At 70.1% G+C, this 112,007-nt stretch carries 98 protein-coding genes, 1 tRNA gene, 1 pseudogene and 1 riboswitch (2 of these 101 running past the window's edge); of the genes and pseudogenes, 42 read left to right on the top strand and 58 right to left on the bottom strand.

From position 1 onward, the window contains the following. A protein-coding gene (locus tag ASF65_RS16175; protein ID WP_055891297.1) for an NAD(P)-dependent oxidoreductase crosses the window boundary here: on the top strand, positions 1-369 show its 3' end. The gene continues 603 nt to the left of window position 1, outside the view; only the last 369 of its 972 coding nucleotides appear in the window; its start codon lies off the left edge, out of view; it ends in the stop codon at positions 367-369. A 100-nt stretch (positions 370-469) separates the two neighbouring features. Here ASF65_RS16175 and ASF65_RS16170 read toward each other — a convergent pair whose 3' ends face one another. Continuing rightward, entirely contained in the window at positions 470-1,537 is a 1,068-nt protein-coding gene (locus ASF65_RS16170; RefSeq protein ID WP_055891289.1) for a calcium-binding protein, read from the bottom strand. A 291-nt stretch (positions 1,538-1,828) separates the two neighbouring features. Beyond that, on the bottom strand, positions 1,829-2,167 hold the full coding sequence (locus tag ASF65_RS16165) for a hypothetical protein (protein ID WP_055891286.1): 339 nt from the start codon (positions 2,165-2,167) through the stop codon (positions 1,829-1,831). Between the two features lie 231 nt (positions 2,168-2,398). Between ASF65_RS16165 and ASF65_RS16160 the strand changes: the two genes are divergently transcribed. Both ASF65_RS16160 and ASF65_RS16155 read left to right on the top strand, forming a co-directional pair. After that, positions 2,399-3,832, top strand: coding sequence for a mannose-1-phosphate guanylyltransferase/mannose-6-phosphate isomerase (locus ASF65_RS16160; RefSeq protein WP_055891283.1), 1,434 nt, complete (start codon positions 2,399-2,401; stop codon positions 3,830-3,832). Positions 3,833-3,883: 51 nt separating this feature from the next. Beyond that, positions 3,884-5,296: a phosphomannomutase gene (locus tag ASF65_RS16155; protein ID WP_055891280.1), complete on the top strand. Its 1,413-nt coding sequence runs from the start codon at positions 3,884-3,886 to the stop codon at positions 5,294-5,296. Positions 5,297-5,299: 3 nt separating this feature from the next. On the opposite strand, the gene rfbD is transcribed toward ASF65_RS16155, so the two are convergent. Further along, a complete protein-coding gene (gene rfbD, locus ASF65_RS16150) occupies positions 5,300-6,175 on the bottom strand; it encodes a dTDP-4-dehydrorhamnose reductase (RefSeq protein ID WP_055891278.1) in 876 nt (291 codons plus the stop codon). A gap of 36 nt (positions 6,176-6,211) precedes the next feature. Continuing rightward, positions 6,212-7,129, bottom strand: a complete 918-nt coding sequence (locus tag ASF65_RS16145) for a LysR family transcriptional regulator (protein WP_055891275.1) — start codon at positions 7,127-7,129, stop codon at positions 6,212-6,214. Positions 7,130-7,268: 139 nt separating this feature from the next. Here ASF65_RS16145 and ampC point away from each other — a divergent pair, with 139 nt between their 5' ends. Beyond that, on the top strand, positions 7,269-8,435 hold the full coding sequence (gene ampC, locus ASF65_RS16140) for a class C beta-lactamase (RefSeq protein ID WP_055891272.1): 1,167 nt from the start codon (positions 7,269-7,271) through the stop codon (positions 8,433-8,435). Positions 8,436-8,444: 9 nt separating this feature from the next. Here the strand turns inward: ampC and ASF65_RS16135 are convergent, their stop codons facing one another. Then, on the bottom strand, positions 8,445-8,819 hold the full coding sequence (locus tag ASF65_RS16135; RefSeq protein ID WP_055891270.1) for a response regulator: 375 nt from the start codon (positions 8,817-8,819) through the stop codon (positions 8,445-8,447). Between the two features lie 215 nt (positions 8,820-9,034). On the opposite strand from ASF65_RS16135, the gene ASF65_RS16130 reads away from it, so the two are divergent. Beyond that, positions 9,035-10,744, top strand: a complete 1,710-nt coding sequence (locus ASF65_RS16130; protein ID WP_055891268.1) for a PAS domain-containing protein — start codon at positions 9,035-9,037, stop codon at positions 10,742-10,744. A 9-nt stretch (positions 10,745-10,753) separates the two neighbouring features. Here the strand turns inward: ASF65_RS16130 and ASF65_RS16125 are convergent, their stop codons facing one another. Further along, on the bottom strand, positions 10,754-12,463 hold the full coding sequence (locus ASF65_RS16125; protein WP_055891265.1) for a PAS domain-containing methyl-accepting chemotaxis protein: 1,710 nt from the start codon (positions 12,461-12,463) through the stop codon (positions 10,754-10,756). Between the two features lie 209 nt (positions 12,464-12,672). On the opposite strand from ASF65_RS16125, the gene ASF65_RS16120 reads away from it, so the two are divergent. Then, complete coding sequence (locus ASF65_RS16120; protein WP_055891262.1) at positions 12,673-13,365, top strand: methyltransferase domain-containing protein; 693 nt, start codon at positions 12,673-12,675, stop codon at positions 13,363-13,365. Positions 13,366-13,378: 13 nt separating this feature from the next. Here the strand turns inward: ASF65_RS16120 and ASF65_RS16115 are convergent, their stop codons facing one another. The 8 genes from ASF65_RS16115 to ASF65_RS16080 all read right to left on the bottom strand — a co-directional run bounded on the left by ASF65_RS16115 (position 13,379) and on the right by ASF65_RS16080 (position 24,912). Continuing rightward, complete coding sequence (locus ASF65_RS16115; protein ID WP_348271182.1) at positions 13,379-14,878, bottom strand: phospholipase D-like domain-containing protein; 1,500 nt, start codon at positions 14,876-14,878, stop codon at positions 13,379-13,381. Between the two features lie 109 nt (positions 14,879-14,987). Beyond that, positions 14,988-16,778 carry a chloride channel protein gene (locus tag ASF65_RS16110; RefSeq protein WP_055891258.1) on the bottom strand — a complete coding sequence of 597 codons (1,791 nt, stop codon included), beginning with the start codon at positions 16,776-16,778 and terminating at the stop codon, positions 14,988-14,990. A 94-nt stretch (positions 16,779-16,872) separates the two neighbouring features. Continuing rightward, a complete protein-coding gene (locus ASF65_RS16105) occupies positions 16,873-17,190 on the bottom strand; it encodes a formate dehydrogenase subunit delta (protein ID WP_082505743.1) in 318 nt (105 codons plus the stop codon). Further along, positions 17,187-20,060 (bottom strand): formate dehydrogenase subunit alpha, encoded by a 2,874-nt coding sequence (fdhF, locus tag ASF65_RS16100; protein ID WP_055891255.1) that lies wholly within the window; start codon positions 20,058-20,060, stop codon positions 17,187-17,189. The genes ASF65_RS16105 and fdhF overlap by 4 nt, the downstream gene beginning before the upstream one ends. A gap of 13 nt (positions 20,061-20,073) precedes the next feature. Beyond that, positions 20,074-21,651, bottom strand: coding sequence for an NADH-quinone oxidoreductase subunit NuoF (locus tag ASF65_RS16095; protein ID WP_055891252.1), 1,578 nt, complete (start codon positions 21,649-21,651; stop codon positions 20,074-20,076). Beyond that, positions 21,648-22,133, bottom strand: a complete 486-nt coding sequence (locus ASF65_RS16090; RefSeq protein WP_055891250.1) for a formate dehydrogenase subunit gamma — start codon at positions 22,131-22,133, stop codon at positions 21,648-21,650. Before ASF65_RS16090 ends, ASF65_RS16095 begins: the two co-directional genes overlap by 4 nt. 63 nt (positions 22,134-22,196) lie before the next feature. Further along, positions 22,197-23,852 (bottom strand): OFA family MFS transporter, encoded by a 1,656-nt coding sequence (locus ASF65_RS16085; protein WP_055891248.1) that lies wholly within the window; start codon positions 23,850-23,852, stop codon positions 22,197-22,199. Positions 23,853-23,973: 121 nt separating this feature from the next. Next, positions 23,974-24,912, bottom strand: coding sequence for a LysR family transcriptional regulator (locus ASF65_RS16080; RefSeq protein ID WP_055891245.1), 939 nt, complete (start codon positions 24,910-24,912; stop codon positions 23,974-23,976). Between the two features lie 307 nt (positions 24,913-25,219). Here ASF65_RS16080 and ASF65_RS16075 point away from each other — a divergent pair, with 307 nt between their 5' ends. The 5 genes from ASF65_RS16075 to ASF65_RS16055 all read left to right on the top strand — a co-directional run bounded on the left by ASF65_RS16075 (position 25,220) and on the right by ASF65_RS16055 (position 31,764). Further along, on the top strand, positions 25,220-26,620 hold the full coding sequence (locus ASF65_RS16075) for a VOC family protein (RefSeq protein ID WP_055891242.1): 1,401 nt from the start codon (positions 25,220-25,222) through the stop codon (positions 26,618-26,620). Between the two features lie 63 nt (positions 26,621-26,683). After that, positions 26,684-27,967 carry an FAD-binding oxidoreductase gene (locus ASF65_RS16070; protein WP_055891240.1) on the top strand — a complete coding sequence of 428 codons (1,284 nt, stop codon included), beginning with the start codon at positions 26,684-26,686 and terminating at the stop codon, positions 27,965-27,967. Between the two features lie 38 nt (positions 27,968-28,005). After that, positions 28,006-29,550: an aldehyde dehydrogenase family protein gene (locus tag ASF65_RS16065; RefSeq protein ID WP_055891237.1), complete on the top strand. Its 1,545-nt coding sequence runs from the start codon at positions 28,006-28,008 to the stop codon at positions 29,548-29,550. Further along, positions 29,547-30,782 (top strand): pyridoxal phosphate-dependent aminotransferase, encoded by a 1,236-nt coding sequence (locus ASF65_RS16060; protein WP_055891235.1) that lies wholly within the window; start codon positions 29,547-29,549, stop codon positions 30,780-30,782. The genes ASF65_RS16065 and ASF65_RS16060 overlap by 4 nt, the downstream gene beginning before the upstream one ends. Positions 30,783-30,849: 67 nt before the next feature. Beyond that, positions 30,850-31,764 (top strand): LysR family transcriptional regulator, encoded by a 915-nt coding sequence (locus ASF65_RS16055; protein ID WP_055891233.1) that lies wholly within the window; start codon positions 30,850-30,852, stop codon positions 31,762-31,764. 36 nt (positions 31,765-31,800) lie between these two features. Here the strand turns inward: ASF65_RS16055 and ASF65_RS16050 are convergent, their stop codons facing one another. Further along, the gene (locus ASF65_RS16050) at positions 31,801-32,430 is read right to left on the bottom strand and encodes a TetR/AcrR family transcriptional regulator (protein WP_055891229.1); all 630 of its coding nucleotides are present in this window, start codon (positions 32,428-32,430) and stop codon (positions 31,801-31,803) included. A gap of 145 nt (positions 32,431-32,575) precedes the next feature. Between ASF65_RS16050 and ASF65_RS16045 the strand changes: the two genes are divergently transcribed. Beyond that, complete coding sequence (locus ASF65_RS16045; RefSeq protein ID WP_055891226.1) at positions 32,576-34,612, top strand: NADH:flavin oxidoreductase; 2,037 nt, start codon at positions 32,576-32,578, stop codon at positions 34,610-34,612. A 236-nt stretch (positions 34,613-34,848) separates the two neighbouring features. Here the strand turns inward: ASF65_RS16045 and ASF65_RS16040 are convergent. Together ASF65_RS16040 and ASF65_RS16035 are read right to left on the bottom strand one after the other, a co-directional pair. Next, positions 34,849-34,923: transfer RNA gene (locus tag ASF65_RS16040), tRNA-Val, on the bottom strand. Positions 34,924-35,007: 84 nt separating this feature from the next. Then, the gene (locus tag ASF65_RS16035; RefSeq protein WP_019996719.1) at positions 35,008-35,373 is read right to left on the bottom strand and encodes a response regulator; all 366 of its coding nucleotides are present in this window, start codon (positions 35,371-35,373) and stop codon (positions 35,008-35,010) included. Between the two features lie 162 nt (positions 35,374-35,535). Between ASF65_RS16035 and ASF65_RS16030 the strand changes: the two genes are divergently transcribed. Both ASF65_RS16030 and hisN read left to right on the top strand, forming a co-directional pair. Then, the gene (locus ASF65_RS16030) at positions 35,536-36,438 is read left to right on the top strand and encodes an N-formylglutamate amidohydrolase (RefSeq protein WP_055891225.1); all 903 of its coding nucleotides are present in this window, start codon (positions 35,536-35,538) and stop codon (positions 36,436-36,438) included. Between the two features lie 61 nt (positions 36,439-36,499). After that, on the top strand, positions 36,500-37,282 hold the full coding sequence (gene hisN / locus ASF65_RS16025; RefSeq protein WP_055891222.1) for a histidinol-phosphatase: 783 nt from the start codon (positions 36,500-36,502) through the stop codon (positions 37,280-37,282). Here the strand turns inward: hisN and ASF65_RS16020 are convergent. Continuing rightward, on the bottom strand, positions 37,272-38,348 hold the full coding sequence (locus ASF65_RS16020) for an alpha/beta hydrolase (protein WP_162239503.1): 1,077 nt from the start codon (positions 38,346-38,348) through the stop codon (positions 37,272-37,274). The genes hisN and ASF65_RS16020 overlap by 11 nt on opposite strands. 555 nt (positions 38,349-38,903) lie before the next feature. Between ASF65_RS16020 and ASF65_RS16015 the strand changes: the two genes are divergently transcribed. Next, on the top strand, positions 38,904-39,368 hold the full coding sequence (locus ASF65_RS16015) for an Hsp20 family protein (RefSeq protein ID WP_055891216.1): 465 nt from the start codon (positions 38,904-38,906) through the stop codon (positions 39,366-39,368). Between the two features lie 64 nt (positions 39,369-39,432). Here ASF65_RS16015 and ASF65_RS16010 read toward each other — a convergent pair whose 3' ends face one another. Next, positions 39,433-40,482 carry a low specificity L-threonine aldolase gene (locus ASF65_RS16010; RefSeq protein WP_055891213.1) on the bottom strand — a complete coding sequence of 350 codons (1,050 nt, stop codon included), beginning with the start codon at positions 40,480-40,482 and terminating at the stop codon, positions 39,433-39,435. 440 nt (positions 40,483-40,922) lie between these two features. Here ASF65_RS16010 and gltB point away from each other — a divergent pair. From gltB to ASF65_RS15995, 3 genes and pseudogenes are all read left to right on the top strand, one after another. Further along, positions 40,923-45,557 (top strand): annotated as a pseudogene (gltB, locus tag ASF65_RS16005) (glutamate synthase large subunit); the annotation flags it as partial. Positions 45,558-45,777: 220 nt separating this feature from the next. Then, entirely contained in the window at positions 45,778-47,232 is a 1,455-nt protein-coding gene (locus tag ASF65_RS16000; RefSeq protein WP_055891209.1) for a glutamate synthase subunit beta, read from the top strand. A gap of 64 nt (positions 47,233-47,296) precedes the next feature. Continuing rightward, on the top strand, positions 47,297-48,001 hold the full coding sequence (locus tag ASF65_RS15995) for a ceramidase domain-containing protein (RefSeq protein ID WP_055891207.1): 705 nt from the start codon (positions 47,297-47,299) through the stop codon (positions 47,999-48,001). Positions 48,002-48,125: 124 nt separating this feature from the next. On the opposite strand, the gene ASF65_RS15990 is transcribed toward ASF65_RS15995, so the two are convergent. Beyond that, positions 48,126-48,896 (bottom strand): L,D-transpeptidase, encoded by a 771-nt coding sequence (locus ASF65_RS15990; protein WP_055891205.1) that lies wholly within the window; start codon positions 48,894-48,896, stop codon positions 48,126-48,128. Positions 48,897-49,134: 238 nt separating this feature from the next. Here ASF65_RS15990 and ASF65_RS15985 point away from each other — a divergent pair, with 238 nt between their 5' ends. Beyond that, on the top strand, positions 49,135-49,539 hold the full coding sequence (locus tag ASF65_RS15985) for a MerR family transcriptional regulator (protein ID WP_055891202.1): 405 nt from the start codon (positions 49,135-49,137) through the stop codon (positions 49,537-49,539). 87 nt (positions 49,540-49,626) lie between these two features. Then, positions 49,627-50,124, top strand: coding sequence for an MmcB family DNA repair protein (locus ASF65_RS15980; RefSeq protein WP_055891200.1), 498 nt, complete (start codon positions 49,627-49,629; stop codon positions 50,122-50,124). A 7-nt stretch (positions 50,125-50,131) separates the two neighbouring features. Here ASF65_RS15980 and ASF65_RS15975 read toward each other — a convergent pair whose 3' ends face one another. The 4 genes from ASF65_RS15975 to ASF65_RS15960 form a co-directional block, all read right to left on the bottom strand. Beyond that, on the bottom strand, positions 50,132-50,692 hold the full coding sequence (locus tag ASF65_RS15975; RefSeq protein ID WP_055891195.1) for an ActR/PrrA/RegA family redox response regulator transcription factor: 561 nt from the start codon (positions 50,690-50,692) through the stop codon (positions 50,132-50,134). A gap of 98 nt (positions 50,693-50,790) precedes the next feature. After that, complete coding sequence (locus tag ASF65_RS15970; protein ID WP_082505741.1) at positions 50,791-52,191, bottom strand: ActS/PrrB/RegB family redox-sensitive histidine kinase; 1,401 nt, start codon at positions 52,189-52,191, stop codon at positions 50,791-50,793. A 65-nt stretch (positions 52,192-52,256) separates the two neighbouring features. Next, complete coding sequence (hrpB, locus tag ASF65_RS15965) at positions 52,257-54,734, bottom strand: ATP-dependent helicase HrpB (RefSeq protein WP_055891191.1); 2,478 nt, start codon at positions 54,732-54,734, stop codon at positions 52,257-52,259. A 44-nt stretch (positions 54,735-54,778) separates the two neighbouring features. Further along, positions 54,779-55,456, bottom strand: coding sequence for a DUF1345 domain-containing protein (locus tag ASF65_RS15960; RefSeq protein ID WP_055891189.1), 678 nt, complete (start codon positions 55,454-55,456; stop codon positions 54,779-54,781). Between the two features lie 140 nt (positions 55,457-55,596). On the opposite strand from ASF65_RS15960, the gene ASF65_RS15955 reads away from it, so the two are divergent. Then, the gene (locus ASF65_RS15955; protein WP_055891705.1) at positions 55,597-56,358 is read left to right on the top strand and encodes an SDR family oxidoreductase; all 762 of its coding nucleotides are present in this window, start codon (positions 55,597-55,599) and stop codon (positions 56,356-56,358) included. Positions 56,359-56,370: 12 nt separating this feature from the next. Here the strand turns inward: ASF65_RS15955 and ASF65_RS15950 are convergent, their stop codons facing one another. From ASF65_RS15950 to dnaK, 8 genes are all read right to left on the bottom strand, one after another. Beyond that, positions 56,371-56,943 carry a DUF308 domain-containing protein gene (locus tag ASF65_RS15950; protein ID WP_055891187.1) on the bottom strand — a complete coding sequence of 191 codons (573 nt, stop codon included), beginning with the start codon at positions 56,941-56,943 and terminating at the stop codon, positions 56,371-56,373. A gap of 59 nt (positions 56,944-57,002) precedes the next feature. Further along, positions 57,003-57,584: an NAD(P)H-dependent oxidoreductase gene (locus tag ASF65_RS15945; RefSeq protein WP_055891185.1), complete on the bottom strand. Its 582-nt coding sequence runs from the start codon at positions 57,582-57,584 to the stop codon at positions 57,003-57,005. Next, positions 57,581-58,195: a methyltransferase domain-containing protein gene (locus ASF65_RS15940; protein ID WP_055891183.1), complete on the bottom strand. Its 615-nt coding sequence runs from the start codon at positions 58,193-58,195 to the stop codon at positions 57,581-57,583. Before ASF65_RS15940 ends, ASF65_RS15945 begins: the two co-directional genes overlap by 4 nt. A 59-nt stretch (positions 58,196-58,254) precedes the next feature. Beyond that, a complete protein-coding gene (locus ASF65_RS15935) occupies positions 58,255-58,887 on the bottom strand; it encodes a methyltransferase domain-containing protein (RefSeq protein ID WP_244486752.1) in 633 nt (210 codons plus the stop codon). 34 nt (positions 58,888-58,921) lie between these two features. Continuing rightward, positions 58,922-60,061, bottom strand: a complete 1,140-nt coding sequence (dnaJ, locus tag ASF65_RS15930) for a molecular chaperone DnaJ (protein ID WP_280137644.1) — start codon at positions 60,059-60,061, stop codon at positions 58,922-58,924. 181 nt (positions 60,062-60,242) lie between these two features. Beyond that, positions 60,243-61,331: an acyltransferase family protein gene (locus tag ASF65_RS15925; protein ID WP_055891174.1), complete on the bottom strand. Its 1,089-nt coding sequence runs from the start codon at positions 61,329-61,331 to the stop codon at positions 60,243-60,245. A 100-nt stretch (positions 61,332-61,431) separates the two neighbouring features. Further along, positions 61,432-63,627, bottom strand: a complete 2,196-nt coding sequence (locus tag ASF65_RS15920; protein ID WP_055891172.1) for a methyl-accepting chemotaxis protein — start codon at positions 63,625-63,627, stop codon at positions 61,432-61,434. A gap of 168 nt (positions 63,628-63,795) precedes the next feature. Beyond that, a complete protein-coding gene (gene dnaK, locus ASF65_RS15915; RefSeq protein WP_280137641.1) occupies positions 63,796-65,940 on the bottom strand; it encodes a molecular chaperone DnaK in 2,145 nt (714 codons plus the stop codon). A gap of 213 nt (positions 65,941-66,153) precedes the next feature. Between dnaK and ASF65_RS15910 the strand changes: the two genes are divergently transcribed. Genes ASF65_RS15910 through ASF65_RS15900 form a run of 3 tightly spaced genes read left to right on the top strand, consistent with a single transcriptional unit; the run spans position 66,154 to position 68,434 of the window. Further along, positions 66,154-66,996, top strand: a complete 843-nt coding sequence (locus ASF65_RS15910) for a hypothetical protein (RefSeq protein ID WP_055891166.1) — start codon at positions 66,154-66,156, stop codon at positions 66,994-66,996. Then, positions 66,993-67,388: a phage holin family protein gene (locus ASF65_RS15905; protein WP_055891160.1), complete on the top strand. Its 396-nt coding sequence runs from the start codon at positions 66,993-66,995 to the stop codon at positions 67,386-67,388. Before ASF65_RS15910 ends, ASF65_RS15905 begins: the two co-directional genes overlap by 4 nt. Further along, positions 67,385-68,434 carry a DUF3618 domain-containing protein gene (locus ASF65_RS15900; RefSeq protein ID WP_055891157.1) on the top strand — a complete coding sequence of 350 codons (1,050 nt, stop codon included), beginning with the start codon at positions 67,385-67,387 and terminating at the stop codon, positions 68,432-68,434. Before ASF65_RS15905 ends, ASF65_RS15900 begins: the two co-directional genes overlap by 4 nt. 60 nt (positions 68,435-68,494) lie before the next feature. Here ASF65_RS15900 and ASF65_RS15895 read toward each other — a convergent pair whose 3' ends face one another. Both ASF65_RS15895 and ASF65_RS15890 read right to left on the bottom strand, forming a co-directional pair. Further along, entirely contained in the window at positions 68,495-71,125 is a 2,631-nt protein-coding gene (locus tag ASF65_RS15895; protein WP_055891154.1) for a transglycosylase domain-containing protein, read from the bottom strand. 278 nt (positions 71,126-71,403) lie between these two features. Next, on the bottom strand, positions 71,404-72,234 hold the full coding sequence (locus ASF65_RS15890) for a MipA/OmpV family protein (protein ID WP_055891152.1): 831 nt from the start codon (positions 72,232-72,234) through the stop codon (positions 71,404-71,406). A gap of 238 nt (positions 72,235-72,472) precedes the next feature. Between ASF65_RS15890 and ASF65_RS15885 the strand changes: the two genes are divergently transcribed. Both ASF65_RS15885 and ASF65_RS15880 read left to right on the top strand, forming a co-directional pair. Next, positions 72,473-73,444 carry a tripartite tricarboxylate transporter substrate binding protein gene (locus ASF65_RS15885; protein ID WP_055891150.1) on the top strand — a complete coding sequence of 324 codons (972 nt, stop codon included), beginning with the start codon at positions 72,473-72,475 and terminating at the stop codon, positions 73,442-73,444. A gap of 75 nt (positions 73,445-73,519) precedes the next feature. After that, entirely contained in the window at positions 73,520-73,867 is a 348-nt protein-coding gene (locus tag ASF65_RS15880; protein ID WP_055891147.1) for an arsenate reductase, read from the top strand. A gap of 15 nt (positions 73,868-73,882) precedes the next feature. On the opposite strand, the gene nth (ASF65_RS15875) is transcribed toward ASF65_RS15880, so the two are convergent. The 3 genes from nth (ASF65_RS15875) to ASF65_RS15865 all read right to left on the bottom strand — a co-directional run bounded on the left by nth (ASF65_RS15875) (position 73,883) and on the right by ASF65_RS15865 (position 76,114). Then, positions 73,883-74,572, bottom strand: coding sequence for an endonuclease III (gene nth, locus ASF65_RS15875; RefSeq protein ID WP_055891145.1), 690 nt, complete (start codon positions 74,570-74,572; stop codon positions 73,883-73,885). Between the two features lie 70 nt (positions 74,573-74,642). Then, a complete protein-coding gene (locus tag ASF65_RS15870) occupies positions 74,643-75,551 on the bottom strand; it encodes a bifunctional helix-turn-helix domain-containing protein/methylated-DNA--[protein]-cysteine S-methyltransferase (RefSeq protein WP_055891703.1) in 909 nt (302 codons plus the stop codon). Positions 75,552-75,634: 83 nt separating this feature from the next. Further along, complete coding sequence (locus tag ASF65_RS15865) at positions 75,635-76,114, bottom strand: DUF2244 domain-containing protein (protein ID WP_055891142.1); 480 nt, start codon at positions 76,112-76,114, stop codon at positions 75,635-75,637. 75 nt (positions 76,115-76,189) lie between these two features. Between ASF65_RS15865 and nth (ASF65_RS15860) the strand changes: the two genes are divergently transcribed. Next, positions 76,190-77,035 (top strand): endonuclease III, encoded by an 846-nt coding sequence (nth, locus tag ASF65_RS15860; protein WP_082505790.1) that lies wholly within the window; start codon positions 76,190-76,192, stop codon positions 77,033-77,035. Here the strand turns inward: nth (ASF65_RS15860) and ASF65_RS15855 are convergent. Next, entirely contained in the window at positions 76,996-77,793 is a 798-nt protein-coding gene (locus ASF65_RS15855) for a sulfate transporter family protein (RefSeq protein WP_082505711.1), read from the bottom strand. The genes nth (ASF65_RS15860) and ASF65_RS15855 overlap by 40 nt on opposite strands. A 140-nt stretch (positions 77,794-77,933) precedes the next feature. Here ASF65_RS15855 and gshB point away from each other — a divergent pair, with 140 nt between their 5' ends. Beyond that, positions 77,934-78,872: a glutathione synthase gene (gene gshB, locus ASF65_RS15850; protein ID WP_055891139.1), complete on the top strand. Its 939-nt coding sequence runs from the start codon at positions 77,934-77,936 to the stop codon at positions 78,870-78,872. Between the two features lie 99 nt (positions 78,873-78,971). After that, complete coding sequence (locus ASF65_RS15845) at positions 78,972-79,631, top strand: SH3 domain-containing protein (RefSeq protein WP_055891136.1); 660 nt, start codon at positions 78,972-78,974, stop codon at positions 79,629-79,631. Between the two features lie 51 nt (positions 79,632-79,682). Here the strand turns inward: ASF65_RS15845 and ASF65_RS15840 are convergent, their stop codons facing one another. Continuing rightward, positions 79,683-80,297, bottom strand: a complete 615-nt coding sequence (locus ASF65_RS15840; protein ID WP_055891134.1) for a hypothetical protein — start codon at positions 80,295-80,297, stop codon at positions 79,683-79,685. A gap of 268 nt (positions 80,298-80,565) precedes the next feature. Here ASF65_RS15840 and ASF65_RS15835 point away from each other — a divergent pair, with 268 nt between their 5' ends. Beyond that, entirely contained in the window at positions 80,566-82,098 is a 1,533-nt protein-coding gene (locus ASF65_RS15835) for a YifB family Mg chelatase-like AAA ATPase (RefSeq protein ID WP_055891132.1), read from the top strand. A 212-nt stretch (positions 82,099-82,310) separates the two neighbouring features. On the opposite strand, the gene ASF65_RS15830 is transcribed toward ASF65_RS15835, so the two are convergent. The 8 genes from ASF65_RS15830 to ASF65_RS15795 all read right to left on the bottom strand — a co-directional run bounded on the left by ASF65_RS15830 (position 82,311) and on the right by ASF65_RS15795 (position 88,408). Next, the gene (locus ASF65_RS15830) at positions 82,311-83,309 is read right to left on the bottom strand and encodes an adenosine kinase (RefSeq protein WP_055891130.1); all 999 of its coding nucleotides are present in this window, start codon (positions 83,307-83,309) and stop codon (positions 82,311-82,313) included. Between the two features lie 28 nt (positions 83,310-83,337). Next, on the bottom strand, positions 83,338-83,715 hold the full coding sequence (locus ASF65_RS15825) for a YraN family protein (RefSeq protein ID WP_055891127.1): 378 nt from the start codon (positions 83,713-83,715) through the stop codon (positions 83,338-83,340). Next, the gene (gene rsmI, locus ASF65_RS15820; RefSeq protein ID WP_055891124.1) at positions 83,712-84,635 is read right to left on the bottom strand and encodes a 16S rRNA (cytidine(1402)-2'-O)-methyltransferase; all 924 of its coding nucleotides are present in this window, start codon (positions 84,633-84,635) and stop codon (positions 83,712-83,714) included. Before rsmI ends, ASF65_RS15825 begins: the two co-directional genes overlap by 4 nt. After that, positions 84,632-84,958: a YnfA family protein gene (locus ASF65_RS15815; protein WP_055891122.1), complete on the bottom strand. Its 327-nt coding sequence runs from the start codon at positions 84,956-84,958 to the stop codon at positions 84,632-84,634. The genes rsmI and ASF65_RS15815 overlap by 4 nt, the downstream gene beginning before the upstream one ends. Beyond that, on the bottom strand, positions 84,955-86,154 hold the full coding sequence (gene hemW / locus ASF65_RS15810) for a radical SAM family heme chaperone HemW (protein WP_055891120.1): 1,200 nt from the start codon (positions 86,152-86,154) through the stop codon (positions 84,955-84,957). Before hemW ends, ASF65_RS15815 begins: the two co-directional genes overlap by 4 nt. Further along, positions 86,151-86,804 (bottom strand): RdgB/HAM1 family non-canonical purine NTP pyrophosphatase, encoded by a 654-nt coding sequence (gene rdgB, locus ASF65_RS15805; RefSeq protein WP_055891116.1) that lies wholly within the window; start codon positions 86,802-86,804, stop codon positions 86,151-86,153. The genes hemW and rdgB overlap by 4 nt, the downstream gene beginning before the upstream one ends. 32 nt (positions 86,805-86,836) lie before the next feature. Beyond that, positions 86,837-87,556, bottom strand: coding sequence for a ribonuclease PH (gene rph / locus ASF65_RS15800; protein WP_055891113.1), 720 nt, complete (start codon positions 87,554-87,556; stop codon positions 86,837-86,839). Between the two features lie 108 nt (positions 87,557-87,664). Further along, on the bottom strand, positions 87,665-88,408 hold the full coding sequence (locus ASF65_RS15795; protein WP_055891111.1) for an alpha/beta fold hydrolase: 744 nt from the start codon (positions 88,406-88,408) through the stop codon (positions 87,665-87,667). Positions 88,409-88,577: 169 nt separating this feature from the next. Here ASF65_RS15795 and hrcA point away from each other — a divergent pair, with 169 nt between their 5' ends. Both hrcA and grpE read left to right on the top strand, forming a co-directional pair. Next, positions 88,578-89,705 (top strand): heat-inducible transcriptional repressor HrcA, encoded by a 1,128-nt coding sequence (gene hrcA / locus ASF65_RS15790; protein ID WP_055891109.1) that lies wholly within the window; start codon positions 88,578-88,580, stop codon positions 89,703-89,705. A gap of 121 nt (positions 89,706-89,826) precedes the next feature. Then, positions 89,827-90,567: a nucleotide exchange factor GrpE gene (gene grpE, locus ASF65_RS15785; protein WP_082505705.1), complete on the top strand. Its 741-nt coding sequence runs from the start codon at positions 89,827-89,829 to the stop codon at positions 90,565-90,567. A 195-nt stretch (positions 90,568-90,762) separates the two neighbouring features. On the opposite strand, the gene folD is transcribed toward grpE, so the two are convergent. Continuing rightward, entirely contained in the window at positions 90,763-91,665 is a 903-nt protein-coding gene (folD, locus tag ASF65_RS15780) for a bifunctional methylenetetrahydrofolate dehydrogenase/methenyltetrahydrofolate cyclohydrolase FolD (protein ID WP_055891105.1), read from the bottom strand. Between the two features lie 161 nt (positions 91,666-91,826). On the opposite strand from folD, the gene ASF65_RS15775 reads away from it, so the two are divergent. Genes ASF65_RS15775 through ASF65_RS15770 form a run of 3 tightly spaced genes read left to right on the top strand, consistent with a single transcriptional unit; the run spans position 91,827 to position 94,106 of the window. Further along, positions 91,827-92,606, top strand: a complete 780-nt coding sequence (locus ASF65_RS15775; protein WP_055891103.1) for a 3-hydroxybutyrate dehydrogenase — start codon at positions 91,827-91,829, stop codon at positions 92,604-92,606. A 23-nt stretch (positions 92,607-92,629) separates the two neighbouring features. Continuing rightward, a complete protein-coding gene (locus ASF65_RS21025; RefSeq protein WP_082505703.1) occupies positions 92,630-92,767 on the top strand; it encodes a DUF3096 domain-containing protein in 138 nt (45 codons plus the stop codon). 46 nt (positions 92,768-92,813) lie between these two features. Then, entirely contained in the window at positions 92,814-94,106 is a 1,293-nt protein-coding gene (locus ASF65_RS15770) for an FAD-dependent oxidoreductase (protein WP_055891100.1), read from the top strand. A 4-nt stretch (positions 94,107-94,110) separates the two neighbouring features. Here the strand turns inward: ASF65_RS15770 and cobO are convergent, their stop codons facing one another. The 7 genes from cobO to rnk form a co-directional block, all read right to left on the bottom strand. After that, positions 94,111-94,752, bottom strand: coding sequence for a cob(I)yrinic acid a,c-diamide adenosyltransferase (gene cobO, locus ASF65_RS15765; RefSeq protein ID WP_055891097.1), 642 nt, complete (start codon positions 94,750-94,752; stop codon positions 94,111-94,113). Then, entirely contained in the window at positions 94,749-98,462 is a 3,714-nt protein-coding gene (cobN, locus tag ASF65_RS15760) for a cobaltochelatase subunit CobN (RefSeq protein ID WP_055891094.1), read from the bottom strand. Before cobN ends, cobO begins: the two co-directional genes overlap by 4 nt. Position 98,463: 1 nt before the next feature. Then, positions 98,464-99,540: a cobalamin biosynthesis protein CobW gene (gene cobW, locus ASF65_RS15755; RefSeq protein WP_055891091.1), complete on the bottom strand. Its 1,077-nt coding sequence runs from the start codon at positions 99,538-99,540 to the stop codon at positions 98,464-98,466. A gap of 4 nt (positions 99,541-99,544) precedes the next feature. Further along, entirely contained in the window at positions 99,545-100,057 is a 513-nt protein-coding gene (gene cobU, locus ASF65_RS15750) for a bifunctional adenosylcobinamide kinase/adenosylcobinamide-phosphate guanylyltransferase (protein ID WP_055891087.1), read from the bottom strand. Next, complete coding sequence (locus ASF65_RS15745) at positions 100,054-100,767, bottom strand: CbtA family protein (RefSeq protein ID WP_055891084.1); 714 nt, start codon at positions 100,765-100,767, stop codon at positions 100,054-100,056. Before ASF65_RS15745 ends, cobU begins: the two co-directional genes overlap by 4 nt. 124 nt (positions 100,768-100,891) lie before the next feature. Then, complete coding sequence (locus ASF65_RS15740) at positions 100,892-101,071, bottom strand: CbtB-domain containing protein (RefSeq protein ID WP_055891082.1); 180 nt, start codon at positions 101,069-101,071, stop codon at positions 100,892-100,894. Positions 101,072-101,102: 31 nt separating this feature from the next. Then, a riboswitch (cobalamin riboswitch) is annotated at positions 101,103-101,341 on the bottom strand. A 165-nt stretch (positions 101,342-101,506) separates the two neighbouring features. Continuing rightward, positions 101,507-101,986, bottom strand: coding sequence for a nucleoside diphosphate kinase regulator (gene rnk / locus ASF65_RS15735; RefSeq protein ID WP_244486750.1), 480 nt, complete (start codon positions 101,984-101,986; stop codon positions 101,507-101,509). Between the two features lie 361 nt (positions 101,987-102,347). Here rnk and ASF65_RS15730 point away from each other — a divergent pair, with 361 nt between their 5' ends. Next, positions 102,348-103,199 carry an SDR family NAD(P)-dependent oxidoreductase gene (locus ASF65_RS15730; RefSeq protein WP_055891077.1) on the top strand — a complete coding sequence of 284 codons (852 nt, stop codon included), beginning with the start codon at positions 102,348-102,350 and terminating at the stop codon, positions 103,197-103,199. A 7-nt stretch (positions 103,200-103,206) separates the two neighbouring features. On the opposite strand, the gene ASF65_RS15725 is transcribed toward ASF65_RS15730, so the two are convergent. The 3 genes from ASF65_RS15725 to ASF65_RS15715 form a co-directional block, all read right to left on the bottom strand. Continuing rightward, complete coding sequence (locus ASF65_RS15725) at positions 103,207-103,791, bottom strand: cytochrome b (protein WP_055891074.1); 585 nt, start codon at positions 103,789-103,791, stop codon at positions 103,207-103,209. An 88-nt stretch (positions 103,792-103,879) separates the two neighbouring features. Further along, positions 103,880-105,343 carry a cobyric acid synthase gene (locus ASF65_RS15720; protein WP_055891071.1) on the bottom strand — a complete coding sequence of 488 codons (1,464 nt, stop codon included), beginning with the start codon at positions 105,341-105,343 and terminating at the stop codon, positions 103,880-103,882. 23 nt (positions 105,344-105,366) lie between these two features. After that, positions 105,367-106,113, bottom strand: a complete 747-nt coding sequence (locus tag ASF65_RS15715) for a TSUP family transporter (protein WP_055891068.1) — start codon at positions 106,111-106,113, stop codon at positions 105,367-105,369. A 257-nt stretch (positions 106,114-106,370) separates the two neighbouring features. Between ASF65_RS15715 and ASF65_RS15710 the strand changes: the two genes are divergently transcribed. The 6 genes in view from ASF65_RS15710 to cobM are tightly spaced (at most 13 nt apart) and all read left to right on the top strand, a layout consistent with a single transcriptional unit that may run on beyond the window. Next, complete coding sequence (locus tag ASF65_RS15710) at positions 106,371-107,504, top strand: sirohydrochlorin chelatase (protein WP_055891066.1); 1,134 nt, start codon at positions 106,371-106,373, stop codon at positions 107,502-107,504. Between the two features lie 13 nt (positions 107,505-107,517). After that, positions 107,518-108,162, top strand: a complete 645-nt coding sequence (locus ASF65_RS15705; protein ID WP_156369340.1) for a precorrin-8X methylmutase — start codon at positions 107,518-107,520, stop codon at positions 108,160-108,162. Beyond that, positions 108,159-109,373 (top strand): bifunctional cobalt-precorrin-7 (C(5))-methyltransferase/cobalt-precorrin-6B (C(15))-methyltransferase, encoded by a 1,215-nt coding sequence (locus ASF65_RS15700; RefSeq protein ID WP_055891060.1) that lies wholly within the window; start codon positions 108,159-108,161, stop codon positions 109,371-109,373. The genes ASF65_RS15705 and ASF65_RS15700 overlap by 4 nt, the downstream gene beginning before the upstream one ends. After that, entirely contained in the window at positions 109,370-110,101 is a 732-nt protein-coding gene (gene cobI / locus ASF65_RS15695) for a precorrin-2 C(20)-methyltransferase (protein ID WP_055891059.1), read from the top strand. Before ASF65_RS15700 ends, cobI begins: the two co-directional genes overlap by 4 nt. Further along, entirely contained in the window at positions 110,098-111,903 is a 1,806-nt protein-coding gene (gene cobJ / locus ASF65_RS15690) for a precorrin-3B C(17)-methyltransferase (RefSeq protein WP_055891055.1), read from the top strand. The genes cobI and cobJ overlap by 4 nt, the downstream gene beginning before the upstream one ends. Then, positions 111,900-112,007 carry the 5' end (the start) of a precorrin-4 C(11)-methyltransferase gene (cobM, locus tag ASF65_RS15685; RefSeq protein WP_055891052.1) on the top strand. Its footprint extends 672 nt past the window's final position, so 108 of the gene's 780 nt are visible here — the first part of the coding sequence; it begins with the start codon at positions 111,900-111,902; its stop codon lies beyond the right edge, outside the window. The genes cobJ and cobM overlap by 4 nt, the downstream gene beginning before the upstream one ends.

Below are 112,007 nucleotides of genomic sequence, written 5' to 3'. Positions count from 1 at the left end.
GTCGGCGAGATCGTGCGCTCGATGGACCATGCGATGGGCCTTCGCGAGCGCGCGTTCCTCTACAATTTCTGCTACCCCCGAGCCTATACGATCGAGGAGATCTGCCAGTCCTTCGAGCGCGTCGCGGGCTACAAGCCGCCGCGCGGCGTCGTTCCGCAGCCGCTGATGAATGCGGCCGCCATCCCGTTCGAGGTGTTGAACCGAGTGGGCGTGCGCAACGGCATCGACCGGGAGCGCATCCTCAAGCTCGTCCGCTCGACCCGCGTCGAGCCGGCGGCGCTGCTGGCCAGCGGCTTCCGCTTCTCGACCGATCTCGACGGGTCGTTGCGCGACTGGAAGAGCCGCAGCACCGGCGACGTCATGGTCTGAAGGCGCGCCAGGCCGCCTCGCGGCCGACCGTCTTTCCCACGAAAAGGGCCGCCGGCGATCCGCCAGCGGCCCTTTTCCCGTTCTGCCCCTCGTCCTCGTTCTAGACGAGAAGGATGTGGTCGGCCTTGAGGTCGACGCCGGCGCCGATGAAGGCGATGTCCTGCGAGCCGCCGGCCGCTTCGCCGTTGGCGTCGTAGGAGAGGATGCCGGTCGCCTTGTTGTAGATCAGCTGGGCGTCGAAGCCGACGGCCTTGTTGATCGACAGGTCGGCCGGGTCCAGCGCGCCGTTGACCGCGGTGAGGTTGGCGAAGGCGCCCTGCGAGCGGTCGAGCACGATGAAGTCGTCGGTGCCGAAGTCGAAGATGTGGTCGCGATTGCCCGCGCCCGCTTCCGCGAAGACGAACTTGTCGACGCCGCCGTTGCCGTAGAGCCGGTCGTTGCCCGCACCGCCGGTGATGACGTTGTCGGCGGTGTTGCCGGTGATCAGGTTGTTCAGGCTGTTGCCCGTGCCGTTGATCGCGGCCTCGCCGACGAGGCGCAGGTTCTCGATGTTGGCGTTGTCGGCGCCGGCATCGCCGAGCTTGACCGAGACGGTGGTGAAGATCTGGTCGATGCCGCCGTTCGCGGCTTCCCCGGTCACCTTCTCGCCGACCGTGTCGAAGACGTAAGAGTCGTCGCCGGCCGAGCCCTTGAAGATGTCGAGGCCGCCGCGGCCGTCGAGGAAGTCGTTGCCGGCGCCGCCGACGAGGACGTCCTGGTAGCAGCTCGCCTTGACGATGTAACGCTCGACGCTCTCGCCGGTCAGCGAACCGGTCGGGAGGAAGCCGAAGGCATACGACTTCACCGTCACGGCCGTCGCGTCGCCGGTCCCCTCGGACGACATGACGATCCGCTTGTCGGACGTGAGCTCCAGCGTGTCGGTGCCGTCGCCGCCGTCGAACTTCGAGCCGAAGAGGAGGCCGGTGTTCTCGTTGACGATCAGGCGGTCGTCGCCCTTGCCGCCGAAGAATTCGCTCGAGGTGATCACGCCGCCGCTGTCCGGCGTCTGGAACACGTCGTTGCCGTCGAGGCCGTGGATCGCCGCCTTCGTGTAGAAGGTCGACGTCAGCGTGTCGTCGTTGTTGGTCAGTGCAACCTTACCGAAAGATAGAAATTTACTGAAATCCATGCCGACCCCCTGTTGTTGGTTAGCGATCTATTAATGACGCTACGGAGGGAGTCAATCGAATGAATAATGATAAGTTAATGATAACAATTTATATCATATAGATCATTTTACACGGGCTGAGCGGGGCTCTGACGCTGCGTCAGCGGGCGGGCGATCCGTCGAGGGGCGGGTCTCTGCCGAGACGCGCGAACGCGCCTGCGGAGGTCTTCCCGCGCGCACGATCGGGCGGCACCGGATCGTGTCGGTGTTCGGGCGTTGCGTGAGGAAGGTGGGCGGCCCCGCGAGGCCGCGTCAGCGGATCTCGATCTGCCGTTTTTCGCAGATGTCGACGTCCTTCAGCACCTTGAAGGGCTTGGCCCTCGTGCGCCTCGCCGCTTGCCCTCGCGCGCGCGGCGGGGCGTTGAAGTTCACCGTGAAGGTGAAGATGCATTTGTTGTAGTCGTCGAAGATCGTGACCTGCCGCGACGAGCCGGCGGTGAGCGGAATGCGCGTCAGGTTGCGGTTGTTCGCGACGAGCTCGCTGGCGAAGGCGGTGACGGTGTAGATCGTGTCCGATGTCTCGTTCTGGAGTTCCACCTGCAACGTCGCGGCGGACACCGGCGCGCCCGAAGCCACGGTCAGGAGAGTCATGAGACAGGCTGTCGATCTGCGCATCGCTCGCATTCCTCGTTCGCGGATCACGCGTTCCAACCTGCGTCAACGGTCGCGCTTGGCAAGCCGGGCGGTCGCGGGTCATTAAGACCAATTCGAATGCTTTCTAGACAATGACGAACCTTTCCCGTCTATAGCGGGCCGATATGTCGGCAGCGTCCCAGGGGCTGACGGGATCGGAAACGGTCGCACGAGGAAAGAGTGGAGCGCATGACGGCATCCAGCAGGAACCGAACAGTTCATCCCGTCGTGATCGCAGGCGGCTCGGGAACGCGGCTCTGGCCGGTGTCGCGCGACACGATGCCCAAGCAGTTCGTCTCGCTTCTGGATTCCGGCCGCTCCACCTTCGAGGAGACGATCCTGCGCGTGTCGGGCGAGAGCTTCGCGCGCCCCGTCGTCGTCACCCATTCCGACTTCCGCTTCGTGGTGGCCGAGCAGCTCGCCGGCCTCGGGATCGAGGCCGACATCGTGCTGGAGCCCGAGCGCCGCGACTCGGCGGCGGCGATCGCCGTCGGTGCACTGATCGCGGCCGGGCGCGACGAGGACGCCGTCTGCCTGGTGCTCGCCGCCGACCATCTGATCCCCGACGGCGAGCTCTTCACCGCCGACTGCCAGGAGGCCGCCGAGGCCGCGACCCGCTTCGAGCGCATCATGCTCCTCGGCATCGAGCCGACCGGCCCGTCCACCGCCTACGGCTACATCGCGCCCGGCGCCCCGCTCGGCGACAGCGGCGCCTTCACGGTCGAGCGCTTCGCCGAGAAGCCGAACCGCGAGACGGCCGAGACCTATGTCGCGGAAGGCTATCGCTGGAACTCGGGCAACTTCGTCTTCCCCGCGCGCCTCATGCAGGAAGAGCTGTCGACCTATGCGCCCGAAGTCCTGAATGCCGCGCGCGGCGCGCTGGAGGCCGCCGTGCGCGACCTCGACTTCCTGCGCCTCGACGCCGATGCCTTCGCGAAGGCGCCGCGCATCTCGATCGACTATGCGGTGATGGAGAAGACGCGCCGCGCCGGCGTTCTGAAGACGCGCTTCCGCTGGTCCGACGTCGGCTCCTGGGACGCCATGTTCGACGTCAAGGACAAGGACGAGGCCGGCAACGTCCTCGAGGGCGCCGTCAGCGTCCTCGACACGCACGGCTCCTTCGTGCGCTCCGACGAGGTGCTGACGACCGTCGTCGGCCTCGACGACGTCGTCGTGGTGACGACGCCCGACGCCGTCCTCGTCACCTCGCGCGAGCGGGCCGGCGAGGTGAAGTCGCTGGTGGCCAAGCTCCACGCCGAGAATCGTCCCGAGGCCGGGCAGCATCACCGCATCCACCGCCCCTGGGGCTGGTACCAGCGGATCGATATCGGCGACCGGTTCCAGGTCAAGCACATCTGCGTCAAGCCAGGCGGCATCCTCAGCCTTCAGCGCCACTACCACCGCGCCGAGCACTGGGTCGTCGTGCGCGGCACCGCCGAGGTGACGGTCGACGGCGCGGTCAAGCTCTTCCACGAGAACGAGGCGGCCTACCTGCCGATCGGCTGCACGCATCGCCTGCACAATCCCGGCAAGATTCCGCTGAAGCTCATCGAGGTCCAGGTCGGCTCCTATACCGGCGAGGACGACATCGTGCGCATCGAGGACATCTACGCCCGCAACTGAGCCCGGCGGCTCCTGTTGCGTGCGGAACGAACCTGAAGGGCAGGCCGGCGGATGAGCAGCTTGAAGTTCGGAACCAGCGGCCTGCGCGGCCTGGTGGTGGATCTCGTCGGCGGTCCGGCGGCGACCTGGACCGCGGCGTTCCTCGCCCATCTCGATGCGGCGGGGCTGAGCCCGGTCACGCGGGAGGTGATCGTCGGGCAGGACCTGCGCTCGTCGAGCCCGCAGATCGCGGCCGACTGCCTGCGCGCCGCCAGCGCCAGGGGCTGGCACGCGATCGACGCCGGCGCGCTGCCGACGCCGGCCCTCGCGCAGGAGGCGATCCGGCGCGGCGCGGCCGCGGTGATGGTGACGGGCAGCCATATCCCGGACGATCGCAACGGCCTGAAGTTCTATCGCCCCGACGGCGAGATCACCAAGGCCGACGAGACCGGCATCCGCGCCGCCTTCGAGACGGGAGAAAAGGTCGGCGAGACGGGGGGAGAGACCCAAACGCTCGATGGCCTCACCGACGCCTATATCAAGCGCATCGTCGGCTTCTTCGGGCCGGAGGCCCTCTCCGGTCTACGCGTCGGCGTCTACCAGCAGAGTTCGGTCGCCCGCGACGTGCTCGTCGAGGCGTTGAGCCGCCTCGGCGCCTTGCCGGAGCCGCTCGCCCGCGCCGATCGCTTCATTCCCGTCGACACCGAGGCGCATCGCCCGGAAGATCTCGACCTCATCGCCGGCTGGACGGCGGACGGTCGCTTCGACGCCATCGTCTCGACCGACGGCGACGCGGACCGGCCGCTTCTGGCCGACGAGCGCGGCCGCATCGTGCGCGGCGATCTCCTCGGTCTCCTGACCGCCCGCCGGCTCGGCGCCGACATCGTGGTGACGCCGGTCACCTCGTCGTCGAGCCTCGAGCGCGCGCCGTTCCTCTCACGCGTCGTGCGCACGCGCGTCGGCTCGCCCTTCGTGATCGAGGGGATGGAAGGGGCGGCGGGATCGGGCACCGTCGTCGGCTTCGAGGCGAACGGCGGCGTCCTCGTCGGCTCGGACGTGGAGCGGGACGGGCGGCACCTGTCCGCCTTGAAGACGCGCGATGCGCTGCTTCCGATCGTCGCGACGCTTGCCGAGGCGAAGGCCGCCGGCCAGTCCGTATCGCGTGTCGTCGAGGGCCTGGAGGCGGGCGCGGCGGCGGCCGATCGCCTGCCGGCGATCGCGGCTGACAAGAGCGCGCCCTTCCTCGCCATGCTGGCGGCGAGGGGCGATGACGCGCAAAGCTTTTTTGCCGAGCGCGGCGCGATCGAAGACATCAACACGTTCGACGGCGTGCGCACGACGCTCGCCGATGGCTCGACCGTCCACTACCGCGCGTCCGGCAATGCGCCGGAGCTCCGCTGCTATGTCGAGGCTGCGAGCGAGCCCGCCGCGGCCGACCTTCTCGCCTGGGGCCTCGAAGCCGCCCGGCGTCGCCTCGACGCCTGAAGCCTAGAGAAGGCGGTCGAGGACGGCCTTCGTCGACTGGCGCCAGTCGGGCAGGACGAGGCCGTAGACGCGGCCGAGCGTCTCGCCCGAGAGGCGCGAATTGGCCGGGCGTCGCGCCGGCGTCGGATAGTCCGCCGTGCCGATCCGCCCGACGGTGACGCGCTTGCCGGTGCGGGCCTCCCGCTCCGCGAAGATCGCCTCCGCAAAATCCGCCCAGGTCGCTTCGCCCGAGCCCGTCAGGTGGAAGGTGCCGCGCAGGCTCGGGTCGGGATCGGCCGCAAGACGCCGCGCCACCGCGATCGCCGCGTCGGCGATGTCGAGCGCGCTCGTCGGCGTGCCGTGCTGGTCGGCGACGACGTTCACCGCGTCGCGCGTTTCGCCGAGCCGCAGCATCGTCTTCAGGAAGTTCGCGCCGAAGGGCGAGTAGACCCAGGCCGTGCGCAGGATCGCATGGTTCGGCTGCGCCTCTGCGACCCGCCGCTCGCCCTCGAGCTTCGAGCGACCGTAGACCGAGACCGGGCCGGTCGGATCGCTCTCGACGTACGGCGCCGTCTTCTCGCCCGAGAACACGTAGTCGGTCGACAGGTGGACGATGGGAACGCCGAGTTCGGCGGCCACCGCCGCCAGCGCGCCGGGGCCCTCGGCGTTGACGGCAAAGGCGAGGTCCGGCTCGCTCTCCGCCTTGTCCACCGCCGTGTAGGCGGCGGCCGAGACGATGGCGTCCGGCCGGGCGGCCGAGACCGCGGCGCGGATCGAGGCGGCGTCGGTGAGATCGAGTTCAGGGCGGCCGAGCGCCACGATCTCCACGCCCGCAGCCGGGCCGCGCTCCAGAAGCGCGGAGACCACCTGTCCCTGCCGGCCCGTCACCACGATGCGCATCGATCGATCCCCACGCTTCAAGTCGTTGGCCCCTCCTTACGAGGTGAGCGGCGTCGTTTCGAGCGAAAAGCTCACAGCCGCGGGTCCCGCCGTCTCGTCGATCCAGCATCGGAACGCCGTCATCGCCGTGGTTTCGGGGCGTGAATGCAGCCGGGTCAGCCAGTAGCGGCCGAGGTCGACGGCGCATGCGAAGGGCTGGACGAGAGTACCGGCGACGAGATGGCGTTCGAAGAGGGCGGGCGGTGCGAGGGCGACGCCCGCGCCCATCAGCGCGGCCTCGACCATGGCGAGCGAGGTGTCGAACGTGATGCCGGCGGGCATTCGCACGTCGCCCTCGAGGCCGGCGAGCGCGAACCACCGGGCCCATTCGTCCGAGCGGTAGGAGCGCAGGAGCACCTCGCGCAGAAGGTCTCGCGGCTCCGCCAGCCCCGCGGCCATCGCGGGCGTGCAGAGCGGGCTCAAGGGGGCATCGAGGATCGGCGCCGACCACGTGCCGTGCCAGGCCCCGTCGCCGAAGCGGATGGCGTAGTCGAGCCCTTCGGCCGCCGGGTCGACGCGGTTGTTGTGCGTCGACAGGCGCAGGTCCACGAAGGGATGGCGCTCCGCAAAGGCGGAGAGGCGCGGCACCAGCCAGCCGACCGCGAACGTGCCGACGGCTCCCACCCGCAGCGTCTCGCGCATCGCCCCGTTCTCGAAGCGGGTCAGCGTCCCCGCCATCCGGTCGAACGCGTCGCGCACCCCCGGCAGCAGCATCTCGCCCTCGCGCGTCAGCATCAGCCCGCGCGGCAGGCGCTCGAACAGCGCGGCGCCGAGCGACTGCTCCAGCGCCTTGACCTGATGGCTGACGGCCCCTTGCGTGACGTTCAATTCGATCGCCGCGCGGGTGAACGACTGGTGGCGCGCCGATGCCTCGAAAGCCCGCAGCGCCGTCAGCGGCAGATAGGGCCTTGCCATTCCCGTCCCCCCAATTTTTCTCATGGCTCGTCCGAAAATTCGTGGTTTGCGCCCGCCGCCGCGAACCCGGCACATGCGAGGCTGGAAACCACACCGGCACGGCTCTCGCCGCTGCCGCCACCCATAAGGTCCAGGCTCGATGTACGCCACCCCGACCCTTCGATCCCTCGTCGCGGGCCTTGCCCTGACGGCCTGTCTCGCCTGCAGCTCACTGAGCGCCGAGGCGGCCGATCCGGCGGCTGTCGAGCGCCAGGTCCGGTCCGTCATCGAGCCCGTCATGCGCGAGGCGGCCATTCCCGGCATGGCCGTCGTCGTGATCGAGAACGGACGGCGCCATCATTTCAATTTCGGTGTCGATGCGCCGTCGGGCGGCAAGCCGGTGACGGCGGACACGCTGTTCGAGCTCGGCTCCCTGTCCAAGACCTTCACCGCGACGCTCGGCGCCGCGGCCGAGGCCGAAGGGCGCCTGTCGCTCGCCGACCCGGCCGAGCGCTACGAGCCGGCTCTTGCAGGACACCCGCTCGGCCGCGCGACGCTTCTCGACCTCGCGACCTACACGGCCGCCGGTCTGCCCTTGCAGTTTCCCGACGACGTGTCGGGTGCGGACGGCATCCTGCGATATTTCCAGGCCTTCCGGCCCGAGGTCGAGCCGGGCGCCGTGCGGCGCTATTCCAACCCCTCGATCGGTCTTTTCGGCGAACTGGCGGGCCGGGCCATGGGACCGGGCTTCGAGACGGCGATGACGCGCGACATCCTGCCCGCCCTCGGCCTCCGGAGCACGTTCCTGACGGTGCCGGAAAGCGAGATGGCGCGTTATGCCTATGGCACCGCGCCGAGTGGCGAGGCGATCCGCGTGTCGCCCGGCGCGCTCGACGGCCCGGCCTACGGTCTGAAGTCCTCGGCCGCCGACATGGCGCGCTTTCTGGAGGTCGAGATCGACCCGTCCTCGCTCGCCGCCCCGCTTCGCGCCGGCGTCGAGGCGACCCATCTCGGACATTTCCGGGTCGGCCCGATGGTGCAGGGGCTCGGCTGGGAGCAGTATCCCTATCCCGTCGATGTCGAGACGCTGGTCTCCGGCAATTCCGCCGACATGGCGCTGAAGCCGCAGGCCGCGACGCGGCTCGACCCGCCGCAGGAGCCGCAGGGCGCGGTCCTCTTCAACAAGACCGGCTCGACGCGCGGGTTCGGCGCCTATGCGGCCTTCGTGCCGGAGCGGCGGATCGGCGTCGTGTTCCTGGCCAACCGCAACTGGCCGAACGAGGCGCGCGTGCGCGCGGGCCACGCGATCCTCTCGACCCTCGACTGACGGGCCGCCTCAGCCGCGCTCGAACAGGAGGCGCACCACGTTGTCCGGGTCGGCCGGTTTCCGGAACACCGGCACGTCGTCGTATTCCTGGGGGATGATCCAGTCGTCATAGCCGGTGACGAAGACGATCGGCACCGCATGGAGGCGAAGGGCGTGGGCGACGGGGAAGACCTTGTCGCCCGCGAGATTGACGTCGAGGATCGCCGCGTCCAGGTGCTCGCCGCCCTCCAGAAGCTTCAGCGCGTCCTCGACGCTCGCCACCGGGCCGACGACTTCGCCGCCTCCGCTCCTCACTGCGGCCGTCATCGCTTCTGCGGCGAAATATTCGTCTTCCACGATCAGGACGCGCTGACCGGACACTTCGAAGGCACAGGCTGTGAACATGGCGCATTCCGCTCGCGCGCGATCTTTCGCCCGTGATGTAAGGGCTTCACAACCGCTTGGCGAATGAATTGCCGGTAAGAAAGCCGTCCCGACTACCGAAGAGGGCGCCGCGCCCATGGGTTGGATGGGGGCGGGCCGAGGGTTCGGGCTTGTGCGCCGGCGCCGCCGATCGTTAGATCGCCCGGCAGGACGGATGGGCGCAAGGACAGTCCGGGATGGTTTCCGAGCCTTTCGACGAGCTGCCGCCGGCTCTTCTTGCCGGCTTCGCCGACTGCCTCTGGCGGATGGACCGGGAGGGTGTGGTGATCGCCGGAGGTCCGCTGGCATCCCTTTGTGCCCAAGCTCCGGCATGGGTGGGGCGGCCCTTTACCGATTGCGTGGAGCCGCAGGACCGGCCCCTGGCCGAGCGCCTCTGGAGCGAGGCGCGCGCCGCGCGGGCGCCGGTCGAAGGCGCGCTCCGGCTTCGGATCGGCGGCGCACCCGACGATCTCCTCCAACTGCGCCTCGCGCCGGCCTCCGACGGAGGCTGGCATGGCGTCGCGCGGCGCATGTCGGGCGAGGAGCGGCAGGCGGAAGCGCACAGCCGCCTGATCGAGACGATCGACGACGGGTTCTGCACGATCGAGCTGATGCCCGGCGCGGACGGGCGGCCCGCCGACTATCGGTTCCTCACGGTCAACTCGGCCTTCGAGCGCCAGAGCGGGATCAGCGACGCGGCCGGGCGCACTGCCTACGAGCTGGTGCCGGACCTGCCGCGCAAATGGCTCGAGACCTATGGCCGGATCGCCAAGAGCGGGCGGGCGGAGCGGTTCGAGGAGGTTCAGGAGGCCCCGCCCCGGTATTACGAGGTCTACGCCACACCGATCGAGCGCACCGGCGGGACGCGGCTCGCGGTGATGTTCCGCGATATCCTGCCGCGCCGGCAGGCCGAGGAGCGGCTGTCGGCGAGCGAGCGCCGGCTGACGACCCTGGTGCAGGGCATGCCCCAGCTCGTCTGGCGGGCCAGCGCGGTCGGCCGTTGGACCTGGGTCAGCCCGCAATGGACGACCTACACCGGCCAGACGATGGCGGAGGCGAGCGGCTTCGGCTGGCTGAAGGCCGTGCACCCCGACGACCGTCCCAGCGTCCTCGCCGCCTGGCGAGAGGCAGGGGCCCGCGGCGAATTCCGGGCCGAAATCCGGATCCGCGGCGGCGCCGAATCGTCGGAGCGCTGGTTTCAGGCGCGGGCGCTGCCGGTTCTCGATGAACGGGGGGGCGTGGCGGAGTGGATCGGCACCTCGACCGATGTCGACGATCTCCACCAGCTTCGCGGACGGCAGGAGGTGCTGCTCGCCGAACTGCAGCACCGCACGCGCAACCTCCTCGGCGTCGTCGCCTCGGTCGCCGAGCGCACGGCGCGCAGCGCGGCCTCGCTGGAGGAATTCCTGCCGCGCCTGCGCGAGCGGCTCCTGGCGCTGTCGCGCATCAACGGGCTCCTGTCGCAGCTCGATCGCGGCCAGCGCGTCACCTTCGACGCGCTGATCCGGGCCGAGCTCGAGGCGCGCGGCTTCCTCGATCCGCACGGCGACGCGCGGGTCATCCTCGACGGGCCGGACGGGGTGCGCCTGCGCTCGGCGAGCGTCCAGACCTTCGCGCTCGCGATCCACGAGCTGGCGACCAATGCGGTGAAATACGGGGCCCTGTCGCAGGACGAGGGGCGGCTGGCGGTGCATTGGCGCCTGTCGGGAGCCGAAGACGGCCCACGCCGGCTCGTCGTCGACTGGATCGAGAGCGGCCCTGAGCGCCCGCCGGCGCCGCCCGCCGTTGGGGGCGGCTACGGGCGCGAGCTCATCGAAAAGGCGCTGCCCTATCAGCTGAAGGCGAGGACCAGCTACGAGATCGGTCCGCGCGGCGTCCGCTGCACGATCGACCTCCCGGTGGACTGACCGCCGGCGTCAGAAGCCGCTGGCGATCCGCGCGTGCAGGGCGTGGACCGGCGAGCCCCGGCGCGTGCCGCCGCGTGCCTTCGCCAGCTCGAAGCGGCCGATCATCTCGTTCAGCGATCCGACTTCGCCGGAGAGTTCGGCGCAGGCGGCCGCCGACTCCTCGACCATCGCCGCGTTGCGCTGGATCGAGCGGTCGAGCGTTCCGACGCCGGTGTTGACCTCGTCCAGACCCTGCGCCTGATTGCGCACGGCGTCGACGATGACGCCGACATGGTCGTTCACCTCGGCGAACTTCTCGACGATGCTGCGAAGCGACACGCCGGCCCGACCCACGAGATCCACGCCCTCGGCGACCTGGTCGCGCGAGGTCGAGATCAGTCCCTTGATCTCCTTGGCGGCCTCCGCCGAGCGCTGGGCGAGACCGCGGACCTCCTGGGCCACCACGGCAAAGCCCCGGCCGGCTTCGCCGGCGCGCGCGGCCTCGACGCCGGCGTTCAACGCCAGAAGGTTCGTCTGGAAGGCGATCTCGTCGATCACCCCGATAATCGAGCCGATGCGGTCGGACGATCCCTGGATCTTGCCCATGGCGTCCACCGCGACACCGACGATCGAGCCGGACTGCTCCGCCTCGCGGCGCGTGCGGGCGACGAGTTCCCCTGCTTCCTCGGCCTTGCGGCTGGCGATCCGCATCCCCGCGTTCATCGCCGACAGCGCCGTCGAGATCTCTTCCACCGCCGAGGCATCCTGCTCGGTGCGGCGGGCGAGATCATCGGAGGCGACGCGGATGCCGTCCGCATTCGCCTGGATCGAGGCGCCGTTGCGCGAGATGGCCAGCATGGCGGTGCCGAGCGTTTCCACCGACGCGTTGAAGCTGTCGCGGATGGGATCGAGCGCTGGCGTGAAGGGCGTATCGATCCGGCGGTTGAGATCGCCCGCGGCGAGCGTCGCGAGGGCGCCTCCGAGGGTCTTGACCGCGCGCACGCGCCCGCTGACGTCGGAGGCGAACTTCACGATCTTGGCGACCTTGCCGTCGAGGCCGAGCACCGGGTTGTAGGACGCCTGAATGAAGACGTCCTGCCCGTCCTTGGCCACGCGCCGGAACTCGCCGGACACGAACTCGCCGCCCCGCAGCCGGGCCCAGAAGTCGGCATAGTCGGCGGAGGCGGCTTCCGCCCGGTCCACGAACAGGCTGTGGTGGCGGCCGACGATCTCCTCGAGGCGATAGCCGAGCGCCTTCAGGAACGCCGCGTTGGCCGTGATGATCTCGCCGTCCAACGTGAATTCGATGATGGCCTGCGAGCGGTCGAGCGCGGCGATCCGCGCGGCGCTGTCGATCTGGCGCTGCTTCGTCGCCGTGATGTCGTTGGCGAACTTGACGATCTTGACCGGCTTTCCCGCGCGGTTGAGGATCGGGTTGTAGTTGCCACGGATGAAGACCTCGCGGCCCCCTTTGGCGAGGCGGCGGAACTCGTCGCACTCGAACTCGCCGCGGCGCAGCTTCGCCCAGAAGGCGGCGTATTCCGGCGAGGCGGCGTGGGTAGGTTCGACGAAGAGGCTGTGCGGGCGCCCGACGATCTCGCTCTCGGTGTAGCCCATCAGGTCGCAGAAGTTGCGGTTGGCCCTGAGGATCTTGCCGTCGAGATCGAATTCGATGATCGCCATCGACATGTCGAGAGCCGAGAGGATGCGGTCGGCTTCCGAGGCGAACAGGCCACTCATGTCAGGCTCTCCCGATGACGTCGGCCGCAACCTAGATAGTCCCTCTTAAGATCGCTTAAAAATTGATTGTCCGGCGGATACTATCGTGGCCATGGGAATAATTCGCATAAAATTCTAGGATTAACTTCGTTCGGGCATGAAACGTTAAGGAATATTGACTGGCGATGAATTAACGGCAGTTTAACCTCACGAAAAGGCGAGGTGCCGTTATGACAATTGCTGCCGACGACTGGGTCAAGCCGAACCCTCTGTCCAACCCCGAGAGCCTGGAGTTCCGCTTCCGGGCGCGCCGATTCGCTGAGGTCGCGGCCCTGATCGAGGCGGCGCTCGCGACACGGCGCGAGATCGAGATCCTCGACCTCGGCGGCACCGAGACCTACTGGAAGATCGGAGCCGACCTTCTGGCCCGCCATGCCGGGCGGATCTCGATCACCCTCGTCAACAACGAGGCGGCCCCCGAGCCGACGGGCGCGATGTTCCGCAACCATTTCGGCAACGCGTGCGATCCGGCGCTCTTCGAGGGCGAGCGGTTCGATCTCGTCCATTCGAATTCGGTCATCGAGCATGTCGGCGACTGGGACGCGATGGTCGCCTTCTCGCGCACCGTGCATCGGCTCGGGACGCGCCACTTCATCCAGACGCCGAACTACTGGTTTCCGCTCGAGCCGCACTTCCGCGTCGTCGGCTTCCAGTACCTGCCGCTCGCCCTGCGCGCCGCGCTGACGCGCCACTTCAACCTCGGCTTCTTCCCGCGCGCCCGCAGCGCCGAAGAGGCCTGGAGCAACGTGCGCGATATCCGGCTCCTCGATGCCCGCATGATGCGCACGCTGTTTCCGGGATCGCGGATCGAGATGGAGCGCGTCGCCGGGCTCAACAAGTCGATCATGGCGATCCGGGACTGACCGGGCCCTTGCGCTAGCGCGCCTTTCGCCGATGCTCTTTGATCCGGCGCTTCAGGCGCCCGATCAGGTTGCGGCGTCGGCTGAGGGGCTCGAACATTTCGGACGGCCCCTCGGGATCGAGGATCTTGTTGTCGGCGAGCCACGCCTCGACGTCGTTGAGTTCGGGCGCCTCGTAGGGGACGAGCGAGCGGCCGGGACCGCGCAGCGCCTCGATCGCGGCGATCAGGGACCCCTTCGTCGCCAGCGCCCCCGACACCTCGTCGGGTCTGCAGCCGAGATGTTCGGCCAGAAGATCGTTGCGGATGTCGACGATCGACCCGGCGGCACCGTCCGGCGCGAGCGCCTCGTCCACCGTCACGTCGCATTCGGTGTCGAGCCGCATCGAGCGGTTGTTCATGTTGGACGAGCCGACGCGCAGGAACCGGTCGTCGACGACGAGGATCTTGGCGTGGACGTAGATCGCCTCGCCGCCCTCGTTCACCGGATGGTACATGCGGAAGCGGCCGTGACGGTCGAGCCGCCGAAGTGTCTCGACGAGCCGCGCGCGGGCCGTGTCCATGGCGATCGGCTCCAGCCACCCCTGCGCCGAGACCGGGTTGACCACGACGATCTCGGGGCCGTCCGGCTCCTCCAGCCGGTGCGCGATGGCCTCGGCGATGCGCCGCGAGGCGAAATACTGGCTTTCGGCATAGACGACGCGGCGCGCGGCACGGATCTGGTCGACGTAGAGCTCCTCGATCTCGCGCACCGCGTCGCGGTCGCCGAGTTCGGGCGCCGAACGCGACACGGCGACGTGGAGGTCGCGGAACGTCGTCCACAGTCCGTCCGGCCAGGTCGCCGGAATGCCCTCGATGGCCTGGGGATCGGGAGCGCCGCCGGCGGTCAGCCAGCGCTGCCGGCAGATCTCGCCGAGCCGGGCTGCGGCCGGGCCGGTCAGCGCGGTCGAGGCGTCGTGCCAGGGCTTGTAGCGGCGGCGCGTGAAGGGGCGGCGGCGGCGTTCGTCCTCGAAGGCATGGGCCCGCGTGTCCCAGCGGTCGGCGGTCATGTCGATGCCGCCGCAGAAGGCGAGGGCGTCGTCGATCACCACGATCTTCTGGTGGTGCGAGGAGCCCGTCGGATGGGCGCCGTCGAGCTTGGTGTGGATGCGCGGATGCGCCATCCATTTCAGGAGCGTGAAGAAGGTCGAGCCGCGCATGAGCGTCTTCAGCGCGCCGACGTCCCACCGCAGCAGGAAGATCTCGAGCTCGGGATTGCGCTCCACCAGCCACAGCATGAAGTCGCCGAGTTTCTCCGGCCCCTCCGTGCCCGGCTCGTGGCCGAGCACGATGCGGCCGTCGAAATCCCAGCCGACCAGCATGATGCGCCGGCGGGCCGCCGTCATCGCCTGCCGGGCGAAGCGGAAATAGTCGTCGGCATCGACGATCACCGAAAGGCGGTCGGCCCGGTCGATCGCCATGCAGTTGCGCCCGGTCTCCAGGATCGTCGGGGCCGCTCCGGCGGTCGCCTCGTTCACTGCATCCAAGACCCTGATTCCTTCTTCACCCACGCTGCGGCGACCGGCCGCACGCGTTCCATACCAGAGACGTTCCGACTTGCCATGACGGCAGGCCCGATCGTCCGGCTCATCGAACCTCGCCGGCCGCCTCGCGGCGCCGGAGGTCCAGTTCCTCGCTGTAGCGGCGCAGCGTGTGGCTTTCGGTCAGGAGGCCGACGACGTTGCGCGTCTTCGCCCCGTCCACCACCGCCAGCGCCTCGCTCTCGGCCCGGTCGAACAGGGCGGCCGCCTCGCGCGCGCTCATCTGCGGCAGGAGCACGGCGTCCCGCCAGCGCAGGAGATCGTCGATCTTCGCCTCGAGGTCGGTCGCGGCATCGGAATAGGCGTCGGCGACGAGCACGATGCCGGCATAGGCGCCGGTCGCATCGATCACCACGACACGCTGGGCGGAGCCGAGCGGAAAGTCGCGCCGGAAGGTCTTCAGGCTGGTTCCGAGCGCCGTGGTGCGAACGTCGGTGCGCATCATGCGGCCGACCGTCAGGTTGCGGATCCAGCCGACGTCGTGGGCGCTGCGGATGTTCTCGCCCCGCAGGTGGAAGCGCCAGGTGGCGAAGGAATAGCCGAAGGTCTTGCGGGCCGTCAGCGAGGCGGTGACGACGGTGGCGAGCGCCAGCGCGGTGATCGGGAAGTCGCCGGTCATCTCCAGCGCCAGGAAGGTCATCGTCATCGGCCCGCCGACGATGGTGACGGCAAGCGAGCTCATGCCGACGATCGCGAAGGTGACGGGCGTCAGCGCGGTATGGGGGAAGATCCAGGGTGCGGCGGCCGCGAAGAGGTTGCCGAGAAGCGCGCCCATGAACAGCGAGGCGAAGAACAGGCCGCCGCGAAAGCCGCTGCCGATCGAGACCGCCGAGGCGAGCGCCTTGAGCGCGAGGACGAGCGCCAGCATCGACAGCGACGCGGGCAGGTCGAGCTGCAGGTGCAGCGCGCCGTGGCCCGAGGCCAGAACCTGCGGCGTGACGAGGGCCAGCGCGCCGACCACGAGGCCGCCCGCGACCGGGCGCAGCGGCGCCGGCAGGCCGGAGCCGCGCACGCCGCGCTCGACGCTCGTCACGCCCTTCATGATGGCGATCCCGAGACCGGCGGCGAGAACGGCGAGGAGGATCGCCGGCGGATAGTCGAGCGCGGTGATCGGCCCGGGCGATCCCACCTCGATCAGGAACGGCGCAGCCCCGAGGAGCTGCGCGACGAACGTGCCGCAGAGGGCGGCGGCCACGACAGGGGCGAGCGTGACGACCGAATAGGTGCCGATGATCAGTTCGAACGCGTAGAAGGCGCCGGTGAGCGGGGCGTTGAAGGCGGCGGCGATGGCGCCCGCCGCCCCGCAGCCGACGAGCATGCGCAGGTCCCCGCGCCGCATTTCGAAGGCGGTGCCGAGGCGCGAAGCGAGCCCGCCCGCCATCTGCGTATAGGCGGCCTCCAGCCCGACCGAGGCGCCGAAGCCGTTGGAGACGAGGTTCTGCGCCACCACGATCACGCTGTCGCGGATCGACATGCGACCGCCGTGCAGCGCGTTGGCCTCGATGGGGTCGACCAGCGGGCGCGCCTTGCGCTTGCGCGTGGCGAACAGCCAGAGACCGAGAAGCGCGCCGCCGCAGGCCGGCAGGGCGGCATGCCAGGGCGAGGCGAGGGCGGTCATCGAGCTGAGGTGCCCGTCGTCGGCGGCAAACAGGAGCATGTGCAGCGCCTGCGCCGCCCGCCCGATCGCGGTCACCACGAGGCCGGCGACCACGCCCACCACGCAGGCGACGATCACCAGTCCGATCTCGTTGCCGCGGACCCAGGCGCGGAAGCGGCTGGGTGCCTTGACCGAAACCGTGGTCGCCGGCGTCTCCTGTGGAGCCGTGCCTCCGTCCATCGTTGCGATCGCCGCCAGTTCGATTCAGCCCTTCGTCGTGGCTACATAGGCCACGACGGGCAAAGGGCTCGCTCGAAACGCGATCTTTCGTGCCCTAGCCCGCGTCCGAGCCCGGCTTGGTGCCGACCGACAGGCCGCCGGCGGCCTCCAGGCGCCGGTGCGCGGCCTTGGGCGGGCGGGCGCGCAGCGAGGCGAGACCCTCCAGCGCCAGCGGGCGAAGGTCCGCGCCGCCCTCGTCGACATGGGCGAAGATCATGTCGCGCATGCGCGGCGTCCAGAAGGCCGCGACATGGTCGGCGATGCCGAGGACGCCCGGCTCATGCGCCTGGCTTTCGAAGAAGCGCGCCACCTGGTTGACCATGGTGACGAGTTTCTGCGTCTCGCCCTCAAGGGGTTCGGGCGCCGCGCTCATTCGGCGGGCTCGGCGGCGGCCACGCGGCGCGAGGTGGCGGCGAACGAGTTGTAGCGCTCCTGCCAGTCGGTCGGCCCGTTGGAAGGCGAGACCTGGACCGCCGTCACCTTGTATTCCGGACAGTTGGTCGCCCAGTCGGAATAGTCGGTGGTCACGACGTTGGCCTGCGTCAGCGGATGGTGGAACGTCGTGTAGACGACGCCCGGCGCCACGCGGTCGGTGATGAGGGCGCGCAGCGTCGTGTCGCCCGCCCGGCTCGCGACCTTGACGAAGGCCCCCTCGCGAATGCCCCGCTCCTCGGCGTCGTGCGGATGGATCTCGAGAAGATCCTCCTCGTGCCACATCGTGTTGTCGGTGCGCCGGGTCTGCGCACCGACATTGTACTGGGAGAGGATGCGGCCTGTCGTGAGGAGCAGGGGAAAGCGGGGGCCCACCTTCTCGTCGGTCGGCACGTATTCGGTGACGACGAAGAGGCCTTTGCCGCGCACGAAGCCTTCGAGGTGCATCAGCGGCGTTCCGAGCGGCGCCTTGTCGGTGACGGGCCACTGGAGGGTCTCGGTCTCCAGCCGCTCGTAGGAAACGCCGGCAAAGGTCGGGGTGAGCGCCGCGATTTCGGCCATGATCTCGGACGGGTGGCCGTAGTTCATGGGAAAGCCGAGCGCGTTGGCAAGAAGTTGCGTGACCTCCCAGTCGGCATAGCCGTTCTTCGGCGTCATCACGCGCCGCACGCGCTGGATGCGGCGCTCGGCGTTTGTGAAGGTGCCGTCCTTCTCGAGGAAGGTCGAGCCCGGCAGGAAGACGTGAGCGTGGACCGCCGTCTCGTTGAGGAAGAGGTCCTGCACGACGACGCATTCCATCGCGGCAAGACCGGCTGTCACGTGGCGCGTGTTGGGATCGGACTGGAGGATGTCCTCGCCCTGGATGTAGATGCCCTTGAACTCGCCGGCGACGGCGGCGTCCAGCATGTTGGGGATGCGCATGCCCGGCTCGTCGTCGAGCTCGACGCCCCACATGGTCTCGAATAGCGCGCGCGCCGTGTCGTCCGACACGTGGCGGTAGCCCGAGAGTTCGTGCGGGAAGGAGCCCATGTCGCAGGCGCCCTGCACGTTGTTCTGGCCGCGCAGCGGGTTCACGCCCGCGCCGCGCTTGCCGATGTTGCCGGTCGCCATCGCAAGGTTCGCAATCGCCATGACGGTGGTGGACCCTTGAGAGTGCTCCGTCACGCCGAGGCCGTAGTAGATGGCGGCCCTGCCGCCGGTGGCATAGAGCCGGGCCGCGGCGCGAAGCTCGTCTGCCGGCACGCGCGTCATCGGCTCCGAGGCTTCGGGCGAGCGCGAGGCGTCGGAGACGAACTCAGCCCACGCCTGGAACGCCTCGAGGTCGCAGCGCTCGCGCACGTACGACTCGTCGACGAGACCTTCGGTCACGATCACATGCGCCATCGCGGTGAGGACGGCGACGTTGGTGCCGGGGCGCAGCGGCAGGTGGTGCGCGGCCTCGACATGGGGCGTCTTGACGAGATCGATGCGGCGCGGGTCGACGACGATCAGCTGCGCGCCCTCGCGCAGGCGCTTCTTCATGCGGCTTGCGAAGACCGGATGCCCGTCGGTCGGGTTGGCACCGATCACGAGGATGACGTCGGCCTCCTCGACCGAATCGAAGTCCTGCGTGCCGGCCGAGGTGCCGAGCGTCGTCTTCAGGCCGTAGCCCGTCGGCGAGTGGCAGACGCGCGCGCAGGTGTCGACGTTGTTGTTGCCAAAACCGGCGCGGATCAGCTTCTGGACGAGGAAGGTCTCCTCGTTGGTGCAGCGCGAGGAGGTGATGCCGCCGACCGAGTTGCGTCCGTACTTCGCCTGGATGCGCTTGAACTCGGCGGCCGTGTGGGCGATCGCCTCCTCCCACGACACCTCGCGCCAGGGCTCGGAGGTCGAGGCGCGGATCATCGGCGAGGTGATGCGCTCGCGGTGGTTGGCGTAGCCGTAGGCGAAGCGGCCCTTGACGCAGGAATGCCCGTGGTTCGCCTTGCCGTCCTTCCACGGGACCATGCGCACCAGTTCCTCGCCCCGCATCTCGGCCTTGAACGAGCAGCCGACGCCGCAATAGGCGCACGTCGTGACCTTGGAATGCTCAGGCACGCCCAATGCCACGACCGACTTTTCCATCAGCGTCGCGGTCGGGCAGGCCTGCACGCAGGCGCCGCAGGAGACGCATTCGGAGGAGAAGAAGTCCTCTCCCTGGCTGGGCGAGACGCGGCTGTCGAAGCCGCGGCCGGCGATCGTCAGCGCAAAGGTGCCCTGTACCTCCTCGCAGGCCCGTACGCAGCGCGAGCAGACGATGCATTTCGACGGATCGTACTGGAAATAGGGGTTGGAGAGATCCTTCTCCATGAACAGCGGGTTCGGGCTCCCGTGCTCGTGGGGATGCACGTGGTTCTCGCCGTGCTGGCCGTAGCGCACCTCGCGAAGGCCGACCTCGCCCGCCGTGTCCTGCAGCTCGCAGTCGCCGTTGGCCGAGCAGGTCAGACAGTCCAGCGGGTGGTCGGAAATGTAGAGCTCCATCACGCCGCGGCGGAGCTTGGCGATCCGGTCGGTCTGCGTCTTCACCACCATGCCGTCGGCGGCGAGCGTCGTGCAGGATGCGGGCGTGCCGCGCATGCCTTCCACTTCGACGAGGCACATGCGGCAGGAGCCGAAGGGCTCGAGACTGTCCGTCGCGCAGAGCTTCGGGATCTTGGTGCCCATCTCGGCGGCCGCGCGCATCAGCGAGGTGCCGGCGGGAACGGTGACCGTCTCGCCGTCGATGGTCAGCGTGACTTGGCTTTCGGCGCGGCGGGCCGGGGTGCCGTAGTCGGTTTCAGGAACGAGAGACATCGGGGCGTCCTCCTTATTCCGCCGCCTCGAGCCCGGCCGGCAGGCGACGGGCGTCGAGGTCGAAATCTTCGGGGAAATGGGTCATCGCGCTGGTCACGGGATAGGGCGTGAAGCCGCCGAGCGCGCAGAGCGAGCCGAACTTCATGGTGTCGCAGAGGTCGGCGAGCAGCGTCAGCTCCTTCGCCACGGGCTGGCCCGCCGAGCGCTTCTCGAGGATGCGGTCGACCGTCTCGACGCCGCGCACGGCGCCGATGCGGCAGGGCGTGCACTTGCCGCAGCTTTCAGCCGCGCAGAACTCCATGGCGAAGCGCGCCATGTGGGCCATGTCGACCGTGTCGTCGAAGACCGTGATGCCGCCGTGCCCGATCAGCCCGTCCTTCGCCGCAAAGGCCTCGTAGTCGAAGGGCGTGTCGAAGAGGGACGGGGGGAAGTAGGCGCCGAGCGGGCCCCCGACCTGAACCGCGCGCACCGGACGACCCGACGCCGTGCCGCCGCCGATCTCATGCACGAGTTCGCCCAGCGTGATGCCGAAGGGCACCTCGACGAGGCCGCCATATTTCACATTGCCGGCCAGCTGGATCGGCATCGTGCCGCGCGAGCGCCCGAGGCCGAGCCGCTCGTAGGCTTCCGGCCCTTCGGCAAAGATCGCCGGGACGGCGGCGAGCGACAGGACGTTGTTGACCACCGTCGGCTTGCCGAAGAGGCCCTGGAGGGCCGGCAGCGGCGGCTTGGCGCGCACGATGCCGCGCTTGCCCTCGATCGAATTGAGGAGCGAGGTCTCCTCGCCGCAGACATAGGCGCCGGCGCCGACGCGCACCTCCATGTCGAAGGCGAGGCCCGACCCGCCGACCGAGCGGCCGAGCCAGCCGGCCTCGCGCGCCTGCGCAATCGCGTGCTCCATCGCCTCGATCGCGTGCGGGTATTCCGAGCGGATGTAGATGTAGCCGTAGGTCGCGCCGACGGAGACGCCGGCGATACACATGCCCTCGACCAGCCGGAACGGATCGCCTTCCATCGTCATCCGGTCGGCGAAGGTGCCCGAATCCCCTTCGTCGGCGTTGCAGACGACGTATTTCTGCGCCGCCGCGGCCTTGCGCACGGTCTCCCACTTGATGCCGGTCGGAAAGCCCGCGCCGCCGCGGCCGCGCAGGCCGGAGGCCGTGACCGCCCGCACCCGCGCCTCGGCATCCATGTCGAGGGCGGACTTGAGGCCGCGCCAGCCGCCATGGGCGGCGTAGTCGGCTTCCGAACGCGGATCGACGATGCCGCACAGCGCCATGGTGGAGCGGGTCTGACGGGCGAGGAACGGGTGATCTTCCGGCCGGCCGATGCGCAGAGGATGATCGCCGCCTTGGAGCATCCCGGCCGCCAGCAGCGCGTCGACGTCGGCGGGCGACACCGGCCCGTAGCCGATGCGCCCAGACGGCGTCTCGACCTCGACTAGCGGCTCCAGCCAGTGCAGGCCGCGCGAGCCGGTGCGCACGATCTCGATCGCATGGCCCGAGGCCTGGAGCGTGGCGGCGACGTCGTCGGCGCCGACGGCCACGGCCGCCGCGTCGCGCGGCACGAAGATGCGTGTCGTCGGGGTCATCGCATCGCCTCCTCGATGATGGCGGTCAGGCGGTCGGCGGTCAGGCGGCCGTGGATGCGGCCGTCGACCATCGCGGCGGGCGCGACCGAGCAGAGGCCGAGGCAGTAGACCGGCTCCAGCGTCGCCGCGCCGTCGCCGGTCGTCCCCTTCATCGGCACGCCGAGGAGTTCCTCGGTCGCCGCCTGCAGCGCCCGGCCGCCGGCGGCCTGGCAGGCCTCGGCCGAGCAGAGCTTGACGACGGTGCGCCCGGCCGGAAGGCGCCGGAAGTCGTGATAGAAGGTGAGGACGCCGTGCACGTCGGCGCGCGACAGGTTCAGCGCCGCGGCGATCGCGGGCACCGCCGCATCGTCCACCATGCCGAACTCGGCCTGCACGTCGTGCAGGATCGGCAGGAGCGCGCCTGGCTTTCCTGCATGGGCGGCGATGATCTCATTCAGGCGCTCGGCATCGAAGGGCAGAGCGCGTCGCGCGGCATCGAGCATGTCGGTCTCCCGAGAAGGTCGGAAGCCGGCGCGGCCGAGGCACGCGCCGGCTCGGGGCTCAGTCTAGAACAAGGCAATCGCCTTCAGAAGCGTGATGTAGACGCCCCAGAGGAGCGGCAGGCCGACGGCGACCCAGGCGGCGATCGCCGCCCCGTTGAAGCCGCCGCGCCCGATGCCGTGGTCGCCGAAGGCGGGCGCTGCCGCAGCGCCGCCCCGCGCCGCCGTCAGGGTCCCCTTGGCCTCCTGCCGCATCTGGTACTTTTCGGCCACCGGGCGGACCAGGAGGTTGGCGACGAAGCCGACCGCCAGAAGCGCCGCGACGGTGAAGAAGATCGGCTGGTAGACGGCCTCGCGCGGCACGCCGGCCGCGATCTGCGCGTCGCGGATGTTGCCGGTGATGAGGCCGCCGAAGACCCCGGCGAGCGACCAGGCCGTCAGGAGGCGCCCATGGATTGCGCCAACGAACTTGGTGCCGAAGACGTCGGCAAGGTAGGCAGGCACCGTTGCGAATCCGCCGCCGTACATCGAGGCGATCACGCAGAACGAGGCGACGAACAGGAACAGGATCCCGCTCGAGGCCGAGAAGGGGATCAGCGCCGCGTAGAGCGCGATGCCGAGCGCCAGGATCACGGCATACATCGTCTTGCGGCCAAGCCGGTCGGAGAAGGACGCCCAGAAGAAGCGCCCGCCGATGTTGAAGAGCGAGACGAGGCCGACGAAGCCGGCGCCGACGGCGGCGGCCGCCGTGCGCTGCTCGGGCGTGAAGTCGAGGAAGGCCGTGCCGGCCGCGCCGATCAGGCGCCCGCCGAAGATCTCCTGCAGCATCGGCGACGCCACGCCGATGAGGCCGATCGAGGCGGTCACGTTGGTCAGGAGCACGACCCAGATCAGCCAGAACTGCGGTGTCCTGTGCGCGTCCTTGAGGTGCACGTCGCCGGTCGCGATCATGCGCGTGCCCACCGCCGCCGACGGCGTCCATCCGGCCGGGCGCCAGTTTTCCGGCGGCACGCGGTAGCCGAGCGCGCCCGCCACCATGAACACGAAATAGCCGGCGGCCAGCACGAGGAAGGTCTGCCAGACGCCGACGCCCTCAGGGCTCGCGAAATGGCGCATCAGGATGTCGGCGAGCGGCGAGCCGATCATCGCGCCGCCGCCAAAGCCCATGATCGCCATGCCGGTCGCCATGCCGCGCCGGTCGGGGAACCACTTGATGAGGGTCGAGACGGGCGAGATGTAGCCGAGACCGAGGCCGATGCCGCCGATCACGCCCGAGCCGAGCCACATCAGCCAGAGCTGGTGGAGGTAGATGCCGAGCGCCGAGATCACCATGCCGCCGCACCAGCAGACGGCCGAGACGAGGCCGGCCTTGCGCGGGCCCGCCCGCTCCAGCCATCCGCCCCAGATCGCCGCGGCGCCGCCAAGCACCACGAAGAACAGCGTGTACATCCACAGAAGGTCCGACACGCGCCAGTCGCACGTTGTCGTGAAGAGGGCGGTCATCAGGGTCATGCCCTCGCAGGCGACCGGCTGGGCGACGCCGATGGCGCGGGACAGCGGCAGCCAGAAGACCGAGAATCCGTAGGCCATGCCGATGCACAGATGGATCGCGAGCGCGCATGGCGGGATCAGCCAGCGGTTGAAACCGGCCTTGGCCACGGTGTTCTCGCGGTCCAGGAACCCAACGCCCGGCGGGCGCGCGACATCGGCTGCAGAACTCATCGATCCTCCCCATGCAAAGGCGGGCGCGGCCTCCCAGCCGTTCCCCCGTCGTTGCAAAGGGTTGCGCCCAATTTAGAACGCGTCAAATGTTCACGGAACGATCAATGATAGACGTCGTCGATCACGCAGGCTCGTGAGGGTCGCCGTCGTCGTCCCGCAGCGCCGCGACGCGCCGCCGGAAATCGGCGGAGCGCACGCAGGACAGGACCGCCCGGCTCTGGGCCGACATCGGATGGCGGTCGAGCACCACGAGCCCGACGGCCTGCGGCGTCGACGGGTCGTCGAAGGGGAGGATGCGGATCGCGGGATCGCGCTCGGCGGTCCCCGCATGGCTGTGCGGCAGGATCGACGAGAGATCTCCCATGCGCACCATCGACAGGAGCGCGGTGTAGGAATTGGCGGTCGCGCGCGGCTGTACCTCCATGCCGATGCTCGCCATCTGCGCATCGAGGATGCGACGGTTCTGCATATCGCGCGTCAGGAGGCAGAGGGGTGCCGCGGCCGCCTCCGCCCAGGAGATCGCCGACCGCCCGGCGAAGGGGCCGTCGGCCGGCGTCGCGAATCGGTAGCGCTCCTCGTAGAAGGTCCAGGTGATGACGCCGCCGAGCGGCTCGTTCTCGAGATAGGTGACGCCGCCGTCGATGTCGTGGGCGTGAAGGGCGCGCTCGATCTCGCGCGAGGTCATCGACAGGATCACGAGCTGCAGGTCGGGATGATCGGCGGCCAGCACCGGTGCGATCGCGCCGACCGCGGGCATCGCGGCGGGGATGACGCCGAGCCGCAGCCGCCCGGTCAGGCCGATGCCGGGCTTGCCGGCCGCACGCAGCATGCCGTCGCAATCCGCCAGCATCTGCTGCGCCCAGGGAAGGGCGGCCTCGCCCTCCGCCGTCAGCCCGACGAAGCGACGGTCGCGGCGCACGAGCTCGACGCCGAGCGCGGTCTCGAGCGAGGCGATGCCGGCCGACAGCGTCGGCTGCGTGACGCCGCAGCTTTCCGCCGCGCGCCGGAAGTGGCCAAGGCGTGCCAGCGTCACGAAATAGCGGAGGTGGCGTATCTGCATCGAACCCTTTCGCGCCGGCCCGGACGGCCGCGCCTTCGCGGCGAGGGAATCACACGCCCGCCGCCCGGGCGCCAGCGTGACGCCGGAACGCACGCCGATCCAGTCTTCTGCCGATCAAGCTTGGGAGTGCCTGAGACCGAGGGCGGGCGTTACAGGGTTCGGGGGCGTGCGAGGTCATTCTCCGGGCGCATGATGTCATGCGCTATCGTCGTTTGAGATCGGCGTGCGCAGGGCCGAAAAGAGAGCGTCGGCCGCCGGCCGCGGGGCTGCCTCAAGGCGGGCCGGTGGTGCTGCAAAGGATGGGAACTTGAACGAGACCGCTTTCGTCACGTCCGACCATGTCCGCACGCGCTTCTCGGCTGTCATGTCGGAGATGTATCGCGCCGAGGTGCCGCAATACGGCACGTTGATGGCGCTGGTGGCGGACGTGAACGCTGAAACGCTCGCCGCCGACCCGGCACTGAAGGCCGATCTCGAGCGCACCGACGATCTCGACCGCATCGACCTCGAGCGCCACGGCGCGATCCGCCTCGGCACGGCCGAGGAACTGTCCACCATGCGCCGGCTCTTTGCGGTAATGGGCATGGAGCCGGTCGGCTACTACGACCTGTCGGTAGCCGGCGTGCCGGTCCATTCCACCGCGTTCCGGCCGGTGCGCGAGGAGAACCTCGCCCGCAATCCGTTCCGCGTCTTCACCTCGCTGCTGCGGCTCGAACTCATCGAGGACGAGGCCCTGCGTCAGGAAGCGGCCGCCATCCTGTCGCGCCGGCGCATCTTCACGCCCGGCGCGCTGGCGCTGATCGAGCGCTTCGAGACGGCGGACGGCCTGACGGACGGCGAGGCCGAGGAGTTCGTGCGCGAGGCGGTCGAGACCTTCCGCTGGCACCGCGAGGCGACGGTGGATGAGGGCACCTACCAGCGCCTGTCGAAGGTTCACCGGCTGATCGCCGACGTCGTCTGCTTCCGGGGTCCGCACATCAACCACCTGACGCCGCGTACCCTCGACATCGACGCCGTGCAGGCCAAGATGCCCGCGCGCGGCATTGCGGCCAAGGACGTGATCGAGGGCCCGCCGACGCGCCGCTGCCCGATCCTCCTGCGCCAGACGAGCTTCAAGGCGCTGGAGGAGGCGATCCTCTTCCAAGGCGAGGACGGCCCTGCGGCCGGCACCCACACCGCGCGCTTCGGCGAGATCGAGCAGCGCGGGCTGGCCCTGACGCGCAAGGGCCGCGCGCTCTACGACCAACTGCTCGCGCGCGTTCGCGACGCGGGCGGGCAAGGCAATGCCGGCGCCGACTATGCCACGCGCCTTGCCGAGGTCTTTGCCGACTTCCCCGACGACCACGAGACGCTGCGGCGCGAAGGGCTCGGTTACTACCGCTACGTCCTAACCGAGCGGGGGCAGGGCGCCGCCCCGGCCGGCTCCGCCGCCGCGCCGATGGAAGCGCTGATCGCGAGCGGCCATGTTGCGGCCTATCCGATCGTCTACGAGGACTTCCTGCCCGTTTCGGCGGCGGGCATCTTCCAGTCGAACCTCGGCGGACAGGAGCAGCGCAGCTATGCCGGCAACGCCAGTCAGGACGCCTTCGCAGAAGCGCTCGGCGCGCTCGTCGCGGACGAGTTCGAGGTCTACGAGACCGCCGAGGCGCGCTCGATCGAAGCGGTGCGCGCGGGCCTGCGCCGCGAGCTTCGTGACGATGCGGCCTGACGGGATGCGGCGCGCAGGCGGCGGGTCGGCAGGGCGTGCGACCGCGCTCGGGAGCCGGGCCTCGTGAAGAACGACCCGCGCAGCCACGGCCTCTGGGAGGCCTCCGCCCCGCCGGCGCCGGAGACGCCCGCGCTGGCAGGCGAGCTCGTCGTCGACGTCGCGGTGATCGGCGGCGGCTTCACCGGCTGTTCGGCGGCGCTGCATCTGTGCGAGGGCGGGGCGAGCGTCGCGCTGCTCGAGGCCGAGGAGATCGGCTTCGGCGGCTCGGGTCGCAATGTCGGCCTCGTCAATGCCGGCATGTGGGTGATGCCGGACGACCTGCCCGGCGAACTCGGGGACGTCCATGGCGAGCGGCTGCTCGAGTTGCTCGGCGAGGCTCCGCGCGTCGTGTTCGATCTGGTCGAACGCCATGCCATCCCCTGCGAGGCCGAACGGCGCGGCACGCTGCACTGCGCGGTCGGGCCGAAGGGCCTCGACGAGGTGCGGGAGCGCGAGCGCCAGTGGAAAGCGCGGGGCGCGCCGGTGCGTTTGCTCGACGCGGCCGAGACCGCGGCCAAGGTCGGCACCAAGGCCTATGCCGGCGCGCTCCTCGACGAACGCGCCGGCACGATCCAGCCGCTCGCCTATGTCCGGGGCCTTGCGCGCGCGGCGATCGCGGCGGGCGCCAAGATCTTCACCGCAAGCCCCGTGGTCTCGGCCACCGACGACGGCGCGCTATGGCGTCTCGCGACCCCCGGCGGCGTGGTGCGCGCGACGTCCGTGGTGGTCGCGACCGACGCCTATGGGAAGGGCGTCTTCCCGGAGGTCCGCGGCGAGCAGGTGCACCTGCCCTACTTCAACATGGCCACGCCGCCGCTCGGCGACAATGTCCGGCACTCGATCCTGCCCGAGCGCCAGGGCGCCTGGGATACAAGGGAGATCCTCTCCTCGTTCCGCTTCGACCGGGCCGGCCGGCTCGTGTTCGGCTCGGTCGGCGCCCTTCGCGGCGGCGGTCAGGCGGTGCACCGGGACTGGGGACGCCGGGCGCTGGCGAAGCTGTTTCCACAGATCGCGGGCGTTGAATTCGAATATGCCTGGTACGGCCAGATCGGCATGACCGGGAACAGCCTGCCGCGCTTCCACCGGCTGGGGCGCGACGTCGTCGCCTTCAGCGGCTACAACGGCCGGGGCATCGCGCCGGGCACCGTGTTCGGCCGCTGTCTCGCCCGGCTTTGTCTCGGTGAGATCGGCGAGGCCGATCTGCCGCTGCCCGTCACCGACCCTTTGCCCGTGCCCCGGCGCGCCCTGCGCGAGGCCTATTACGAGGTCGGCTCGCAGGTCGCACACCTCGCCGGCGCGCGGCTCTGAATTGCACCCCGACGCTTCTTCCTGAGGATTCGACCGTCATGCTCGACACGCCCACCTCCCTCGCCACCGAGGCGCAGTCCCTCCTGTCCTCGCTCGGCGTCGCCGAGACCGCGTTCCGCGGCGGCTCCCGCCAGGTCGTCTCGCCGGTCGACGGCGCGGTTCTCGCCTCGGTTCCGATGGCCGATCCGGCGGCCGTCGGCGCGGCGATCGGGCGCGCGCACGAGGCGTTTCTCCAATGGCGCGAGGTTCCCGCGCCCCGTCGCGGCGAACTCGTGCGCCTTCTTGGCGAGGAGCTTCGCGCCCACAAGGACGCGCTCGGCCGCCTCGTCAGCCTCGAGGTCGGCAAGGCGCCGTCCGAGGGCCTTGGCGAAGTGCAGGAGATGATCGACATCTGCGACTTCGCCGTCGGCCTGTCGCGCCAGCTCTACGGCCTCGTGATCCCCTCCGAGCGCGCCGACCACAAGCTCACCGAGCAGTGGCATCCGATCGGCGTCGTCGGCGTCATCTCGGCCTTCAACTTCCCCGTGGCGGTCTGGTCCTGGAACGCGGCGCTCGCCTTCGTGTGCGGCGACGCCGTGGTCTGGAAGCCGTCGGAGAAAGCGCCGCTCACCGCGCTCGCCGTCCAGGCGATCTTCGAGCGCGCCGCCGCCCGCTTCGGCGATGCGCCCGCAAACCTGTCGACGCTTCTCGTCGGCGAGCGCGAAGTCGGCGAGGCGCTGGTCGATGATCCGCGCGTGCCCGTCGTCTCGGCCACCGGCTCGACCCGCATGGGCCGCGCGGTCGGCGAGCGGCTCGCCCGGCGCTTTGCCCGCGCCATCCTGGAGCTCGGCGGCAACAACGCTTCGATCGTCACGCCGTCCGCCGATCTCGACCTGACGCTGCGAGCCGTCGCCTTCGGCGCCATGGGCACGGCCGGCCAGCGCTGCACGACGATGCGCCGCCTCATCGTCCACGAGAGCGTCTACGACACGCTGGTGCCGCGTCTCGCCAAGGTCTACGGCTCGATCTCGGTCGGCAACCCGCTGACCTCGGACGCGCTCGTCGGGCCGCTGATCGACCGCGCCGCCTTCGAGGCGATGGGCCGGGCGCTGGAGGCCGCAAAGGCCGCCGGCGGCACGGTGCACGGCGGCGAGCGGGTCGACGTCAACGGGGCGAACTCGTTCTACGTGCGCCCGGCGCTGGTCCAGATGCCCGAGCAGACCGGGCCGGTGGTCGAGGAGACCTTCGCGCCGATCCTCTACGTCCTGAAGTATCGCGATCTCGCGCAAGCGATCGCGCTGCAGAACGGCGTGCCGCAGGGCCTGTCGTCCTCGATCTTCGGCACCGACATGCGCGAGGTCGAGCGCTATCTCTCGGCCGCGGGCTCGGACTGCGGCATCGCCAACGTCAACATGGGCACGTCCGGCGCCGAGATCGGCGGCGCCTTCGGCGGCGAGAAGGAGACCGGCGGCGGGCGCGAGAGCGGCTCGGACGCCTGGAAGGCCTACATGCGCCGCCAGACCAACGCCATCAACTACGGCCGCTCCCTGCCGCTCGCGCAAGGCGTGAAGTTCGACGTCGACGGCGGCTCGGCCGAGGCATGAGCGCGCTGGCCCCCGCCGGGATGCCCGCCTTTCGGCCGGCCGGGCGCATCGCCTCGGTCGGCGTCTCGGAGATCCTGAAGATCACGGCCAAGGCCGGCGCGCTGAAGCGCGCCGGGCGGCCGATGATCATTCTGGGCGCAGGCGAGCCCGACTTCGACACGCCCGACCACATCAAGGAAGCGGCGATCCGCGCGATCCGCGACGGTGCCACCAAATACACCGCGCTCGACGGCTCGCCCGAGCTGAAGGACGCGGTGCGGGCCAAGTTCGAGCGCGAGAACGGGCTCGTCTTCGCGCCGGACGAGGTGACCTGCGGCGCCGGCGCCAAGCAGATCCTCTACAACGCCTTCATGGCGACGCTCGACCCCGGCGACGAGGTGGTCATTCCCACCCCCTACTGGACGAGCTACAGCGATATCGTCGCCATCGCGGGCGGAACGCCGGTGCTCGTGCCGTGCGGGATCGAGGCGGGCTTCCGCCTGGCGCCCGAGCAGCTCGAGGCGGCCATCACCCCGCGCACCCGCTGGCTGCTCCTCAACTCGCCCTCCAACCCGTCGGGCGCCGCCTACTCGGCCGAGGATCTCGAAGCGCTGGCCGGCGTCCTGCGCCGCCATCCCCATGTCTGGGCGATGTCGGACGACATGTACGAGCATATCCTCTACGACGGCCGGGCGTTCGCGACGCTGGCCGCTGTGGCGCCGGACCTTCGGGACCGCACGCTCACCGTCAACGGCGTGTCGAAGGCCTATGCGATGACCGGCTGGCGCATCGGCTACGGCGGCGGCCCCGCGGCGCTGATCCGGGCGATGGCCGTGGTGCAGAGCCAGGCGACCTCCTGCCCCTCGTCGGTTAGCCAGGCGGCGGCGGTCGCAGCGCTGAACGGGCCGCAGGACATAATCGCGGAACGATGCGCGGCGTTCCAGCGGCGGCGCGATCTCGTGGTCGCCGGGCTGAACGCCATCCCCGGCATCCAATGTCCGGTGCCGCAGGGCGCGTTCTACACGTTCGCCTCCTGCGAGGGGCTTCTCGGCGCGACGACGCCGGGCGGCCGGACGATCCGCACCGACCGGGACGTCGCCGACTATCTCCTCGAGGCCGACGTCGCGGTGGTGCCCGGCGCCTGTTTCGGCCTCGAGCCCTTCTTCCGCATCTCCTACGCGACCTCGGAAGACGAATTGAGGACGGCGCTGGAGCGGATCGGGGCGGCGTGCGAAGGGCTCAAGCACGCCTGATGGGGCGGTTCGGGGACGCGACGGCGGGAGTGTTGCAGCTTGTCCCATTCCGCTATGGAATGGCGGGATGCAGATCCCGCGCCGCTTTCTTCCGTCCATCGGCCTTCTCAGCGCCTTCGAGGCGGCGGCGCGCACCGGCAGTTTCACCGCGGCGGCCGGCGAGCTGAATCTCACGCAGAGCGCCGTCAGCCGGCAGATCAAGGCGCTGGAAGAGCAGCTCGACGTCCCGCTGTTCCTGCGCGAGCGCCAGACCGTGCGCCTGACGCCGGCCGGCGAGGCCTATGCGCGCGACATCCGCGATGCGCTGCGGCGGATCTCGACGGCCTCGCTCAACATCCGCGCCAACCCGTTCGGCGGCACCTTGAATCTCGCGATCCTGCCGACCTTCGGCACGCGCTGGCTCGCGCCCCGTCTGCCGGACTTCCTGGCGCTCCATCCCGGCATCACGTTGAATCTGGCGACGCGGCTCGTCGAGTTCGACTTCCGGCTCGACACGATGGACGCGGCGATCCACTTCGGCGTGCCGAACTGGCCGGGGACCCGCCACCTCCAGCTTCTGGCCGAGGACGTCGTGCCGATGGGCAGCCCCGACTTCGCCGCGGCCCATCCGGTCGGCGGCGATCCGGCGGCGCTGCGCGCACTGCCGCTCCTCCACATCACTTCGCGTCCCGACGCGTGGGAGACGTGGTTCACCGCGCAAGGCGTGGCGCCCGAGGGCGTGACGGGCATGCTGTTCGACCAGTTCGCCACGATCGCGCAGGCCGCGATGGCCGGTCTCGGTGTCGCGCTTCTGCCGAGCTTTCTCGTCGCCAAAGAGATCGAGCGCGGCGAGCTCGTGCCGATCATCGACCGCCCGATGCGCTCGCGCGAGGAGTATCACCTCGTCTGGCCGAAGGAGCGCGAGCGCTTTCCGCCGCTCGTCGCCTTCCGGCAGTGGCTGTCCGCCGTCATCGGACGGGATGGCGAGGACGGCGGTCTCTGATATCCGCTCGCGGACGTTGAGCGCCGGGGCGGCTCGTCACGTCGACGCCCGGTGGCGGGACAGGAAGCGCTCCATGTCCCGCTCGCCCGGCGCGTGCCCGGTGAAGATCCGGACGTAGTTCGGGATACGCTCGAGCCGGACCGCGAGATCCTCCGCCGTCTGCATCGAGATGTAGCCGATCTGCACGAGATAGGTCGTCCGCGCGCGCACGTCGGCCTCGCCCGGATCGAAGCCGAAGCGCTGGAACATGCGATCGAGCGCCTCGAGGCGGAGCCGGTCGGCCTCGCGCACCTCGTGGAGGATCGGGGGCGACTGCAGCGCCCAGCTTCGGATCGCGAACTCGAACTGCGGATCGAAGAGCGCGGGCTGCAGCCAGCAGTCGAAGACGTTCAGCATCGCTTCGACGATGGTCTCGGCATAGCGCTCGGTCTGCCCGACGAGATGGCCGGTGTTCGTCTCCCGCCAGCGGGCGACCAGCGCTTCGAGGATCGCGGCCCGGTCCTTGAAGAACCAGTAGAAGCTCGTCCGGGAAATCTTCAGCCGTTCGGCGAGCGACTGGATGCGCACCCCCTCGACGCCGCCCTCCAAGAGCGCCCCGTAGGCCGCTTCCAGCCAGATGTCCGGCGACGCGCGCCATCCCGTGTCCGCGGCCGGTGCCTCTCGCATGGGTCGAGCCTTAGCACCGCCCCGTCGCACCGGCAACGAACCTGTACGGCCCCGAACAGGATGAAAGCAGTGGTGTTTGGAAAATTGACAGATCCGTACATTTTTTCGTAGCGTCGCGGCGTGCCGACCGAGGGGGACCCCCGTCATGACCGCCGACCCGCTCCTCCAGCCCTTCCAGCTGAAGCACCTGACGCTGCGCAACCGCATCCTCGTGACCTCGCACGAGCCGGCCTATGCCGAGGAGGGCATGCCGAAGGCGGCCTACCGCGCCTATCATGCGGAGCGGGCGCGGGGCGGCGTCGCCCTGACGATGACGGCCGGTTCGGCGTCCGTCGCCCGCGATTCCCCGCCTGTCTTCAACAACATCCTCGCCTATCGGGACGAGGTCGTGCCCTGGGTGCGCGAGCTGTCCGACGCGGTCCACGCGGAAGGCGCCGCGGTGATGATCCAGCTCACCCATCTCGGCCGACGCACGCGATGGGACAAGGGCGACTGGCTCCCCGTGGTCGCCCCGTCGCACCGGCGCGAGGCGGCACACCGCGCCTTTCCCAAGCGCATCGAGGACTGGGACATCGAGCGCATCGTCCGGGACTATGCGGATGCCGCCGAGCGGATGAAGGCCGGCGGCATGGACGGGATCGAACTCGAGGCCTACGGCCATCTGATCGACCAGTTCTATTCGCCTCTGACCAACGACCTCGACGCCCCCTATGGCGGCTCGCTCGACAACCGCCTGCGCTTCGGTTTCGAGGTGCTCCGCGCGATCCGCGGGCGTGTCGGCCCGGACTTCATCGTCGGCGTGCGCTACAGCGCCGAGGAGGGTCTGGCGGGCGGCACGACGCGAGAGGAGGGGATGGAGATCTCCCGCCGCCTGAAGGAGTCCGGCCTCGTCGACTTCCTCAACGTCGTGCGCGGCCATATCGACACCGACGCGGGGCTGACCGACCTCATCCCGATCCAGGGCATGGCGAGCGCACCACATCTCGATCTGGCCGGCGAGATCCGCGCCGAGACGCGCTTCCCGACCTTCCACGCGGCCCGCATCTCCGACGTCGCGACCGCTCGCCACGCGATCGCCAGCGGCAAGGTCGACATGATTGGACTCACGCGCGCCCACCTCACCGACCCGCATATCGTGCGCAAGATCATCGAGAAGCGCGAGGACGAGATCCGCCCTTGCGTCGGCGCGAACTACTGCCTCGACCGCATCTATCAGGGCGGCGCCGCCTACTGCATCCACAACGCGGCGACGGGCCGCGAACTGACCATGCCGCATGAGATCGCGAAAGCGCCGGTGCGCCGGAAGGCCGTGGTGATCGGCGCCGGTCCGGGCGGTCTGGAGACGGCGCGCGTTCTGGCCGAGCGCGGACACGCCGTGGTGGTGTTCGAGGCCGCCGACAAGCCGGGCGGCCAGATCCGCCTCACCGCGCAGAGCGCGCGACGCCGCGAGATGATCGGCATCATCGACTGGCGCATGGCGGCGTGCGAGCGGATGGGCGTCGTCTTCCGCTTCAACACCTTCGCCGACGCCGACATGGTGATCGCCGAGGAGCCCGACGTCGTCGTGGTCGCCGCCGGCGGCCTGCCGCATACGGAGGTCCTGTCCCGCGGCAACGACCTCGTCGTCTCGGCCTGGGACATCATTTCCGGCGACGTGAAGCCGGGCGCCGACGTCCTCGTCTACGACGACGCGGGCGACCATGCCGGCCTGCAGGCCGCCGAGGTCGTCGCCCGGGCTGGGGCCAAGGTCGAGGTGATGACCCCGGACCGCACCTTCGCGCCCGAGGTCATGGCGATGAACCTCGTGCCCTACATGCGCTCGCTCCAGGCGCTCGACACGACCTTCACAGTCACCTACCGGCTGGAGGCGGTGGAGCGCGACGGAAACCGCCTCCTGGCGCATCTCGGCAGCGACTACGGCGGCGTCGCGAAGACGGCGAGCTTCGACCAGATCGTCGTCAACCACGGGACGATCCCGCTCGACGACGTGTATTTCGAACTGAAGCCGCAGTCCTCGAATGGCGGCGAGGTGTCCTACGACGCCCTGATCGACGGCCGGCCGCAGACCGTCATGCGAAACCCCGCGGGCGCGTTCCAGCTCTTCCGAATCGGCGATGCCGTCGCGGCCCGCAACACGCATGCCGCGATCTACGGCGCGCTGCGTCTCGCCAAGGACCTCTGAGGTGCCCGCGATTCGCGCGCTCGTCGACGCGAGCGGTCCCGTCCTGCGAATGCGGACCGTTCAAGGGCGGCGGCAAGCGATGCGCAGGGCGCGGTCCGACGCTGGAAAGAGGAGACGACAGGCGCCCGGCACCGGATCGATAGGCTGAAACAGGGTTTGAAGAAACGTCGCGACCGACGTCATGCCTCGGATCGAAGGGGGCGACACGTTCGTCGCGACCGGACCGAGGGATCGAATGGTGGGCACGACTGGGATTGAACCAGTGACCCCTGCAATGTCAATGCAGTGCTCTCCCGCTGAGCTACGCGCCCATTCGATGGAGCGGCTTACACCACAGGAGGCGCGGTGCGGTCAAGACCGTTTGCGCCTCTTGTGGGGGTAGAGCCGCAAAAAAATCAGGCGGCGTCCTGGAGCATCTTGCCGACCTCCTCCACCAGCTCGCGCAGGTGGAAGGGCTTGGACAGGATCTTGGCGTCCTTGGGAGCCTTGGAGTCCGGGTTCAGCGCGACCGCGGCAAAGCCCGTGATGAACATCACCTTGAGGTCGGGGTCGAGCTCGGTGGCGCGGCGCGCCAACTCGATGCCGTCCATCTCGGGCATCACGATATCGGTCAGGAGCAGCGAGAACGGCTCCTCGCGAAGGCGCTCGTAGGCGCTGCCGCCATTGTCGTAGGCGGTCACCTCGTAGCCGGCCTTTTCCAAAGCCTTGGCCAGGAAGCGGCGCATGTCGTTGTCGTCTTCGGCCAGAAGGATCTTGTACATCTCGTAACCTGAATGTCGCGGCGGGTGCCGGACGTGAAGCCTGCTCGCAATCAACCTTTTAGCAGATTGCTTAAGCAAGAGCTAAATGGAATGTTCGAGCGGCAGAACGGCCCTATCTCCGGTGGAACGCGGTTTGCGAAAGGGAAATGAAGGGGAGTGCATTTGGACGTCGCCGCTCCCAGCCTGGAAACCGCCGCGGGCGCGTGCCCGGCCTTCGAGATCATCGAGCCGACCCGCCAGACCAGCCCCTTCGTGTTCTGCTCGCCCCATAGCGGGCGCGCCTATCCCTCCTCGTTCCTGGCGCAGAGCCGGCTCGGCCCCTCGACGATCCGCCGCTCGGAAGACCTCTTCGTCGACCAGCTCTTCGACTTCGTACCGGCGCTCGGCGCGCCGCTGCTGGTCGCGCGGTTTCCCCGCGCCTATCTCGACGTCAACCGCGAGCCCTACGAGCTCGACCCTGCAATGTTCTCCGGGCCGCTGCCCGACCGTGCGAACTCCGCTTCGGTGCGGGTCGCGGGCGGTCTCGGGACCATTCCGCGCATCGTCGCCGAACGCGAGGAGATCTATGCCGGGCGCATCCCGGTCGCCGAGGCGTTGTCGCGGATCGACACGATCTACATGCCCTTCCACGAGACGCTGGAGCGCCTCGTCGAGACGACGCGCCGCGCCTTCGGCGTCGCGATCCTGATCGACTGCCATTCGATGCCCTCGTCGGTGCGCCCCCTGCCGGGCGGCCCGAAGGCCGATATCGTGGTCGGCGACCGGTTCGGCACCAGCGCCGCCCACCACTATGTGGCGATGGCCGTGCAGCGCCTGACGGCGCTCGGTCTCGATGTGACGCGCAACAAGCCCTATGCCGGCGGCTACATCACTGAGCGCTACGGGCGGCCGCGCGCGGGCGTCCATGCCATCCAGCTCGAGATCAACCGCGCGCTCTATGCCGACGAACGCAACTTCGTGCCGCACGCGGCCTTCGGCCATTTCCGGCGCATCCTGTGGGAGTTCGCCTCGTGCTTCGCCGCCGAGGTGGAATCGGAACTCCAGCGTCCCGCCGCCGCCGAGTAGCGCGCCCTCGCCAGGCCCGGGGGATCGCCGTATAGGACGGGCCCCGGCTGGAGACCCGACGATGACGACGCTGCCCGATGCTTCCTTCCTGTTCCGCCTGGCGGACGCCGCCGCGAAGGAGACGCTGCCGCGCTTCCGCACCGCGCTCAGCGTCGATTCCAAGCCCAAGGAGGGCTTCAGCTTCGATCCGGTGACCGAGGCCGACCGCGAGGCGGAGAAGGCGATCCGCGCGATCATCGAGGCGGAATATCCGGCCCATGCGATTCTCGGCGAGGAGTTCGGCCTGTCGGGCTCCGGAGACCATCTCTGGGTGATCGACCCGGTGGACGGCACGCGGCCCTTCATCTGCGGCGTTCCCGTCTGGGGCACGCTGATCGGCCTTCAGGTGCGCGAGCGCGCCGAGATCGGCATCATGAGCCAGCCCTACACGCGCGAGCGCTTCTGGGCGACGCCGGACGGCGCCTTTGGCGACGGGCCGCAGGGCGAGAAGCGCCTGCGGGTGCGCGACATCGGGGCCCTTTCGGGCGCGACGCTCTTCTCGTCGGCGCCCGAGCTGTTCAAGGGCGGGCTCAAGGACCGCTTCCAGAGCCTCGTCGACCAGGTCCGGCTCACCCGCTTCGGCGCCGACTGCTACGCCTTCGCCATGCTGGCCGCCGGCCATGTCGACATCTGCGTCGAGCCGGGCCTCCAGCCCTACGACATCGTGGCGCTGACGCCGATCGTGGAACAGGCGGGCGGCGTGATCACGACCTTCTCGGGCGACCGGCCGGAGAACGGCGGCGACGTCGTGGCGGCCGCAACGCCCGCCCTTCACGAGGCGGCGCTGCGCATCCTCAACGGCTGACGGGCGTTTCGGCCAAGGCCGGGGCCAGGGCCGGGGCCGGGGCGGCGGCTGCCGTTACCGCCTCGCCGATCAGCGTCTCGTCGAGCGCGGGCAGGGGCGGGGGCTTCGGCAGGCTCTCGGCAAAGAACGTCTCGACCGCGCCGAGCGCCGGCTCGCGGAAGCGGTCGGCCTCCTGCAGGAGCTCGTGCCGTGCGCCCGCGACGCGGATCGAATGGCCGCAGCGCATGCGCCAGGCGAGGCGCTCGGCGGCGGCGGCCGAGACGACCCGGTCGTCGCCCGGCAGGAGGAACAGGGCGGGAAGGTCGAGCCGCGCGATCCGATCGGAATCGTCGAGCCGGCGCATCGCCTTCAGCGCGGCGCGCAGCCAGGAGGCCGAGACGCCCTCGACGGTGAGCCAGGGCGCGGCGGCCCGCAGGGACCGGTTGCGCTCGAAGCGGGCGGTGTCGGTGGTGAGGACATTGCCCGCAAAGGGCTCGGACGGGTCGATGCGCCGGGCCGGGCGCACCGGCAGGAAGCCGAGACCGCACCAGTGGAGGGCGCCGGTGACGAAGCCCTGGACGCGGCGAAGCCCGGCCGAGCCGGGCAGGGCGACCAGCGGCGCGATCAGCGCCATGCGCTCGACATGCGCCGACAGGCGCGCCGAGGCGGCGAGCGCCACCAGCCCCCCCATCGAATGGGCGAGCACCGCATAGGGCGGCGCGCAGCGATCCATCACCACCTCGCGCAGGACGCGCTCGAGATCGTCGGCATAGTCCTCGACGCTCGCCACATGCCCGACGCCGGGCAGGAAGGTGCCGCGGCCGGAGCCGCCCTGGCCGCGCCAGTCGAAGGTCGCGACCGTGAAGCCGCGCGCGTTGAGGTCGCCGATCGTCTCGTAATATTTCTCGATGGCCTCGTTGCGCCCCTGAAGGAGAAGGACGGTTCCGCGGCTGGTCATGCCGGCTGGCCCCCGCCCGATCGCGTAGCGCAGCCGCACCCCGTGGCCGAGATCGAGATGGCCGGTCTCGAGGCCGGGCGGGGCCGGGTTTGCATCGAGGGCAACGAAGGCGTCTTGGGTCTCGGGCACGGCGGCTCCGTCGGGCATCAGGGCTCTACAGGTCCTAGCGCAGACGCGCGGCCGGTTGAAGGCGAATGACGGGGAGACGGGAGATCGGGGATCCTCTCGCGAGGACCCCCGACCCCGAGCGACCGGAGCGGAAGGGACGGGACGCGCCGGTCGTTTGCGAAAACGGTGGATGTCAGCCGCCGCGCGTCGGGGCGGTGCGGAGCCCTCGCGGACCGGAGGGCGAACCGGCCTCGCGAACTCGACGGGCCGAACGAAGGCGCCGTTCTAACGAAGGCGCCGTTCTAGAGCCACCGACATGAACGGCAGCCGAAGCGCGCGTTCATCCAGCGTTCACAAGGGCTCGATCGCGTTAAGCCGTTGTTCCGGCAGCATGAAAAAATTCGGCGTCGACGCGCGGCGCGGCTCTTGAAGCCGTTTTCGGCCTTTCCCATCTCATGCCTTGCGATCGCCCAGTAGCGGGATCGCTGGCTCGGGTCGACCGGCCGCCGCCTGATATGCGGGGCCTCCCAGTCGACCGGCCACACACGCAAAACCGTTGCTCAATGGAGAACACCCATGCGTCAGTTCGACTTTGCCCCCCTCTACCGCTCCACCGTCGGTTTCGACCGGCTCTTCTCGATGCTCGACGCGGCCGGCAATGCCGAGAACGCTCAGAGCTACCCGCCCTACAACATCGAGCGCACCGGCGAGACCACCTACCGCATCACCATGGCGGTGGCCGGCTTCTCGGAGACCGAGCTCTCGATCGAGTCGCGTGAGAACACGCTGACCGTGAAGGGCGAGAAGGGCGACGAGACCAACGGGTCCTCGGAGTTCCTGTATCGCGGGATCGCGGGCCGCGCCTTCGAGCGCCGCTTCCAGCTGGCCGAGCATGTCGAGGTCAAGGGCGCGAGCCTCAAGAACGGCCTCCTGCACATCGACCTCGCCCGCATCGTGCCCGAGGCCCTGAAGCCCCGCCGCATCGAGATCGCGACGGCCAACACCAACGAGGCCAAGACGATCGAGGCGTCCGCCGCCTGATCGCGGGACATCTGAATACGATAGAGGACGGCGCCCTGCGGGGCGCCGTTTTCGTTTGGGCGTCTCAGGCGATGAGATCGCAGAAGCGCGTGACGTCGCTGCGCTCGGTCGACCAGCTGGTGACGAGGCGGTAGAGGCCCTCGCCCTCGCGCACCAGACCCGGCATGTCGTGCGGCGCGTTCCAGTCGTAGAAGGTGGCGCCTTCAGTCCGCAGCCGCTCGGCGGTCGCCGTCTCGATCACGGCGAAGATCTCGTTGGAGCGCGTGTCCCAGGCCTGCCGCGCATGGGCCGAGCGGCCGATGCCCTCGCGCAGCGCGTCCGCCATGGCGTTGGCGTGGGCGGCGAGCTCCAGCCACAGGCCGCCGTCGAGATAGGCGGCGAACTGGGCGGCCATGAAGCGCGTCTTGGAGAAGAGCTGCGCGCCGCGCTTGCGGATATAGGGGAACTGCTCGGCCTGTTTCGGGTCGAAGAAGACCACCGCCTCGGCGCACCAGCAGCCGTTCTTGGTGGCGCCGAAGGACAGGATGTCGACGCCCGCGCGCCACGTCATCTCGGCCGGAGAGGCGTTGGTGGCGGCCAGCGCGTTGGCAAAGCGCGCGCCGTCCATATGGAAGGCGAGGTTGCGCTCGTGGGCGATCTCGCCGATCGCCGCGATCTCGGCCACCGAATAGAGCGTGCCGGCTTCCGTCGCCTGGCTGAGCGAGACGGCCATCGGCTGGCCGGCATGCACGAAGCCCGGCCGGAACCGGCCGAGTTCGGACACGAGATGGCCGGGGTCCATGCGGCCGAGCGAGCCCTCGACCGGAACCATGCGCGCGCCGTGGGTGAAGAATTCCGGCGCGCCGCATTCGTCCTGCGCGATATGCGCCTCGCGGTGGCACATGACGACGCCGCCCGGCCGGTTGACGGCCGCGAACGACAGGGAGTTCGCCGCCGTGCCCGTGCCCACGAAGTAGACCGCGACCTCGCGCTCGAAGATCTCGTTGAAGCGCCGCTCGACGGCCTTGTCGATGTCGCTCGCCCCGTAGGCGGCGGCAAAGCCCGCGCGGTGGCGCTCGAGCGATTGCGTGACGGCGGGATGGGCGCCGGACCAGTTGTCGGATGCAAAGATCATGGCGGCTGACTATCGCGCCCGGACGCGCCCGTCAAAGTGACTATCGCGCCCGGACGCGCCCGTCAAAGCGCCGAGCGGCGCTCCGTCTTTGCATGGAAGTCTTGACGAAGTTAGAACCGCTCTTGCCGCGGAAACGCAAGTCTGGCATAAGCGGCAAATAGGTCAGCATTGCTGCCCTATCTGGGGCGGCCGTTCCCGGACGGCGCCCGACCGGGCGCGCTGGGAGAGGGCGGCCCCGACCACGAACAGGCAGGCGCGGCGCGCGGCGGCAGGGAGCCGGACCGGGCGCCGAAGTCCTGCCCGAAGAACCAGGTTGCCTCGACCCTTCGGGCGACGACGAGACAGGGAGACACGCGATGACGATCGAAACGCCATCCATCATCGAGGGTGAGGTCATTCGGGCCGCGAACACCGCGATGGGCGCCGTCAAACCGCGTCGCCTGCCGGAGCGCCAAGGCCTCTACGATCCGGCGAACGAGAGCGACGCCTGCGGCGTCGGCTTCATCGCCCACATGAAGAACCAAAAGTCCCACTCGATCATCGAGAAGGGCCTGAAGATCCTGCACAACCTCGAGCATCGCGGGGCGGTCGGTGCCGACCCGCTGATGGGCGACGGCGCAGGGATGCTGGTGCAGATCCCGCACGACTTCTTCCAGGCCGAGATGGCTGTCCAGGGCGTCGAACTGCCCGAGGCCGGCCAGTACGGCGTCGGCTTCGTGTTCATGCCGCAGGACGAGGCGCGTCGCCTCCACTTCAAGACGATCTTCGAGGCGGCCGCCGCCGAGGAAGGCTGCACCGTCATCGGCTGGCGCGACGTGCCGGTGGACAATTCGTCGCTGTCCAAGGCCCCCGAGATCGCCGCGACCGAGCCCTGCCACCGGCAGGTCTTCATCGCGCGGCCCGCTTCCGCCGCGACCGACGACGAGTTCGAGCGCAAGCTCTACATCATCCGCAAGGTCGTCTCGAACCGCGTCCATGCCGAGGCGCAGTCGGTCGACACCGACTTCTACGTCGTGTCCTTGTCCTCGCGCACGATCGTCTACAAGGGCATGTTCCTGTCCTATCAGGTCGGCGCCTACTACAAGGACCTGAAGGACCCGCGCTTCACCTCGGCGCTGGCGCTCGTCCACCAGCGCTTCTCGACCAACACGTTCCCGTCCTGGCGCCTCGCGCACCCCTATCGCATGGTGGCGCACAACGGCGAGATCAACACGCTGCGCGGCAACGTCAACTGGATGGCGGCCCGTCAGGCGTCGGTGGATTCGGAGCTCTTCGGCAACGACATCTCCAAGCTCTGGCCGATCTCCTACGAGGGGCAGTCCGACACCGCCTGCTTCGACAACGCGCTCGAGTTCCTGACGCAGGGCGGCTACCCGCTCGCCCATGCGATGATGATGCTGATCCCCGAGGCCTGGTCCGGCAACAAGGAGATGAGCCCGGAGCGCCAGGCCTTCTACGAGTATCATGCCGCGCTGATGGAGCCCTGGGACGGGCCGGCCGCGGTGTGCTTCACCGACGGTCGCCAGATCGGCGCGACGCTCGACCGCAACGGCCTCAGGCCGGCGCGCTATGTCGTGACCGACGACGACCTCGTGATCCTCGCCTCCGAGGCCGGCACGCTCGAGGTCGCCGAGGAGCGCATCGTCAAGAAGTGGCGCCTCCAGCCGGGCCGCATGCTCCTGATCGACCTCGAGAAGGGCCGCATCGTCTCCGACGAGGAGGTCAAGAGCGAGATCGCGGGCGCCAACCCCTATCGCGACTGGCTGCGCTCGACCCAGCTGATCCTCGAGGACCTGAAGCCGGTGCAGCCGCGGGCATCGCGCGCCGACGTGTCGCTGCTCGATCGCCAGCAGGCCTTCGGCTACAGCCAGGAGGACACGCGCATCCTGATGGCGCCGATGGCCACGACCGGCCAGGAAGCCATCGGCTCGATGGGCACGGACACGCCGATTTCCGCCATGAGCGAGAAGTCGAAGCTGCTCTACACCTACTTCAAGCAGAACTTCGCGCAGGTCACCAACCCGCCGATCGATCCGATCCGCGAGGAGCTGGTGATGAGCCTCGTCTCCTTCATCGGCCCGCGCCCGAACATCCTCGACCTCGAGGGCACGTCGCGCCGCAAGCGGCTGGAGGTGCGCCAGCCGATCCTGACCAATGCGGACCTCGAGAAGATCCGCACGATCGGCCACACCGAGGACCGGTTCGACACCAAGACGCTCGACACGACCTACCCGTCCGAGCAAGGCGCGGCGGGCATGGCTGGCGCGCTCGACCGGCTCTGCGAGCGGGCGGAGGCGGCCGTCGTCGGCGGCTACAACATCATCATCCTGTCCGATCGCCAGATGGGGCCGGACCGCATCCCGCTGCCGGCGCTGCTGGCGACGGCCGCCGTGCATCATCACCTGATCCGCAAGGGCCTGCGCACCGCTGCCGGCCTCGTGGTGGAATCGGGCGAGCCGCGCGAGGTCCATCATTTCGCGTGCCTCGCCGGCTACGGCGCGGAGGCGATCAACCCCTATCTCGCCTTCGACACGCTGCTCGGCATGCATGCGCGCGGCGACTTCCCGCCGGAGGTCGATGCCAAGGAGGTCGTCGGACGCTTCATCAAGTCGGTCGGCAAGGGCCTGCTCAAGGTCATGTCCAAGATGGGCATCTCGACCTACCAGTCCTATTGCGGCGCGCAGATCTTCGACGCGATCGGCCTCCGTTCCGAGTTCGTGAAGCGCTACTTCGCCGGCACCTCGACCACGATCGAGGGCGTCGGACTGGAGGAGATCGCCCGCGAGACGGTGGAGCGCCATGCGCTCGCCTTCTCCGACGATCCGGTTCTGGCGCGCTCGCTCGAGGTCGGCGGTGAGTACGCCTACCGCATGCGCGGCGAGGCCCATATCTGGTCGCCGGATGCGGTCGCGACGCTCCAGCACGCCGTGCGCCTCGATAGCTACGACACCTACAAGGAGTACGCCGCGCTCGTGAACGAGTCGGCCGTCGCCAACTCGACCATCCGCGGCCTCTTCAAGCTGCGCATGGCCGAAGAGGTGGGCCTGACCCCGGTGCCGCTCGACGAGGTCGAGCCGGCGGCGGAGATCGTCAAGCGCTTCTCGACCGGCGCGATGAGCTTCGGCTCGATCAGCCGCGAGGCCCATGCGACGCTCGCCGTCGCCATGAACCGCATCGGCGGCAAGTCGAACACGGGCGAGGGCGGCGAGGAGCCGGACCGCTACCTGAAGCTGCCGGATGGCTCGAAGAACCCCGAGCGCTCGGCGATCAAGCAGGTGGCGTCCGGGCGGTTCGGCGTGACGACCGAGTATCTCGTCAACGCCGACATGCTGCAGATCAAGGTGGCTCAAGGGGCCAAGCCCGGCGAGGGCGGCCAGTTGCCCGGCCACAAGGTGGACGCGACCATCGCCAAGACCCGGCATTCGACGCCGGGCGTCGGCCTGATTTCGCCGCCGCCCCACCACGACATCTACTCGATCGAGGATCTGGCGCAGCTCATCTACGACCTGAAGAACGTCAACCCGGAAGCCGATATCTCGGTGAAGCTCGTCTCCGAGGTCGGCGTCGGCACGGTGGCCGCCGGCGTCGCCAAGGCGCGTGCCGACCACATCATCGTGTCGGGCTACGACGGGGGCACCGGCGCCTCGCCGCTCACCTCGATCAAGCACGCCGGCTCCCCGTGGGAGATGGGCCTTGCCGAGACCCAGCAGACGCTGGTGCTCAACGGGCTGCGCTCGCGCATCGCGCTGCAGGTCGACGGCGGCCTCCGGTCGGGCCGCGACGTCGTGATCGGCGCACTGCTGGGCGCCGACGAGTTCGGCTTCTCGACGGGCCCGCTGATCGCGGCCGGCTGCATCATGATGCGCAAGTGCCACCTGAACACCTGCCCCGTCGGGGTCGCGACGCAGGACCCGGTCCTTCGCTCGCGCTTCAAGGGCACGCCCGAGCACGTCATCAACTTCTTCTTCTTCGTGGCCGAAGAGGTGCGTGAGATCATGGCGGCCATGGGTGTGCGCACCCTTGCCGAGCTGATCGGGCGCTCCGAGCGGCTCGACAAGCGGGAGATGATCGACCACTGGAAGGCCAAGGGCCTCGACTTCTCCAGGATGTTCTTCAAGCCGGACGCCGCGCTGGAGGAGACCTACTGGACGAAGCGCCAGGAGCATCCGATCGCGGACGTTCTCGACCGGAAGCTGATCGCGCAGGCGGAAAGCGCGCTCACCGCGCGCCAGCAGGTCGAGATCGAGACCGCGATCGGCAACGTCGACCGCTCGGCCGGCGCGATGCTGTCGGGCGAGGTCGCCAAGCGCTTCGGCCACAAGGGTCTCGCCGACGACACGATCAAGGTGAAGCTGACCGGCACTGCCGGCCAGAGCTTTGCGGCCTTCCTCGCCAAGGGCGTCACCTTCGATCTCGTCGGCGACGGCAACGACTATGTCGGCAAGGGCCTGTCGGGCGGCAAGATCATCGTCCGGCCGCGCGCCAACACGCGCATCGTGCCGGAAGAATCGATCATCGTCGGCAACACGGTGCTCTACGGCGCGATCGCCGGCGAGTGCTACTTCCGGGGCGTGGCGGGCGAGCGCTTCGCCGTGCGTAACTCGGGCGCCATTGCCGTCGTCGAGGGCGTGGGCGACCACGGCTGCGAGTACATGACCGGCGGCGTGGTGGTGATCCTCGGGCATACGGGCCGCAACTTCGCGGCCGGCATGTCGGGCGGCATCGCCTATGTCTACGATCCCGAGGGCAACTTCGCGAACCGCTGCAACATGGCGATGGTCGAGCTCGAGCCGGTGCCGGAGGAGGACGATCTCCTCGAGAAGCTGCACCACCACGGCGGCGACCTCCAGCACAAGGGACGCGTCGACGTCTCGTCCAACATGACCGGCCACGACGACGAGCGGCTGTTCCAGCTGATCTCCAACCATTTCCACTACACGGGCTCGACCCGCGCCAAGGAGATGCTGGATCACTGGGAGACCTACCGCCCGAAGTTCGTGAAGGTCATGCCGGTGGAGTACCGCCGCGCGCTTCTCGAAATGGAGCGCATGCGCATGGGCGTCGCGGCCGAATAGAGGCCGTCGCCTTCCGGAGCCCGCGACACGTCGGGCCGCCCCTCTTAACGAGGCCGGTGGCCCGGTCGCGGGCCCTGGCTCGCAATCGCGAAGTTTGGACGCGTTCTATCCTCGCGGAAATTGGTGTAAGGCGAGCCCGGTCGGCAGAAGTCCGATCGCTCGCATGAGGGGTGGCTTCACGCGCTTAAGATTAGCGCCGCCGCCCGGACGGAGGGGCATTATGGGCAAGGTCACGGGCTTTCTCGAGATCGACCGGCAGACGGCGAAGTACCAGCCGGCCTCCGATCGCATCCGGCATTTTCGCGAGTTCACGCTGCCGATGTCCGACGAGGAGGTCGGCAAGCAGGCGGCACGGTGCATGGATTGCGGCATTCCCTTCTGCCATGGGCCGACGGGCTGCCCCGTGCACAACCAGATCCCGGACTGGAACGACCTCGTCTATGCCAACGACTGGGAGGGCGCGATCCGCAACCTCCACTCGACCAACAACTTCCCCGAGTTCACCGGCCGCATCTGCCCCGCCCCGTGCGAGGAGGCCTGCACGCTGAACCTCGAGGACACGCCGGTCGCCATCAAGACGGTGGAACAGGCGATCGCCGACAAGGCCTACAAGCTGGGCCTCATCAAGCCGCAGCCAGCCGAGACCAAGACCGGCAAGCGCGTCGCGATCATCGGCTCGGGACCTGCGGGCATGGCCGCCGCGCAGCAGCTCGGCCGCGCCGGCCACGAGGTCCACGTCTTCGAGCGCGAGAGCCGCGCCGGCGGGCTCCTGCGCTACGGCATCCCCGACTTCAAGATGGAGAAGCACTTCATCGACAAGCGCGTCGAGCAGATGGAAGGCGAGGGCGTCACCTTCCACTACGGCGTCAATGTCGGGAAGACGAAGCCGCTCGAGGAACTGCGCGCCGAGTTCGACGCTGTTCTCTATTGCGGCGGTGCCGAGCGCCCGCGCGATGCCGGCATTCCGACCAACGGCCTCTACGGCATCCATGACGCCATGCCCTACCTCGTCCAGCAGAACCGCCGCGTCGGCGGCGAGCCGGTCGCGAGCGCGGGCTGGAACGCCGGCGAGATCTGGGCCGGCGGCAAGCATGTCGTCGTCGTCGGCGGCGGCGACACGGCGTCGGACTGCGTCGGCACCGCCTTCCGCCAGGGCGCGGTGAAGGTCACGCAGCTCGACATCCGGCCGCAGCCGCCGAAGATGGAGAACAAGCTCGAGGTCTGGCCTTACTGGGCGACCAAGATGCGCGTCTCTTCCTCCCAGGCCGAGGGCGCGATGCGCGAGTTCCAGGTCGCGACCCTCGAGTTCATCGGCGAGGACGGCCAGCTCACCGGCGTCAAGTGCGCCGAGGTGGACGAGCGCCGCAAGCCCATTCCCGGCACCGAGTTCGTGATCCGCGCCGACCTCGCCTTCATCGCGATCGGCTTTGCCGGCCCCTTCACCGACGCGCTGGTGGCCGAAGCCGGTGAGGCGCTGGCGATGAAGCGCGACGCGCGCGGCAACGTCGCCGTCCAGGCCGACGACAAGGCCTATGCGACGTCGATGGAGGGCGTCTATGCCGCCGGCGACGTGCGCCGCGGCCAGTCGCTCGTCGTCTGGGCGATCCGCGAGGGCCGGCAGGCCGCGCGCGCGATCGACCTCGCGCTCACCGGCCAGACGACGCTGCCGCGCTGACGCCGATCCCTGGCGCCGGGTCCGCCCGGCGCTAACTCGTCTATCCTGACCGCGGGGAGGCGAGATGGACTGGTTCGCGCCGATCGACGCCTATTGCGAACGGCTCGGGCCTGACTTCTGGGCCGAGCCGCTGAACGCCGTGACCAATCTCGCCTTCCTCCTCGGCGCAGCGGTCGCGTGGCGGGCGTGGCGACGAGCGCCACGCCGCGATGGCATCACGTTCGCCTTCATTCTCCTCGTCGCGGTGATCGGCGTCGGCTCGCTCCTGTTCCACACGTTCGCCAACGGGTGGTCACTTCTGGCCGACGTCATCCCGATCGCCGTCTTCATCTACGGCTTCTTCGCGCTCGCCCTGTTCCGGTTCGTCGGTCTTCGACCGGCGCTCTCGGTTGCCGGCACGATCGGGTTTGCCGTCGCGGCGCAGGTCGTCGAGCGGCTGGCCGGACCCGTCCTCGGCTCCTCCGCCTCCTACCTGCCGGCCCTCCTGGCGCTCGGCGGCATCGGCGGTGTTCTCCTGGGCCGACGTCACGGTGCCGACCGATGGCTGCTCACGGCCGCCGCCGTCTTCGTCCTGTCGCTGACCTTCCGCACGCTGGACGCGCCGCTTTGCGAAGCCCATCCGCTCGGCACGCATTTCCTCTGGCACGTCCTCAACGCCCTCACGCTGACGCTCTGCCTTCTCGCCGCGATCCGTTATCCCGCCGGATCCGAAGGACTACGGCCCACCGCGCCTGCAGGGCCTCGGCCCGCCGAGTCCAAGAGATTTTGACGAACTGGCCCGCAGGACTACGGCCCACCGCCACGGCATCAAATCCAGCCGGCCGCCCAAAAAAAGGCCGGGCGCTTCCCCCGAAGCACCCGGCCGCGACGGTCCCCCGCCGTGAAACGTCAGATCAGCTCTGCGGTGCCTTGATGCGGTGCTCGGCCAGGCGCTCCTTGCCCTGGAGCACGATCACGCGGGCGTTCATCGGCACCCGGTCGTAGAGGTCGACGATGTCCTGGTTCATCAGGCGGATGCAGCCCGACGAGACGGACTTGCCGATCGACCACCATTCCGGCGTGCCGTGCAGGCGGTAGAGCGTGTCCTTGTTGCCCTGGTAGAGGTAGAGGGCGCGGGCGCCGAGCGGGTTCATCAGCCCCGGTTCCATGCCGACCTCGTTGCCGTAGGGCTTGAGCTCGGGGCGGCGCGCGATCATCTCGGCCGGCGGAAACCACTTCGGCCAGTGCTGCTTGTCCTTGATGTCGGCTTCGCCCGCCCAGGAGAAGCCGGCCTTGCCGACGCCGATGCCGTAGCGCATCGCGGTGCCCTGCGGTTCGACGACGTAGAGGAAATGGTTGCCGGTATCGACGACGACGGTGCCGGGCTCCATGCCCTCGCCGTTGTAGAAGACGCGCTGGCGGCGATACTTCTCGTCGACCTTCGAGATCGGGATGGCCGGCAGCTTGAAGGCGCCGTCTTCCATCGCGCCATAGGCGGTGAGTTCGACCGGACCCAGCGGACCGCCCGATACGATCGCCTCGGCTGGCGCGACGTAGGCCTGCGCCATCGGCACGGGCGCCGGATTGAGCGAAGCGCGTTGCTGCGTCTGCGTGGTGCAGGCGCCGAGCGTGGCCAGGGCGGCGAGCGAGACGCCGAGAAGGAGGGTGTTCAAGCGGGTCTTCATGGAGCGTCCGGTGCGACTGCGAGGGCATGACGGCCAGGCATGACGGGCTCCCAGGACAGGCAGTCCCCCATCGGAGGCCACCCTCTGGTACGCCGCGGCGAGTCGCCTGGCAACGCGATCAGTAGACCCTGGTATGGTTAAGATTGTCCTTGTTGCCGCACCACAACAGTTGACGCGGAGGAGACCCGTTCCACTTGGGGTTGACGGGGCGAAGTTCGAGCAAAACCGGGGACTTCGGATGAATATCGGCGAAGCTGCACGTCGTTCGGGCCTGCCGCCCAAGACGATCCGCAACTACGAGGACCTCGGTCTCGTGTCGCCGGCGCGCGCGCCGAACGGCTACCGCGACTATTGCGAGCGCGACGTGCATATCCTGCGCTTCCTGCAGCGCTCGCTCTCGCTCGGCTTCGACGTGTCGGAAACGCGCCGGCTCCTCGCCTCCTACGCGCCGGGCGCCCGGCGCGACGAGGCGCGCCGGCTGGCTGAGCGGCGTGCGATCGAGATCGACCGCAAGATCCTGGAGCTCCACAGCCTCCGCCGGGCGCTCGCCGACCTGATGGACGACAACGAGGAGCCGTGCGGCTGGCCGATCCTCGACGAGGTGCCGAACGAGGGAGCCCGCGTGGCGCGTCCCGCGCTCTGACGTCGGACACGGCCTTCCGCGGATGTTGCCGATTCGTTTCGCCGCACCCCTTGATTCGGCTCCGCTTTCCCCGCTACTCGGAAGGCCATGCCGATCGTTTCTCCCTTTCGCCGCGATCCCCTCGTCGACGGGCGCCAGTCCGAGCGGGCCATGCTGGTGCGTCGCGGCGTCCAGCGCCTGATGATCCAGATGCGCGTGTCGGTCCTGCCCGAGATCCCGCTCGTGTCGGGCCGGCGTGCCGATCTCCTCTGCCTGTCGGAAAAGGGGGAGTTCTCGATCGTCGAGATCAAGTCCTCGATCGAGGACTTCCGGGTCGACCGGAAATGGCCGGACTACCGGCTGCATTGCGACCGCCTGTATTTTGCGACGCATCCGGGCGTGCCGGTCGACATCTTCCCGGAGGATTGCGGGCTGATCCTGTCGGACGGCTACGGCGCCGAGATCCTGCGCGAGGCGCCGGAAACGCGCATGGCGCCGGCCACCCGCAAGGCGCTGACGCTGCGCTTCGCGCGCCTCGCCTCCGACCGGCTGCTCCAGGCCGAATGGGTCGCCAATCCCTACATGACCGGCGACGTCGCCGACTGACCGCGCCTCAGCGCGGCGCGCGCTTGGCGAGGATGCGCTGCAGCGTGCGGCGGTGCATCGACAGGCGGCGCGCCGTTTCCGACACGTTGCGGTCGCACATCTCGTAGATGCGCTGGATGTGCTCCCAGCGGATCCGGTCGGCCGACATAGGATTCTCGGGCGGCTCGGCCTTGATCTCGGGATCGCGCGTCAGCGCCGCGATCACCTCGTCGGCGTCGGCGGGCTTCGCGAGATAATCGATCGCGCCGAGCTTCACCGCGTTCACCGCCGTCGCGATGTTGCCGTAGCCGGTCAGTACCACGGCGCGGGCACCCGGTCGCTGGCGGCGCAGCGCCTCGATCACGTCGAGCCCATTGCCGAGCCCGAGACGCAGGTCCACGACGGCATAGGCCGGGGCGCCCGTCTTCAGCGCGGCCAGCCCCTCGGACACGGTTTCCGCGGTGCGGACCTCGAAGCCGCGCTGTTCCATCGCGCGCGCCAGACGCCCGACGAAAGGACGATCGTCGTCCACGAGAAGCATGGTCTTGTCTTCGCCCGCCTGGGGGGCAACCATCTGATCTGTCGGCATGGGACTGTTCCTTCCTCTGCCAGAAAGATACGTCGTCCGTGCGGCTTATCAACTGGCGTGCGAGACGATCGGTCGCGCAAATCTTGGCAAAAAGGGTGTCAGGCCAACTGTGGCGGCAGGTCGAACGGCTCTTCTTCGCGCTCGGGTTCGCCGACGCGCTCGACCGTCAGGCGCCCGAAGCTCTCCACCGGCCAGGACACCGTGATCCGGGCGCCCGATCCCTCCGCCTCGCTGCGGTTTTCGAAGCGGATGCGCGCGCCGGATCGCTCGATCAGCGTCTTGGCGATGAAGAGCCCGAGACCGAGGCCGCCGCCCGACTGGCGCTGCTCGGCGTCGCGCACCGACATGTAGGGATCGCCGATCCGCTTCAGGACATCGGGCGGGTAGCCGGGACCGTCGTCGCAGATCTCGATCGCGATGCGGCCGCTGTTCCAGGACAGGCCGATCTCGACCTCGCCGCTCGCGAAATCCACCGCGTTCTCGATGAGGTTCCCGAGGCCGTAGATCACGCCGGCATTGCGCCGCATCACCGGCTCGGGGCCGAATGCCTCCTGCACCCGCACGCGGATGTCGACGCCGAAGTCGCGGTGCGGGGCGACGGCCTCCTCGATCAGCGACGACAAGGGCATCTTGGCGAGATGCTCCTCGGACGTCGACGACAGGCTCGCGAGCTGCCCGAGGATCGCCCGGCAGCGATCGGACTGGCTGACGAGAAGGTCGATGTCCTCGCGCAGGGTGGCGTCGGCGGGTGCTGCGCGGCGCATCTCCTTGGCGACGAGGGCGATCGTGGCGAGCGGCGTGCCGAGTTCGTGGGCCGCGGCGGCCGCCAGCCCGTCGAGCGCCGACAGGTGCTGCTCGCGCTGGAGCATCAGTTCGGTCGCGGCGAGCGCGTCCGACAGCGCCCGGCTCTCGGCCGCCACCCGGTAGATGTAGAAGGTCGAGAAGATCAGCGTCGTGACCAGCGCGAACCACATGCCCCCGAGATACGGAAAGGGCAGCTGCAGGCTGTGGCCGGCCGGCCAGGGGATGGGGTGGTGGAGAAAGGCGATCGCGGTCGCACAGAGAACCGCCAGGACGCCGATCCCGACCGCGACGCGGGCGGGCTGCGTCGCCGCCGCGATCATCGCGGGAACCACGAGGAACACCGCGAACGGGTTCTGGATGCCGCCGGTCAGGAAGAGGAGGCCGGTCGGCTGCACGACGTCGAAGACGAGGATCAGCGAGGTCCGCCGCTCCGACAGGCGCTCGGCCTTCGAATAGCGGGTGGACAGCCACAGGTTCAGCGCCACCGACACGCCGATCAGCACGAAGCATCCCCAGACGGGGTAGGGATACCACAGGCCCCAGGCGACGAAGACGCAGGCCGCCGACTGGCCGGCGATCGACAGCCAGCGCAGGCGCGTCAGCGTGGCGAGGCGCACCCGCTGCCCTTCGAGGGACAGGCGGCGTTCCGGCGGCAGGTCGGCGTCGAGGTCGAGGCCTTTGGCGATCGTCATCATGACAAGCGAATTAGGTGCCGTCCCGCATCCGCACAGATGCGACGCGGCCGCACACGCACCGCGTTTCAGCCGCGCGGCTTCGCCCGGTTGGTGGCGGGCGCCGCGACCGGGTCCTCCGGCCAGGGATGGCGGGGGTAGCGACCGCGCAGATCGGCGCGCACGTCGGCCCAGGAGCCCGTCCAGAAGCCCGGCAGGTCGCGCGTGATCTGGATCGGCCGGTGTGCTGGTGACAGGAGCTCGAGGATCAGCGGCAATCGCCCACCGGCGATCGCCGGATGCCGCGACAGGCCGAAGAGTTCCTGCACGCGCACCGCCAGCACCGGCCCTTCGGCCTCGTAGCGGATCGGCAGATGCGAACCGGTCGGCGCGGTGAAGTGCGACGGCGCGAGATCGTCGAGACGGCGCGCCTCGCCGGGCGGCAGGCGGGCGAGGAGCGCCTCGCGCAACGCCCCTTCGCCGATTTGCGACAGGGCCGAGACCCCCGGCACGAAGGGCAGGAGCCAGCCTTCGAGATCGGCGAGCAGCGCCTCGTCCGTGAACGCGGGCCAGCCCGCCTCGGCGCCGTAGGCCGGATGAAGGAAGCGCAGCCGCGCCAGAAGCCGCTCGCCGTCCTTGCCCCAGGGCAGGCGCGCAAGGCCGATGTCGCGAAGGCCCGCCATCAGCGCCCGGCCCGTCTCCTCGCCGGCCGGCGTCGGCAGTGGCGCTTCGGCAAGGACCGCGCGGCCGAGACGGCGCACGCGGCGCGCGCGAACCGACCGGCTCGCCGGATCGAACTGCAGCGTGTCCTCCTCGACGATCCGGGCCGCGAGGAGAGCGTCGAGGCGCGCCTTATCGATCGCCGCGGCGCTGCGGATGCGGCCGGTGCGCTGTGCCGAGCCGGTCGAAACGCCCTGGAGGTCTGCGACGACCAGCGCCGCCTCGCGCGACAGGGCGTGCTCCTTCTCCAGGGTGCCCCCGCGCCCGTTCGACAGGAGGAAGCTGCCGGGCGCGCCGCGCGCCAGCGCCACGCGGTCGGGATAGGCGAGCGACAGGAGCGCGCCGGGATCGTCGTCGTCCAGACGGTCGCCGAGATCGGACGGCGCCATGCCGGCGATCCGGCCGGCGAGCCCATCGGCCGCGCGGGCGCGGGGCGAGCGGTCGGCGCGCCACAGGCGCAGGCGCTCGGCAAGGTCCACCGAGGCGCCGCCGAGGCCGGGTTCGGTCAGGAGGACGGCGAGGCGCGCCGCGGTGCGCCGGGGCTCGCCGGGGGCCGCGCCCGCCACCATGCGCGCGAGGCGCGGCGCCAGCGGCAGCGCGCGCATCGCCTCGCCGGTCGCGGTCATCCGGCCGGTCTCGTCCAGCGCGCCGAGATCGCGCAGGAGCGCGCGGGCCTCCGCCACGGCCGGGCCGGGGGGCGGATCGAGGAAGCGCAGGGAGGCCGGATCGGAGACCCCGAAGGCGAGCGCGTCGAGCACCAGCGCCGAGAGGTCGCTGACCAGGATCTCCGGCCGGTCGAAGGCTTCGAGCGCCGCGGTCTGCTCGGCGCGCCACAGGCGGATCGCCTCGCCGGGTGCCGTTCGCCCCGCCCGGCCCGCCCGCTGGTCGGCCGAGGCGCGCGACACGCGCACGGTCTCGAGGCGCTGCAGCCCCGTCGCCGGTTCGAAGACCGGGGCGCGCTTGAGGCCGCTGTCGACCACCGTCGTGACGCCGTCGATGGTGATCGAGGTTTCCGCGATCGTGGTGGCGAGCACGACCTTGCGACGGCCGGCCGGCGCCGGGCGGATGGCAAGGTCCTGCGCCGCCCCCTCCAGTCGGCCGTAGAGCGGAGCGAGGACGACGTCGGCGGGCACCCGGCCCTCCAGCCGCTCCAGCGTGCGTTCGATCTCGCGCTGGCCGGGCAGGAAGGCGAGGATCGAGCCGGAGCCCGCGCCGAGTTCCTCGCGGATCGCCGCGGCGACGGCGTCCTCGACGGCTTCGCTCGGGGCGCGGTCGCGGTGGCGGATCGTTACCGGGAAGGCGCGGCCCTCGCTCTCGATCACGGGCGCGTCGCCCAGAAGCGTCGCGACGCGCGCGCCGTCGAGCGTCGCCGACATGACGAGGAGCTTCAGGTCCGGCCGCAGCGCCTCGCGCACGTCGAGTGCGAGCGCCAACGCGAAGTCGCCGTCGAGCGAGCGCTCATGAAACTCGTCGAAGAGGATCGCCGCGACGCCGGACAACTCCGGGTCCGACAGGATCATGCGCGTCGCGACCCCCTCGGTCACCACCTCGATGCGCGTCGAGGCCGAGACGCGGGTGTCGAGGCGCATGCGCCAGCCGACCGTCGCGCCCGGCGCTTCGCCGAGAAGATCGGCCATACGCGTGGCGGCGGCGCGGGCGGCCAGACGCCGGGGCTCGACGAGGATGATCCGCCCCTCGGTGATGTCGCCGAGAAGATGCAGCGGCACCAGCGTCGTCTTGCCCGCGCCGGGCGGCGCCACGAGCACGGCGGCACCATGGTCCCCGAGCGCTCGGCTCAAGGCGGGAAGGACGTCGGAGACGGGGAGGCGGGGCAGGCTCGCACGCATGGCCCGTCTTGCCCGAGCCGCCGACGCCTTGTCCAGCGGCGGCGTCAGATCACGCTGGCGCCGACATTGACGGCGAGCGCCAGCACGGTCGTGTTGAACAGGAAGGCGAGGATCGTGTGGGCGAGCACGAGCTCTCGCATCCCCTTCGTGGTCACCGCGACATCCGAGGTCTGGCAGGCGGCGCCCATGGTGAAGGCGAAATACAGGAAGTCACCGTAGCCCGGCGTCTTGTCGCCGCCGGGAAAGTCGAGGCCGCCCTCGGCGTTCGGCCGGCCGTAGAACTCGCCGGCATAGTGCAGCGCCATCATGACCTGCGTCACGACCCACGACAGGAGGATGGTGAAGCCGGCGAGCGAGAGGCGCCAGGGGTTGGGGTTGTGGTCGCCGATGCCGTGCAGCTCGGCGGCAATGGCGCCGAAGCTCGCGGCGATCGCAAGGCCGGTCAGCAAAAGGATCGCGCGCCGCCCCTCGTCCTGCCGGCGGGCGCGGCGGCGCAGGTCGCCGGCATCCGCCGCCTTGACCATTATCCGGGCGATCACGCCGAGATAGAACAGGACGCCGGCATCCCAGCCGATCAGGATGCGCGTCGACAGGTCGAGCGAGCGGGGGCTGAGAAGCGCGAGCGCGATCGCGACGCCCGCCGCGATTAGGAGGCGCGGCCGGGCGCGCACGCCGCGGATGAAGGCGCGATGGAAGGTGTGGGACCCCGGTTTGTCGCTCATCGCTCGGATTGCCCTCTCTCGGCCAGACCGGTTGAAACACATGTCGCGCAATGATGGTTCGCACGCTTGGCGCGGATCGGCTAAAGGATGATCCGATCCGCCGTCCGCTTCCGGCCGGCGCAGCCTTCGCGAGTGCCACGATGTCCGATGCCGCCACCTCCGCCGACACCCGCCCGACGCTGGTGCTGACCGGTGCATCGCGGGGCATCGGGCATGCCACGGTGAAGCGCTTCTCGCGCGAGGGCTGGCGCGTCATCACCTGCTCGCGCCAGGATTTCGCCGCCGACTGCCCGTGGCCGGCCGGCCCCGAGGACCACATCAAGGTGGACCTCTCGGACCCCGAGGACGTCGGCTACGCCGTGTCCGAGATCCGCCAGCGGCTGCAGGCGAACGGCGGCAAGCTGCAGGCCCTCGTCAACAACGCGGCGATCAGCCCGAAGGCCGACAAGGGCGCGCGGATGGATTCGATCCGCACCCCGATGCATGTCTGGCGCGACGTCTTCCAGGTCAACTTCTTCGCGCCCATCATGCTGGCGCGCGGCCTGCACCAGGAACTGGCGAGCGCGAACGGCGCGATCGTCAACGTCACCTCGATCGTCGGCAGCCGCGTCCACCCCTTCGCCGGCACGGCCTATGCGACGTCGAAGGCCGCGCTCGCCTCGCTGACGCGCGAGATGGCGGCCGACTTCGGACCGGACGGCATCCGCGTCAACGCCATCGCGCCGGGCGAGATCGACACCGCGATCCTGTCGCCGGGCACCGAGAAGATCGTCGAGCAGATTCCGATGCGCCGCCTCGGAAAGACCTCCGAGGTCGCCGACATCATCTACTTCCTGTGCTCGGGGCAGGCGTCCTACGTCAACGGCGCCGAGATCCACATCAACGGCGGCCAGCACGTCTGACCCCGGCCGCGCCTAGCGGGCGCGCAGCGCCGCGACGAGGAGGCTCGTCCCCGAACTGATCAGCGAGATGCCGAGGAACAGGCCGATCGCCCAGATCGCGGTCCCGGGAAGGCCGATGACGAGGAAGAGCGCGAGGCCGATATTGATGATGCCGGCCAGCGCCAGGAGCCAGAACTGCCCGCCCGACACGCGGAACGCGTTGGCCATCGCGAAGGTCGCGAGGCCGAGGAGCAGGAAGTAGACCGCGAGCAGCGTCGTGAGCGCGACGGCCCCCGCGAATGGATCGGCGAGGATCAGGATACCGAGGAGCAGCGTCACGACGCCGATGAGGAGCCCGGTGCCGCGTCCGCCGAACTCGCGGCCGGCACGGACCGTCGCCACGAGCCCCACGATCCCGAGAATCACCAGGAGCCAGCCGAAGAACAGGGTCGAGGCGAGCGTCGCCGCGAAGGGCACGAGGATCGCCAGCGCGCCGGCCGCGATCATCAGCACCGCCTGCACCGTATAGCCCTTCCAGTGGCTGTGCAGATGGCGCTGGACGTCGCGCTCGAGGTCTCCGGTCGGGGTTAGGCCTGCACGCGACATCCGGAACACTCCTCGGCGATGGATAGCCGCCGAACGTTCCCTTCCGGGAAAGGTTCCCCTCAGCCGCCCTGCCGGCTGAGCGCGCGGGATGTGTCGAGCAGGCGGTCGACGAGGTCGTCGAGGCGGGCGCGGTCGCCGGCCTCGGCAAGATGCCCCCTGGCGTCGAACGCGGCCTCGGCGGCCGCCAGCCGGAACTCGGCGGTCAGCACCTCGGCCCCGAGGGCGGCGAGCGTCGCACGGACCTGGCCGAGCGCCGAGCGACCGTCCTCGCGCCCGGCGCCGGTCGAGGCCAGCGCCACGACGAGGCGGGCGAAGGGCGGGCGCGCCGCCTCGTCCGCTGCGGCCGCGGCCGCCATCCAGTCGAGAGCGTTCTTCAGGGCGGCCGGCGGGCCGGCGTTGATCTCGGGAAGGGCGATCAGCATCCCGTCCTGCAAGGCCAGCCGCTGGGCGAGCAGCCGGGCGTTCTGCGGTGCCTCGCCGCCGCCCGGCCCCTCGAAGAAGGGGAGGGGATAGTCGGCAAGGCTCGCGCCCGTCAGCGCGACGTCCGTCAGGGACAGGGCCCGCGTCGCTTCCAGCGCGAGGCGGGCCGAGGGGGAGCCCGGCGCGGTGTCGCCGGTGAGAACCAGGATGCGCGGGATCAATGCAGCGGACGCGCCCCGGCCTGGCTGTAGATCCAGACTCGCGCCGGCGGGATGTTGTCCCAGACGATGTCGGAGGAGGACACGTCGAAGAGGCCGGGCACCGCCTTCACCGGCGGCTTCCAGAGATAGGAGAGCTGGGTCAGGTTGCCGCCCGGCCGCAGGCGCTCGAAATAGCGCGAGAACAGCGCCTGCCGCTCGGCCTGCGGGAACTTCACGATCGGGATCGCAAAGAGGATCGCGGCGAACGTCGTCGCGCCGCCGTCACCGAGCGTCGCATCGAGGTCGAATCCGTCGCCGCGGATGACGTTCACGGCCGGGAAGCGCTCCTTCAGGGTGCGCGCGAACTCTGCGTCGTATTCGATCGAGGTGATGCGGCCGGGATCGACCCCTGCGTCGAGGAGCGCGCGCGTGACGCAGCCGAGGCCGGGCCCGAGTTCGAGGATCGGGCCGTCGAGCCCGGTCGTCGCCGAGGCGACCATCGTCGCGCAGTAATGGGCCGAGGAGGGCGCGACGGCGCCCATCTTGATCGGATTGCGGACCCAGGTTCCGAAGAACCGCGCCAGATCCCGGCGCCGTTCGCGTGCCGCGTCCTGCCCCATGCGTGCGTCCATCGTGCTCTCCCATCTCGCGCGCGGCCCGCCGGGCCGGTTCGATGCCGATGCCTAGCAGGTCATTTTGGCATTGCGACGAAGGTCGGCAAAGCCCGAGCGTTCCGATCTCGCCGATAGGTGATCACGCGGGCCGGCGGCAGGTTGCGCTTGATCCAGGATGAGACCGTCGAGCCGGCGTCGATGCGCTCGGCGCGGACCGGCGGCGCGAAGGCGTAGGAGAACTGAATGAAGGGCGCGCCCGGCGGCAGGAGGTCGAGATAGCGGCCGATCGCCCGCGCCCGCTCGGGCTCGGCCCTCGTCATCAGCGGGAGCGAGGAGACGACGGCGCGCAAGGGGCGCTCGACCAGAAGCCGGGCGAGGGCGGCCGGCGGCTCGTAGGCGTCGCCCTGCAGGACATGGACGCGGGGAAAGCGGGCGCGCAGGAGCGTGCAGAATTCCGGCGAATATTCGAGGCAGACGAGGTGCTCCGGTTCGATGCCGGCCTCCAGGAGGCAGGCGGTGACGACGCCGGTGCCGGGGCCGAGCTCGACCACGATCCCGTCCGCCGGCTCGTCCGGCACGGCCTCGGCCATCCGCCGGCCGAGCGCGCGCGAGGAGGGCGAGACCGCCCCCATCTTCAAGGGGCTCTTCAACCAGCTGCGGATGAAGGCCGCGTCGGCCTGACGCCGCAAGGGATGCTCGTTCCCGTCCACCACACCCTCCCCGATGCCGCTTGGTCCGGCTGCCTCAGTCGCTGAGACCCTCGAAGAATTCCTTCATGCGGGAGAAGAAGCCCGTCGATTGCGGCGAGTTCTCGGAGGAGGAGATGTCCTCGAACTCCTGCAGGAGCTCGCGCTGACGGCGCGACAGGCTCTGCGGCGTCTCGATCGAGATCTGGATGAAGAGATCGCCGGTCTGCGTCGAGCGAAGCACCGGCATGCCCTTGCCCTTGACGCGGAACTGCTTGCCGTACTGCGTGCCCTCGGGAACCTTGACGCGGGACTTCGCGCCGTCGAGCGTCGTGACCTCGAACGAGCCGCCGAGCGCCGCCGTCGTCATCGAGATCGGCACCTTGCAGAAGAGGTCGGCCCCGTCGCGCTGGAAGAACTCGTGCGGCTTCACCGACAGGAAGATGTAGAGGTCGCCCGCCGGTCCGCCGCGCAGGCCCGCCTCGCCCTCGCCGGCCAGCCGGATGCGCGTGCCGTCCTCGATGCCGGCCGGGATGTTGACCGAGAGGTTGCGCTCCTCCGGCAGGCGCCCGTCGCCGCCGCACTTGCCGCAGGGGTCGGCGATGATCTCGCCGCGACCCTGGCAAGTCGGGCAGGTGCGCTCGATCGAGAAGAAGCCCTGCGCGGCACGCACGCGGCCGACGCCGCCGCAGGTCGGGCAGGCTTTCGGCGCCGTTCCCGTCTTGGCGCCCGTGCCGTGGCACTGGTCGCACTGGATGGTGGTCGGCACGCCGATCTCGGCGGTCTTGCCGGTGAAGGCCTCCTCGAGGCTGATCTCCATGTTGTAGCGCAGGTCGGAGCCGCGCTCGCGGCCCGACTGGCCGCCCTGGCGTCGTCCGCCGGCCCCGCCGCGCCCGCCCATCATCTCGCCGAAGATGTCGTCGAAGATGTCGGCCATCGAGGAGGCGAAGTCGCCCCGGCCCGCGCCGCCGCCGTTTTGGAACGCGGCATGGCCGAACCGGTCGTAGGCGGCGCGCTTCTGCGGGTCCTTCAGGACCTCGTAGGCTTCGCCGATCTCCTTGAACTTCAGCTCCGCGGTCGCGTCGCCCGGGTTCTTGTCCGGGTGAAACTGCATGGCGAGCTTGCGGAACGCGGCCTTCAGGGTCTTGTCGTCGCAACCCTTCGCGACGCCGAGCATCTCGTAGTAATCGACCTTCACGGACAAGCGTATCACCGTTCTCGTGCGCATCGGACCAGCCGTCCGATGCCGTCATGATGTGGAGACGGAAAGTCCAGCGAAGTTCCGTCGCGGGCCCGATGTAGGCGTGGAGGGTCCGCGTTACCATAGGACAGCGACGAGCAAAAGCGGAGGGAGCTTGCGCGGACCCGTCGCCGCCGCATCAGGCCGAGGCGAGCGTCGGCGGCCGGGGCTTGGCGCCGCGCTCGCCCGCCAGCCGGCGTCCGAGCGGCCCCTCGACGAAGCGCGCCGACAGGAAGGCGAGTGCGATCGTCGCCAGCATCGGGACCGGCAGGAAGGCGTAGAAGCTCATGATCTCCAGCGGCTCCAGGATCCGCTTCCAGAGGAAGGACAGGAGCACGATCTCGCACGCCGCGTGGAGGATGTAGATGCCGAAGGACAGGCGCAGAAGCGGCATCGCCGGTTCCAACCGTTCGGTGGAGCGGGGCCGCGCGCCCTCCGACAGGCCGATCAGGAGGATGGCCAGGAAGAGGAGCGCGAGCGTCAGGTGGACGAGCGAGGCGCTCGCCATGGTCAGGAGCGCGGCGGCGAGCGCAAGCAGTCCCGGCGCGTGCGAGGTGACGGTGAGCGCGCGCCGCGCGACGAGGGCGGCGGCCAGCGCGCCCGCCGTGAAGTCGGCAAAGGCGCGATAGGCGCCGAACGTGTCGGCATTTGTCCAGTGCCCGCTCGGGAACACGCCGGCATAGCTCCAGACCTCGAGCACCGCGATCCAGCCGAACAGGAGGAACGCGAGGCCGGCGATGCCGGCGCGCCGCCAGACGAGGACGACGGCCGGAAACAGGAGGTAGCAGAAGAACTCGGCGCTGACCGACCAGCTCGGATAGTTGAAGGTGAGCCGGTCCGTCGTGCCCCAGGCATGGATCGCCAGGACATGCAGCGGCAGGTCCGCCATGTTCCAGCGCGGCAGGTCGTGCAGCGTGACGAGGCCGAGCGCGCCGGCCGTGCCGATCGACCCGAAGAACAGAAGCGTCAGGAAGTGGAGAGGATAAAGGCGGGCGAGCCGACGGCGCAGGAAGCGCCGGTAGTCGCCCATCGTGTTCATGCGCGGCGCGTAGCGCGCGGCGATCACGAAGCCGGAGATCATGAAGAAGGCGTCGAGAAGCGGCAGGAGATGGTGCAGGGCATCGGTCGCGACCCGGGCCTGCGTGCCCGGCGCGAAGAACATGAAGTGATAGGTCATCACCAGGATCGCGGCCGAGAAGCGCCAGCAGTCGAAGATCCGGTAGTGCATCGTCAGGTCTCGCTGGGCAGGGCGACGGCAAGGCCCCGCTCGCCATGGAGCGGGGCAGGCGAGCGGACCGAGGAGCGCGTGGAAGCCCCTTGGCGCCGGTTCAGGCGGCCCGGCGGGCCGGCGCGTGACGAAGGGCGGCGCGGGTGCGCTCCTCGCCGATCTCGAACTGCGCGACGAGATCGCGCAGTTCCCCCGCCTCGCCCCGCAGCGACTGGCTGGAGGCCGCCGCCTCTTCCAGCATCGCAGCGTTCTGCTGGGTGATCTGGTCGATGTGGGAGACGGCCGTGTTGATCTCGCGGATGCCGGTCGACTGCTCGGCCGCCCCTTGCGCGATGGCCGTGACCTTGCCGTCGATCTCCAGAACCTTGGCGGCGATGCCTTGGAGCGAGGCGCCGGCCCGCTCGACGAAGGTCACGCCGACGTCGACCTCGTGCGAGGCGCGGGCGATGAGATCCTTGATCTCCTTGGCGGCCTCGGCCGAGCGCTGCGCAAGGCCGCGCACCTCCTGCGCCACCACCGCGAACCCGCGGCCGGCTTCGCCCGCGCGCGCGGCCTCGACGCCGGCATTGAGGGCGAGGAGGTTGGTCTGGAAGGTGATCTCGTCGATCACGCCGATGATCTTGGCGATGCGCGACGAGGAGTCCTCGATGGCGCGCATGGCGTCGATCGCCTGGGCGACGATCTCGTCGGAAGCCTGCGCGGCGGCACAGGCGCCCTTCACGGTCGTCGATGCCGACACGGCGTGACCCGCGCTCTCGTTGACGCGCAGCGTGATGTCGGCGAGCGCGGCCGAGGTCTCCTCGAGGCTCGCCGCCTGGCCCTCGATCCGGCGGGCCATCTCCTGCGCGGCCGCGCTGATCTCGCCGGTGCCGCCGTCGATGCTGGTGACGATGCCCGAAACGGTCCGCATCGTGGATTGGAGCTGGCCGACCGCCGCGTCGAAATCGGCGGCGAGCTTGGCATAGGATCCGCCGATCCGGCCGGACAGGCGACACGTCAGGTCACCGGCCGACAGCCGGGCAAGGCCGCTGCCGAGGAGTGCCACCACCTCGGCCTGTTCGGCCACCGTCCGGGCGCGCTCCTCTTCGCCTTCGCGCCGCGCGCTTTCGGCCTGCACGCGCTCCTGCGCGGCGACGGCCTCGGCCTGGCGGCCGGAGGCGAGTTCGTGGCGGAAGCCTTCGAGCGCGGTGGCGAGCGCCCCCGCCTCGTCCCGGCTGCCCTGTCCCTCGACGGGCCGCGTATAGTCGCCGGCGCTGAGAGCCTCGACGTCCGCCAGAAGCCGCTGCAGCGGTCGGCGCACGACGCGGTGCGAGGCGAAGGCGAGGACGCCGAGCGAGATGGCGACGACGAGAAGGCCGCCGCCGGCCAGGAGCAGGCGCTCCTGCCACACGGGTCCGGCGACGACGGCTGCGGGCACGTCGACCAGCGTCGCCCAGGTGAGGTCGAAGCCGGGAACCTGGAAGGGAAGGGCGACGCGGGTCGCGCCGTCCGGCAGCGTGCCGAGGATGCGCGGCTGTCCGTCGGCGGCCGCCTTCGCGAGGTCCACCGCGCCGATATCCTCGTAGGGCTTGGTGCGCATGGCGGCGTCGGGCGCGACCAGCCACTTGCCGTCGCCACTGACGAGGAACACCCGGCCGGTGCCGAAGGGCTGCAGGGCCGAGACCGTGGCGGCGAGTTCCTGCATGCCGACGTCGATGCCCGCGACGCCGATCAGCTTGCCGCCCGACATGACGGGATAGGCGGCCGACGACATGAGGACGCCGGTCTCCGAAAGATAGGGGGCGGTGAGGTAGCCCTTGCCGCGTGCGACAGGCTCCTTGTACCAGTCCGCATCGTATTTCGCGGCGAAGGTGCTGTAGTCGGCGCCGCCGTTCGCGCCCTTGGTCCAGTAGGGCGTGAAGGCGCCGTCCTTGTTGGAGCCGACGGCCGCGGGATCGCCCGTCCCGTCGATGCCGCCCGGCGCTTCCGCCATCCAGGAGCCGAAGAGGTTGGGGTAGGAGCCGATCGCCGGCTTCAGGAGCGCGACATAGGCGGTGCGGTCCCTGAGGCCCGCCTCGTGCATCGCGCCGATCGCGCCTGCCGTGGCGTTGCCCACCGCGGTCGCCTGGCCGAGGCCGATGCCGATCGTGTTGGCGACGATGCGCGCCTCGGCGGTCGCCCGGTCGAGCGCCATCGTCTCGATCCGGTCCGCCGAACTCATCGAGATCAGGGTGAAGGCGCCGGCCAAGACCAGCGTCACCGCGCCTCCCGCGGCCAGGATCAGCTTGGCGGACAGGGAACTGGACAGCGATTTCATGGCATCCTCGGCGCGAGATGTCAGAGACGGTTCCAATGACTCTGGAGGATGACTGATAAAAATTCGTTGTGCGGCGCCAAACGACGAAAGGTTCCGCCTCGCATCATAGAAAAGGCCCCGGCGGTGCGTCCCGCCGGGGCCTTTCTTTTCGGGCGTTCGAGCGGTCGATCAGGCCGACTTCTTGCGCTCGTCGTCCTGCACTTCCTCGAAGTCGGCGTCGACCACGTCGTCGCGGCCGCCCTGCGCCGTCGAGGCGTGCGGCTGGGCACCCTCGTCCTCGCCGGCCTGGCTCGCCTCGTACATCGCCTGGCCGAGCTTCATCGAGGCCTCGGCGAGCTTGTCCGACTTCGCCTTGATGGCGTCGGCATCGGCGTCGGCCTTGTCGAGCTCGGCGCGCAGGTCCGCGATTGCGTCCTCGATCGCCTTGCGATCCTCGGCCGACACCTTGTCGCCGTAGTCCTTGAGCGACTTCTCGGCCGAGTGCAGCAGGCTCTCGCCCTGGTTCTTGGCCTCGACAGCCGCGCGGCGCTTCTTGTCGGCGTCGGCGTTGGCCTCGGCTTCCTTCACCATCTTGTCGATGTCGGCGTCCGACAGGCCGCCCGACGCCTGGATGGTGATGCGCTGCTCCTTGTTGGTGCCCTTGTCCTTGGCCGACACGTTGACGATGCCGTTGGCGTCGATGTCGAAGGTCACCTCGATCTGCGGCACGCCGCGCGGTGCCGGCGGAATGCCCTCGAGATTGAACCGGCCGAGCGACTTGTTGTCGGCCGCCATCTCACGCTCACCCTGGTAGACCTGGATGGTCACGGCGTTCTGGCCGTCCTCGGCGGTCGAGAAGACCTGGGACTTCTTGGTCGGGATCGTCGTATTGCGGTCGATGAGGCGCGTGAACACGCCGCCGAGCGTCTCGATGCCGAGCGACAGCGGGGTCACGTCGAGAAGGAGAACGTCCTTCACGTCGCCCTGGAGAACGCCGGCCTGGATGGCGGCGCCCATGGCGACGACCTCGTCCGGGTTGACGCCCTTGTGCGGCTCCTTGCCGAAGAAGTTCTTCACGACCTCCTGGACCTTGGGCATGCGCGTCATGCCGCCGACCAGCACCACCTCGTCGATATCGGACTGGGTGAGGCCGGCATCCTTGAGGGCGGCTTTCATCGGGCCGACCGTGCGCTGCACGAGGTCGTCGACGAGGCTCTCGAACTTCGAGCGCGTCAGCTTCAGCGTCAGGTGCTTCGGACCGGACGCGTCCGCCGTGATGAACGGCAGGTTGATCTCGGTCTGCGAGGCGGACGACAGCTCGATCTTGGCCTTCTCGGCCGCTTCCTTCAGGCGCTGAAGGGCGAGCTTGTCGTTCTTCAGATCGATGCCCTGGTCCTTCTTGAACTCGGACGCGAGGTAGTCGACGAGGCGCATGTCGAAATCCTCGCCGCCGAGGAACGTGTCGCCGTTGGTCGACTTCACCTCGAAGACGCCGTCGCCGATCTCGAGCACCGACACGTCGAACGTGCCGCCGCCAAGGTCATAGACCGCGATCGTCTTGCCGTCGTTCTTCTCGAGGCCGTAGGCGAGGGCCGCGGCCGTCGGCTCGTTGATGATGCGCAGGACGTCGAGGCCCGCGATCTTGCCGGCGTCCTTGGTCGCCTGGCGCTGGGCGTCGTTGAAGTAGGCGGGAACGGTGATGACGGCCTTCTCGACCTTCTCGCCGAGATAGGCTTCCGCCGTCTCCTTCATCTTCTGCAGGATCATGGCCGAGACCTGGCTCGGCGAATACTTCTCGCCGTGCGCCTCGACCCAGGCGTCGCCGTTCGAGGCGTTGACGATCTTGTAGGGGACGAGGCCCTTGTCCTTGGCCACGGTCGGGTCGTCGTAGCGACGGCCGATCAGGCGCTTCACCGCGAACAGGGTGTTCTCGGGATTGGTCACCGCCTGGCGCTTGGCCGGCTGGCCGACGAGACGCTCGTCGTCGTTCGAGAAGGCGACGATCGAAGGCGTCGTGCGCGCGCCTTCCGCGTTCTCGATCACCTTTGCGGTCTTGCCGTCCATGACGGCGACGCAGGAATTGGTGGTTCCGAGATCGATGCCGATCACCTTCGCCATGGTCTGTCTCTCCTTGTTGAGCGTGGGGCCCGGACCCTCGATCGAGGCGTTCCGCGTGGCCGCACCTTGGATGGGATTTCGGTTCGCCGAGGGGCTCTCGAAAACGGCCGCCCCGGCGGGCTGAGGGCTATATATGAACGGGCTTTGGGGGGCGCAAGACGGTCTCGAACCTCGACCGCACGGCTTCGTCCGACCCCCGGCGGGCCGACGGAGCATAGGCGGCTAAGCCGTTTAATCCGCAAGTCGCAGAAACCATCAGCCGGGGTGAATGTTGGCTTTCCTGAGCGGTCGGGGCGCAGACGCCTGCCCGGCCGCCCCATCGCCGTCGCGAAAGGAGGCCGCCCATGAACAGCATCATCTACCTCATCGGCTTGATCGTCGTCGTCCTCGCCATCCTGTCGTTCCTCGGCCTCAGGTAGGGAGAGCCCCATGTCCGATCCATTCCAGAGCGGCTCACGAGCCGAGACCGATCGCCAGACCCTGTCCGACGCGGCCCGCCGCGAGGGCCAATCCATTCGCGACACGGCGGCGCAAGCCGGCGAGACTCTGCGCCGCGAGGGCGCGAGCCTCGGCGACAGCGTGCGCGAGCGCGCGAGCGCCCGTGTCGAGGACGGCAAGGCGGCCGCCGCCTCCGGCCTGTCCGACTTCACCGCCGCGATCCGCAAGGCCTCCGAGGAACTCGGAGCGCGCGACCAGTCGATGGCCGCCGGCCTCGCCCGCCAGGCCGCGTCCGGGCTTGAACAGGCCGCCGAGGCGATCGAGGGGCGGAGCGTCCAGGACATCACCCGGTCGGTCGCCGACTTCGCGCGGCGCCAGCCCGGCGCCTTCCTGATCGGCGCGGCGCTCGCGGGTGTCGCGCTCGGCCGCTTCGCGCGCGCTTCGAGCGACCATGCCGGCCCTCTCGGCTCGAACGCCGGCCATGGTGCTCGCTCCGGCGACGACTGGCGCCATGACGACGGCCGCTCTCGCTTCCAGGGCAACTCGTCCGGGGCCGGCGCAGCGTCGTCGTTCGGCGACCGTTCGGGGCGACACGACATGGGGTCGGCGTCCGATTCCGCCCTGAACCGCGCGGGTACATCGGGTTCCACGGCGACGGGGGGCCTGACGTCCACCCCGACCGCCGCCTCCTCGTCGCAGGCCGACGCGACCGGCTACCGGGCGCCGCAGGAGGCGCCGCAGACCTCCGCACTCAGCCAGCCGGGCGTCTCCGGTTCCACCAACACGGCCGGCCTTGCCAAGTCCTCCAACCCCGGCACGGGAGAGCGTCCATGAGCATCGATCCGCATCAAAGCCGTTCGGTCCCCGACCTTCTCAGCGATCTCCTGCGGGAGACCACCGAGCTCTTTCGCACGGAAGGCAGGCTGATCCGCGCGGAGATTTCCGACAAGCTCACGCAGATCCAGCTCGCCGGCGGATCGCTGGTGGCCGGGGCGATCTGCCTTCTCGTATCCCTCATCGTCCTGTCGGGCGCGCTCGTGGTGGCGCTCGGCAAGATCATGGACCCGGCCTGGGCGGCGCTTCTCGTCGGCGTCGTGATCGCGGTGATCGGCATCGTGCTGCTGGCGGCCGGCAAGAAGAACCTCGAGGCCGTGAACCTCGCGCCCGAGCGCTCGCTCGGCCAGTTGCAGAAGGACGGCCAACTCGTGAAGGAGCAGACGCGATGAGCACGGAAACCGATCGCCTCGCGCGCGAGGCCGAGGAGCGCCGCTCCAACCTCGACGCCACGCTGGAAAGCCTCAAGGGCAAGCTGTCGCCCGGCCAGATCGTCGACGAGGCGATGGGCTACCTCCGGGAAGGGCAGGGCGCCGACATGGCGCGCAACCTCAACCGGCAGGTGCGCGACAATCCGCTGGCGCTCGGCCTCGTCGGCGCCGGCATCGCGTGGCTGATGTTGGGGCAGGGCGCAAAGGATACGACGCGCGACGCCGGCCGCCGCCTGCGCGACCGCTACGACGACGCGTTCGACCGGGACGGCCGGGACTGGAGCCCGGACCGCTGGGCGGTCGACGACCGCGACAACCGGTTCGAAAGCGCCAGCAGCGGCTACGAGGCGGACCGCACGCGCGGCGTGACCTCCGGCCCCTATCCCGGTCACGGCGGATCGTCGTCCTCGGGCATCGGGTCCTCAGTGTCGGGCGCGGCCTCCTCGGTCGGTTCGGCGGCCTCGAGCGCGGCAGGCGCCGTCGGTGATGCCGCCCGCAAGGCGGGCGACACGATCTCGCATGCGGCCTCGTCCGCCTCCGACAGCGCTTCGCGCCTGTCGCACGACGCGCGGGACGCTGCGGCCCGGGCGCGCGAGGCGTCCTATCGCGGCCTGTCGCAGGCCGGCGACAGCGCGGGTTACTACGGCCGGCGCGCGCGACGGACGTTCCTCGATACGCTGCAGGACGAGCCGCTGGTGCTCGGCGCGGTCGCGCTGGCGGTGGGGGCGGCGATCGGCGCCGCGCTGCCCTCCACCCGGACCGAGGACGAGTGGCTCGGCGAAACCCGCGACCGGCTGCGCGACCAGGCGCTCGATTCCGGGCGCGAGGTGCTCGACAAGGCCGGCACGGTGGCGGCCAAGGCCTTCGATGCGGGCAGCGCCGTTGCGGACGAGAAGGGCTTGAAGCCGACGGGCGAGGGCGAGACGATCGCCGAGAAGGTCTCGTCGGTGGCGGAAGCCGCCCTCGGAACGGCCAAGGACGAGGCCCGGAAGGAGGGGCTCGCCTGACGCGGACGCTCCTGCGACAACGAAAAGGGCCGCCGGCATCTCCTGCCGGCGGCCCTTGTCCTATCCTCCGCCGAAGAGGCCCCGGAACAGCGAGCGGTCGCTCGCCCGTCCGCCGGGCGCCGGCCCCTCCAGCACCGCGTCGGGCGGCAGCTGGTCGGGGCTGACCGCGATCGCCGGTCCTTCGAGCACGGCATCGGGCGGCAGCTGGTTGCGGCCGACCGTGCGCGGCGGGCCGATGTCGGCCGGCGGGCGCATGCGGGCCGGCTCGCCGTAGCCGTATTCCGGCGGCGGGCCGCCGTACTCGTCGTCGCCGTAAGGGTCCTCGCCCCGCGGCGGCGGCCGGCGCGCATAGTCCGGCTCGGCGGGCAGGTCGCGATAGCCCGGCGTCGAGCGGTATTGCGGCTCGTATCGCGGCTCTCCGCGCGGGCTTCGCTCGGCATAGCCGTCCTGGCCCGGCACGACGCTGCCGGGCGCCGCCGCCGGCGGCAGTTCGCCCGTCGCCTGCTGCGGCGCCCCGCCCTCGAAGCCGGGTCCCGGCAGCTCGTTGCTCTCGTAGACCGGGTTGCCCTCAGTGTCGTAGCCGATGATGCGGTCGCCGTAGCCGGACGCCATCGGCTGGTTGCCGGGCTCGCCGATCCGGTAGTCGCCCGGCAGCGGCATCGCCGGCAGGCCTTCGTGCGCGGCGGTCATGAACGCCTTCCAGGCGTCCGCCGGCAACGAGCCGCCGGTCACCTGGCGCATCGGCTTGCCGTTGTCGTTGCCGAGCCAGACGCCGGTGGTGAGGTTGGCGGTGAAGCCGACGAACCAGGCGTCCTTGAAGTCCTGCGTGGTGCCGCTCTTGCCCGCCGCCTGCCAGCCCTTCAGCGCGGCGCGCCGGCCGGTGCCCGAACTGATGACTCGCGTCATCATCGCGTTCATCATGCCGACGATGTCGGAGGTGACGATCACCGGCGGCACGGCGTCGTCGCGCTGGTAGAGCACCTTGCCGGACACCGTCGTCACCTTGTTCACGAGGTGCGGCGTCGCCCGGTAGCCGCCGTTGGCGAAGGTCGCGTAGGCGCCGGTCAACTCGAGGAGCGAGACTTCCGACGTGCCGAGCGCCAGCGAGGCGTTGTCGACGAGCGGCGACTGGATGCCCATCCGCTTGGCCGTCTCGATCACCGCGGCGGGGCCGACCTCAGCGGTGAGCTGGGCGGCGATGGTGTTCAGCGAGCGCATCAGCGCGTCCGCCACCGTCACCGGTCCGCGGAAGCGGTTGTCGTAGTTCGACGGCGACCAGTTGCCGATCTTGACCGGCCCGTCGTTCATCACCGTCTCCGGCCGCACGCCGTATTCGAGCGCCGTCTCGTAGACGAAGGGCTTGAAGGCAGAACCCGGCTGGCGCTTGGCGTCCACCGCACGGTTGAACTGCGAGGCGGCGTAGTCGCGCCCGCCGACGATGGCGCGGATCGCGCCGGTGCCGTCGATCGAGACCAGCGCCCCTTGCGTCACGTTCTGCGTCGCGCGGTCGATCGTGCCGGCGATCGCCTTCTGGGCTTCCTTTTCCAAGGTGAGGTCGATCGTGGTGTCGACCACCACGTCCTCCTTGATCTCGCCGCCGACGAGAAGCGGCAGGTCGCGCATCACCATGTCGGCCGCATAGTGCTCGGGGCCGGTCCAGAAGCTCTTCGCCTTGGTGGGCTTGGAGGCGAGGGCGTCGTCGAACTCGGCCTTGGTGATCTTGCCTTCCTCGAGCATGGCCTGCAGCACCACCCCTGCGCGGGCGCGCGCCGCCTCCGGGTCGCGCGCCGGCGACAGGCGCGAAGGCGCCTTCAGGAGCCCGGCGAGCGTGGCCGACTCGATGAGGTTGAGCTCGTCCGCGTTCTTGTCGAAGTAGCGCCGCGCGGCCGCCTGGATGCCGGTCGCGCCGGAGCCGAAGTAGACGCGGTTGAGGTACATCTCCAGGATCTGGTCCTTGGAGAATTTGGTCTCCAGCCAGAGCGAGAGGATCGCCTCCTGGATCTTGCGCTGGAGGGTCTGGTCCGGCGTCAGGAAGATGTTCTTGGCAAGCTGCTGCGTCAGCGTCGAGCCGCCCTGCACGGTGTCGCCGGCCGCGAGGTTCTCGGAAAAGGCGCGCAGGATGCCGACCGGGTCGACGCCCCAGTGCGAATAGAAGCGCCGGTCTTCGATCGCCATGACCGCCTGCGGCACGTAGGGGCTGATGCGGTCGAGCGCGACCGCCTCGCCGCCGGTGGTGCCGCGGTCGGCCAGGAGATCGCCCGAGACCGAGACGATCTTGACGTTGGGCGGCCGATCCGGGATCGCCCAGGCCTCCTGCGGCAGCTTGATCGCGAAATAGCCGATGAGCGCGAGGCCGGCGATGCCGCCCCAGAAGACGAGCAGGAAGGAGAGGCGGACAAGGTGCCCGAGGAAGGAACGCCGACGCCGCGGCCGGCCGCCGAAGAAGCCGCGACCGCCCTCGTCGTTGCCGCCGCCGCCGGACCCGCCGCCCGCGCCGCGGCGCCCGCCGCGACCGCCGGAGCCGAGATCCTTGACGCGCCGCGCGGCTTCGCCGTCGATCTGGCGCCCGCGCGGCGGGCGGCCCGTGCTGGCGACGGCCCGGTCGTCGGGCGAGATGCGGATCTCGTCCTCGCCACCGCCCGATCCGCCGAAGCTCGGCTCGATTCGCTCGCCCTTGCGCCTCGCGGCCATCGCGACTGTCCCCTCGTCTTGACCGGCGCCGTTCGAGGCCGATTGTCTGTAACCCGTGGGGCCCAGCGCCTGAACGCGCGCTGAATTTGTCGAAGCCGCCGGCACGGGTGCGCGCGGCCTGTCCCCATGGGTGGCCGTGCAGAGTAAATACGGCGATTTAACGGGGCGTTAACCGAGGCTGACGAGCCGTTAAGGGCGCCGGCCGCCCCCGATCGCGGCCACGAAAAACCCGCCCGGACGGCCGGGCGGGTTGCAGGGGGCGCGGTGTGGCTCGGCGATCAGAACAGGTCGATCGAGAAGCGCTTGGAAATGCCGAACCCGGCGAAGAACTGGTCCTCCGAGCCGACCTTGACGATCGGCGAGTCGGCGGCGTCGCCGACCATGCGCTCGTAGGCGGCGTTGGCGTTGAGGAACCAGTCGGGACGGAATTCGTAGCGCGCCGAGGCGGCCGCGCCGACCGACTTGAAGCCGCCGCCGGCATCATAGGCGGCGAGGCGTCCGCCGGACGCGATCGATTCCAGCGGGCGAACCGAGAAGTAGGTGCTGTTGTAGTTTGAGTCGGCGAAGGTCGTGCGCGGCCCGAGCTTGAACTCCCACTGCTCGGTCGGGCGCGAGATGAAGTCGATGCCGGCGCCGCCGACGAAGCCCTCGCCCTCGTTGAAGGCGTAGCGCGCCTCGCCGTACACCTCGATGTTGAGCGTGTCGTAAACCGGGAACTCGTAGCCGGCGCGAAGGCCGAGCTGGTAGCTGCGGTCGAGCGCCAGCGTGCCGTTCAGCTCCGGGTAGTCGTCGGCGCTGCGCTTGTCGATGAAGCGGAACGAGGGGCCAATGCGAAGGCCGCCCTGCTTCTCCTCCGGCGAGCCGATCGCGAAGAGGCCGGGGATGTTGAGATACTGGAGCGAGACGATCGGATAGCCGGAAATATCGTAGTCGTCGGCGCCCTCGTAGGCAGGCTGCGTCGAGATGCCGGCGCCGAGCTCGATGATGAGGTCGGCATTGTTGGCGATCGCGACCTCGCTCGTGTCGACGGTCTCGTAGTCGGCGGCGAGCGCCGGTGCGGCAGAGAGGACGGTGGCGGCCAGGAGGCCGGCGAGGAGGCGATGCGTCATGATGGGAACTCCGGCGGCGCAACGGGCGCCTTTGCCCAGACATCTTTCGCACCGGGGGAGTGGTTTCAATCGTCTCCCTTGGGATCTCGCGACTTCGCCGGGGCGCCGTGGCCTGCGGGTCACATGACACAAACGCGTGAACACCCGATTCAATCGATATCAACGGAATGGCGCGATTGCGGCCGGCCGGCCGGCCGTTCATCCTCCCGCGCGCCCCGACGGGCTCAAGGGAGGTTGCATGAAGACTTTGACCGCCATCGCCGGAGCCTTCGCGCTCCTCGCCGCCACGACGCTGGGCGCTGCCGCGCAGGACTATCCGAACAAGCCGGTCACGCTGGTCGTGCCGTTTGCGGCCGGCGGCTCGACCGATCTCGTCGCGCGCACCATCGCGCAGAAGATGAGCGAGACGCTCGGCCAGCAGGTGCTCGTCGACAACAAGGGCGGGGCCGGCGGCAATCTCGGGGCGACCTTCGTCTCCCAGGCGCAACCCGACGGCTACACGATCCTGATGGGCACGATCGCCACCCACGCCCTCTCGGCCTCGCTCTACGCCAAGCCGCCCTTCGACCCGATCGCCGACTTCACGCCGATCGTCTGGCTGGTCACGGTTCCGAACGTGCTCACGGTCAACAAGGACTATCCCGCCAAGACGGTGCAGGAGCTCATCGCGCGGCTGAAGGAGAAGCCCGGCGAGGAGGTCTATTCCTCGTCCGGCAACGGCACGCCGCTGCACCTGTCGGGCGAACTCTTCAAGTCGATGACCGGCACCGACATGGTGCACGTGCCCTACCAGGGCTCGGGCCCGGCGCTGGTGGATGCGGTGTCGGGCGCGGTGCCGATCAACTTCGACAACCTGCCGTCCTCGACCGAGTTCATCCGCTCGGGCGCGCTGCGGGCGCTTGCCGTGACCACCAAGGAGCGGGCCGCCAACTTCCCCGACATCCCGACGATGGAAGAAGCCGGCGTTCCGGGCTACGAGACCAACACCTGGAACGCGTTCTTCGGGCCGAAGGGCCTACCGCCGGAGGTGGTGGCGACGCTCAACAAGGCCGCCAACGAGGCGATCCAGGACGAGACCGTCAAGGCGCGGCTCGCCGAGGTCGGCGCGACGACGGTCGGCGGCACGCCGGAGGAACTCGCCGTCCACGTCAAGGATGAGATCGCCCGCTGGAAGCCCGTCATCGAGACGGCCGGCGCCAAGATCGAGTAGGAGGGCGGCTCAAGGTCCATCCGCATCGGAGGGGGCGACGCGGTTCGCCCTCTCCTCGCATCATCGAGAGTTCCCATGTCCCTGACGCTTCACGGCATCCGCAACTGCGATACGGTCAGGAAGGCGCGGGCCTTTCTCGACACCCGCGGGGTCGAGCACCGCTTCCGCGACTTCAAGACCGACGCGCCGGGCGAGGCCGAGTTGCGGCGCTGGTGCGAGGCGGCCGGCTGGGAGACGCTTCTCAACCGCGCCGGCACGACCTTCCGCAAGCTGACGGACGCCGAGCGCGCCGACTTGACGGAGGCGAAGGCCGTCGCCCTGATGCTCGCCCATCCCAGCCTCATCAAGCGGCCGGTCGCCGAAACGGGCGAGACCATCCTCGTCGGCTTCAAGCCGGACGCCTACGCCAGCGCCTTCGGCTGATCCGGGGGCAGGCCGTCAGGCGTCGCGCGCGGCGGCGAACCAGCGGCAGATGTCGTTGAGAAAGCAGGTCTCGCAGCGCGGCCGGCGCGACAGGCACACCGTCTTGCCGAACTGCAGGAGCCAGAAATGGCCGTCGCGCCGGGCCCAGTCCGGCACCGAACGCTCCAGCGCCGCGGCGGTCTTGTCGGCGGTGCGCTCATTGGTGATGCCGGTGCGGTTGCAGACGCGAAAGACGTGGGTGTCGACCGCGATCACGTCCTCGTCGAAGGTGAAGCTCATGACGATGTCGGCGCATTTGCGCCCGATGCCGGGCAGCGCCATCAGCCCTTCGCGGGTCTGCGGCACGACGCGGTCGTGCTCCTCGATCAGCGCGGCGCACAGGCGTCTGATGCTCTTCGCCTTCATGTTGTACAGGCCGCAGGGCTTGATCGCGCGGGCGATCTCCTCCTCCGAGAGCTTCAGCATCGCGTCCGGGGTCTTGGCGAGCGCGAACAGCGCCTTGGCGGCCGCCGCCGTGTTCACGTCGCGGCTCTGCGCCGACAGGAGGCAGGAGACGACGGAGCGGAACGGGTCGGGCTGGTCCTTCGGACCCTTGGCGCTCGGGGTGCGGCCCGGCATGTGCTCGCGCAGCCGGCGAAAGGCCTCCGCGCGCTCGGCCTCGCTGAGCGCCCCGTGCCCCGTGTCCTTCTCCACCGCTGCGTCCATGCCGGTCGTCCTTCCCACGTCGTCGGGGTGGTGGACGCGCGGGCTGCCGACGGGTTCCCGGCTGCGGCGATCAGCCCCCGGCCGCGATCGCGAACTCCCAGCCGAGCATCGCGCGCTTGCGCGTCAGGCCCCAGTGGTAGCCGGTCAGCGCGCCCGACTTGCCGACGACGCGGTGGCACGGCACCACGAAGGAGATCGGATTGCGGCCGACGGCCGCCCCGACCGCGCGAGAAGCCTTCGGCGCGCCCATCTCGGCGGCGATCCCCGAATAGGTGTGCGCCGCGCCGAACGGGATGGCGAGGAGCCGCTCCCAGACCCGCACCTCGAAGTCGGTGCCGATGAGGACGATGCGCAGCGGCGCGCCCGCGCCCCACTCGTCCGGCCGGAAGACGCGCGCGAGGCGCCGGGCCGCACCCTCGTCGCTGCGCACGCTGGAGGCCCGCGGCCAGCGGCCGAGAAGATCGGCGAGCGCATGCGCGTCGCCGCCGCGTTCCTCGTCCGAGAAGGCGAGACCCGCCAGCCCCTGCGCCGTCCAGACCGCCAGCGCGCGGCCGAAGGGCGTGTCGGCGAACCCGTAGGACAGGGACAGGCCCTCACCGCGCGCCTTGTGAAGCCCGGGGCTCATCGCCTCGTGCTTGACGAAGAGGTCGTGCAGGCGCGACGGGCCGGACAGGCCGACCTCGATCGCCGTGTCGAGAAGAGGCAGTCCGTCGCCGAGAAGGCGTCGGGCGTGATCGATGGTGACGGCCTGCAGGAACGCCTTGGGGCTGAGGCCGGCCCAACGCCGGCAGGCGGCCTCCAGCCGCTGGGGCGTCACCCCGCAGGCCTCGGCCACGGCGTCGAGCGAGGGCTGGCTGCGATATTCCGCCGAGATGAACTCGATCGCCGCGCGCACCAACGGGTAGTCCGAGGGCGGGGGGACCGGCGACAGGTCGCCCAGCGGCTCGGCCGGGCCGGGTGAGGGGGTATGGTGGGTCATCGGATCGCTCCGCGCGTCATCTTCGGCGCGACGATGGACCATGGCCGACCCCGGAGCCACCCGTTTTCCGAAGGCGCGGCGCGTCAGCCGCGTTTCGCCTCGTTGAGAGCGCGGTTGAAGGCTTCCGCGAAGCTCTCGCGGTCCTCCGGGTTGAGAAAGGCACCGACCTCCGTCTGCCGCCCTTCGCCCGCGACCGCCATGTGGGTGACGCCCGCCAGTTCGTGCCGGCGAACGAGGAAGCGGGTCCAGAACGGGTTGTAGCGGGCCTCCTGCACCGCGCCGCGCGGCGAGGTCTTGCGGATGGTCAGTTCGGTGCGCGACACGCGGACCTCCTCCGACGCGCGGGCCGAACGGAAGCTCGCCCTGAGCGCCACCCAGAGGAGCAGGACGTCGAGGCCGAAGAAGCCGACGACCGGCCAGGCGCCATGCGAGACGAACACCGCGCCGGACAGGAGGCTCAAGCCCCCGAACAGCGCCATGGTCACGTTGAAGCCGCGCTTTCCCAGCGAGCGGTAGGGCGTCAGCAGGGCATGGAAGACGGTGCGATCGGCGCTGTCGGTCATCTGCGTCTTGCCTCGCAGGCTGGATCCGGTCCAATGGGCGGCGGCTCCCCGAGCCGCCGAGGCGATAATAGGGCTCTGACCATGGCGGAAAAAGCGCCTGCGACCAAGCGCGCGCGAAAAGCGCCATCGACGTGTGCGGGCCAGGCCGCGCCGGTGGCCAAGGCCGTGCGCGCCAAGGCGCGGGCGAAGGCGCCGAAGATCCCCTACGCGCCGGACGAGGTGGCCGAGATCTTCCGCCGCTTCGCGGTCCAGCGCCCGCACCCGACCTCGGAACTCGAACACGTCAACACGTTCACGCTGCTGGTTGCCGTGGTCCTGTCGGCGCAGATGACGGATGCCGGCGTCAACCGGGCGACGCGCGCGCTTTTCGCGCGTGCCTCGACGCCCGAAGCCATGGCGGCGCTCGGCGAGGACGAGATCCGCGAGGCGATCAAGTCGATCGGCTTCTTCCGGACCAAGGCGAAGAACGTCCAGCGCCTGTCGGAAATCCTGCGCGACCGGCACGGGGGCGAGGTGCCGCGCGACCGGGCATCGCTCGAGGCGCTGCCGGGCGTCGGGCGCAAGACCGCCAACGTCATCCTGAACACGGCCTTCGGCGAGGAGACGCTCGCGGTCGACACGCATATCCTGCGCATCGGCAACCGCATCAAGATCGCGCCCGGCAAGACGCCGGAGGCGGTGGAGGACGGGTTCCTCAAGATCATCCCGGACGGGTTCCTGCGCCACGCCCATCACTGGTTGATCCTGCACGGACGCTTCGTGTGCAAGGCAAGGAAGCCGGACTGCGAGGTCTGCATCATCGCCGACCTCTGCCGGGCCGACGAGAAGTGGTGCGACACCGCGGCGCCGCTCGTCGCCCTGCCCGACGCCCCGCCGGGGCCTCAGCCCCTGCCGCCGGGTGCGAAGCGTCCGGGCGGCTGAGCCGCGACGCCCGGCGCGCCTTCGATCGTGCCGGGCACCACGCCTTCGAGGGGCAGCCCGCCCTCCCGCTGCGACACGCGCTGATGGAGATGCACCATCATGGCGGCGGCAAAGAGCGGCGTTAGAAGGTTCAGGATCGGGACCGCCAGGAAGGCCGCCAGCAGCAGGCCGGCGGCGAAGACCGTGCCGCCGTAGCGCGAGCGAAGCGCGCGGACCTCCTCTTCCGACCGGTAGCGGAGCGCTGCGAACTCGAAATACTCGCGGCCGAGAAGATAGCCGTTGATCACGAAGAAGGCGCCGAAATTGACCACCGGCACCAGGAGGAGCGCGAAGGCGAGGAGATTGCCGAGGATCACGACGCCGAAGAACTTGACCGACAGGACGATCGAGCGCCCGAGCGGCAGCGCGCGCCCGACGGCGTGGCCGGGATAATCGTCCCGCTCCACCACCTCCGCCACGTCGTCGAGGAAAAGCCCGGCGATCACCGCCGAGACCGGCGCGATCAGGAAGGCGAGGAGGAAGGCGAGCGCGACGCCCGCCGCCCAGCCGGCAAGGGTCCCGGCATTGTCGACCCAGGCCGGCATGTCCGGGGAGAACTGCGAGACGAACGGGATCACCTCGGCCTCGAACAGCCAGCGCACTGCGAACCAGAGCGCGACCAGCACGACGGCGGTCAGGCCGAGCGATTTCCAGAGCGCGGCCCGGAAGGGCGGCGAGAAGACGTCGCCGAGGGCGCGGCCAGCCGAGGCCAGGATCATCGCGGAGGCTCCATCGTGTGTCCGGAAACAGGAGATGGGACGGCGGTGCGCCGCCAGCAATGGCCGGCCCCAAGTGGACTTGCGCGCCCATCCCCGCTACCTCGCGCGGGAAGACGCCCTTTCCAGACGAGGAAGCCGCCATGTCGCTCAAGGTCGCGGTCCAGATGGACCACGTGTCGGGAATCACCATCAAGGGCGATTCGACCTTCGCCCTGTGCCTGGAGGCCGAGCGGCGCGGGCACCAGCTCTTTCACTACACGCCCGACCGCCTGTCGCTGCGCGACGGGCGCGCGACGGCCCGCGTCGAGACGCTCAACCTCGTCGAGGAGCAGGGGAAGCATTTCGTGCTCGGCCCGCAGGAGAAGGTGGACCTCGCCGACATGGACGTGGTGCTGCTGCGCCAGGACCCGCCCTTCGACATGAACTACATCACCTCGACCCACATCCTGGAGCGGATCCACCCGAAGACGCTGGTGGTCAACGACCCGGCCTGGGTGCGCAACATGCCGGAGAAGATCTTCGTCACCGAGTTCGCCGACCTGATGCCGGAGACGATCATCACCAAGGATCCGCAGGAGGTTGCCGACTTCCGCGCCGAGTTCGGCGAGATCGTGATGAAGCCGCTCTACGGCAACGGCGGGGCCGGCGTCTTCCATCTGACGAAGGAGGACCGCAACCTCTCCTCCTTCATGGAGACCTTCGCGCTTCTCTTCCGCGAGCCCTTCATCGTGCAGCGCTACCTGAAGGACGTGCGCAAGGGCGACAAGCGCGTCATCCTGATCGACGGCGAGCCGGTGGGTGCGATCAACCGCGTGCCGTCCGAGACCGACGCGCGCTCCAACATGCATGTCGGCGGGCGCGCAGAGGCGACCGAGCTGACGGAGCGCGAGCGCGAGATCTGCGCACGGATCGGCCCGACGCTGAAGGAGCGCGGCCAGGTGTTCGTCGGCATCGACGTGATCGGCGACTACCTCACCGAGATCAACGTGACCTCGCCGACGGGCATTCGCGAGGTGAAGCGCTTCGGCGGCGCCGACATCGCTGCCCTCTACTGGGACGCCGTTGAGGCCAAGCGCTGAAGCCCGTTCCTGAACGCCCGATGAACGCGGCGTTCGGGAACCGTTCGTCCGCGCCGTGCTTGAATGCGTTCATCGAAGCCTTGTGACCGGACGGCTCCCATGCCCCGCCTGACCCTTCTGAAATCCGCCCTCCTCTTCAGTGCCCTGCTCGTGCCGGGCATTGCCAGCGCCGCGACCGCGATCGCGACCACCAACGTCAACCTGCGTGCCGGCCCGTCGACCGCCTATCCGCCCGTCAACGTGGTGCGCGGCGGCGAGGACGTGCGCGTCTACGGGTGCCTCGCCAACCGCTCGTGGTGCGACGTCGACTTCTACGGCCAGCGCGGCTGGATGTCGTCGAACTACCTCGCCTTCGTGCGTGGCGGCGTGCGCTACACCGGCGAGCGCTCGGTGCGCTACATCGGCGCGCCGGTCGTCACCTATTCGTTCGGCGACTACTGGGACCGCTACTACCGCGACCGGCCCTTCTATCGCGAGCGCCAGCGCTGGGACGGCATCTACGGCCCGCGCATTTTCGACCGCGGTGGTCCGCCGCGCCGCGACTGGCGCGACGGCCCGCCGCCTCCGCCCCATGCCCGCCGCGACGACCGCCGCTGGGAGGAGCGTCGCGACGAGCGCCGGGACCGCTGGGAAGAGCGCCGCGAGGATCGGCGCCAGCGCTGGGAGGATCGGCGCGAGCGCTACGAGGGCGGCCCGCCGCGCTGGCAGCGCACGGATGCCGGCCCCTTCGATCCCGAGGGCTACGACCGAGATTACTGACCATAAAAAAGGGCGCCTCCGGGCGCCCTTCTTCGTTTCTGCACGAAGCCGTCAGACGCCCGCCGCGCCCTTCGGAAGCGGCTTCGGCGCGCCGACGCGGGGTGCCGCGGGGGCCGGCGCCGCTGCAGGGGCCGGAGGCGCGACGGGCGCTCCGATCTTCGGCGCGAGCTCCAGCTGCGCCGGCTCGCGGGTTACCTTTCCATAGATGCGGCCCTCCAGGTTCCTGGCGAGTTCGCGCGCCATCGCCCGGTCGACCCGCGCACGGTCCTGTGCGACGGAAATCACCGCGCCGGCGATGCCGTTGATCGCGCCCTGGTCCGAGGTGCGCGCGTCGAAGCGGGTGATCTCGGTGCCGTCCTCCGCGCGCAGCACGCCCTTGGCCGTCAGGTGGTTGGAATCGCCGACGAGAAGCGAGGCGACCGGGTTCTTGTAGTGCACGTCGACCAGCGTCAGGTCGAGCACGGCCGGCTTGCCCGGATGAGCGCCGACGAGCTGGGCCGGCACGGTCTGGCGCACCTGCGGCAGGAGATCGGTATGCGCCTTCAACGTCGGGGCAGCGTTGATGTCCACCCGCGTGATGGCCAGCGGGCCGGTGGTCTTGACGATGGGCTGGACGCAGCCGGCGAGCAGGAGCGCAAGGCCTGCCGCAGCGACAGGTCTGAACACGAAAGATAAAATCCCGGGAGGTAAAAGGAGCGCGACCTGTAGCGGCGACCGGGTGTGGTTAGTAGCAGAATTGTGCTCGACAAGCTCTCAGTCCGGTCAAGTTTGCGTGTTGCCCCGACGGGCGCCTGTTCCCTTCCGAAACGCGGTCCGGAAACTCGCAGAGGTTGTGGAGGACGCATGTTTGTTCCCGCCTCGTTCTTGTCGCCGACGCGGCGCTTCGTTAACCTCCAGAGGATTGGGGACGACAGGCGTTGGGGAACGGGCCGGCATGATCTCGCGCGTCAGGACCGTCGCCTTCCAGGGCGTCGACGCCATTCCGGTCGATGTCGAGGTGATGGTCGCGCCCGGCAAGATGAGGATGCAGATCGTCGGCCTCGCCGACAAGGCGGTGGCGGAAAGCCGCGAGCGCGTCCAGGCGGCGCTCCACGCGTCCGGCCTGTCGATGCCCCCCAAGCGCGTGACCGTGAACCTCGCGCCCGCCGACCTGCCGAAGGAGGGCTCGCACTACGACCTTCCGATCGCCCTCGGCCTGATGGCGGCGCTCGGCGCGCTGCCCGCCGAGAAGCTTGCCGGCTACCTCGTCCTCGGCGAACTCTCGCTCGGCGGCACGGTCTCGCCGGTCGCGGGCGTCCTGCCGGCGGCGATGGCTGCCCACGACCTGTCGCTCGGCCTGATCTGCCCCGAGGCCGGCGGGCCGGAAGCCGCCTGGGCGAGCGTCGACATGCCGATCGTCGCCGCGCGCAGCCTGATCCAGATCGCCAACCACTTCCGCGGCACGCAGGTGCTCGGCCGGCCCGAGCCCGCCGTGCGCGCGTCGGCCTCGGACCTCCCTGACATGGCCGAGATTCGCGGCCAGGCGGCCGCCCGCCGGGCCCTCGAGGTCGCGGCTGCCGGCGGCCACAACATGCTGATGTGCGGGCCGCCGGGCTCCGGCAAGTCGATGATCGCCGGACGCCTGCCCTCGATTCTGCCGCCGCTCGTGCCCGCCGAAATCCTCGACGTGTCGCGCATCGCCTCGATCGCGGGCGAATTGTCCGACGGGCGGCTGTCGGACCGGCGACCCTTCCGCGCGCCGCACCACTCCGCCTCGATGGCCGCGATGGTCGGCGGCGGCCATCGCACGCGCCCCGGCGAGGTGTCGCTCGCCCATCGCGGCGTCCTCTTCCTCGACGAGCTGCCGGAGTTCTCGCCCGCTGTCCTCGATTCGCTCCGCCAGCCGATCGAAAGCGGCGACAGCGTCATCGCACGCGCCAACTACCGCGTCACCTATCCCGCGCGGTTCCAGCTCGTCGCCGCGATGAACCCCTGCCGCTGCGGCATGGCCGGCGAGCCCGGCCACAGCTGCGCGCGTGGGCCACGATGCGCCTCGGACTATCAGGCCCGCGTTTCCGGGCCGCTGCTCGACCGCATCGACATCCGCATCGACGTGCCCGCCGTCTCGGCCGCCGACCTCCTGACCGTCGCCCCGTCCGAGCCGTCCGCCACGGTGCGGGCGCGCGTCGAGGCCGCTCGTGCCATCCAGGCCGCGCGCTACGAAGCCCTCGGTCTGCCGCCCACGACGCTCAATGCCCACTGTTCGGCGGCCCTCGTCGAGCGCGTCGCCGCCCCCGATGCCGCCGGCTCGAAGCTCCTGCGCGAGGCCGCCGAGCGCATGGCGTTCTCCGCCCGCGCCTACCACCGCATCCTCAAGGTCGCCCGGACGCTGGCCGACCTCGCCGGCACCGAGACCGTCGGCCGCCCGCACCTCGCCGAAGCCATCAGCTACCGCGTCGCCACCGAGCGCCCGGCGGTCGCGGGGTAAGGCGCGGGGTGGGATGTGAGCAGGGGCGCTGCCCCTGCACCCCGCCAGGGACATGATGTCCCTGGACCCTCTTCCATTTCGAAGAGTGTCCAAAAGAATGGGGGCCAGCGGCCCCCATTCTTCTGGAAAACTATCAAATGAAAGCAGGGGTTCGGGGACGTCAGGCCCCGAGCGGGGACCGGGGCGGCAGCCCCGCAACGTCCCATCTGCACCTACCCCAGGATCGCCCGGACCTCCGGCAGAGCGGCGAGCGGTGTCTGCGGGCGGGGGCCGATCTGCGCGATGATGTGGCCGGCGGCGATGGCGCCGAGGCGGGCGGACCGGTCGTGAGGGAGGCCGGCTGTGTATCCGCGCAGGAAGCCCGAGGCGAAGAGGTCGCCGGCGCCCGTCGTGTCGACGACGTCGGGGACGACGGTCGCGGGGAAGGCCTGCCGGCTGGCGCCCTCGACCACCACGCAGCCTTCGGCACCGCGGGTGACGACGGCGAGGCGCCTTGAATCCTGGCCGAGATGGTGGAGCGCTTCCTCGAGGATCTCGGTCTGGTAGAGGGCCAGCGCCTCGGGCTCGTTGGCGAAGACGATGTCGACGGTGCCGGACCGCATGAGGTCGAGGAACTCGGCGCGGTAGCGGTGGACGCAGAAACTGTCCGACAGCGTCATCGCGACCTCGCGCCCGTGGGCGTGGGCGATCCGGGCGGCCTGGAGGATCGCGTCCTTGGCGCGCGGCGGATCCCAGAGGTAGCCCTCGAAATAGGTGACGCGGGCGGCGGCGACGATCTCCTCAACGACGTCCTCGGGCGACAGCTCGACGCAGGCGCCGAGATAGGTGTTCATCGACCGTTCGCCGTCGGGCGTGACGAGGATCATCGAGCGGGCGGTCGGCGGCGTGTCTGCGAGCGGCGCCGTCTCGTAGCGGATGCCGAGCGAGCGGATGTCGTGGGCAAAGATGCGGCCGAGCTGATCGTCCGCCACCTTGCCGAAATAGGCGCCGGTGCCGCCGAGCGAGACGAGGCCGGCCACCGTGTTGCCGGCGCTGCCGCCCGACATTTCGGTGGCGGGGCCCATCCTGCCGTAGAGCTCCTCGGCGCGGGCGGCGTCGATCAGCGTCATCGCGCCCTTCTCGATGCCGGCTTCGGCGAGGAAGGCATCGTCGGTGCGGGAGATGATGTCGACGATGGCGTTGCCGATCGTCAGGAGGTCGTAGTCGGCCATACGGAGAGGAGCCTTCGGGTTCGGGAGGTCAGGCGGGGGCCCAGGCGTTGGGAATGTGGACCGGCCAGCGGCGGGGCAGGACGGCGACGATGTCGAAGCGCAGCGACAGGCGGGCATGGTCGCGCTGCTTCTGGAGCCAGAGGTCGGCGGCGCGCGCGATGCGGGCCTGCGCGGCGGGCGTGACCGCGTCCAGCGCCGCCTCGAGGCTCGCGCGCGCCTTCACCTCGACGATCGCGACCGTATCGCCGCGCCGGGCGACGATGTCGATCTCGCCGAGCCTCGTGCGATGGCGGATGGCGAGTATGCGGTAGCCCTTGAGGCGGAGTGCCCAGGCCGCCAGCCACTCGCTGCGATGACCCTTGGCGAAGCGCGCGCGGCGCTCGGCGAGGCGGTCGGCTGCTTTCATGGAGACTTCAGCGCCAGCGCGCGCTGGTAGAGGTCGCGGCGGGGGAGGCCGGTGAGCTTCACCGCCTCCTGCGCGGCCTTGGCCGGCTTCATCTCGGCGAGGAGCCCGCGCAGGATGGCGTCGACATCGGCCGGCGCGTCCGCCGCCTCGTCGGCGGGGCCGCCGACGCAGACGACGATCTCGCCGCGCACCCGCTCCATCGCGGCGAACTCAGCGGCAAGATCCGGCAGGGGCGCGCGGTAGATCGTCTCGAAGGCCTTGGTGAGTTCGCGGCAGACGGCGGCGGGACGCGGGCCCAGCACATCCGCCATGTCGGCGAGACTGTCGGCGATCCGGTGCGGCGCCTCGAAGAACAGGAGCGTGCCGGGAATGCGGGCGAGCGCCTCCAGCCGCGCCCGCCGGCCACTTTCCTTGGCGGGCAGGAAACCGGCGAAGAAGAAGGCGTCGGACGGCAGGCCCGAGGCGAGAAGCGCGGCGAGCGGCGCGGAGGCGCCGGGAACCGGGACGACGGGAAGGCCCCGCGCGATCGCTTCGCGTCCGAGCCGGTAGCCGGGGTCGGAGACGAGCGGCGTGCCGGCGTCGGAGACGAGGGCGACGGAGCGCCCGGCGGCGAGCTCGCCAAGCAGCGCCTCGTCGGCGCTCTCGGCCGAATGCTCGTGATAGGACCAGGCCCGGCGCCGGATGCCGTAGCGCTGCAGGAGCTTGCCGGTCTGGCGCGTGTCCTCGCAGGCGAGGACGTCGGCGCCCGCGATGATCTCCAGCGCCCGCAGCGTGATATCGCCAAGGTTCCCGATCGGAGTGGCGACGAGGTAGAGCGCCGGCTCGGGGCGGTAGGCGGGGAAGGCGGCGTCGCGGATCGTGAAGCCGCCGCGCTCCTCGCCGGTTGCGATCGTGGGCTCGGCGACGGGCTCGTCGCTCATGCCGCCCTCGGCGCCCAGAGGATGACGGCCGCACCCGCGAGGCAGAGCGCAGCGCCGATGAGGTCGAACCGGTCGGGCCGCGCACCCTCCGCGCCCCACATCCACAGGAGCGAGGCGAGGATGTAGACCCCGCCATAGGCGGCATAGGCGCGCCCGGCGAACTCCGCGTCGACGCGCGTCAGGGCATAGGCGAAAAGCGTGAGCGCAACGACGCCGGGAGCCAGCCACCAGCGCGAGGCGTCGAGCCGCAACACCGCCCAGAGCGCGAAGCAGCCGGCGATCTCCGCCACAGCCGCGATGACGTAGACGGCGAGCGTCGTCACGCGAGGTCCGCCACCACGGCGTCGAGCACCAGCATGCCGGTCGGCGTCGCGCGGATGCGGTCGGGCCCGAGACGTTCGACCATGCCGTGGCCGGCGAGCTCGCGGACCGTCTCGGCGTCGAGGTCGCGCCCGGACAGTTCGCGCCAGCGCCTGAGATCCATACCCTCGACGAGCCGCAGGCCCATCAGCATCAGCTCGTCCGCCTGCTCCTGCGGCTCGAGCGGGACATCCTCGACGAAGCCGGCGTCCCAGTCCTCGACCATGCGCAGCCAGGTTTCGGGATGCTTCTCGTTGGACACGGCGTGGCGCGTGCCGTCCGGGCCGGGAAGGCGGGCGTGGGCGCCGGGACCGACGCCGGCATAGAGGCCGTAGCGCCAGTAGGTGAGGTTGTGGCGCGATTCCGCGCCCGGCACGGCGTGGTTGGAAATCTCGTAGGCCGGCAGGCCGTGCGCGCGGGTGATCTGCTGTGTCGCCTCGTAGAGTTCGGCCGAAAGCTCTCCGTCCGGCACCGTCAGCTTGCCCGCCTTGTGCAGGGCATGGAAGGCGGTGCCCTCCTCGATGGTCAGCTGGTAGAGCGACAGGTGGTCGGCGGCGAGACCGATCGCCCGTGCGAGCTCGGCCTCCCAGGCCGCAACGCCCTGGCCGGGGCGGGCGTAGATGAGGTCGAAGGAGAGGCGCGGGAAGATCTCGCGCGCGAGGCCGATCGCGCCCAGCGCCTGATCGACGTCGTGTAGTCGCCCGAGGCGGCGCAGGTCCTGGTCGTTCAGCGCCTGCACGCCGAGCGAGACGCGGTTGACGCCGGCCGCCCGGTAGCCGCGGAAGCGTGTCGCCTCGACCGACGAGGGGTTGGCCTCCAGCGTGATCTCGGCGCCATCGGCCACGGTCCAGAGCGAGGCGATCTCGTCGAGGATCGCGCCCACCGTCGCCGGCTCCATCAGGCTCGGCGTGCCGCCGCCCAGGAAGATCGAGGTCACGGTCTCGCCGCCGGTGCGTCGCGCCTGTTCGGCGAGCTCGCGCCGGAAGGCGGCGACATAGCGCGCCTGGTCCACCGGCTCGTGGCGGACGTGGCTGTTGAAGTCGCAATACGGGCACTTGGCGGCGCAGAAGGGCCAATGGACGTAGACCCCGAAGCCGGGATCGCCGGCCGGCGGCGTGTAGGGCCGGATCGCCGACAGGGGGCGCAGGGCGAGGCTCACGAGACCCCGAGCGCTTCCCGCGCGAAGAGCCGGAAGGCGCGGGCGCGGTGCGACAGGGCCGTTTCCTGGCCGGGCACCCAGCCGTGCTTCTCGTGCGAAGGCATCTCGCCGAAGGTGCGCGTCTCGTTCTCGGGCAGGAAGCAGGGGTCGTAGCCGAAGCCGAGGCTTCCGCGCGGCGGCCAGACGATCGTGCCTTCGATCTCGCCGCGGAATTCGCGCGTCTGGCCGTCGGGGAAGGCAAGGCTGAGGACGGCGACGAAACGGCCGGTACGCCGGTCGGGCGTCGCGGCGCCGGCCGCCTCGAGCTTCTCCTCGATCTGGCGCATGGCCATGGTGAAGTCCTTGGCGGGGCCTGCCCAGCGCGCCGAGTAGATGCCGGGATCGCCGCCCAGCGCGTCGACCGCCAGCCCCGAATCGTCCGACAGCGCGGGAAGGCCGGTGGCGCGGGCGGCCGCCAGCGCCTTGATCCGGGCGTTCTCCTCGAAGGTCGTGCCGGTCTCCTCGGGCTCGGGCAGCCCCTTGTCCGCCGCCGACACGACCTCGAAGCCGAGCGGCGCCAGGAGCTCGCGAAATTCCGCGATCTTGCCGGCGTTGTGGCTGGCGACCAGCAGCGGGCCGTTGGCCGGGTCGAGGGGCAGGTCATGCGTCATGGCGAAAACCGCTTCCGTTCGAGGGGCCCGGCTCAGGCGCCGAGCACCGCCTTCTGATGCTCGACGAGCTGTCGGATGCCGGCGTCGGCCAGCCCCAGGAGCGCGTCGAGCTCGGCACGCGAGAACGGCTCGCCCTCGGCCGTGCCCTGGATCTCGACGATGCCGCCGCGCCCGGTCATCACGAAGTTGGCGTCCGTCTCGGCGGCCGAGTCCTCGAGATAGTCGAGATCGAGCACCGGCGTGCCCTGATGGATGCCGCAGGAGATGGCGGCGACATGGTCCTTCAGGACCGCGTCGCGCTTCACCATGCCGCGCGTCTCCATCCAGGCGAGGCAGTCCGACAGGGCGACAAAGGCGCCGGTGATGGCGGCCGTGCGCGTGCCGCCGTCGGCCTGGATCACGTCGCAGTCGATGGTGATCTGGCGCTCGCCGAGCGCCTGGAGGTTGACCACGGCGCGAAGCGAGCGGCCGATCAGGCGCTGGATTTCCTGCGTGCGGCCGGACTGCTTGCCGGCGGCCGCCTCGCGGCGCATGCGCTCGCCCGTGGCGCGCGGCAGCATCCCGTATTCGGCCGTGACCCAGCCCTTGCCGGTGTTCTTCAGCCAGCCGGGGACGCGTTCCTCGAGGCTGGCGGCGCAGAGCACATGCGTATCGCCGAACTTGACGAGGCAGGAGCCCTCGGCATGGCGCGAGACGCCGCGCTCCAGCGAGACGGGCCGCAATTCGTCGTTCTGGCGTTTGGAAGGCCGCATGGAGTGTCCGCTCGGGCTGGAAGGTGTTGCGGTCTCCTTAACGCATACCATCGGCGACCGGAAGCGGCGGCGCCGATTATGCGCCGCCGGCCCTTGAGCGAGCGCCCGTCAGCTCGCCTGCGCGGCGACCTCGGCGATCTCGCGCACGCACGTCTCGATCAGCCGCTCGCGCAAGGGGAGCCTTTGCCAGCCGTGGTCGCCGCCGGGATAGGACGTCAGCCGGGCCTGCGGCCAGACCTCGCGATAGCGCTCGGCATAGCGGAACGACACCACCTCGTCGGCCTCGCCGTGATGGAGGAAGACGGGGCCGCGATAGCCGGAAAGGCCCGCATAGGCGTCGTATCCCTTCATGCCGCGCACGAAGGCTGGGCCGATCGCCTGGCCGTTCACGTCGAACGGCTCGCCGGCGAGGATCGACCCGTAGGGCCGCCCCAGGATCTTGCCGTCCGCCACCTCGTCGACGCTCGCCGCGGCCGGGGCGAGGAGGGTGAGGCTCGCGATCCGATCGGGCCGGCGGCCGGCCAGCGTCGCCGATTCCATTCCGCCCAGCGAGTGGCCGACGAGATGCACCGGACGGGGCGCGAGGTCGCACATGGCCGACAGCTGCTCCAGTTCGTCCGGCACGTTCACGTCAAAGAAGCGGCCGTCGCTCTCGCCATGGCCGGCGCGGTCGAAGCTCATGACGTCGAAGCCCTTGGCCGCCAGCGCTCGGGCCAGTTCGACGAACATGCGGTTGTTGCCCATGCGGTTGTTGGAGAAGCCGTGCGCGAGGAGGACATGACCGGCACGGCCGCCAGGATAGCGCGTGCCGCGAAGCGTCAGGTCGCCGTGCTGGAGTTCGAGGGGTTCCATGGGGGCGTCGCGTCCTGTCGGGTTTCGGTCCTGTCTAGCTAGATCGGATCGCTCCGGGGACCACGGTCGCGGTCCCGCCCGTCCCGAGGGCCGGTCCCGCGATTTCCCGGTGCCTGCGCCATCGCGGCGCTTGGCCGGGCCCGCGCCGATCCATATATTCGGGACCGTCATGAAGATCGGTCCCTCGCATTCCCTCCCGCGCGATCCCCTGGATCGGCGCCTCGATCTCGGGCAGGCGCTCGACGAGCGCTCGCGCGAGATCTTCCGGCTGATCGTCGACAGCTATCTCGAATCGGGCGAGCCGGTCGGCTCGCGCAACCTGTCGCGCCTCCTGACCAACCAGCTTTCGCCCGCTTCGATCCGCAACGTCATGTCGGATCTCGAGGCGCTCGGTCTCATCTACGCGCCGCACGTCTCGGCCGGACGCCTGCCGACCGAGATCGGCCTGCGCTTCTTCGTCGACGCCTTCCTCGAAACCGGCGACCTACCGGAGCGCGAGCGCCTGGAGATCGAGGAGCGCGTGCGGGCCGAAGGCGAGCGCCGCCCCGTCGACGCGCTTCTGACCGAGGCCTCGCAGCTTCTGTCCGGCCTGTCGCGCGGGGCGGGGATCGTCCTCGCCTCCAAGGCCGACATCCGGCTGAAGCACATCGAGTTCGTGCGCCTCGACGCGACGCGCGCGCTGGTGGTGCTCGTCGGCGAGAACGGCGAGGTCGAGAACCGCGTCCTCGAGCTGACGCCCGGCATCACCGCCTCGCAGCTCTTGGAAGCCGCCAACTTCCTGAACGCCCATGTCGTCGGGCGCACGCTCGGCGAGGCGCGCGCGCGCATCGCCGCCCTGAAGGACGACACCGCCCGCGCGCTCGACCGCCTGTCGCAGGAACTCGTCGAGGCGGGGCTCGCCGTGTGGTCGGGCGAGGGCGCGGGCACGCCGTCCCGCCTCATCGTGCGCGGTCGCGCCAACCTTCTCGACAGCGTCACCGCGGCGCCCGACCTCGAACGTCTTCGCCACCTCTTCGACGACCTCGAATCGAAGAGCTCGATCATGGAGCTCATCGACCTCGCCGAAGCCGGCAACGGCGTGCGCATCTTCATCGGGTCGGAGAACAAGCTGTTCTCCATGTCGGGCTCGTCGCTCGTGATCGCGCCCTACAGCGACGGCGACGACCGGGTGATCGGCGCCGTCGGGGTGATCGGCCCGACGCGCCTCAACTACCGGCGCATCGTGCCGATGGTGGACTACACCGCTCGGCTCGTCTCGCGCCTTCTTTCGGGCACCGCGCCGCCCCGCCGGCCTTGATTTTCCGCCCGCCCCATTCGATATCCCGCACCGACCCATTCCCGGCCGCGACGGCCGTCGACCCATCGCGTCGACGGCGGGAACAGGCCCGATTTTCCATGATCAAGGAGCGCCCTCTTCGATGACGAGCGACACTGACAAGACGGCAGGCGAACGCCAGGGCGAGGCGGCGACGACGGGCGGACAGGCCTTCTTCAAGGGCGGCGGCAGCGCCGGGGCGACCGCCGGCGACATGAACGCGCCGCACATCGAGACGCCGACGGGCGATGACGAGACGGTGCCGACCTGGGGCGGCCATCAGGCCTCCGAGGCGGATCGCGCCCGGATCGCCGAACTCGAGGTCGAGAACGCCGACGTCAAGGACCGCCTTCTGCGTCTGGCCGCCGACATGGAAAACCTGCGTCGTCGCACCGAGCGCGAGATCAAGGACGCGCGCCAGTTCGCGGTCGCAAACTTCGCCCGCGACATGCTTTCGGTGTCGGACAATCTCGACCGCGCCATCCAGGCCCTGCCGGCCGGCGCGCGCGAGAGCGGCGACGCCGGCTTCACCGCCCTTGTCGAAGGCGTCGAGATGACCGGCCGCTCCATGCTCTCGGCCATGGAGCGCCACGGCGTGAAAAGGCTCGAGCCGCTCAACCAGCGCTTCGACCCGAACTTCCACCAGGCGATGTTCGAAATCCCGAACCCGGATCTGCCGGCGAACACCGTGGTGCAGGTCGTCCAGGAAGGCTACGCCATCGGCGAGCGCGTCCTCCGCCCCGCCCTCGTCGGCGTGTCGAAGGGCGGCCCCAAGGGCGCGGCGCCCGCCGCCGGCGTCGACACCAAGCCGGGCGTGCCGGACGAGAGCACCAAGGACGCCTGAGGGCGCGGCCGGGGGTGCAGCAGGGGCGCTGCCCCTGCACCCCGCCAGGGGAATGATTCCCCTGGACCCCCATCTTGGGTGACATCAAAAAGGGGGCCGCCGGCCCCGTTTTGATGTCAAAGAGAAAGAAGGGCTCGGGAATTCCTTCCCGAGCGGGGACCGGGGCGGCAGCCCCGCCGATCCTCGCCGCGACCCTCAGAACGTCGATGGCGTCTCGCCGGCCGCGCGGTAGGCGGCGGTGACGGTGTTGGCCATGAGCATGGCGATGGTCATCGGGCCGACGCCGCCGGGAACGGGCGTGATGGCCGAAGCAATCTGGCTGGCGGGCTCGTAGGCGACGTCGCCGACGAGACGGGTCTTGCCTTCGCCGCGCTCGGGCGCGTCGATCCGATTGATGCCGACGTCGATGACGACAGCGCCCGGCTTGATGCAGTCGGGGCCGAGCGCCTGCGGGCGGCCGATCGCGGCGACGAGGATGTCGGCCTCGCGGCAAAGGGCGGGCAGGTCCTTCGTGCGAGAGTGGGCAACGGTGACGGTGGCGTTGGCGAGAAGGAGGAGCTGCGCCATCGGCTTGCCCACGAGGTTGGAGCGGCCGACGACGACGGCCCGCTGGCCCGACAGGTCGTCGCCCAGCACCCGGCGCAGCATCACCATGCAGCCGGCGGGCGTGCAGGGCACGAAGGCTTCGCCTGCGAGGCCCGACGCGAGCCGCCCGGCATTGACGACGGTGAGGCCGTCGACGTCCTTGTCCGGATGGATGCGGCCGACGACGGCGTCGGCGTCGAGGCCCTTGGGCAGCGGCAGCTGCTGGAGAATGCCGTGGATGGCGGGATCGGCGTTGAGCCGGTCGATCAGGGCGAGGAGGTCGGCCTGCGGCACGTCGGCGGGCAGCGTGTGGGTGACGGAGTGGAAGCCGCATTCCCGGGCCATGCGCCCCTTGGAGCCGACATAGACCTGGCTTGCGGGATCCTCGCCGACCAGCACCACGGCAAGCCCCGGCTTGACGCCCCGGCGCGATTCGAGGTCGGCGGCGGCCCGCTTCACCGTCGCCAGCACGTCCTCGGCCACCGCCTTGCCGTCGATCCTCGTCGCTGCCATCGAAACCGTTCCCTGTCCGAGCGCCATGTTGCGGCGCTTATAAAGCGGGAACGGCGTGCGCGCGAGTATCGAGGCGTCGTTTGGCGAGGACGGCGGGGCTGTTCGCCGGCTCCCGGGCTTCTATCATCTGCGGCATCGAGAGCCGGCAGGGAACGGGCGTCATGCAGCTTCAGGGACAGGTCGCGGTGGTCACGGGCGCGGGGTCGGGCATCGGCCGGGCGATCGCGCTGGCCTTTGCGCGCGAGGGCGCGAGCGTCGGGATCGCCGATATTGCCGCGGACGGGGCGGAGAAGGTCGCCGCCGAGATCGAGGCCGCCGGCGGGACGGCTCTGGCGGTGACGATGGACGTCACCGACGAGGCGATGGTGAACGCCGGCGTCGATCGGATCGCCGAGCGCTTCGGGCGTCTCGACGCGATGGTGGCCAATGCGGGCATCCAGATCGTCCACCCGATCGAGGAGTTCCCCTACGAGGAGTTCCGCCGCGTGGTCGACATCCATCTTGGCGGATCATTCCTGCTGACCAAGGCCGCCGTGCGGCACATGTATCCCCGCAAGTCCGGCGCGTTGATCTACATGGGCTCGGTGCACAGCCACGAGGCCTCGGCGCTGAAAAGCGCCTACGTCGCCGCCAAACACGGCATTCTCGGCCTCGCGCGTACCATGGCGAAGGAGGGCGGCAAGCACGGCGTGCGCTCCAACGTCATCTGCCCCGGCTTCGTACGCACGCCGCTCGTCGAGAAGCAGATTCCCGAGCAGGCCCGCGACCTCGGCATCTCGGAGGAGGAGGTCGTCAAGAACGTGATGCTCGGACGCACCGTGGACGGCGAGTTCACGACGCTGGAAGACGTCGCGGCGCTCGCCGTTTTCCTTGCCGGCTTCCGTTCGGCTGCGCTCACCGGCCAGTCGATCACCGCCAGCCACGGCTGGTATATGGGCTGAGCCCCAGGCTTTCGGAGACGACCATGGATATCATCACGATCCAGCCGATCACGGCGTTGATCGCCGGCATTCTGATCCTCCTGATGCCGCGCCTCCTGAACTATATCGTCGCGATCTACCTGATCGTGATCGGTATCACCGGGCTGATGGGAACCATCTAGCCCCGCAGGTCTTCGCGTTGCGATACGCAAGGGACGAGGATCGGGCATGGTGGATCGGGCGACGGGACGGCGGGTGCTGATCCTCGGCGGCGGCGCGGGCGGGCTGGAACTCGCCTCGCAACTGGCGGGCCCGGACGGCATCGAGGTGACGCTGGTCGATCGCGAGATGACCCACCTCTGGAAGCCGCGGCTGCACGAGTTCGCCGCCGGCACCGTGTCTTCGACGCTTGCCGAGATTTCCTTCTACATGCTGGCGCGCATGCGCGGCTTCCATTTCGAACAGGGCGAGGTGCGGGCGGTGGACCGCGCCGGCGGCCGCGTCGAGCTCGCGCCGATGCACGACGAGGAGGGGCGCGAACTCGCGCCCGCGCGCTTCCTCGCCTACGATCTTCTGGTGGTGGCGCTCGGCGGCGTCACGCCCGACTTCGGCATCGAGGGCGTTTCGGAGAACGCCGTGCGCCTCGACCGGCCCGAGGATGCGGAAGACTTCCGCACGCGCTTTGCCGGCGTGATGATCCGGGCGCGTGCGAGCGGAATGCCGGCCGAGGTCGTGATCGTCGGCTCGGGCGCGACGGGCACCGAACTTGCCGCGCACCTTCGCGACTCGGAGACCGGCTTTCTCCTGCGCGGCGGCAAGGCGAAGGCCGAGCGGCTGCTCGGCATCACCATCCTCGAATCCGCCGACGTCATCATGCCCGGCATCGACGACGCCCTGCGCGCCAAGCTCGTGGAGCGCCTGAAAGACCTCGACGTGAAGACGGTGACCGACGCCAAGGTCGCAGCGATCGAGCCGAAGGCCGTGCGCTCGATCTCGGGCGAGCGCTGGCCGGCCGACGTCGCGGTCTGGGCGGCGGGCCTCGCCGGGCAACCGGTCCTGAAGCGGCTCGCCGACTTCGAACTGGACGACAAGGGTCGCATCCGGGTCGACCGCACCCTGCGCTCGACGGTGGACGAGCGGATCACGGTGATGGGCGATGCGGCGAGCATGGTGCCGAAGGGCAGCGAGAAACCACTGCCGCCGACGGCCCAGGTCGCCTCGCAGCAGGCCGACTACCTCGCCGAGACCATCCCGCTGCTTCTCAAAGGCCAGCCGGTCGAGCCCTTCGAGTATCGCGACCGCGGACGGCTGGTGCAGCTCGGCCGCGCCGGCACGGTGGGGCGCATCGGCTCCGGCTACGGCGACGACTTCCTGATCCACGGCCAGTTCGCGACCGCGGCCTACAACGCTCTCCAGCGCCAGCACCAGTGGAAGGTGCTGGGGCGCCTGCGCGGCACCGTCGCGATCTTCGCCGACATGCTGTCGCCGGCCAAGGGACCGGCGCTGAAGCTGCACGGCTGACGGGTCAGAACTCGATGCCGCGCTGCGCCTTGATGCCGGAGCGGAACGGGTGCTTGACCATCTCCATCTCGGTGACGAGGTCGGCGAACTCGATGAGTTCGTCGCGCGCGTTGCGCCCGGTGATGACGACGTGCTTCATCTCGGGCTTGTGGTCGCGCAGGAAGTCGACGACCTCCTCGACCGGGATGTATTCGTAGCGCAGGACGATGTTGAGCTCGTCGAGCACCACCATCTGGTGCTCCTCGTCCGTGATCATCGCCTTGGCGCGGTCCCAGGCCTGGCGCGCCGCGGCGATGTCGCGCTGGCGGTCCTGCGTCTCCCAGGTGAAGCCGTCGCCCATCGCGGTGATCGTCACCTCGCCGGGGAAGCGTTCCAGCGCCTGACGCTCGCCGGTCTCCCACCTGCCCTTCACGAACTGGACGATGCCGACCTTCATGCCGTTGCCGAGCGCGCGGAAGACGAGGCCGAAGGCGGCGGTCGACTTGCCCTTGCCCTTGCCGGTGTGGACGATCACGAGCCCCTTCACCTCGGTCTTGGTCGCAAGGATCTTGTCGCGCGCCGCCTTCTTCTTCTTCATCTTCTCGGCGTGACGGGCGTCGAGCTCCTCCTCGGTCATCGCGGCGAGGAGCGGGGATTTCTCGCTCATGAATGGTGGTCCTCCGTTGCGAGGGCGAATTGTGCCGAGTTGGAGCGCGGACGCCAGAGGCCGCGCGCGATCGCCTCCCGGAAGCGCGCCCGCATCTCGGCCATCGCCGCCGGATTGTTGGCTTCCAGGAAGGCCGCGACCGTCTCGTCCTCGAGATAGGCGGCGTGGACGAGGTCGAAATGCCGGTCGGCCACCGCATTCGTGGTGGCGGCGAAGGCGAAGAGATAGTCCACCGTCGCCGCCATCTCGAAGGCACCCTTGTAGCCGTGGCGCATGACGCCGGCGATCCACTTCGGATTGACGGCGCGCGCCCGCACCACGCGCGCGATCTCCTCGTCGAGGGTGCGGATCAGCGGGCGCTCGGGGCGCGAGTGGTCGGTGTGATAGGCCGCCGGCGCGCGCCCCGACAGGTGCTCGACGGCGGCGCTCATGCCGCCTTCGAACTGGTAGTAGTCGTCCGAATCCAGAAGGTCGTGCTCGCGATTGTCCTGGTTCTGGATCACCGCCTCGATAGCCCCAAGCCGCGTCTCGAAGGCGGCGCGCTCGGGTGCGCCCTCCGTGTCCGCGCCATAGGCATAGGCGCCCCAGTGGAGGAAGGACTCGGCGAGGTCGCCGCGGGTCTGCCAGCCGCCCTCGTCGATCAGCGCTTGAAGGCCCGCGCCGTAGGCGCCGGGCTTCGAGCCGAAGACGCGGTAGCCGGCCTGCCGCCGGGCCTCGCCGGGCTCGAGCCCTTCGTGCTCCAGCGCGCGCGCTTCCCGCCCCATGCGGGCGGCGATCGGGTTGTCGCCCTCGTCCTCCTCCAGCGCGCCCACCGCGCGGCAGGCCCGGTCGAAGAGAGCGATCTGATCGGGAAAGGCATCGCGGAAGAAACCGGAGACGCGCAGCGTCACGTCGACGCGCGGACGGCCCAGGACGGCGGGCGGCAGGATCTCGAAGCCGGTGACGCGCCCCGACGCACGGTCCCAGGTCGGCTTGGCACCGATCAGGGCGAAGCCTTGCGCGATGTCGTCGCCGCCCGTGCGCATGTTGGCGGTGCCCCAGCAGGTGAGGCCCGCCGCGCGCAGCCAGTCGCCGTGGTCCTGAAGGTGGCGCGTGACGAGAAGCTCGGCCGACTTGCGCCCGAGCGCCCAGGCCGCTTCCGTCGGCACGGCACGGGTGTCGACGGAAAAGAAGTTGCGGCCCGTCGGCAGAACGTCCGGCCGCCCACGTGTCGGCGCGCCGGAGGGGCCGGGGGGCACGAAGCGGCCGTCGAGCCCGGCGAGGAGCCCCGCGATCTCGGCCTCGCCGCAGGCGGCGATCGCCGGCTTCAGGCGCGTCGCGATCTCGTGGAGAACGGCGCGGGTGGCGTCCCAGCCCGGCTTGGGAACTTCTGCTCCCGCGACAAGGCGCGAAGACAGGAGTTCCAGCCGCTCCACCGTATCGCCTGCCGTCCGCCAGGGATCGGCGGATTGCCGCTGGAGGGCGGCGGCGCGCGAGCCCTCCCACGGCGCGCCCATCGGGCAGTTGAGCGGATCGAACCCGTCGAGCCCGCAGTCGCGCGCGAGCGCCCGCAGAAGCGAGGCGTCGCCGTCCCGGTCGCCGCGCGGCAGGCGCGCGAGCGCGACCGCGAGATCGTCGAGGAGCCGGCCGTCCGGAGCGCGTCCGAAGATGTGCAGCCCGTCGCGGATCTGCATCTCCTTCAGGTCGCAGAGCCAGGCGTCGAGCTTTTCGAGCGCCGCGTCGTCCACATCGCCGGCATGGAGGCCGGCGTCGCGCCCGAGCCCGGTTTCCCCGAGCATCTCGACGATCTGCCGCTTGAGGAGCGCGGTGCGGCGCGGGTCGCCCTGCGCCGCCTCGTAATATTCGTCGACGAGGCGTTCGAGGTCGCGCGCGGGCCCGTGGCTTTCGGCGCGCGTCAGCGGCGGGGTGAGGTGGTCGACGATCACGGCGGCCGAGCGGCGCTTGGCCTGCGTCCCCTCGCCGGGGTCGTTGACGATGAACGGATAGAGGTGGGGCAGGGGGCCGAGCACGGCCTCGGGGAAGCAGGCGTCCGAGAGCGCTAGCGCCTTGCCGGGCAGCCATTCGAGATTGCCGTGCTTGCCCATGTGCACGATCGCCTGCGCGCCGAACGTCTCGCTGAGGTAAGCGTACGTGGCGAGATACCCGTGCGGCGGCGCGAGGTCCGGCGCGTGGTAGGTGTCCTTCGGGTCGATGTTGTAGCCGCGCGCGGGCTGGACGCCGACGACGACCTCTCCGAACCGGGCGAGCGGCAGGGCGAAGCCGTGGGCGGGGTGGAAGAACGGATCGTCCTCCGGCGCGCCCCAGCGCTCGGTCATCGCCGCGCGGGCCGCGGCCGGCAGCGCGTCGAAGGCGCGGCGGTAGTCGTCGAGCGACAGCGTCTCGCGGATCTCGCGCGCGTCGCGTCCGGCATTGGTCGGTCCCGCCTGGAGATGGGCGATCAGCGCGTTGCCGTCGTGCGGCAGGGGGCCGGTCCGGTAGCCTGCCGCCCGCATCGCACGCAGAACCTCGATCGTGCCGGCCGGCGTGTCGAGCCCGACGCCGTTGCCGATCCGCCCGTCGCGGTTGGGATAGTTGGCGAGAAGGATGGCGATCCGCCGCTCGGGCGCCGGCGTGCGCCGCAGCGCCGCCCAGCGCGCGGCGAGCGCCGCCGTGAAGGCGATGCGGCCGGGCTCCGGGCGATGGGCGACGATGTCGCTCTCGGTCCGCTCGTGCCGGTCGCCGGCCGATTTGAAGGCGAGGGCGCGCGCGAGCACCCGCCCGTCGACCTCCGGCAAGGCGACGTTCATGGCGAGATCGCGCGCCGAAAGCCCCTGCGACGACGCCTCCCAGGCCTCGCGTGTCGTGCCGGCGAGGACGCCCTGGAGGACGACGGCGCCGCCTTCGTCGAGCACGGTCGAGGCGAAGGGGCGGCCGGGCGCGGAGGTGGCAAAGCCTGTGAGATTGATCACGACGTCCGGCGCGCGCGGCGCAAAGAGCGCGCGCAGCGTCTCCGCGCTGACGGGGTCCTTGAGGCTGGAGACATAGGCCGGAAGGACATCGAAGCCGCGGGCCTCCAGCGCCTCGGCCAGCGTCTCCACCGTCTCCGTCTGTCCGCTCTGGACGAGGGCGCGGTAGAAGACGACGGCGGCGAGCGGCCGCGCGGCGACCGGCGCGGGCGCGCGCGGGCGCTCCAGCCGACCGGCCTTGAGGATCGGGCGAGCCGGCGCATCGTCCGGCATGGTCCCGTCGGCGAGCGCGAGGCAGGCGCGCAGGAAGGCATCGGCATTGGCCGCGCCGCCTTCGCGCAGGTACGCCCAGAGACGTTCGCGCTTCGGCTCCGCCAATGTCGAATAGGCGTCGAGGCCGGGGTCGGGGCGGTCGTCGCCCGGCAGCACGCAGAGCGCAAAGCCATGGCGCCGCGCCGCCGCGCTCCAAGCCTCGCAGCCGTGCCGCCAGTAGGCCGCACCGCCCAGCAGCCGGATCACCACGAGGCGGACGTGCGGTGCCAGGGCCCCGACATGCGTGTCCACCGACATCGGGTGCGCGAGGCGCAGGAGGTTGGCGAGGCGCAGCGCCGCCCCGTCCATCGCCAGCCGGTCGGCGGCAAACGCCAGCGCGGCAAGTTCGGTGTCGGCCGCCGACAGGACGAGGACGCGCCCCGGCGTATGCCCGAGGTCGACCGCCTCGCGCCCGTCGGCGATCGTCCCGCGCTGGAGGCTGAGAAGGTGCAAGCTACTCGGCCGCCGCCGCGGGCGCCTCGGCCAGCGCCGCGATCCCCTCGCGGATCGCCGCCTCGCCGTCCTCGATCGCATCGTGCAATCCGATCACGACGAAGCGCGAGACGCGCGCCTCGCCGGACGCGAAGGGCCGGTCGAAATAGGTCTCGATGCGCCCGCCGACGGCCTGGACGACGAGGCGCATCGGCTTGCCCCGGATCGCGGCAAAGCCCTTGAGGCGCAGGATGTCGTGACGCGCGATGACGCTCGTCAGACCCTCCGTCAGCGCCTCGACGGAGGCATACTCCCCGCCCTCCGCAACGAAGCTTTCGAAGTCCTCGTGGTCGTGGCTGTGGCCGTCGGCGTGATGGATTTCGTGATGCGAGCGGCGGTCGGCGATGAGGCCCTCCGTGCCGGCCTTGAGGCCGAGGATGACGTCGGCCGGCAGGCGCCCGTTCTCGGCGGTCACGACGGCGAGCTTGCGGCCGGCCTCGGCCTCGACCTTGGCGCGGACGGCGGCCAGCGCCGCGGCATCCACGAGGTCGGCTTTATTCAGGACGAGGAGGTCGGCGGCGCGGATCTGGTCCTCGAAGAGTTCCTCCAGCGGATTGTCGTGGTCGAGGCTCTCGTCGGCCTCGCGCGCGGCCTGGACCTTCGCCTCGTCGTCGGCAAAGCGCCCGGCGGCGACGGCCGCGGCGTCGATGACCGTGACGACGCCGTCGACCGTGACGCGCGCCTTGACCTCGGGCCAGTTGAAGGCGGCGACCAGCGGCTGCGGCAGGGCCAACCCTGAGGTCTCGATCACGATGTGGTCGAGCCGGTCGGCCCGTTCCAGAAGCTTTTCCATCGTCGGGATGAAGTCGTCGGCCACCGTGCAGCAGATGCAGCCGTTGGTGAGTTCGACGACGTCCTCCTCGCGGCAGGTCTCGACGCCGCAGCCTTTAAGGATGTCGCCGTCGACGCCGAGATCGCCGAACTCGTTGATGATGAGCGCGATGCGACGGCCGTCGGCGTTCTGGAGGAGGTTGCGGATCAGCGTCGTCTTGCCGGCTCCGAGGAAGCCGGTGATCACGGTGGCGGGAATCTTCTGCATGGGATCAGCCCTTGAGCTTGAGCGGCAGGCCGGCGGCGACGAAGGTCACCGCATCGGCGAGGGCCGCGACGCGTTGGTGGAGCCGGCCGGCATGGTCGCGGAACGCGCGCGCCATCCGGTTGTCCGGGACGATGGAGAGGCCGACCTCGTTGGAGACGATCACGACGAGGCCGGGAAGCGGCGTGCGCAGGACGTCGGCCAGCGCATCCGATCCAGCGGAAATGTCGCCGTCCTCCAGCATCAGGTTGGTGAGCCAGAGGGTGAGGCAGTCGACGAGGATGGCCCGATCGCCTCGCGCCTCGCGGGCGAGGACCTGGGGTAGGGCCAGCGGCTCCTCGATCGTCTCCCACGGAGGCGGGCGACGCTCGCGATGCTCGTGTATCCGCGCCCGCATCTCGGTATCGAAGGCACGGCCCGTCGCAAGATAAAGGGGCTGGAGGCCACTGCCGAGGACCATGTCCTCGGCCAGCGCGCTCTTGCCCGAGCGCGCCCCGCCGAGGACGAAGTGAAGGCTCATGCCGGAACGGCCGCCCCGCGCCGAGCCCGGTCGAGCCCGAAGCCGAGGAGCGCGCCCGTGGTCGCCCACAGGAAGGCGGACAGGCCGAGCGAGGCGACGGCGAACTCGGCGGCGAGCGCCGCCGGCACGGGGCTTGCGAGATCGGCCGGATGCGGCGCGCCGACGACGTGCGGCAGGAGAAGCAGCGCCAGCCCGCCGAGGATCGCCGCGCTCGAGCGGTGCGACACGAGGAGCCACAGGCCGCCCGCCGTCAGCGCGACCGTCGCGAGCCACCACGCCTGACGTGCCGCAAGATCGGCCGCGGGCATGGCGGGAAGCTCGGGCGGCAGGCCGAGCGCCGGGGCGAGCGTGACGACCGCAAACCCGGCCAGACCCCAAACGGCGCCGTTGCGAAGCGTCACCGGCCGGTCGAGGCCGAGGCTGACCGCGAGAAGCAGGAGCGAGAAGGCCGCGCCGATGACGACGTTGGCCAGAAGCGTCCCACCGAGGCGGGCGACGTCTCCGCCCTCCGCGTGCGCCGCGCCGCCATGGGCGTGAGCCGGCGTGACGAGGCGGAGCGACGAGGCCGCGCGGTCATGCGCCGTGCCGCCGTCCTCGTAGGTTTCGGCAGCCAGGATCAGCGGCGTCGTCTTGAGGTGCTGGATCGGCGTGATGAGGACGCCGGCGAGGATGCCGGCCAGAAGCGCGGCGAGAAAGTAGCGAGCGAGCATGGGAATTCCCCTTCCGGCCGGCGGGCGCGCCTGGAGAGACGCGCGGCGCGGCCGTGCCATAGAACGAGGTCTCCGCCGCCGGTCGGGCGGGCGGACGCGATCGACGGATCGAGGCGTGGAGCCTCTAGTGGCAGGGAAGACCCATGGCATGGCGCGCGTCGTGCGCCGTATCGTGCAGCGCGTCGGCGCCGGCAAACCCGGCCCCCCAGAGGAGGAACGCACCGGCGGCAAAGGCGAGAACCGCGGCCGGCAGGCGCGCGGACAGGGCGGGGCTTCGAGCGGTGCTCGTCGTGGACGACGTCATGGTGTTCAACCTCCGTGACGGCGGCCGGAATGGCCGCCTCGAAACGGATGGCAGGTCTCCTGGCTCACGGGTCACCGGTCGTCCTCCTGCCTTCCCGGACGATCACGTCCAGTGGCGTTTCCGGCAGAACCCTGCCGGCGGAGGCACCTCGCCGTTCTACAGTCGCGGGGTCGGCTGCGATACGGGCCCTTGGTTTAAGTCGGCCCTTCGCATTCCCTCTTAGCCTGCCCGCGCGAGTTGCGGGGCAGGACCATCCGCGCGCGAGGATAGACGAAGCGGGGTTCCAGTCAATCGACCGAACAACTGGCGCGAGCTTTGTGTGACCCGTGCCGCCGGGGGCGCCTGCTGGCGACCGCCCAACTGGAGTTCCGCTGCCTTGCATTCCAAGGAATGTCCGGCTTTATGCCGCCATGACGCCCGTCCTGCGCTCCACCGTCACGACAGGTCGGCAGCAGGCGGCTGGACCGCGAGAACGGTCAGTTGCTGGCGCTTGCCCGTCCGGTTCGTCCATGTGATGGACTGCCCCTCCTTCAACCCGATGAGGGCTGTGCCGATCGGCGTCATGATAGAGACACGGCTCTGCGAGATGTCCGCAGCGGCGGGATAGACCAGCACGACGCGTCGCTCGGACCCGTCGTCCAGCCTGTACGAAACGACCGAGTTCATACGCACGACATCTGGCTTTGCGGACCGCTCGGCGACGACCCGGGCACGATCCAGCTCCCGCAGAAGCTCCTCCGCAACGTCCGGAAAGGCGTCGAGAGAGGCATTGGCGATCCGCGACAGGCTTTCGAAGTCCGGCTCCGTTACAGTGATCTTGGGCAGACGGTTGGCGGGGTTCTGAGACATGGAAAAATTCCGAAGATCGCACGTTTCGACGGCTCGTTCAGCGCGGCGGAAGACGTGCGGGCCCATCGACGAGATCAGTCGTCGTTTGGCGGAATGAAAAGGGAGGTGACGTGATCGAAACCCCAGCATCGGGGCGCGAGGCAGCCGAGCGCTGGGGCTAGAACGGTGCGGCGGGGGTAACCCGGGCGCTGAGCGCCTCGCGGAGATCGATCATGGTCATTCGCGCAGCATGCCGATTCAGTCTCCGAAGTCAAACCGACCTCGTCGCATCGGTGATCACGGGTCGTGGTGCCCAGCCGGCCGAATGCTCCTCCACGACCGCAAGTCATCGCAGGCAGCAGCGCCACCCACGTCAACGCCGTCTTTTCTCTTGGGACCGATCGGCTATTTTCCGACCCGTGAACGTCACGGTCGAAAGGCTCTTTCCATGCACCATCCCGCCATCGCTCCGCTCCACACCGCCGTCGTGATCGGGGGCGCGGCGGGGATCGGGCTGGCGGCCGCGCGCCGCTTCGCCAAGGCCGGCCTCAAGGTCGCGGTGGTGGACCGGCGGATGGAGGACCTGACGAGCGCGCACGAGGAGCTTGTCGCGCTCGCCGACGGCGACGAGACGCGGATCGTGGCGGCGGCCTGCGACGTGAGCGACCGCGCCGGTCTGCAGAAGACGGCCGACCACATCGCCGAGCGCCTCGGCAAGGTGCATGTCCTGATGAACAATGCCGGCATCCAGCCGGGCTCGTCGATCTTCGGGACCCAGGCCAACTGGGATGCCGTGCTGTCGATCAACCTCGGCGGCGTCATCAACGGCACGCGGATCTTCGGTCCGGCCATGATGGCGCACGGCGAGCCGGCGCTGATCGTCAACACCGGCTCCAAGCAAGGCATCACGACGCCGCCGGGCGATCCGGCCTACAACGTCTCGAAGGCGGGGGTGAAGGTCTTCACCGAGGCGCTGCAGCACGAGCTGCGCGAGACGGCGGGGCATCAGGTGGAAGCCGCGCTCCTCATTCCCGGCTTCGTGTTCACCGGGCTGACCGCCAGGGGGCGCACCGAGAAGCCCGAGGGCGCCTGGACGCCCGACCAGACGATCGACTTCATGATGGAGCGCTTGGAGGCGGGCGACTTCTACATCCTGTGCCCGGACGGCGAGACGGACCGGCGCACCGACGAGAAGCGCATCCGCTGGGCGGCCGGCGACATCGTCGAGAACCGCCCGCCGCTGTCGCGCTGGCACAAGGACTGGGCCGGCCGCTTCAAGGATTTTGCGACCGAGGACTGACCGGCCGTCAGACCGAGCGCAGCGAGCGCGGACACCGCTCGGGGCCCCGCGTCATGCGACGCAGCGTCGCGTCGCGCCGCACGAGCCCGTGCCAGAGCGCCATGGCGATGTGGCCGGCGATGAGCACGAAGAGCGTCCAGCCGAGGAAGCCGTGAAGGAGGTTGGCGGGGGCGGTCAGCGCCGGGTTCGCCTCGCCGCCGGGCGCCACGAGCTCGATGCCATAGACCCGCAAGCCGCGCCCGTTGTTCGCCGCGCGCAGGATGGCGAGCGAGGGCACGATCACCATCAGGAGATAGAGCGCGAGGTGGCCGAGCGTCGCCGCACGCTGGAGAAGCGGCGGGCCCTCGTGCGGCGGGCGATGCTTCAGCTGCGACAGGCCCCAAGCACCGCGCAGCAGCACCAGCACCCAGAGCGTGAAGCCGACCGAGTAGTGGGTGCCCCAGAAGAAGCGCTCGATCGCCGTATCCTCGGCGACCGCCGACAGGACCACCGTCACGAACTGCCAGACGAAGAGGAGCGCCATCGTCCAGTGCAGCACGCGCGAGACGAGGCCGTAGCCGAAGCGCGAATCGGCGAGGGTCGATGTGGCCATGAAGCGGGGTCCCCGTTGCGTCCCCTCGATGTTGGAACGCTTCGAGATGGATTGCCAATTACGGAAACGACATCTTGCGCGCGGCCGATCAGCGCGCGCGGGCGATCCGTTCCAGCGCTGCGATGTCGAGCGAGGTCTCGAGCCGGGCGGCGACGGCATCGAGCGCCGCCTCGATCTCGGCGCTGTGCGAGCGTCCGCCGGGCGCGACGCCGAGCGCCGAGAGCCAGGTCTCGCGCCAGCGGTCGCCGGTGAAGAGGCCGTGGAGATAGGTGCCCTGGACCCGCCCGTCGGCGCTCGTCGCGCCTTCCGGACGGTCGGCGACGGTGGCGAAGGGTCGCGCCCGGTCCGGACCCTCGCTCCGGCCCATGTGGATCTCGTAGGCGGGGAACGTCGTCCCGTCGATCGAGCGGGCCTCGACTTGGGCGAGGGTCTTGGGTCCCAGAAGGCGCGTCTCGATGTCAAGGAGACCGAGGCCCGCCGTCTCGCCCGCCTCGCCTTCGATGCCGTAGGGGTCCCTGATCCGCTGACCCAGCATCTGGTAGCCGCCGCAGAGCCCCAGCACCCGGCCGCCGCGGGCGTGGTGGTCGAGGATCGCGCGGTCCCAGCCCTGCGCGCGCAGGGCCTCGAGATCGGCGATCGTCGCCTTGGAGCCGGGCAGGAGCACCAGCCCGGCCTCGCGCGGCCAGGGCTCGTCCGGCCGGACGAGGCGCACGCAGACGCCGGGCGTCGCCGCGAGCGGATCGAGATCGTCGAAGTTGGCGATATGCGGCAGCCGCGGCACGGCGACGACGAGATCGCCCGGACGCGGTTCCGGGCTCGCCCGGCGGTCGAGCGCTACGGAATCTTCCGCCGGCAGGCGCGCCGTCTCCGGAAGCCAGGGCACGACGCCGAGGCTCGGCCAGCCGGTGAAGCGGGTGACGGCCGCAAGCCCCTCGTCGAAGAGCGAGACGTCGCCGCGGAACTTGTTGATCAGGAAGCCGTGGATCGGCGCGCGGTCGCCCTCCGGAAGGATCGCGTGCGTGCCGACCAAGGAGGCGATCACGCCGCCCCGGTCGATGTCGCCGACCAGCACGACCGGGACGCCGGCGGCGCGCGCGAAGCCCATGTTGGCGATGTCGCCGGCCCGCAGGTTGATCTCGGCCGGCGAGCCCGCGCCCTCGACGACGACGAGGTCGGCGCCGTGCGAGATGCGGTCGAAGCTGTCGAGGACGGCGGGCAGGAAGGTCGCCTTCAGCGCCTGGTAGTCGCGCCCGCGCGCCGTGCCCGCGACGCGGCCCTGCACCACGACCTGCGAGCCGGTCTCCGACTGCGGCTTGAGGAGCACCGGGTTCATGTGGACGCTCGGCGCCACGCGGCAGGCCGTGGCTTGAAGGGCCTGCGCCCGGCCGATCTCGCCCCATTCGCCGGCCTCGGCGTTCCAGGCGACGGCGGCGTTGTTGCTCATGTTCTGCGGCTTGAAGGGCCGCACCGTGAGGCCCCGGTTCGCAAACAGCCGGCAGAGGCCGGCGACGAGGACGCTTTTCCCGACGTCCGACCCTGTGCCCTGAAGCATCAGGGCCGGGACGCGGGCGCCGCTCACGACCAGAGAAGCCGCACCGCGAGCGCGATGCAGACCAGCACCAGGAGCGGGCGGATCAGACCGGCGCCGAAGCGCATGGCGACGCCGGCGCCGACGCGCGCGCCGAAGAACTGCGCGATCCCCATCGCGAGCCCGAGCTTCCAGTGGATGGTGCCGACGACAGCGAAGACGGCAAAGCCCCCGACGTTCGAGGCGAAGTTCAGGAGCTTGGTGTGCGCGGTCGCCTTGAGGATGCCGTAGCCGGCGAGCGACACGAAGGCGAGCATGAAGAACGAGCCGGTGCCGGGCCCGAACAGCCCGTCATAGGCGCCGATCAGCGGCACGAAGAACAGGGCGAAGGCGCGCGGCGAGATGCGCCGTTCGCGGTCGATGTCGGTGAGGCCGGGCTTCACCGCGAAGTAGATCGCGATGGCGATGAGAAGGAAGGGGAGGAGCCGGCGCAGGAGGTCGAGCGGCAGGGCTGTCGCCAGGAGCGCGCCGAGGCAGGCGCCGGCAAAGGAGAGGCCCGCCGCAGGCAGCAGAGGCCCGAGCTTCACATGGCCGCGCCGCGCGTAGGAAATCGTCGCCGAGGCCGAGCCGAACAGCGACTGGAGCTTGTTGGTGCCGAGCGCCGAGAGCGGGTCGAGCCCGCCGAGGAGCAGCGCCGGCACGGTGATCAGGCCGCCGCCGCCCGCGATCGCGTCGATCAGTCCCGCGCCGAAGGCAGCAAGGACCAGAAGCAGGAAGGTTTCGTCGAAGGGCATGGCGGCGGCTTTCGCGGGCGGGCCGGATGGGCTTAAGGCGGGTGGCGCTCCCGGCCAAGGGAAAACGCACGGGATTTGACGAAGCGGCTGTCGTCCGTCATGAAGCCGGGGCCTGACGGTGCCTCGAACGGGGCTCTCACACATGATTTCACGGGCGGCCGACCCAATCCGGGGGCCGACGCGGAAACCGGCGGATCGATTCGTCGCGCAAGCCGCGTGGCGCCTCTTCCGACGCGACACGACGACGGAGGACGACGATGAAGGCCTTGATGCTGTGCGGCCATGGCAGCCGCGACCGGGGCGCGGTGGACGAGTTCCGCGGCCTTGCCGAGAAGATGGCCCGCCGCCTGCCGGACTGGAGCGTCGACTACGGCTATCTCGAATTCGCGACCCCGATCATCCGCGACGGCCTCGACCGGCTGAAGGCCAAGGGCGCGACCGATATCCTGGCGCTGCCCGGCATGCTGTTCGCGGCCGGCCACGCCAAGAACGACATTCCGTCCGTCCTCAACACCTATGCCGCGCAGAACGACGTCACGGTCACCTACGGGCGCGAGCTCGGCATCGACCCGAAGATGATCCGGGCGGCGGGCGAGCGGATCCGCGAGGCGCTGCGCGCGGACGGCTGGCGCGACGGCGAGCCGCTGCACGACACGATGCTGGTGGTGGTCGGACGCGGGGCGTCCGATCCCGACGCCAATTCCAACGTCGCGAAGGTCATGCGCCTCCTGTGGGAGGGCCTCGGCTTCGGCTGGGGCGAGACGACCTATTCCGGCGTGACCTTTCCGCTGGTCGAGCCGGGCCTCACGCATGTCGCGCGGCTCGGCTACCGGCGCGTCGTGGTGTTCCCCTATTTCCTGTTCACGGGCATCCTCGTCGACCGCATCTATGACGCGACGGACCGCGTGGCCGCCGCCCATCCGGACATCCGCTTCCTGAAGGCCAAATATCTCGGCGCGCACGACCTCGTCGTCGAGACCTTCGTCGACCGGCTGGAGGAGATCCTCCAGGGCACGAACCTGATGAACTGCCAGATGTGCAAGTACCGCGAGCAGGTGCTGGGCTTCGAGGCCGAGGTCGGCCTGCCGCAGGAAAGTCACCACCACCACGTCGAGGGCATCGGCACGGGCCCGGCGGCGCACGGCCACGACCATCCTCATGATCACGACCACGGTCATGGGCACCACCACCACGGTCACGACCATTCGCACGACCACAGCCACGATCACCATCACCACGGCGACGGGCATCACCACGATCACGCACATGGCCATGATCATGGTCACGCGCATGGCCATGACCACGCGCACGATCACGGCCACGCGCACACCCATCATCCCTATCCGCACGCCGACCACCCCTTGGGCCCGCGCACGCTGAAGGGGCGCTGAGCCGGCGATGTCCGTGCCGGCTTATCTCCGCGACCCCGCCGCGATCTATGAGGCGAGCTTTCGCACCATCCGCGAGGAGGGGGCGGCGGCGCTTTCGCGCGTGGCCCCGGATGCGCATGAACTCGCGATCCGCATTGCCCATGCCTGCGGCATGGTGGACGCGATCGACGATCTGGTGATCTCCGCGGATGCCGCAACGGCGGGGCGCGCGGCGCTCCAAGCTGGTGCGCCGATCCTGGTCGACGCCGAGATGGTGGCCCATGGCGTGATCCGGGCGCGTCTGCCGGCCGGCAACCGCGTGCTTTGCCGGCTGAACGAGGCGGGCGTGCCCGAGCGCGCGCGCCGGCTCGCCACCACCCGTTCGGCCGCGCAGGTCGACTGGTGGGACGACGACCTCCGGGGTGCCGTGGTCGCCGTGGGCAACGCGCCGACCGCCCTGTTCCGGCTCTTGGAGCGGCTCGACGAGGGCGCGCCGCGCCCGGCGCTCATCCTCGGCTTTCCCGTCGGCTTCGTCGGCGCGGCCGAGTCCAAGGCGGAACTTGCCGCAAACCCGCGCGGCATTCCCTTCGCGACGCTCAAGGGCCGGCGCGGCGGCAGCGCGATCGCCGCCGCCGCGGTCAACGCGCTGGCCGCAGGTCTTGCGGGCGCACCGGCATGACGCCGTGGCTCCATGTTATCGGCATCGGCGATGGCAGGCTCGACACGCTCTCGCCGGACGCCGCACGCCGGCTCGCGCAGGCGGAGATCGTCTTCGGCGGTGCGCGGCATCTCGCGATGCTCGCCGACGATCACCCGGCGGAGCGGCGGGCGTGGCGCTCGCCCTTTGCCGACACGGCGGCCGACATCCTCGCCGCGCGAGGCCGGCCGGCGGTGGTGCTGGCGACCGGTGACCCTTCGTGGTTCGGGCCTGCGCGCTGGCTGCGCACGGTGCTCGATGCCGGCGAATTCGCCGTCCTGCCCGCCCCGTCCGCCTTTTCGCTCGCCGCCGCGCGGCTCGGCTGGTCGCTGGAGGACGTGCGCTGCCTGTCGATCCACGGCCGCCCGATCGAGAGTGTCCTCGCCGAGCTGTCCGACGGTGCGCGCCTCCTTCTCCTGTCGGAGGACGGCACGACACCGGCGCGCCTTGCGGCCCGGCTCCGCGAGCTTGGGTTCGGGCGTAGCCGGCTCCACGTCCTCGAACACCTCGGCGGATTGGGCGAACGCGTGCGCTCGTCGGTGGCCGGCACGTTCGATCTCGAGGACGTCGCCGCGCTGAACACGATCGGCCTCGAATGCCACGTGGACGAGGGCATACGGACCTATTCGCGAGTGCCCGGCCTTTCCGACGACGCGTTCCGCCACGACGGCAAGATGACCAAGCGCACGCTGCGAGCGCTGGCGATCGCCGCGCTCGAGCCGATGCCGGGGCAGCTTCTCTGGGATGTCGGCGCCGGGTCGGGCTCCATCTCGGTGGAATGGCTCCGGGCTGCGCCGGGCGGGCGGGCGATCGCCATCGAGCCGGTCGAAGCGCGCCGCGCGATGATCGCCGAGAACGCGGCGCGCCTCGCCCCCTCCGGCCTCGACATCGTGAACGGGCGCGCGCCCGCGGCCCTGGAGGGCCGTCCAGCACCCGACGCCGTGTTCCTGGGCGGCGGCCTCACCGACGGCCTGTTTCCGGCGGCCTTCGGAGCCCTGAAGCCCGGCGGGCGGCTGGTCGCCCACGCCGTGACCCTGGAGTCGGAGGCGATCCTCCTTGCGCTCCACGAGGTCCACGGCGGCGAACTCTTGCGCGTTTCGGTGGCGTCGGCCGAGCCCGTCGGCCCCTATCGCGGCTGGCGCGCCTCGATGCCGGTGACGCACTGGCACATCACCAAGCAGGGCATGTCGTGAGCGGCCGTCTCTTCGGCGTCGGTCTCGGGCCCGGCGATCCCGAACTCCTGACGCTGAAGGCCGCGCGCGTCCTGCGCGAGGCGTCCGTCATCGCCTATCCGCTGTCGGAGGGGGGCGTGAGCCTCGCGCGCTCGATCGCCGAGCCGCATCTCGGCCGCGCTCAGCGCGAGATCGCGATCGAGCTCTGCATGTCGACGGAGCGCGCGCCGGGGCAGGGCGCCTACGATCTGGCCGCGCCGCGGATCGCCGCCGAGCTCGATGCGGGGCACGACGTCGCGGTGCTCTGCGAGGGCGACCCGTTCTTCTACGGCTCCTTCCTCCAGCTCTTCGCGCGCCTCGGGCATCGCTACCCCACCGAGATCGTGCCGGGCGTCTCCTCCGTCATGGCGGCCGCCGCGCGCACCCGCCGCCCGTTGTGCGCGCGCGGCGACCGCTTCGCCGTCCTGCCCGCAACGCTGGCCGACGAGGCCCTGCTGCCGGCGATCGCAGCGGCCGACAGCGTTGCGATCCTGAAGCTCGGCCGCCACTTCGCGCGCGTGAAGGCGCTGCTCGAGAGCTTGGGCCTGACGGATCGAGCGACCTATGCCGAGCGGATCGGGCAGGCCGGCGAGCGCGTGCTGCCGCTCGGCGAGACCGGCGAGACGGCCCCCTATTTCGCGATGATCCTTCTCTACAAGGGCGCCGAGCCGGCGATCCTCGACGCCCTGAACGGACCCCACCTTCGATGAACGCGCCCGCGATCCTCTGCCTCGGCCCCGCCGCCCTGCCGCTCGCCCACCGACTTGCCGATGCGCTCGGCGGCGAGGTGCATGCCGGGGAGCGGGTGCCAGGCGGCGACGTCGCCTTCACCGGGGCGGGCGACCACATCCGCGCGCTCTTTTCCGAAGGGCGCCCCATCGTCGCCCTGATGGCCTCGGGCGCGCTGATCCGCATCCTCGCGCCCTGTCTTGCCGACAAGGGCGCCGAGCCGCCGGTCCTGTGCGTCGCCGAGGACGGATCGGCCGTCGTGCCGCTTCTCGGCGGCCATTACGGCGCCAACGACCTGTCGCGCCGCATCGCCGCCGTGCTGCACGTCGCGCCGGCGATCACGACGGCGGGCGATCTGCGCTTCGGCATCGCGCTGGACGATCCGCCGGCCGGCTGGGTCCTCGAGAACGCCGGCGATGCGAAGGCGGTCACGGCCGAACTTCTGGCCGGCGAGCACGCCTGGATCGAGGGCGAGGCGGACTGGCTGGAGCGCTCGTCGATCCCGCTGTCCGACGACGGACGCGTGACGTTGTCGGTCTCCGACGAGGCCCGGGCGCCGGGCCCGCTCGAACTCCTTTACCGGCCGAAGACACTGGTGCTCGGCATCGGCGCCGAGCGCGGCGCGCCGGCGGAGGAGGCGGTGGCGCTGGCGGAGAGCGTGATGGCCGCCTCCGGCCTCAGCCCTCTGTCGCTCGCCGCCGTCGCCTCGCTCGATCTGAAAGCCGACGAGCCTGCCGTCCATGCCGTGGCGGCCCGCTTCGGCGTGCCCGCCCGCTTCTTCGACGCCGCGACGCTGGAGGACGAGACGCCGCGTCTGCGCCATCCCTCCGACGTCGTGTTCCGCGAGACCGGTTGCCATGGCGTGTCCGAAGGAGCGGCGCTGGCCGGGGTCGGTGAAGCCGGCGAACTCGTCGTTCCCAAGCACAAGTCGGCGCGCGCCACCGCCGCGCTCGCCCGCAGTCCCCGCCCGGTCGACGCCGGGACGCTCGGCCGGGCGCGGGGACGGCTCTTCGTCGTCGGCATCGGGCCGGGCGGGGCGGCGTGGCGCTCGCCGGAGGTCTCGGCGATGGTCGGCCGCGCGACCGATCTCGTCGGCTATTCGCTCTACCTCGATCTTCTCGGGCCGCTCGCGGCGGGCCGGCGCCGGCACGACTTCGACCTCGGCGCGGAGGAAGCGCGCGTGCGCTTCGCGCTGGAACTGGCGGCCGAGGGCCGCGACGTCGCGCTGGTCTGTTCGGGCGATGCCGGCATCTACGCGATGGCGACGCTGGTGTTCGAGCTGATCGACCGCGGCGACGTGTCGGATGCGGCGCGCCGCGTCGCGATCGCGGTCTCGCCCGGCATCTCGGCGCTTCAGGCGGCGGCCGCCCGTGCCGGCGCGCCGCTCGGCCACGACTTCTGCACGATCTCGCTGTCCGACCTCCTGACGCCGTGGGAGGACATCCAGCGCCGGGTGAAGGCCGCGGCCGAGGGCGACTTCGTGATCGCCTTCTACAATCCCGTCTCGAAGCGCCGCCGCACCCAGCTGGCCTATGCCCGCGACATGCTGCTCGCCCACCGGCCGCCGGAAACCCCGGTCGTCCTCGCCACCAATCTCGGGCGCGAGGGCGAGAGCGTGCGCATCGTCGAACTCCGGCACCTCGACGTCGAGGAGGTGGACATGCTCACCGTCGTCGTCGTCGGTTCCACCAACACGCGCGCCTTCGTCAGCGGCGAGGGGCGCACCTACGCCTATACGCCGCGCGGCTACGCCGCCAAGGCCGGATCGGGGATCGGATCGTGACTGTCCATTTCATCGGCGCCGGTCCCGGCGCGCCGGATCTCATCACCGTGCGCGGCCTGCGCCTCATCGAGCGCTGCCCGGTCTGCCTCTATGCCGGCTCGCTG

It is taken from the genome of Aureimonas sp. Leaf324, assembly GCF_001423245.1.
In the GTDB taxonomy this organism is placed as follows: Bacteria; Pseudomonadota; Alphaproteobacteria; order Rhizobiales; family Rhizobiaceae; genus Aureimonas.
Note: the sequence above shows the minus strand (reverse complement) of the source record. Positions and strands in the feature narration are given on the sequence as shown.

Bases quoted from the DNA above. Each gene is read 5' to 3' on its own strand.
- ASF65_RS16170 (WP_055891289.1), bottom strand. From the start codon at position 1,537: ATGGATTTCAGTAAATTTCTATCTTTCGGTAAGGTTGCACTGACCAAC.
- ASF65_RS16165 (WP_055891286.1), bottom strand. From the start codon at position 2,167: ATGACTCTCCTGACCGTGGCTTCGGGCGCGCCGGTGTCCGCCGCGACG.
- ASF65_RS16160 (WP_055891283.1), top strand. From the start codon at position 2,399: ATGACGGCATCCAGCAGGAACCGAACAGTTCATCCCGTCGTGATCGCA.
- ASF65_RS16155 (WP_055891280.1), top strand. From the start codon at position 3,884: ATGAGCAGCTTGAAGTTCGGAACCAGCGGCCTGCGCGGCCTGGTGGTG.
- rfbD (WP_055891278.1), bottom strand. From the start codon at position 6,175: ATGCGCATCGTGGTGACGGGCCGGCAGGGACAGGTGGTCTCCGCGCTT.
- ASF65_RS16145 (WP_055891275.1), bottom strand. From the start codon at position 7,129: ATGGCAAGGCCCTATCTGCCGCTGACGGCGCTGCGGGCTTTCGAGGCA.
- ampC (WP_055891272.1), top strand. From the start codon at position 7,269: ATGTACGCCACCCCGACCCTTCGATCCCTCGTCGCGGGCCTTGCCCTG.
- ASF65_RS16135 (WP_055891270.1), bottom strand. From the start codon at position 8,819: ATGTTCACAGCCTGTGCCTTCGAAGTGTCCGGTCAGCGCGTCCTGATC.
- ASF65_RS16130 (WP_055891268.1), top strand. From the start codon at position 9,035: ATGGTTTCCGAGCCTTTCGACGAGCTGCCGCCGGCTCTTCTTGCCGGC.
- ASF65_RS16125 (WP_055891265.1), bottom strand. From the start codon at position 12,463: ATGAGTGGCCTGTTCGCCTCGGAAGCCGACCGCATCCTCTCGGCTCTC.
- ASF65_RS16120 (WP_055891262.1), top strand. From the start codon at position 12,673: ATGACAATTGCTGCCGACGACTGGGTCAAGCCGAACCCTCTGTCCAAC.
- ASF65_RS16110 (WP_055891258.1), bottom strand. From the start codon at position 16,778: ATGGACGGAGGCACGGCTCCACAGGAGACGCCGGCGACCACGGTTTCG.
- ASF65_RS16105 (WP_082505743.1), bottom strand. From the start codon at position 17,190: ATGAGCGCGGCGCCCGAACCCCTTGAGGGCGAGACGCAGAAACTCGTC.
- fdhF (WP_055891255.1), bottom strand. From the start codon at position 20,060: ATGTCTCTCGTTCCTGAAACCGACTACGGCACCCCGGCCCGCCGCGCC.
- ASF65_RS16095 (WP_055891252.1), bottom strand. From the start codon at position 21,651: ATGACCCCGACGACACGCATCTTCGTGCCGCGCGACGCGGCGGCCGTG.
- ASF65_RS16090 (WP_055891250.1), bottom strand. From the start codon at position 22,133: ATGCTCGATGCCGCGCGACGCGCTCTGCCCTTCGATGCCGAGCGCCTG.
- ASF65_RS16085 (WP_055891248.1), bottom strand. From the start codon at position 23,852: ATGAGTTCTGCAGCCGATGTCGCGCGCCCGCCGGGCGTTGGGTTCCTG.
- ASF65_RS16080 (WP_055891245.1), bottom strand. From the start codon at position 24,912: ATGCAGATACGCCACCTCCGCTATTTCGTGACGCTGGCACGCCTTGGC.
- ASF65_RS16065 (WP_055891237.1), top strand. From the start codon at position 28,006: ATGCTCGACACGCCCACCTCCCTCGCCACCGAGGCGCAGTCCCTCCTG.
- ASF65_RS16060 (WP_055891235.1), top strand. From the start codon at position 29,547: ATGAGCGCGCTGGCCCCCGCCGGGATGCCCGCCTTTCGGCCGGCCGGG.
- ASF65_RS16055 (WP_055891233.1), top strand. From the start codon at position 30,850: ATGCAGATCCCGCGCCGCTTTCTTCCGTCCATCGGCCTTCTCAGCGCC.
- ASF65_RS16050 (WP_055891229.1), bottom strand. From the start codon at position 32,430: ATGCGAGAGGCACCGGCCGCGGACACGGGATGGCGCGCGTCGCCGGAC.
- ASF65_RS16045 (WP_055891226.1), top strand. From the start codon at position 32,576: ATGACCGCCGACCCGCTCCTCCAGCCCTTCCAGCTGAAGCACCTGACG.
- ASF65_RS16035 (WP_019996719.1), bottom strand. From the start codon at position 35,373: ATGTACAAGATCCTTCTGGCCGAAGACGACAACGACATGCGCCGCTTC.
- hisN (WP_055891222.1), top strand. From the start codon at position 36,500: ATGACGACGCTGCCCGATGCTTCCTTCCTGTTCCGCCTGGCGGACGCC.
- ASF65_RS16015 (WP_055891216.1), top strand. From the start codon at position 38,904: ATGCGTCAGTTCGACTTTGCCCCCCTCTACCGCTCCACCGTCGGTTTC.
- ASF65_RS16010 (WP_055891213.1), bottom strand. From the start codon at position 40,482: ATGATCTTTGCATCCGACAACTGGTCCGGCGCCCATCCCGCCGTCACG.
- ASF65_RS16000 (WP_055891209.1), top strand. From the start codon at position 45,778: ATGGGCAAGGTCACGGGCTTTCTCGAGATCGACCGGCAGACGGCGAAG.
- ASF65_RS15995 (WP_055891207.1), top strand. From the start codon at position 47,297: ATGGACTGGTTCGCGCCGATCGACGCCTATTGCGAACGGCTCGGGCCT.
- ASF65_RS15990 (WP_055891205.1), bottom strand. From the start codon at position 48,896: ATGAAGACCCGCTTGAACACCCTCCTTCTCGGCGTCTCGCTCGCCGCC.
- ASF65_RS15985 (WP_055891202.1), top strand. From the start codon at position 49,135: ATGAATATCGGCGAAGCTGCACGTCGTTCGGGCCTGCCGCCCAAGACG.
- ASF65_RS15980 (WP_055891200.1), top strand. From the start codon at position 49,627: ATGCCGATCGTTTCTCCCTTTCGCCGCGATCCCCTCGTCGACGGGCGC.
- ASF65_RS15975 (WP_055891195.1), bottom strand. From the start codon at position 50,692: ATGCCGACAGATCAGATGGTTGCCCCCCAGGCGGGCGAAGACAAGACC.
- ASF65_RS15970 (WP_082505741.1), bottom strand. From the start codon at position 52,191: ATGATGACGATCGCCAAAGGCCTCGACCTCGACGCCGACCTGCCGCCG.
- hrpB (WP_055891191.1), bottom strand. From the start codon at position 54,734: ATGCGTGCGAGCCTGCCCCGCCTCCCCGTCTCCGACGTCCTTCCCGCC.
- ASF65_RS15960 (WP_055891189.1), bottom strand. From the start codon at position 55,456: ATGAGCGACAAACCGGGGTCCCACACCTTCCATCGCGCCTTCATCCGC.
- ASF65_RS15955 (WP_055891705.1), top strand. From the start codon at position 55,597: ATGTCCGATGCCGCCACCTCCGCCGACACCCGCCCGACGCTGGTGCTG.
- ASF65_RS15950 (WP_055891187.1), bottom strand. From the start codon at position 56,943: ATGTCGCGTGCAGGCCTAACCCCGACCGGAGACCTCGAGCGCGACGTC.
- ASF65_RS15940 (WP_055891183.1), bottom strand. From the start codon at position 58,195: ATGGACGCACGCATGGGGCAGGACGCGGCACGCGAACGGCGCCGGGAT.
- ASF65_RS15925 (WP_055891174.1), bottom strand. From the start codon at position 61,331: ATGCACTACCGGATCTTCGACTGCTGGCGCTTCTCGGCCGCGATCCTG.
- ASF65_RS15920 (WP_055891172.1), bottom strand. From the start codon at position 63,627: ATGAAATCGCTGTCCAGTTCCCTGTCCGCCAAGCTGATCCTGGCCGCG.
- dnaK (WP_280137641.1), bottom strand. From the start codon at position 65,940: ATGCTCCGTCGGCCCGCCGGGGGTCGGACGAAGCCGTGCGGTCGAGGT.
- ASF65_RS15910 (WP_055891166.1), top strand. From the start codon at position 66,154: ATGTCCGATCCATTCCAGAGCGGCTCACGAGCCGAGACCGATCGCCAG.
- ASF65_RS15905 (WP_055891160.1), top strand. From the start codon at position 66,993: ATGAGCATCGATCCGCATCAAAGCCGTTCGGTCCCCGACCTTCTCAGC.
- ASF65_RS15900 (WP_055891157.1), top strand. From the start codon at position 67,385: ATGAGCACGGAAACCGATCGCCTCGCGCGCGAGGCCGAGGAGCGCCGC.
- ASF65_RS15895 (WP_055891154.1), bottom strand. From the start codon at position 71,125: ATGGCCGCGAGGCGCAAGGGCGAGCGAATCGAGCCGAGCTTCGGCGGA.
- ASF65_RS15890 (WP_055891152.1), bottom strand. From the start codon at position 72,234: ATGACGCATCGCCTCCTCGCCGGCCTCCTGGCCGCCACCGTCCTCTCT.
- ASF65_RS15885 (WP_055891150.1), top strand. From the start codon at position 72,473: ATGAAGACTTTGACCGCCATCGCCGGAGCCTTCGCGCTCCTCGCCGCC.
- ASF65_RS15880 (WP_055891147.1), top strand. From the start codon at position 73,520: ATGTCCCTGACGCTTCACGGCATCCGCAACTGCGATACGGTCAGGAAG.
- nth (WP_055891145.1), bottom strand. From the start codon at position 74,572: ATGGACGCAGCGGTGGAGAAGGACACGGGGCACGGGGCGCTCAGCGAG.
- ASF65_RS15870 (WP_055891703.1), bottom strand. From the start codon at position 75,551: ATGACCCACCATACCCCCTCACCCGGCCCGGCCGAGCCGCTGGGCGAC.
- ASF65_RS15865 (WP_055891142.1), bottom strand. From the start codon at position 76,114: ATGACCGACAGCGCCGATCGCACCGTCTTCCATGCCCTGCTGACGCCC.
- ASF65_RS15855 (WP_082505711.1), bottom strand. From the start codon at position 77,793: ATGATCCTGGCCTCGGCTGGCCGCGCCCTCGGCGACGTCTTCTCGCCG.
- gshB (WP_055891139.1), top strand. From the start codon at position 77,934: ATGTCGCTCAAGGTCGCGGTCCAGATGGACCACGTGTCGGGAATCACC.
- ASF65_RS15845 (WP_055891136.1), top strand. From the start codon at position 78,972: ATGCCCCGCCTGACCCTTCTGAAATCCGCCCTCCTCTTCAGTGCCCTG.
- ASF65_RS15835 (WP_055891132.1), top strand. From the start codon at position 80,566: ATGATCTCGCGCGTCAGGACCGTCGCCTTCCAGGGCGTCGACGCCATT.
- ASF65_RS15830 (WP_055891130.1), bottom strand. From the start codon at position 83,309: ATGGCCGACTACGACCTCCTGACGATCGGCAACGCCATCGTCGACATC.
- ASF65_RS15825 (WP_055891127.1), bottom strand. From the start codon at position 83,715: ATGAAAGCAGCCGACCGCCTCGCCGAGCGCCGCGCGCGCTTCGCCAAG.
- rsmI (WP_055891124.1), bottom strand. From the start codon at position 84,635: ATGAGCGACGAGCCCGTCGCCGAGCCCACGATCGCAACCGGCGAGGAG.
- rdgB (WP_055891116.1), bottom strand. From the start codon at position 86,804: ATGACGCATGACCTGCCCCTCGACCCGGCCAACGGCCCGCTGCTGGTC.
- rph (WP_055891113.1), bottom strand. From the start codon at position 87,556: ATGCGGCCTTCCAAACGCCAGAACGACGAATTGCGGCCCGTCTCGCTG.
- ASF65_RS15795 (WP_055891111.1), bottom strand. From the start codon at position 88,408: ATGGAACCCCTCGAACTCCAGCACGGCGACCTGACGCTTCGCGGCACG.
- hrcA (WP_055891109.1), top strand. From the start codon at position 88,578: ATGAAGATCGGTCCCTCGCATTCCCTCCCGCGCGATCCCCTGGATCGG.
- grpE (WP_082505705.1), top strand. From the start codon at position 89,827: ATGACGAGCGACACTGACAAGACGGCAGGCGAACGCCAGGGCGAGGCG.
- folD (WP_055891105.1), bottom strand. From the start codon at position 91,665: ATGGCAGCGACGAGGATCGACGGCAAGGCGGTGGCCGAGGACGTGCTG.
- ASF65_RS15775 (WP_055891103.1), top strand. From the start codon at position 91,827: ATGCAGCTTCAGGGACAGGTCGCGGTGGTCACGGGCGCGGGGTCGGGC.
- ASF65_RS21025 (WP_082505703.1), top strand. From the start codon at position 92,630: ATGGATATCATCACGATCCAGCCGATCACGGCGTTGATCGCCGGCATT.
- ASF65_RS15770 (WP_055891100.1), top strand. From the start codon at position 92,814: ATGGTGGATCGGGCGACGGGACGGCGGGTGCTGATCCTCGGCGGCGGC.
- cobO (WP_055891097.1), bottom strand. From the start codon at position 94,752: ATGAGCGAGAAATCCCCGCTCCTCGCCGCGATGACCGAGGAGGAGCTC.
- cobW (WP_055891091.1), bottom strand. From the start codon at position 99,540: ATGCAGAAGATTCCCGCCACCGTGATCACCGGCTTCCTCGGAGCCGGC.
- cobU (WP_055891087.1), bottom strand. From the start codon at position 100,057: ATGAGCCTTCACTTCGTCCTCGGCGGGGCGCGCTCGGGCAAGAGCGCG.
- ASF65_RS15745 (WP_055891084.1), bottom strand. From the start codon at position 100,767: ATGCTCGCTCGCTACTTTCTCGCCGCGCTTCTGGCCGGCATCCTCGCC.
- ASF65_RS15740 (WP_055891082.1), bottom strand. From the start codon at position 101,071: ATGACGTCGTCCACGACGAGCACCGCTCGAAGCCCCGCCCTGTCCGCG.
- rnk (WP_244486750.1), bottom strand. From the start codon at position 101,986: ATGGGCCCGCACGTCTTCCGCCGCGCTGAACGAGCCGTCGAAACGTGC.
- ASF65_RS15730 (WP_055891077.1), top strand. From the start codon at position 102,348: ATGCACCATCCCGCCATCGCTCCGCTCCACACCGCCGTCGTGATCGGG.
- ASF65_RS15725 (WP_055891074.1), bottom strand. From the start codon at position 103,791: ATGGCCACATCGACCCTCGCCGATTCGCGCTTCGGCTACGGCCTCGTC.
- ASF65_RS15720 (WP_055891071.1), bottom strand. From the start codon at position 105,343: ATGCTTCAGGGCACAGGGTCGGACGTCGGGAAAAGCGTCCTCGTCGCC.
- ASF65_RS15715 (WP_055891068.1), bottom strand. From the start codon at position 106,113: ATGCCCTTCGACGAAACCTTCCTGCTTCTGGTCCTTGCTGCCTTCGGC.
- ASF65_RS15710 (WP_055891066.1), top strand. From the start codon at position 106,371: ATGAAGGCCTTGATGCTGTGCGGCCATGGCAGCCGCGACCGGGGCGCG.
- ASF65_RS15700 (WP_055891060.1), top strand. From the start codon at position 108,159: ATGACGCCGTGGCTCCATGTTATCGGCATCGGCGATGGCAGGCTCGAC.
- cobJ (WP_055891055.1), top strand. From the start codon at position 110,098: ATGAACGCGCCCGCGATCCTCTGCCTCGGCCCCGCCGCCCTGCCGCTC.